Origin of the sequence: Herbiconiux sp. VKM Ac-2851 (assembly GCF_013205105.1) — a bacterium.
GTDB lineage: Bacteria > Actinomycetota > Actinomycetes > Actinomycetales > Microbacteriaceae > Herbiconiux > Herbiconiux flava.
In genome coordinates this window covers 506,058-617,838 of the sequence record NZ_JABMLJ010000001.1, presented here as the reverse complement: position 1 = coordinate 617,838, position 111,781 = coordinate 506,058, and the positions used below count along the sequence as shown (strand labels likewise).

Genomic DNA, 111,781 nt, shown 5'->3' with positions numbered 1-111,781 from the left:
GGGTCATCACCGACGACGGCCGCGTGCGCGCGAGCCTCCCCACCCTGAACGCGCTGCTCGAGCAGGGCGCCCGCGTCGTGGTCGTCAGCCACCTCGGCCGCCCCGACGGCGCCCCCGAGGCCAAGTACTCCCTCGAGCCCGTGGCCCAGCGCCTGAGCGAGCTGCTCGGCGCCCCGGTCGCGTTCGCCCACGACACGGTCGGCGACGAGGCGACGGATGCGGTGGCCGCCCTCGAAGACGGCCAGATCGCCGTGCTCGAGAACCTCCGCTTCAACCCCGGCGAGACCAGCAAAGACGCCGGAGAGCGCCGCGCGTTCGCCGAGAAGCTCGCCGCCTACGGCGACGCCTTCGTCTCCGACGGCTTCGGCGTCGTGCACCGCAAGCAGGCGAGCGTCTACGACCTCGCAGAGCTGCTGCCGAGCGCCGCAGGCCTCCTCATCCAGACCGAGCTCGAGGTGCTCGACCGCCTCACCGCGAACCCCGAGCGCCCCTACACCGTCGTGCTCGGCGGCTCGAAGGTCTCCGACAAGCTCGGGGTCATCGGCCACCTGCTGCCCAAGGTCAACACGCTGCTCATCGGTGGCGGGATGCTGTTCACGTTCCTGAAGGCCCAGGGGCACGCCGTGGGCTCCAGCCTCCTGGAGGAGGACCAGCTCGACACCGTGCGCGGCTACCTCACCAAGGCCGACGAGCTCGGCGTGCGCATCGTGCTGCCGACCGACATCGTCGTGGCGTCGAAGTTCGGCGCCGACGCCGACACGGCGGTCACCTCGGCCGACTCGATCGAGGAGACGCCGTTCGGAGCATCCGGACTCGGCCTCGACATCGGGCCCGACACCGCCGCGGCCTTCGCGGAGATCATCGCCGACTCGAAGACCGTGTTCTGGAACGGCCCCATGGGCGTGTTCGAGCTCGAGCCCTTCGCGGCCGGCACCAAAGCCGTGGCGCAGGCCCTCACCGAGGTCGACGGCCTCGGTGTGGTCGGAGGCGGTGACTCGGCTGCGGCCGTGCGCGCCCTCGGCTTCACTGACGACCAGTTCGGTCACATTTCAACCGGAGGCGGTGCCAGTCTCGAGTTCCTCGAGGGCAAGCGTCTCCCCGGCCTGGAGGTCCTCGGATGGTCCTGAAGCGCACGCCCCTGATCGCGGGCAACTGGAAGATGAACCTCGACCACCTGCAGGCGATCGCCTTCGTGCAGAAGCTCGCCTGGTCGCTGGAGGACGCGAAGCACAGCTTCGACGACGTCGAGGTCGCGGTGTTCCCCCCGTTCACCGACCTGCGCTCGGTGCAGACCCTGGTGGCGGCCGACAAGCTCGGGCTCGCCTACGGCGGGCAGGACATCTCCGAGCACGAGTCCGGTGCCTACACCGGTGAGATCTCGGGTCAGTTCCTGGCCCAGCTCGACACGAAGTTCGTGATCATCGGCCACTCCGAGCGGCGCACGCTGCACGGCGAGACCGACGAGATCGTCGCCGCCAAGACCGAGGCGGCCGTGAAGCACGGCATCGTGCCGATCATCTGCGTCGGCGAGACCGCCGACGACCTCGAGAAGCACGGCCAGAGCGCTGTTCCGGTGGCGCAGCTCACCGCGGCGATCGAGGGCCTGAAGGCGGGCGTCGACATCGTCGTCGCCTACGAGCCGGTCTGGGCCATCGGCTCGGGTCAGGCCGCCACGCCCGAGCAGGCCGAGACCGTCGGTGCGGCGCTCCGCGCCGTGCTCGCCGAGAAGCTCGGAGCCGACACGGCTGCGGCGACCCGCATCCTCTACGGCGGCTCGGTGAAGTCGGGCAACATCGCCGGCTTCATGCGCGAGCCGAACGTCGACGGCGCCCTTGTCGGCGGTGCGAGCCTCGACGTGACGGAGTTCGCCGCCATCGTCCGCTACCAGAAGCACGTTGGAGTGTAGACTGACCTCTGGTCTTCGGGGGAAGCGACCCCGCTACCGACGTATGTGAAAGGCAAGCAGTGCAAATCCTTCAGGTCATCCTCCAGGTGGTTCTCGCCATCACGAGCCTGCTTCTGACCCTTCTGATCCTGCTCCACAAGGGGCGCGGCGGCGGTCTGTCCGACATGTTCGGCGGCGGCGTCACGTCCAACCTGGGAGCGTCCGGCGTCGCCGAGCGCAACCTCAACCGCATCACCGTCATCCTGGGGCTCGTCTGGGTCGCCAGCATCATCGTGCTCGGGCTGATCACCAAGTTCGACACGGGACTCTAGGGGGAAATCGAATGGCATCAGGAGGAAGTGCGATCCGCGGATCGCGCGTCGGCGCCGGTCCGATGGGGGAGCAGGACCGCGGTTTCCACGCGGAGCGCATCCAGGTCTCGTACTGGGATGCACTCGGCAACGAGACCGTCCGGTACTTCGCGGCGAACCTGCCCGACGAGGAGATCCCCGAGGTCATCGACTGCCCGACCTCGGGCCTGCCCGCCGGTCGCGACAAGGCCAACCCCCCGTCGGTCGCCAAGCTCGAGCCCTACAAGACGCACCTCGCCTACGTGAAGGAGCGCCGCACCGAGCAGGAGGCGGAGCAGCTGCTCGAAGACGCCCTGACTCAGCTGCGCGAGCGACGCGGCACGGTCGCCAAGTAGCGCAGCGCAACGACGCAGAAAGGGAGGCTCTCGATCGAGAGCCTCCCTTTTTCGTACCGTTAGGCAAAGCGGATGCGCGGCGAACCGCGCCCGCGTCAGTACGACGGGGCGATCAGCGCCGCGGGCACCTCGGCCGCAGCCTCCTGGTCGACGAAGAACACGGTGCGCTTGCGCCCCTGGGCCCCGGCGACCGGAACCTCGTCGACGCTGGCGCCGGCGAGGGCCAGGCCGATGGCCGACGCCTTGTCAGCACCGGCCAGCACCATCCAGATGCGGTCGGCCGACTGGATGACCGGGAGGGTCAGGCTGAGCCGCTCGGGCGGCGGCTTCGGCGAGTTGCGCACCGGCACCACGGAGGTGTCGGTGACGCGGATCTCGTCGTGCCCGGGGAACAGCGAGGCGATGTGCCCGTCGGGCCCGACACCGAGGAACATGATGTCGAAGCGCGGGTACTCCTTGCCCTCGGGCGCGGCCTCCGCGAGCTCGCGGGCGTAGACACGCGCGGCCTCGTCGAGGTCGACGCCCTCGCCGGCGGCCGGGTAGGCGTGCACCTTCGACTCGTCGACAGGCACGTGATCGAGCAGCGCGCGCCGCGCCTGCAGCTCGTTGCGGTCGGCGTCGTCACGGGCCACGAAGCGCTCGTCGCCCCACCAGAAGGTGATGCGCGACCAGTCGATCGTGTGCGAGGCAGGGGAGGTGCGGATGGCCTCCAGCACCTTCTCGCCCATCGTGCCGCCCGTGAGCACGACGTTCGCCTCCTCGAACTCGTCGAGGATGTCGATCATCTTGGTGATGAACCGTGCCGCGACCGAGCCCGCGAGGGACTCCTTGTCGGGATGCACGAGGACTCGGCGGTCAGTGGTCATCGAATATCGTCCCTACCTGTCAGACCGCGTCGCGTACGCCGGCGTCTTTTGACTCCAGCAGCTCGGAGAGCCCCTGGGAGATGACTTCACCATACAGGTCGTCCGGATCGAGCCGCCGCAGCTCCTCGGCCAGGCAGTCGCGCAGGTTGCGGCGCGGCAGCGAGAGGTCGTGGGTGGGCTGGTTCGGCTGGCTCAGACGGGCCACGTTGGGAACGTCGCGCACCAGCTCGATGTCGCCGCTCTCCCGGGTGAGGATCACGCCGTGGATGCCGCTCGAACCGTTCGAGCGCGAGAGCAGTCCGTACTTCACCGGCACCTGCAGCTGGTGCCGCAGCCAGGAGGCGAGCAGCAGCGTCGAGGGGGAGTCGGATGCGCCGGAGACCTCGATGGCCGTGACCGGCTCGTAGGGCGGCTGATCGAGCACCGCGGCCAGCTGGGCGCGCCACAACGTGAGCCGCGTCCAGGCGAAGTCGGTATCGCCCGGGGCGTAGCTCTCCGCCCGGCGCAGCAGCGCCTCGTAGGGGTTCGGCTGGTTCGACGAGTCGGTGATACGCCGGGTCGCGATGCGGCCGAGGTCGCTCTTCGACACGTCGTCGGGGGCCGCTCCCGGCCACCAGACGACGACCGGGGCGTCGGACAGCAGCAGCCCGGTGACGAGCCCCTCCTGGTCGCTCGCCGCGGCGCCGTAGGCACGGAGCACGACGACCTCGCTCGCTCCGGCATCGCCGCCGACGCGGATCTGCGCGTCGAGACGCGCTCCGCGGCCGGTGTTCATGCCGTCGTTGGCGGTGTCGGTCGAGACCACGATGACGCGCATCGGGTGCTCGCGGGAGGCGTCGTTGGCCGCCTCGATAGCGTCCTCCTCCTCGCCGAGCGAGGTCACGATGACGAGGGTGAGCACACGGCCCAGGGCGACGGCGCCGCCCTCCTCGCGGATCTTGACCAGCGACTTCGAGATCTTGCTGGTGGTGGTGTCGGGCAGGTCGACGATCACGGGCGTCTCCAGGTTCTTCCGTCGCGGGCCAGCAGTTCATCGGCAGAGCTCGGACCCCAGGTACCGGGGCGGTACTGCTCGGGCTGGCCCTGGGTGCTCCAGTACTCCTCGATCGGGTCGAGGATCATCCACGACAGCTCCACCTCCCGCTGACGCGGGAAGAGGGGCGGGTCGCCGAGCAGCACGTCGAGGATGAGCCGCTCGTAGGCCTCGGGGCTCGCCTCGGTGAAGGCGTGGCCGTAGCCGAAGTCCATGGTGACGTCGCGCACCTGCACGCCGGCACCCGGCACCTTCGAGCCGAAGCGGATGGTCACGCCCTCGTCGGGCTGCACCCGGATGACCAGGGCGTTCTGCCCGAGCTCCGAGGTCTGGCTCTCGGCGAAGAGGTACTGCGGGGCACGCTTGAACACCACCGCGATCTCGGTGACGCGGCGGCCGAGGCGCTTGCCCGCGCGGAGGTAGAACGGCACGCCGGCCCACCGGCGGGTGCCGATGTCGAGCTTCACCGCGGCGTAGGTCTCGGTGGTGGACTCGGGGTTCATCCCGTCCTCCTCGAGGAAGCCGGGCACCTTCTCCCCGCCCTGCCAGCCGCCCGCGTACTGACCGCGCGCGCTGACCGTGCTGAGGTCGTCGGGGAGCTTGACGGCGGCGAGCACCTTCTCCTTCTCGGCGCGCAGGTCGGCGGCGTCGAACGAGATGGGCTCCTCCATGGCCGTGAGGGCCAGGAGCTGCAGCAGGTGGTTCTGGATGACGTCGCGCGCCGCCCCGATGCCGTCGTAGTAGCCGGCGCGGCCGCCCACCCCGATGTCTTCGGCCATGGTGATCTGCACGTGATCGACGTAGTTCGCGTTCCAGATGGGCTCGTAGAGCTGGTTCGCGAAGCGGAGCGCCAGGATGTTCTGGACGGTCTCCTTGCCGAGGTAGTGGTCGATGCGGAACACCGAGTCGGGTGGGAAGACCGACTCGACGACGTCGTTCAGCTCCCGGGCCGTCTTCAGGTCGCTGCCGAAGGGCTTCTCGATGACGACGCGGCGCCACTGACCCTCCTGCTGGTCGGCCAGGCCGGAGCGGCGCAGCTGCTCGGTGACGAGCGGGAACGCCTTCGGCGGGATCGACAGGTAGAAGGCGTAGTTGCCCATGGTGCCGCGGTCGCGATCGAGCTCGTCGATCGTCTCCTTCAGCTGCTCGAACGCCGTGTCGTCGTCGAACTCGCCCGAGACGAAGCGGATGCCCTCGGAGAGCTGGCGCCACACGTCCTCGTCGAACGGGGTGCGGGAGTGCTCCTTCACGGCGTCGTGCACGACGCGCTCGAAGTCCTGGTCCTCCCAGTCGCGCCGGGCGAAGCCGACGAGCGAGAAGCCGGGCGGCAGGAGGCCGCGGCTGGCGAGGTCGTAGACCGCCGGCATCAGCTTCTTGCGCGAGAGATCGCCGGTGACACCGAAGATGACGAGGCCGGAGGGCCCCGCGATCCGGTTCAGGCGGCGATCGGTGGGAAGCCGGAGCGGGTTGTACTCCGGGGTGATCTCAACGGGAGGCATTGAACTCCTAGGTTCGGGCCGGACCTCGTCAGCGCAGGGCGCTGAGCAGGGTCTCGGCGTCGAGGGACGCGTTCGTGAGGTTGAGGCGCAGCACGGGCCGGCCGTGCTGCTCGAGGACGGCGGCATCGCCCGCGGCCTGGGCCTGGATGAGCTGGCCGAAGCTGAACGGGCGGTCGGGGATGGCGAGGTCGGCACCCGGGTCGGCCGTGATCTGCAGGAACACGCCGGTGGCGGGGCCGCCCTTGTGGTACTGACCGGTCGAGTGCAGGAACCGTGGGCCCCAGCCGAAGGTGACGGGGCGACCCGAGCGGGCGGCGAGCAGGTCGCGCAGCCCGGCGAGCTGCGGCAGTGCCGTGCGATCGACGTAGGCCATCACCGCGAGGTAGCCGTTCGCGGGCAGAGCCGCGATCAGGGCGTCGACGGATGCGCGCACCGACGCCTCTGCCGACACGACGCCGGCGGTGCCGCGCACCTCGACGCCGCTCTCGACGAACGAGGGCGCCTCGGGCTCGGGCCGGGCGTCGAGCAGGCCGCGGGCGGCCTCTTTCGCCGACTCCACGTCGGGCTGGTCGAACGGGTCGATGCCGAGCAGGCGCCCGGCGACCGCGACCGCGTACTCCCAGGTGAGCAGCATGGCCCCGAGGGAGCCGCTGATCAGCACCTCTCCCGGATGACGCTCGCGCAGGTGGAACTCGTGGGCGTCGGCGACCAGGCGCACGATCTGCACGTCGGGCAGGCGCTCGGCGAGCTCGGGGGAGTCGACGTCGAGCACGACGGGGAGCAGGCCCTTGCCGTCCTTGCCCGTCGACTCCGCGATCAGCTGCTCGGCCCAGTCGGCGAAGCCCACGATGTGGGTTCCGTCGGCCACGATGCCGGTCTTGTCGCGCAGCGGGCTCGTGCCCGCGATCGCGGCCCCGAGGATGAGACCGAAGTTCTCGTCGCCGTCCTCCGCGAGGTTCAGCGAGATCGCCTCGGCCTCGTCGAGCAGCTCGTCGATCGCGGCACCCGCGAGGCCCGAGGGCACGAGCCCGAAGGCGGTGAGCGCCGAGTAGCGCCCTCCGACGTCGGGGTCGGCCAGGAACACGCGGTAGCCGGCCTCACGGGCCTCGGTCTCCAGCGGCGATCCGGGATCGGTGACGATCACGATGCGCGTGGCCGGGTCGATGCCCGCCGCGCGGAACGCGGCCTCGCAGGCCCGGCGCTGGCTGTCGGTCTCGAGCGTTCCACCCGACTTCGACGAGGCGATGAGCACCGTCGAGGACAGGCGGTCGTCGAGAGCCGCACGGATCTGCTCCGGGGCCGTCGAGTCGAGGATTGTCAGCTCGACGCCCAGGGTCTTCGTGATGACCTCGGGGGCGAGCGAGGACCCGCCCATGCCCGCGAGCACGAAGTGGTCGATCCCGGCGGAGAGGAACTCGGCGCGCAGCGCCTCGATCTCGGCGACCAGCGGGCGCGAGACGGAGACCGCCTCGACCCAGCCCAGCCGCTTGGAGGCCTCCGCCTCCGCGGCTGAACCCCACAGCGTGGGGTTCAGCGCGGTGATGCCGGAGGCGACCAGGTCGCCCACCAGCACCGGGACCTGTGCCTGGACGGCCGCCTTGGCGTCGCCCGACACATGGATGGCGATCGTCATTCAGCAGCCTTCAGGGCAGCCGTGACGGTGTCGAGCAGCTCGTTCCAGGACACGATGAACTTCTCGACGCCCTCCTTCTCGAGCAGCTCGGTGACCTCGGCGTACGAGATGCCCAGTGCGCCGATGGCGTCGAGCACCTTGTTGGCGCCCTCGTAGGAGTGCGCGATGGTGTCGCCGCGCACCTCGCCGTGGTCGGAGAGGGCCTCGAGGGTCTTCTCGGGCATGGTGTTGACCACCGAGGGGGCGGCCAGCTCGACGACGTAGGCGGTGTCGGGGACGCTCGGGTCCTTCACACCGGTCGACGCCCAGAGCGGACGCTGGGTGTTGGCGCCGCCCTCGAGCAGCAGCAGAGCGCGCTCGGTGGCGAACGCCTGGGTCCAGACCTCGTAGGCGAGCTGCGCGTTGGCGATGCCGGCCTTGCTCTTCAGCGCGAGGGCCTCGTCGGTGCCGATCGCGGTGAGGCGCTTGTCGATCTCGGTGTCGACACGCGACACGAAGAAGGAGGCGACGGAGTGGATCTTCGACAGGTCGTGGCCCGCCTCCTTGGCCTTCTCGAGGCCGGTGAGGTAGGCGTTGATGACGTCGCGGTAGCGCTCGAGCGAGAAGATCAGCGTGACGTTCACCGAGATGCCGGCGGCGATGGTCTCGGTGATCGCCTCGAGGCCCTCGACGGTCGCGGGGATCTTGATCAGCACGTTCTCGCGGTCGACCTTGGCCGACAGCGCCTTCGCCTGGGCGATGGTGCCCTGGGCGTCGTGCGCGAGACCCGGCTCGACCTCGATCGAGACGCGGCCGTCGAAGCCCTTGGAGGCGTCGTAGATCGGCTTGAAGATGTCGCTCGCGGCGGCGACGTCGTCGGTGGTGATCTCGAACACGGCGTCGGTGACGTCGGTGTTCTTCGCGGCCAGCGCGGCGACCTGCTCGCTGTAGCTCTCACCGTTGGCGAGGGCGGCGGCGAAGATGGTCGGGTTGGTGGTGACGCCCACGACGTTCTTCTCGTCGATGAGCTTCTGCAGCCCACCGGAGGAGATGCGCTCGCGCGACAGGTCGTCGAGCCAGATCGACACGCCGACGTCGGACAGCTTCTGAGTGTTCTCAGTCATTCTCTTCTTCTCTCTTAGATTCTCGACAAGCGGTCTCTGAGGCGACTCAGAGCGCGGCGAGCGACGTCTTCGCGGCCTCGACGGCCGCCTCGGTGGTGATGCCGAACTCGCGGAACAGCGTCTTGTAGTCGGCCGAGGCACCGAAGTGCTCGATCGAGACGCTGCGGCCGGCGTCGCCGATGTACTTGCGCCAGCCCATGTCGATGCCGGCCTCGATCGAGACGCGGGCCTTGACGGCGGCGGGGAGCACGGACTCCTTGTAGTCGGCGCTCTGCTCCTCGAACCACTCCAGCGACGGGGCCGAGACGACGCGGGCGTTGATGCCCTCGCCGGCCAGGATCTCGCGGGCGTTCACGGCCAGCTGCACCTCGGAGCCGGTGGCGATGAAGATCACGTCAGGGGTTCCGTTGGGAGCCTCGGCGAGCACGTAGGCGCCCTTCGAGACGTTCTTGGCCGAGGCGAAGACCTCGCCGGAGGCGTCGCCGTCGCCGCGCTCGAACACCGGGATGTTCTGGCGGGTCAGCGCGATGCCGGCCGGGTTGTGCTTGCGGCCGAGGATGGTCAGCCAGGCGTGGCCGACCTCGTTGGCGTCGGCGGGACGCACGACGTCGAGCCCGGGGATGGCGCGCAGCACGGTGAGCTGCTCGACCGGCTGGTGGGTCGGGCCGTCTTCACCCAGGGCCACGGAGTCGTGGGTCCAGACGAAGATCGACGGGACCTTCATCAGGGCGGCCAGACGCACCGCGGGGCGCATGTAGTCGCTGAAGATGAGGAAGGTGCCGCCGAACGGGCGGGTCTTGCCGTGCAGCACGATGCCGTTCAGGATCGAGCCCATGGCGTGCTCGCGGATGCCGAAGTGCAGCACGCGGCCGTACTTGTTGCCCGTCCACTCGTGGGTGGAGTGCTCGGAGGGCACGAAGGACGCGCCCGACTCGATGGTCGTGTTGTTCGACTCGGCGAGGTCGGCCGAACCGCCCCAGAACTCCGGCAGCACCGGAGCGAGGGCGTTGATGACCTTGCCGGAGGCGGCGCGGGTCGAGACCTCTTTGCCGGCCTCGAACACGGGCAGGGCGTCCTCGAGTCCTTCGGGCAGCTCGCCCGCCTCGAGGCGGTCGAGCAGCTGCTTCTTCTCGGGGTTGGCGGCGGCCCAGGCGTCGAAGCCCTTCTGCCACTCGGCGCGCTCCTCGGAGCCGCGCTGGAGGGCCTTGCGGGTGTGCTCGATGACGTCGTCGTCGACCTGGAAGTGCTGCTCCGGGTCGAAACCGACGACCTCCTTGAGGCCCTTCAGCTCGTCGGCGCCGAGCGCCGAGCCGTGGATCTTGCCGGTGTTCTGCTTCTTCGGCGACGGCCAGCCGATGATCGTCTTGAGGATGATCAGCGAGGGCTTCGAGGTCTCGGCCTTGGCCTCCTCGATGGCGTCGAAGAGGGCCTGCACGTCTTCGACGTACTCGCCCGTCTTCTTCCAGTCGACGACCTGCACGTGCCAGTGATAGGCCTCGTAGCGGGCCTTGACGTCTTCGGTGAAGGCGATGTTCGTGTCGTCCTCGATCGAGATCTGGTTCGAGTCGTAGATCGCGATCAGGTTGCCGAGCTGCTGGTGGCCGGCGAGCGAGGAGGCCTCGCTGGTGACGCCCTCCTCCATGTCGCCGTCGCCGGCGATCACGTAGGTGAAGTGGTCGAACGGGCTGGTGCCGGGCTGCGCATCCGGATCGAACAGACCGCGCTCGAAGCGCTGGGCGTAGGCGAAGCCGACCGAGGAGGCGAGGCCCTGGCCGAGGGGGCCGGTGGTGATCTCGACGCCCTTGGTGTGCCCGTACTCGGGGTGACCGGGGGTGAGCGAGCCCCAGGTGCGGAGCGCCTTGAGGTCGTCGAGCTCGAGACCGTAGCCACCCAGGTAGAGCTGGATGTACTGGGTCAGCGACGAGTGGCCCACGGAGAGGATGAAGCGGTCGCGACCGAGCCAGTCCTGATCGGCGGGGTCTTTGCGCATGACCTTCTGGAACAGGAGGTACGCGGCCGGGGCGAGGCTGATCGCCGTGCCGGGGTGCCCGTTGCCGACCTTCTCCACGGCGTCGGCCGCGAGGATCTTGGCGGTGGTAACTGCTTTGTCGTCAATGGGTTCCCATTGGAGTGTAGCCACGAGGAAAATCGACCCCTTCTCGAGTGTGCGAGCCAGTTCCCGGCCCGGGTTCTCCAATCATATCGAGGCGGACGGGCGCAGCCGTTCGATCCAATAGACTTGGACCCGGGGATAGCGACGGTCACGTAACGAGGAGTAATGGACGTAGCGGTAGACGGCCGGGTGGCCGAGCGGCAGATCAGCCCGATGGACAAGGTGCGGGGCTACATCTCCCTCACCAAGCCGCGGGTGATGGAGCTGCTCCTCGTCACCACCTTCCCCGTGATGATCCTGGCGCAGGGGGGCATCCCGAACCTCTGGCTGGTGCTCGCCACGCTCGTCGGCGGCGCGCTCTCGGCAGGCAGCGCCTCGGCGTTCAACTGCTACATCGACCGCGACATCGACCGGCTGATGGATCGCACCTCGCAGCGGCCGCTGGTCACCGGCGTGCTCTCCGACCGCGAGGCGCTCGTGTTCGCGTGGGCGACCGGCGTCGTGTCGATCGTCTGGCTCGCGTTCACCACCAACTACCTGGCAGCCGCACTGGCGCTGGTCGCGATCCTCATCTACGTGCTGCTCTACACGCTCGTGCTGAAGCGCCGCACCCCCCAGAACATCGTCTGGGGCGGCACCGCCGGCTGCATGCCCGTGCTCATCGGCTGGGCGGCCGTGACGAACTCCCTGTCCTGGGAGGCGCTCATCCTCTTCGGCATCATCTTCCTCTGGACGCCGCCGCACTACTGGCCGCTGTCGATGAAGTACCGCGCCGACTACAAGACGGCCGGCGTGCCCATGCTCGCGGTCGTCCGCGGCCGCGTGGTCGTGGGCCTGCAGATCGTGCTCTACGCCTGGGCGATGGTGGCGTGCTCGCTGCTGCTCATCCCGGTCGGCCACATGGGCCTCGTCTACACCGCCACCGCGATCATCGCCGGGGCCTGGTTCCTCTACGAGTCGCACCGTCTGTACAGCCGCTCGATCCGCGACCTCAGCATCAAGCCGATGCGCGTGTTCCACGGCTCGATCACCTACCTCACGCTGGTCTTCCTCGCCGTCGCGATCGACCCGCTGCTGCCGTTCTGATGCCCACGCCGTTCAGCTGGCTCGCCGCCCGCGTGACGCTCACCCCGCGCGCCCTGCGCTGGGGCACGACCGCGGCGCTGGTCGTGAGCATCCTCATCATCGTCACCGGCGGCGTCGTGCGCGTCACGGGTTCGGGGCTCGGATGCCCGACCTGGCCCACCTGCGACGGCTCCTCCATCGCCACCACTCCCGAGCTGGGCATCCACGGCTTCATCGAGTTCGCCAACCGCGCCCTGACCGGCGTGCTGATCGTGGCCGTCGGCTGGGCGATCGTGGCGGCCCGGCTGCAGAAGCCGCGCGTGCGGAGCATGACCCGCCTGGCCTGGTCGCAGTTCTGGCTCGTCGTCGCCAACGCGATCGCCGGGGGAGTGACGGTGCGCACCGACCTGAACCCCTGGGTGGTCGCCATGCACTTCGTGATGGCGATGGCGCTGCTCACCACCACGACGCTCACCTGGCACCGTGCGCATCGCGGCCAGTCCGCGGCGGTGCACATCCCGCGCGGCGTCGGCCTGCTGGCCTGGGTGCTCGTGGCCGTCACGGCCGTGCTGATCATCGTCGGCACCCTGGTCACCGGCACCGGCCCGCACGCCGGCGACTCGGCCGACGTGCCCCGTATGCCCTTCGTCTGGGAGCACGTCACGGTGGCCCACGGCATCCTGGGCACGCTCTCCCTGGTGCTGGGCGTCGCCGTGCTGGTGCTCGTCTCGCGGGTCCCGGGGGCCACGCTGGCCCGCCGCCGCGCCGCCACCTTCGTCGCCGTCGTGCTGCTGCAGGCGGTGCTCGGCGTCGCCCAGGCACTGCTCGGCCTGCCCGAATGGATGGTCGTGCTGCACCTGCTCGGCTCGGCCCTGGTCTGGGTCGGTGCCCTGCGCGTGCTGCTGGACGTGCATCCGCAGCTCTGGGCCCCGCCCGCGCCCAGCACGTATACAATGAAAGATCAGGAAGCGGCCCTCAAGGCCTGAGTTCCGATCCCGACACACAATCTGCTCCGAGTCCGCGAATCGACGGGCATTTCGGTGTGACGATGGAATGTCGAAGACCTCTGCCCGGTTGAACTCTGGGCAGGAGCAGGTCGCCAGCTGCAAGGAATGGAGTCAGCCATGTCAGACGTATTGATCGACCGGCCAGAACTCGAGAACCTCGGCGTGTACGAATTCGGCTGGTCGGACTCCGACACGGCGGGTGCGAGCGCGAAGCGCGGCATCAACGAGGCCGTCGTCGAGAACATCTCGGCGCTGAAGAACGAACCCGAATGGATGCTCAAGACGCGCCTGAAGGCGCTCCAGATCTTCGGGCGCAAGCCGATGCCCACCTGGGGAGCCGACCTCTCCGGCATCGACTTCGACAACATCAAGTACTTCGTGCGCTCCACGGAGAAGCAGGCCACCACGTGGGACGACCTGCCCGACGACATCAAGAGCACCTACGAGCGCCTCGGCATCCCCGAGGCGGAGCGTCAGCGCCTCGTCTCCGGCGTGGCCGCGCAGTACGAGTCCGAGGTGGTCTACCACCAGATCCGCGAAGACCTCGAGGCCCAGGGCGTCATCTTCATGGACACGGACACCGCGCTCCGCGAGCACCCCGAGTTCTTCGACGAGTACTTCGGCTCGGTCATCCCCTCGGGCGACAACAAGTTCGCCGCGCTGAACACGGCCGTCTGGTCGGGCGGCTCGTTCGTCTACGTTCCCAAGGGCGTGCACGTCGAGATCCCGCTGCAGGCCTACTTCCGCATCAACACCGAGAACATGGGCCAGTTCGAGCGCACGCTGATCATCGCCGACGAGGGCTCGTACGTGCACTACATCGAGGGCTGCACGGCGCCGATCTACAAGAGCGACTCGCTGCACTCCGCGGTCGTCGAGATCATCGTGAAGAAGAACGCCCGCGTGCGCTACACGACCATCCAGAACTGGTCGAACAACGTCTACAACCTCGTCACCAAGCGGGCCATCGCCCACGAGGGCGCGACGATGGAGTGGATCGACGGCAACATCGGATCCAAGGTGACGATGAAGTACCCGTCGATCTACCTCGCGGGCGAGCGCGCCAAGGGCGAGACGCTCTCGGTGGCCTTCGCGGGCCCCGGCCAGCACCAGGACGCCGGCGCGAAGATGATCCACATGGCGCCGTACACCCAGTCGTCGATCGTCTCGAAGTCGATCGCGCGAGGCGGCGGACGTGCGGGCTACCGCGGTGAGGTGCGGGTCGACGCGAACGCGCACCACTCGGCCAACACCGTGCGCTGTGACGCGCTGCTCGTCGACACGATCTCGCGCTCGGACACCTACCCCGCCATCGACATCCGCGTCGACGACGTGCAGCTCGGGCACGAGGCCACTGTCTCGAAGGTCTCCGAGGAGCAGCTGTTCTACCTCATGTCCCGCGGTCTCCCCGAAGACGAGGCCATGGCCATGATCGTGCGCGGCTTCATCGAGCCGATCGCCCGCGAGCTGCCCATGGAGTACGCCCTCGAGCTCAACAAGCTGATCGAGATGGGCATGGAAGGCTCCGTCGGATGACCGTCCCGCCCCTCGTGCACCCGGGCACCCTCGCCCAGCCGACCACCCGGTCGACCCCGCCGAAAGGAAACGCAGGCTAGATGGCCCTCGCTTCACCGTCCGTCGTTCCCGTCCAGACGCGATCGGAGCGGCCTTCGTCGACCGACGTGACCGACTTCCCCGCCGTCACCGGCCGGGAGTTCGAGTGGAAGTTCGCACCCCTCGACCGCCTCCGCCCCCTCATCGAGGGCGTGCTCGACGGCAGCCCCGTCGCGTTCCAGTACTCCGAGTCGGCGGGCACCACCGTCGAGTGGGTCGACCGGGCGACGGCGGTGGTCGGCGTGGCCGGCACCCCCGAAGACCGCGCATCCGCCAACGCGTGGGGCGCTGTCGAGAAGGTCCTGCAGATCCGGGTGACCTCCGAGGAGGCCGAGGAGCTGCTGGTGCGCCGGGAGCACTTCGACCAGAACCCGCGCGCGGCGCACGTCGTGATCGAGGCGCTGCCGAACAGCAGCGGAACGGTCATCCTGGAGCATCGCGGCGACGCCGACCTCAGCGAGAACGTCGAGATCGTCGTGGGGGAGGGCGCCCAGCTCACCGTCGTGACGGTGCAGGAGTGGAACGACTCGGCCGTGCACGTGTCGAGCCACTTCGCCACGGTCGGGCGCGACGCGAACCTGCGGCACGTGATCGTGTCGCTCGGCGGCGGTGTCGTGCGGGTGAACCCGTCGATCCACCTCGCGGGTCAGGGCTCGTCGACCGACGCCTTCGGCCTCTACTTCGCCGACGCCGGTCAGTACCTCGAGCAGCGCCCGTACATCGACCACCAGGCCGCCAACACGCGCAGCCGGGTCAACTACAAGGGTGCACTGCAGGGCGCCAAGGCGCACACGGTCTGGGTCGGCGACGTGCTGATCGGCCCGCACGCCGACGGCACCGACAGCTACGAGCAGAACCGCAACCTGGTGCTCAGCGACGGCACCCGTGCCGACAGCATCCCGAACCTCGAGATCGAGACGGGCAATATCGTCGGGGCCGGGCACGCCTCGTCGACCGGGCGCTTCGACGACGAGCAGCTGTTCTACCTGCAGTCGCGCGGCATCTCGGAGGAGGAGGCGCGGCGCCTCGTCGTGCGCGGGTTCCTCGCCGAGATCATCACGCAGATCGGCTCGCCGGCGCTCGAGGAGCGGCTGACCGCCGCCGTCGAGGCCGAGCTGGTCGAGGCCGAGGTCGTGCGGGCTGCGGCCGGTGCCGCCTCCGATGGTGCTGCGGCCGCTGCCGCCGGCGCCGGTGCCGCTGGTGCCGCCGCTGCTTCCGCTCCGTCGGGCGGCGACTCGTGAGCGCCGAGAAGGTCTGCGCGATCGACGAGGTTCCCGTGAACCAGGCGCTGCGCGTGGTCGTCGGCGGCGTCGCGATCGCCCTGGTGAAGGACTCGGCGGGGGAGTGCCACGCCATCGGCGACACCTGCACCCACGGCGACATCTCGCTGGCCGAGGGCTTCGTCGAGGACGACACCCTCGAGTGCTGGGCCCACGGCTCCAAGTTCTCGCTCGAGACGGGCAAGCCGCTGACGCTGCCCGCCTACGAGCCCGTTCCCGTCTTCTCGATCGAGGTGGTCGACGGGGACATCTACATCGACCCAACCGTGACGAAAGTGATTGATTAGCATGTCGGTTCTGAAGATCGAAGACCTCCACGTGAGCGTCGAGACCGAGCAGGGGACCAAGCAGATCCTCCGCGGCGTCGACCTCGCGGTCGGCGAGGGCGAGACCCACGCCATCATGGGCCCGAACGGCTCGGGCAAGTCGACGCTCGCCTATGCGATCGCCGGCCACCCGAAGTACCACGTCGAGGGTGGCTCGGTCACGCTCGACGGCGTCGAGATGCTCGACAAGTCGGTCGACGAGCGCGCCCGCGCGGGCCTCTTCCTGGCGATGCAGTACCCGGTCGAGATCCCGGGCGTGTCGGTGTCGAACTTCCTGCGCACCGCGAAGACCGCGATCGACGGCCAGGCGCCGGCGATCCGCGGCTGGATCAAGGACCTCGACTCCTCGATGACCGCCCTGCGGATGGACAAGTCGTTCCGCGAGCGCAACGTCAACGAGGGCTTCTCGGGCGGCGAGAAGAAGCGCAACGAGATCCTCCAGCTCGAGCTGCTGAAGCCCAAGTTCGCCGTGCTCGACGAGACCGACTCCGGTCTCGACGTCGATGCGCTGAAGATCGTGTCGGAGGGCGTGAACCGGGCCAAGGAGAACACCGGCCTGGGCATCCTGCTGATCACGCACTACAACCGCATCCTGCGCTACGTGAAGCCCGACTTCGTGCACGTGTTCGTCGCGGGCAAGGTCGCCGAGCAGGGCGGCCCCGAGCTCGCCGTGCGCCTCGAGAACGAGGGCTACGATCGCTTTCTCCAGGGCGCGAACGTAGGATAACGGTATGGTCACGACACTCGAACCGAAGCTCTTCGACCAGGTCGAAGAGGCTCTCAAAGACGTGATGGACCCTGAGCTCGGCGTCAACATCGTCGACCTCGGCCTCATCTACGACCTCAACTGGGACGACGAGCAGAACGCGCTCGTCATCTCCATGACGCTCACGAGCGCCGGCTGCCCGCTCACCGACGTGCTCGAGGAGCAGACCGCTGAGGCGCTCGACGGCGTGGTGGAGCAGTTCCGCATCAACTGGGTGTGGATGCCGCCGTGGGGCCCCGACAAGATCACCGACGACGGGCGCGACATGATGCGCGCCCTCGGCTTCTCGATCTAGCCCCGCGCTTCACGCACGTCTCGCGGCCCCCGACCTCCTCACGGAGTCGGGGGCCGCGTCGCGTGCGCGAACCGCTCCTCCACGACCAGCCTTCGCGGCTCGTCCGCTCACAGCTCGGCCTGACGGCCTCCGGCCCGCAGGGTGGCGTGGAACTCTGGCCCGATGCAGAGCACCATCGTCGAAACGCTGTCCCGGTGCCGCGGCGTCGCGCGCGTGTCCGAGCTCGCTGCGGACGGGCACCCCTCGGCGGCGATCGACCGCCTCGTCGCCCGGGGCGGGCTCGTCCGGCTGCGGCGAGGATGGGTGGCGCTGCCCGACGCCCACGGCGACGTCGTGCGAGCCGCCCGACTCGGGGGAGTGCTGAGCTGCGTCTCGGTGCTGCGACCGCTCGGCGTGTGGACGGGCGAGGATGCTCGGCTGCACCTCCAGGTGCGCCGCCACTCCCACGTGCCCGATCACGGCGCCGATGTCGTGACGCACCGGCACCACGGACTGGGCGTGCGGCCGCCGCGCGGTGCCGTCGACTAGGTCGAGTCGGCACTCGTGCACGCGACGCGGTGCCTTGCGCGCCTGGATGCGATCGGCGCCCTCGACTCGGCCCTCAACCGACGGCTCGTCACTGAGTCCCGCCTCGCCGTGCTTTTGGCCCCGCTGCCCCTCTGCTACCGCTCCCACCTCGACTTCGTCGACGGGGCGGCCGAGTCGGGGTTGGAGTCGCGGGTGCGGGTCGGTGTGCGCGCCGTGGGAATCGGCCACCGCGTGCAGGTCGAGATCGACGGCGTCGGGCGGGTGGACATCCTGATCGGAGAGCGGCTGGTCGTCGAGGTCGACGGAAGCGCCTGGCACTCGGGGCACGAGGCCTTCGTGGCCGATAGGCGCCGCGATCTGGCGCTCGCCCGCCGGGGCTATCTCGTGGTGCGGCTGAGTTACGCGCAGTTGATGCACGGGTGGCGCGCGACGCTCGAGGTGCTGCGGGGGATCGTGGCTCGGGGCGAGCACCGGTGGGCGGCTCGACACGGTCGGGGCCTCGCGCACGCAGAGCGGCCGCCGACCCCGTGAGGAGGTCGGCGGCCGCTGTGGGTGCGTCTGCGCGGGGCTACTTGCGGCGGGAGGTGAGCTTCCAGGCCAGGGGGATGATGCCCGCGGCGAGGAGCGTCTTGACGATGCCGCCGACGATGAAGGGGTAGAGGCCCGCCTCGAGGGTCTGCGAGAGCGTGAGGCCGAGCGAGGCGGCGAGCCAGGGCAGGCCGATCGCGAAGGTGACGAGCGTGCCCGCGGCGAACGAGGCGACAGCTCCGAGCACCTTGCGGTCGAAGCTGCGCTGCGCCAGCCAGCCGGTGAGGCCGGCGGCGATGATGAAGCCGATGATGTAGCCGCCCGTGGGGCCGGCGACGACGTGCCAGCCGGCGGCCGCGTCGCTGAACCACGGCACGCCCGCGATGCCGAGCACGGCGTAGACGGCGAGCGAGACCATGCCGCGGAGGGCACCGAGCGTCGAGCCGACGAGCAGCACCGCGAGGGTCTGGCCCGTGATGGGGACGGGCCAGAGCGGCACGGCGATCTGGGCGAGCAGACCGGTGAAGGCCGCGCCGCCCGCGACGAGCATGACGTCGGTCAGGATGCTGCGGCTGACGAGGCGGTCGGCGAGCGTGGGGCGGCCGAGAGCAGAACGGCCGAGGGCCGCAGTGAGGGAGGACATGGAAATATACTAGAGAGATTCCCCCTCCCCCCGCGTTGTGGCGACGCAACGAAAGAATTGGATATCTCTGTGCTCAGCGTTACTGACCTCGCGATCCGGGTCGGCGCACGAACCCTCATGGAGGACGTGTCGTTCCGAGTCGGTTCCGGCGACAAGGTCGGGCTGGTGGGCCGCAACGGAGCGGGCAAGACCACTCTGACCAAAGTCCTCGCCGGCGACCTCCAGCCCGCCGACGGGGCCGTGCAGCGCTCCGGCGAGCTCGGCTACCTGCCTCAGGACCCGCGCTCGGGCGACCCCGAGGAACTGGCGCGCACGCGCATCCTGAACGCTCGCGGTCTTGGCTCGCTGCTCGAGGGCATGCAGGAGTCCTCCATCGCCATGGCGAGCGACGACCCGAAGGTCAGCGCCGCCGCGATGAAGAAGTACGGCAACCTCACCGAGCGCTTCGACGCGCTCGGCGGGTACGCGGCCGAGGCCGAGGCGGCGTCGATCGCGAGCAACCTGAGCCTGCCCGACCGCATCCTCGACCAGCAGCTGAAGACGCTCTCGGGCGGTCAGCGGCGCCGCATCGAGCTCGCGCGCATCCTGTTCTCCGATGCGGAGACGCTCATCCTCGACGAGCCGACGAACCACCTCGACGCCGACAGCGTCGTCTGGCTGCGCGAGTTCCTGAAGAGCTACAACGGCGGCTTCATCGTGATCAGCCACGACATCGAGCTGGTCGGCGAGACGGTGAACCGCGTCTTCTACCTCGACGCCAACCGCCAGGTCATCGACATCTACAACATGAACTGGCGCAACTACCTGCGTCAGCGCGCCGCCGACGAGGAGCGCCGCAAGAAGGAGCGCGTCAACGTCGAGAAGAAGGCCGGTCAGCTGCAGATGCAGGCCGCCCGCTTCGGTGCGAAGGCGTCGAAGGCGGCCGCCGCGCACCAGATGGTGGCGCGCGCCGAGAAGATGCTCTCCGGGCTCGAGGAGGTGCGCGAGGTCGACCGCGTGGCGAAACTGCGCTTCCCGACCCCGGCGGCCTGCGGTCGCACCCCGCTGATGGCGTCGAACCTCTCCAAGAGCTACGGCTCGCTCGAGATCTTCACCGCCGTCGACCTCGCCATCGACCGCGGCTCGAAGGTCGTCATCCTGGGGCTGAACGGTGCGGGCAAGACGACGCTGCTGCGCATCCTCGGCGGGGTCGACAAGCCCGACACGGGGCAGCTCGAGCCCGGCCACGGCCTGCGCATCGGGTACTACGCCCAGGAGCACGAGACCATCGACGTGAAGCGCTCGGTGCTGGAGAACATGGTCTCCGCCTCACCGAACCTCACCGAGACCGAGGCGCGGCGCGTGCTCGGCTCGTTCCTGTTCACCGGTGACGACGGCCACAAGCCGGCGGGTGTGCTCTCGGGCGGCGAGAAGACCCGGCTCGCGCTGGCGATGATCGTGGTCAGCGGGGCCAATGTGCTGCTGCTCGACGAGCCCACGAACAACCTCGACCCGGCGAGCCGCGAAGAGATCCTGGATGCTCTCGCGCACTACGAGGGAGCGGTCGTGCTGGTCAGCCACGACGAGGGTGCCGTCGAGGCGCTGAACCCCGAGCGCGTGCTCATCCTGCCCGACGGCGTGGAAGATCACTGGAACAAGGACTACGCCGACCTGATCAGCCTGGCATAGCCCAGGAGGGCTAGCGGGGCTGGGTCTCCGAATCGAGGATCTCGTCCTCGATATCGGAGTCCGAACGCTTCGCGGCCCGCCGGCGCTCGCGCTCGGCCGCGCGCTCCTGCTCCTCGGGGTCGTCCTCGTTCAGCCGCCGGAACTCCTGCCGCACGATGTAGCCGAGCCCCACGAAGCCGAGCAGCCCGAAGCAGAACCACTGGAACGTGTACGACAGGTGCGCGCCCTCGTCGGGTGTCGGCTTCGGCATGGCCATCGGGCGCGTGGCGGGCGCCGGGTCCTCCGACGCCATCAGGCCGTACGCCCCCGTGTAGGTCGGCAGACCGACCTCGTCGGCGATGCGCGGCAGCTCGATGGTCGCGATCTGCCCGGGCACGGCCCCCCGACCCGCGAGCTCGGGTTCCCCGGCCTTGAGCCGCGCGACGACCGTCACGGTGCCCGTGGGGGCCGCGGGCACCACATCCGGCACGTCCTGCGTCTGCCCCGTCGGCACCCACCCGCGGTCGACGACGAACACGTCGCCGTTCGCGAGCCGCAGCGGCACCAGCACGTCGAAGCCGACGTCGCCTCCGAGCGGCCGGTTGCGCACCAGCAGCTGGTCGTCGACGAGGTACTCGCCGGTCATCGACACGGTCAGCCACTCCTGCGACTCGTCGTAGGAGTCGAGCTCGGGCAGCACCGAGGTGAGCGGCGTGGGGGAGGCGTCGAAGTTCGTCTCGACCCGATTGATCTCGGCCACCGCCTCGTCGCGGCGGGCGAGCTGCCACATCGCCAGCAGCACGCAGACCAGCGCGAACACGACCGTGAGGGCGAGATAGCCGGCCCAGCGCCGCGAGAGCAGGAAGCGCCAGCCGGTCATACGGGCACCACCTCGAGCGGGAAGTCACGCGCCGCGAGGAACTCGCGCAGGAACTCCTCGTGCTCGTCGCAGGCGAGCCAGACCTTGCGCCGGTCTTCAGAATGGATGCGCGGGTTGCGCCATTCGATCCGGTGCGAGGCGCGAGCACGGCAGCCCGCCCGCGAGCACTCCTCGGGGGAGGGCTCGAGGCCGAGCGAGATCACGACCGGGGCCCGTCTCCGGGAACCGGGCGGTACACCTCGATCGCCGTCGGCTGCTCGTGGCGCTGGATGTTGGAGGTGCCGACGTTGCCGAGCACGACGGCGAAGTAGGGCAGCAGGATGGCCCCGGCGGCGCAGACGGCCAGCCACCAGCCGTGCACGAACAGCATCAGCACGAGGCAGAGCACGCGGATCGACATGGTGATCAGGTATTTGACCATGCGGGCGTGCCGCTCGGCATCGGGTGACGGCGGCAGGCTCGTGAGGGACTGCTGGCTGCTCTTCATGGTCACCTCAGCCTACGCTTCCCCAACTGCTTCTAAGCTGGTATCCGGCCGATTGCCCCGTCGGGTTCGCCGGCCGTCTCCTGCCCCGCCCCATCCCGTGAGGACCAGCTCTCCGTGACTTCTGCCATCACCCCCCGAACCGTGCTCATCACCGGCGGAAACCGCGGTATCGGCTATGCCATCGCCGAGGAGTTCGTGGCCCAGGGCCACCGCGTCGCCGTGACCTCGCGCACCGGGGAAGGCGGCCCCGCCGGAGCGCTCACGGTCAAGGGCGACGTCACCGACACCGCCTCCATCGACGCCGCCTTCAGCGAGGTCGAGAGCGAGTTCGGCCCGGTCGAGGTCGTCGTGGCGAACGCCGGCATCACCCGGGACATGCTGCTCATGCGGATGGGCGAGGACGACTTCACCAGCGTCGTCGACACGAACCTCACCGGCGCCTTCCGTGTCGTCAAGCGCGCGTCGAAGGGCATGCTGAAGGCCCGCTTCGGCCGCATCGTGCTGATCTCGAGCGTCGTCGGCCTCTACGGCGGCCCGGGCCAGGCGAACTACAGCGCCTCCAAGGCCGCGCTCGTGGGCTTCGCCCGCTCGATCTCGCGCGAGCTCGGGGCCCGCGGCATCACCGCCAACGTCGTCGCCCCCGGCTTCATCGAGACCGACATGACCGCCGAGCTGCCCGAGGCCCAGCAGGCCGAGTACAAGAAGTCGATCCCCGCCGGCCGCTACGGCTCCGCGGCCGAGGTCGCGAAGGTCGTGGCCTGGATCTCCTCCGACGACGCCGCCTACATCACCGGCGCCGTCGTGCCGGTCGATGGCGGTCTCGGCATGGGGCACTGAGCGTGACACCGCACCTCGTGGTGCTCGACGTCGACTCGACCCTGATCGAGAACGAGGTCATCGAGATGCTCGCCGACTGCGCGGGCCGGCACACCGAGGTGGCCGCGATCACCGAGCGGGCCATGCACGGCGAGCTCGACTTCGCCGAGAGCCTGCGCGCCCGGGTGGCGCTGCTCGAGGGCCTCAGCACCGACTGCTACCGCGAGATCGGCGAGCAGATCGTCGTGACCGAGGGCGTGCCGGCGATGATCGCCGGCCTGCACGCCCACGGCAGCCTGGTCGGCGTGGTCTCGGGCGGCTTCCACGAGCTGCTCGACCCGCTGGCCGAACGCCTCGGCCTCGACCACTGGCGAGCCAACCGCCTGCACTCGGCCGACGGCCGGCTGACCGGTGCGGTGAGCGGTCCGATCGTCGACCCGCAGAGCAAGGCGGATGCGCTGATCGAGTGGGCCGGGGCCCGCGCGATTCCGCTCGCCCGCACGGTCGCCGTCGGTGACGGCGCGAACGACCTCCGCATGATGGAGATCGCCGGCCTGTCGGTGGCGTTCGACGCGAAACCCGTCGTGCGGGCGCAGGCCGACCTCGTCATGGACCTCCGCGATCTCTCGCAGCTCCTGCCGCTGGTCGGCCTGAGAGGCTAAGGCAGGACCCGCTCGCCCTTGCCCACCACGGTGATGCCCGAGTCGGTGACCGTGAACCCCCGCTCGCGGTCGCGCTCGGGGTCGACACCGATCTGGGCCCCGGCCGTGACGACGACGTTCTTGTCGAGGATCGCCCGCCGCACCACCGCATCCGGCTCGACGTGCACGCGGTCGAAGAGCACGGACTGCTGCACGAGGGCGCCGGAGTCGACGGTGGTCCACGGCCCGACGACGCTGCCCTCGACGCGGGCGCCCGAGATGAGGCAGCCGAGCGAGACGATCGACTCGACGGTGACGCCCGGGTTGCCCTTGGAGTCGCGCACGAACTTCGCCGGCGGGGAGTTGAGCTGCTGGGTGAAGATCGGCCAGCGCTCGTTGTAGAGGTTGAACACCGGCAGGGCCGAGATGAGGTCCTGGTGGGCGTCGTAGAACGACTCGATCGTTCCCACGTCGCGCCAGTAGTAGCGGTCGCGGTCGGTGGAGCCGGGCACCTCGTTGCGGTTGAGATCGTAGACCGCCGCGTTGCCGCGCGCCACGAAGTCGGGGATGATGTCGCCGCCCATGTCGTGGCTCGACTCGGGCCGCTCGCCGTCGCGGATGACGGCGTCGATCAGCTGGTCGGCGTCGAAGACGTAGTTGCCCATCGAGGCGAGCACCTCGTGCGGAGCGTCGTCGAGCCCGACCGGGTTCTTCGGCTTCTCGAGGAACTCGCCGATGCGCATGGGGTTCGCGGGGTCGGTCTGGATGACGCCGAACTGGTCGGCCAGCTCGATCGGCTGGCGGATGGCGGCCACCGTGGCGCCCGCGCCGGAGTCGATGTGCGCCTGGATCATCTGCCCGAAGTCCATGCGGTAGACGTGGTCGGCGCCGACCACGACGACGATGTCGGGGTTCTCGTCGCGGATCAGGTTGAGCGACTGCAGGATGGCGTCGGCCGAGCCGCTGAACCAGCGCTTGCCGAGGCGCTGCTGTGCGGGCACCGAGGCGATGTAGGAGTTCAGCAGGCCGTCGAGGTGCCAGGTCTGGGAGACGTGGCGGTCGAGCGAGTGCGACTTGTACTGGGTCAGCACGACGATCTGACGGAGGCCGGAGTTCACGAGGTTCGACAGGGCGAAGTCGATCAGCCGGTAGCCGCCGCCGAAGGGCACGCCGGGCTTGGCTCGGTCGGCGGTGAGGGGCATGAGACGCTTGCCCTCGCCACCGGCGAGGACGATGCCGAAGATCTTCTTTGATGGTGCCATGGGACAAACCCTACTGAGGTTTCGTCGCAGGCGTACTACGGTTCGACTATGCGAGTCGATGTGATCACCAAGGAGTATCCGCCCGAGATCTACGGAGGGGCCGGCGTCCATGTCGCCGAGCTCGTCAAGGGTCTGCGCGCCCATCTCGACGTGGCCGTGCGCTGCTTCGGCGCCCCGCGCGACGAGCCCGAGGTCTACGCCTACCGGGTTCCCGCCGAGCTCGCGAACGCCAACGGATCGCTCTCGACCCTCGGCGTCGACCTGCAGATCGCCGACGCGGTCGCGGGCACCAGCCTCGTGCACTCGCACACCTGGTACGCCAACGCGGCCGGTCGGCTCGCCGCCCTGCTGCACGACGTGCCGCACGTCGTCACCGCGCACTCGCTCGAGCCGCTGCGCCCCTGGAAGGCCGAGCAGCTCGGTGGCGGCTACCGCATCTCGTCACTGATCGAGAAGACGGCCTTCGAGTCGGCGGATGCGGTGATCGCCGTCTCGAACGGCATGCGTCGCGACATCCTGCGCTCGTACCCCGCGATCGACGAGTCCCGCGTCGTGACGGTCTACAACGGCATCGACCTGGAGCGCTGGAAGCCGAACCACGACACCGCGGTGCTCGCGGAGCACGGCATCGACCCCGACCGCCCCACCGTCGTCTTCGTCGGCCGGATCACGCGGCAGAAGGGCCTGCCGTACCTGCTGCGGGCGCTCGCTCAGCTGCCCCCCGAGGTGCAGGTGGTGCTGTGCGCCGGCGCACCCGACACGCCGGCCATCCTCGAGGAGGTCTCGAGCGCCGTGCGCACGCTGCAGGAGACGCGCTCGGGCATCGTCTGGATCGACGAGATCCTGCCTCAGCCCGCGCTGACCGCGATCCTCACCGCCGCGACCGTGTTCGTCTGCCCGAGCGTCTACGAGCCGCTCGGCATCGTGAACCTCGAGGCGATGGCCTGCGGCCTGCCCGTGGTGGGCACGGCCACCGGCGGCATCCCCGAGGTCGTCGACGACGGCGTCACCGGGCTGCTGGTGCCGATCGACCAGCTGCAGGACGGCACGGGCACGCCGACCGACCCCGACCGCTTCGTCGCCGACCTGGCGCGCGCGCTCACCGAGGTCGTCTCCGACCCGGTGCGCGCGAAGGCGATGGGGGAGGCCGGCCGGGCTCGCGCCGAGGCCGAGTTCAGCTGGGGCGCGATCGCCTCCCAGACCGCTGACATCTATCGCTCATTGGTCAATTAGACGGCTGTCGCTGGGTAGGCTTGGAGCATGCCCACAGTGCTCGATTTCGAAGACGTTTCGGTTGTCCGCGATGGGAATCAGATCCTCAGCGGCGTGAACTGGAAAGTCGACGGCGATCAGCGCTGGGTGGTGCTCGGGCCGAACGGCGCGGGCAAGACCACGCTGCTGCAGATCGCCGCGGCGATGAACCACCCCTCCGAGGGCACCGTGCAGGTGCTCGAGGGCACGCTCGGCGAGGTCGACCTGTTCGAGCTTCGTCCTCGGGTGGGTTTCGCCTCGAGCGCGATGGCGCGTCGTTTCCCGGCCAACGAGACCGTACTGAACGTCGTGCTGACGGCGGCCTACTCGGTCACCGGGCGCTGGAACGAGTCGTACGAAGACATCGACCTCCGCCGCGCCCAGCGCGTGCTGAACGAGTGGAAGCTCGACCACCTCGCCGAGCGCCTGTTCGGCTCGCTCAGCGACGGCGAGCAGAAGCGCGTGCAGATCGCCCGCTCGGTGATGACCGACCCCGAGCTGCTGCTGCTCGACGAGCCGGCCGCGAGCCTCGACCTCGGCGCCCGCGAGGAGCTGCTGCAGCTGCTCGGCGGCTACGCCTCGGCCCCCGAGGCGCCCGCGATCGTGATGGTCACCCACCACGTCGAGGAGATCCCGCGCGGCTTCACCCACGCCCTGCTGCTCGGCCGCGACGGCATCGTCGCGACGGGGCCGCTCGGCGAGGTGCTGAACGCCGAGAACCTCGAGGCCGCCTTCGGCCTGCCGATCGAGCTCACCGAGGCCGACGGGCGCTACAGCGCTCGCGCGGCCTGATCGATCCCGACCGCGCAGTCTGCTAAACTGTCTAGCTGGCCCTGGTGCTGTCTGCAATCTCGGGCCTCTGACTTCACTCTCAACCACCGCCGTGAACCAAGGACACAACAATGAAGACTGACACCCACCCCACGTACGAAGCAGTGGTCTTCCGCGACCTCGCCTCCGGTGCGACCTTCCTGACCCGCTCGACCGTGTCGTCGTCGAAGACGATCGAGTGGGAGGACGGCAACACCTACCCCGTCATCGACGTCGAGATCTCGTCGGAGTCGCACCCGTTCTACACGGGCAAGCAGCGCATCATGGACTCGGCCGGCCGCGTCGAGAAGTTCAACAACCGCTACAAGGGCTTCGGCGGCGGCAGCAAGTAGGCTGCAGCCCCCAGAACGTCAGAACCCCCGTCGACTCCGGTCGGCGGGGGTTCTTCGTGTCGGCGTCACACCGGCGACGGGCAGCGATAGGGCAGCGAGGTGGCGACGGATGCCCGGCGGCGGCCTCAGGCTCGGAACGGCACCTCGGGCCACCCGCGGCGCGCGGTGAAGGAGGGGTCGCGGCTGCGGCGCATGTAGTCCTCGAAGGAGTCGCACTGGGCGTCGTGCCAGGCGATCTGCTGCTCGTGCAGCTCGCTGGGGGAGAGGTCGAGCTCGGCGGCGTACTGCACCGCGATCGCACGGGCGACGAGACCGGCCGCGATGGCGTCGGCCCCCGCGTCGTGCGCGTCGGTGAGCGAGACCCCGTAGTGCTCGGCCGAGGCCGTGAGCGTGCGCTTGCCCTTGCGGTAGCGGTCGATCTGCTTGTCGATGACCAGCGGGTCGACCACGGGCAGCGGGCCCTCGAGCGGCGCGACACCGTGGCGGAGCGCCTCGCGGTGCAGCAGGGTCAGGTCGTAGGGGGCGTTGTAGACCACGAGCGAGTAGCCGTCGTCGAAGGCGGCGCGGAGGGCGGCGACGATCTCGCCGACGACCTCGGCAGCGGGGCGGCCCTCGGCGCGGGCGCGTTCCGTGGTGACGCCGTGCACGGCCGTGGCCTGCTCGGGGATCTCGACTCCGGGGTCGGCCAGCCAGTCGTGGCGGCGGGCGGGCGCTCCGGCGTCGTCGAGGAGGGTGACGTTCGCGGTGACCACGCGACTCGTGTCGACGTCGATGCCGGTGGTCTCGAGGTCGAAGACGGCCAGCCGCGCGGCCCAGGCGGGAAGGGGAGCGGTGAGCCGTGCATCCTGAACCTCGTCGACGGCGGGATCGACCAGGGTGTCGAACTCGAACAGGGGCACCTCGACGATCGTCATGCCCTCAGTCTGCCCGCCACCACCGACACCGCCCGTGACCGACACCCCGGGCCGCGCCCTGCACGGCGCGACCCGCAGGAGCCGAACCGCTAGCGGAGCTCCTGCTGCTCCGGCGTCTGGCGCACGTGCAGCCAGTAGAACGCCTGGGTGCCGAACGTCAGCGTGACCGTGCCGTTCTCGTCGAAGGCCGGGAACTCGGCGCGCCCGAACAGGTCGAACAGCCGCCGCCCGGCGAACTGCGGCGCCGTGATCGTCGCCGAGACCGGGTTGTGCGAGAAGCTGAAGACGCAGAGCACGTCCTCCGGGCCGTCGCCGAAGTAGTCGTTCGTGCCCGAGTAGGAGCGCACGAAGGCGAGCACCGACTCGTGGTCGCTCTCGAGCACCTCCATCGTGCCGAGGCCGAAGGTCGGATGCGCCTTCCGAACGTGGATGACGTTGCGAACCCAGTGCACGAGCGAGCGCGACTGCGCGAGCTGCGACTCCACGTTCACCAGCGTGTAGTTGTACACCAGCGACTGCACGACCGGCAGGAACAGCTTGCCAGGGTCGGCGGTGGAGAAGCCCGCGTTGCGGTCGGGCGTCCACTGCATCGGCGTGCGGGAGGAGTCGCGGTCGGGCAGCCAGATGTTGTCGCCCATGCCGATCTCGTCGCCGTAGTAGAGGAACGGCGATCCCGGCAGCGCGAACAGCAGTGCGTGAGCCAGCTCGAGCTCGGCGCGCGAGTTGTCGAGCAGGGGCGCGAGCCGGCGCCGGATGCCGATGTTCGAGCGCATGCGCGGGTCGTAGGCGTACCAGCCGTACATGGCCTGCCGGTACTCCTCGGACACCATCTCGAGCGTCAGCTCGTCGTGGTTGCGGAGGAACACGCCCCACGCCGCCGACTTCGGGATGTCGGTCGTCTCGCTGAGCACGCGGATCAGCTCGTCGGCCTTCTGCGACCGCAGCGAGTAGTAGATGCGGGGCATCACGGGGAAGTCGAAGGCCATGTGGCACTCGGGCTCCTCGTCGCTGCCGAAGAACGCGGCGACCTCGCGCGGCCACTGGTTCGCCTCGGCGACGAGCAGGCGGCCGGGGTACTCCTGGTCGATCATCTCGCGCAGCTTGACGATGAACTCGTGGGTCTTCGGCTCGCCCTCGCCGTTGCCCTCGTCGCTCTCGTAGAGGTAGGGGATGGCGTCGAGACGGATGCCGTCGACCCCCATGTCGAACCAGAACCGCACGGTGTCGAAGATGGCCTCGTGCACGGCCGGGTTCTCGAAGTTGAGGTCGGGCTGGTGCGAGAAGAAGCGGTGCCAGAAGAACTGCCGGCGCACCGGGTCGAAGGTCCAGTTGGACTCCTCGGTGTCGACGAAGATGATGCGGATGTTCTCGTACTTCTCGTCGGTGTCGCTCCAGACGTAGAAGTCGCCGAAGGGGCCGTCGGGGTCTTCGCGCGACTGCTGGAACCAGTCGTGCTGGTCGCTGGTGTGGTTCAGCGGGAAGTCGATCACGATGCGCATGTTGCGCTCGTGCGCCTTCGTCACGAGGTCGCGGAACTCCTCGACCGTGCCGTAGTCGGGCAGCACCGCCTTGAAGTCGGAGACGTCGTAGCCGCCGTCGCGCATCGGCGACTGGTAGAACGGCGGCAGCCAGAGCGCGTCGATGCCGAGCCACTGCAGGTAGTCGAGCTTGGAGATCAGCCCGGCGATGTCGCCGAAGCCGTCGCCGTTGGAGTCGACGAACGAGCGGATCATCACCTCGTAGAAGACCGAGCGCTTGTACCACTCGGGGTCGAGGGCGAGGCCGGGCATCTGGATCGGTGCGGTGAAGCTCACGGGCGTCCTTTCGGAGGGGGTGGCCGGCGCTGCCGGGAGTGCTCCGTACCGACGTTAGTCCAAAGCTCCGGGTGCGAAAGGGCGAGGGCCGGGGCGAGGTGCCAGGGTCGTGCCGGTGGCCGCGTCTATGCTGGTCCGGATGACCGTCGCCTCGCCCTTCGCCGAACAGCTCGCCCGCCTCCCGACGATCGAGCGCAGCCTCCCGCTGGCGGGCGGCGAGACCCGGTTCTGGGAGTACGGCGTGGGGGCCGACGGCCCCGGAGAGCGGCACGACGCCCCGACGCTCGTCATCGTGGTGCACGGCTACCGGGGCGACCACCACGGCCTCGAGCCCGTGATCGCCCAGCTCGACCGTCCCGGCTACCGCATCGTCGCACCCGACCTGCCCGGCTTCGGCGTCTCGACCCCGATGGCGGCGACGCACGACCTCGCGGGCTACGAGGGGTGGCTGCAGGAGTTCGCCGCCGCCGTGCGCGCCGAGTCGCCCGCGGCGCGCGTCGTGATCATCGGGCACTCCTTCGGCTCGATCCTGGTCTCCGCGGCGCTGGCCGGCGGCCTCGAGGTCGACGACGCGATCCTCATCAACCCGATCGCCGCTCCGGCCCTGAAGGGCCCCCGCGGCGTGATGACGCGGGTGGCCATCGGCTACTACCGGCTCGGCGCCGCGGTTCCCGAGCGGCTCGGCCACGTCATCCTGTCGAGCCCCGTGATGGTGCGCGTGATCAGCATCACCATGGCCAAGACGAAGGACCGGGCGCGCCGGCGCTGGATCCACGACCAGCACGACCGCTACTTCAGCGCCTTCGCGAACCGCACGGTGGTGCTCGACGCCTTCCGCGCCTCGGTCGGCCACGACATCAGCGAGTTCGCCGCCCGCATCCCGGCGCCGACCCTGCTGATCGCCGCCGACCAGGACGACATCACCCCGCTCGCCGCTCAGCACCGCCTGGCTGAGCTGCTGCCGGATGCGCGGCTGGTCGTGCTCGAGGGGGTGGGCCATCTCATCCACTACGAGCGCCCGGTCGAGGCCGGCGAGGCCATCACGGCGTTCCTGGACCGCCCCGACGGCGGACGCCGCCCGCAGGCCGGGAGCACCGCATGAGACTCGCGATCGACTGCCGCTACACCCGCATCGGCCGGCACGACGGCATCAGCCGCTACACCGCCGGCGTCGTCACCGCGCTGAAGGCCATGAGCGACGCCGGCGACCCCGCCCTCGACGGCGTGCAGCTCGCGATGATCATCAGCGACGAGCGCCAGCTCGAGCTGCTCCCCGAGCTGCCCTGGGCGAAGGTCTCCGGCCCGACCAGCGTGCTCGAGCCGCTCGTCGCCCTTCAGGTGAACCGGCTGCGCCCCGACGCCGTGATCAGCCCCATGCAGACCATGGGCACGCTCGGCCGCCGCTACCGCCTGGCGCTCACCGTGCACGACCTCATCTACTACTCCAACCCCGAGCCGCCGCACGACCTGCCCGGCTTCGTGCGGGTGCTCTGGCGGCTCTACCACAAGGCCTGGTGGCCGCAGCGGGTGCTGCTCAACCGGGCGGATGCGGTGGTCACCGTGAGCGAGACCACCCGCGGCCTGATCGCCCGGCACGCGCTCACGACCAAGCCCGTCGTCGTGGCGAGGAACGCGGCCGAGCTGCCCACCGCATCCGTCGCCGCCCTGGCCGCCGACCAGGCCGAGTCGCGCGCCGCCGCGAAGACGCTCGTCTACATGGGCTCGTTCATGCCCTACAAGAACGTCGAGACGCTCGTGCGGGCGGTCGCGCTGCTGCCCGAGTACACGCTGCACCTGCTCAGTCGCTCGACGCCCGCCGACGAGGAGCGACTGCGGGCGATCGCCCCCGCGGCCCGGCTCGAGTTCCACGGCGGCGTGACCGACGGGGAGTACCACGCGCTGCTCGAGCGCTCGACCGCGCTGGTCACCGCCTCGCTCGACGAGGGCTTCGGCATCCCGCTGGTCGAGTCGATGGGCCACGGCACACCGGTCGTCGTCAGCGACATCCCGGTCTTCCGCGAGATCGGGGGAGAGGCGGCGCTGTTCGCCCCTGCTCAGGATGCGCAGGCCTTCGCCGACGCGGTCACCGCCCTCGAAGACGCCGAGCTCTGGCGCGAACGCTCGATCGCGTCGCGCGCCCAGGCCGAGACGTTCAGCTGGGAAGCGTCAGCTCGAGCGCTAGCGGAGCTCGCGACCGGATGGAGCGGTCGAGCTCGACGCCGTTGAAGCTCGCCATCGACACCTCGCCGTTCTCGATGAGGAAGTCGTGCGCCGAGCCGTTCGCGATCAGCTCGCCCTTGCCGGGCAGCTGCTTCTCGGTGATGTAGCGCACCAGCGAGCCGATCACGCCGCCGTGGGAGACCACGATCAGGGCGGCGTCCGGATGCTCGTCGGCCAGCGCCTGGAGCGCCGGCAGCACGCGGGCGACGACGGCCGAGCGCTTCTCCCGCCCGGGCACCGGCGCGGTGGGGTCGGGGAAGCGGGCGGCGATCTCCTCGCCGTTCAGCCCCTCGACCTCGCCGTAGCGGCGCTCGACCAGGGCGTCGACGAGCTCGACCTCGGGAATGCCGACGAACGAGCCGATGATCTCGGCGGTCTCACGGGCCCGGCTGAGCGGGCTCGCGACGATGCCGTCCCACTGCCGCTCGGCGAGCACGCGACCGGTGTCCCGCGCCTGCTCCCGCCCGGTCTCGTTGAGGGGGACGTCGGTGGCGCCCTGGATGCGGCGCTCCAGGTTCCAGTCGGTCTGGCCGTGGCGCACGAAGGTGAAGGTAGTCATCGCATCCAGTCTGTCATCTCTGCACCGCGCCCTCCGGCGCAGCCGCGACAGCACTGGACGCCGCGACAGCTCAGGCCAGCAGGCCCTCGAGCGCGACCAGGGTCTCGGAGGCGCCCGCGTCGACCTTGACGGTCGCGCGGTTGTCGCCCTTGGTCACGCCGCGGTTGACGATCACGATCGGCAGCCGGCGCCGGCGGGCCTGCTCGAGCAGCCGGATGCCCGAGTTCACCACGAGCGAGGAGCCCGCGATCACGAGGGCGTCGGAGGCGGCGACGATCGCGCTCGCCTCGGCGAACTTCTCGGTCGGCACGAACTCGCCGAAGAACACCACGTCGGGCTTCAGCACGCCGCCGCAGACGGTGCAGGAGGGCACCACGAAGGCCTCGTACTCGGCCACGTCGGCGTCGCCGTCGGGAGCGATGCGGATGAGCTCGGGCTCGGACAGCTGCGGGTTGGCCGCCGTGATGCGCTCGGAGACGCTCGCCCGGGCGAAGGTCTGGCCGCAGCGCAGGCAGTTCACCCGGTCCATCGAGCCGTGCAGGTCGACCAGCCGCTGGGTGCCGGCGCGGGCGTGCAGACCGTCGACGTTCTGGGTGACGACACCGGTGGCGAAGCCCGCCTCCTCGAGCCGGGCGAGCGCGCGGTGGCCCTCGTTGGGGCGCGCGGCGTCGAACATGCGCCAGCCCAGGTGGCTGCCCGCCCAGTACCGCTTTCGGAACGAGGGACTGCCGAGGAACTGGTCGAAGGTCATCGGGTTCCGCTGCGGTGCACCCTCGCCCCGGTAGTCGGGGATGCCCGAGTCGGTGCTCACTCCGGCACCGGTGAGCACGGCGAATCGCCGACCGCGCAGCACCTCGGCGGCCTCGGTGACGGCAGCCTCGACGGCCTCCGGGGTCGGACGACCCGGCAGCGACGACACCAGCGGAACCATGGAACCTCCACGCCGGCGACGGACACCGGCCTCTGCAGTCTAAACAGTGGAGTTTTCGAGAATGTTTCCGCGACTGGCAGAGTGGGTGGGAATCCGTTCCGCCGACCGATCTTTCCCGACAGATCCGTTCCCGACAGAGAAGGCTCCCGTGCCCGTCATCCCGATCGACTCGCTCGACCGCCCCGAGCTCGCCGACTACCGCGGGCTGACCGACGTCGCGATGCGGCGTCTCCTCGAACCGGCCGGCGGCCTGTACCTGGCCGAGTCGAGCAAGGTGATCGAGCGGGCCGTCGCGGCCGGGCACCGGCCCCGCTCGGTGCTGCTGCAGCAGAAGTGGCTGGCCGACCTCGAGTGGCTCGTCGAGCGCTTCCCCGAGGTGCCCGTGTTCGTGGCCGACGACGCGCTGCTCGAGCAGCTGACCGGTTTCGCGATGCACCGCGGCGCCCTCGCGGCCATGCACCGCCCGGTGCTGCCCGACCCGCGCACCCTGCTGCAGGATGCCCGCACCGTCGTCGTGCTCGAGGACATCGTCGACCACACCAACGTCGGCGCCGCCTTCCGCTCGGCCGCCGGGTTAGGTGCCGACGCCGTGCTGATCACCCCGCGCTGCGCCGATCCGCTCTACCGCCGGAGCGTGCGCGTCAGCATGGGCACCGTGCTGCAGGTGCCGTGGACGCGGATCGGGGAGTGGAGCGAGGCCGCCCCGCTGCTGCACGACGCCGGCTTCACGATCGCCGCCCTGGCGCTCGGCGACGACTCGATCCCGCTGCCGGAGTTCACCCGCGCCCTGCCCGAGCGGGTCGCGATCGTGCTCGGCACGGAGGGTGATGGTCTCAGCCGGCGGGCCCTCGCCGCCGCTGACGTGCGCGTCGAGATCCCGATGCTGCACGGCGTCGACTCGCTGAACGTCGCCGCCGCGAGCGCGGTGGCCCTGTACGCGGTGGCCGCCGCGAAGCACTAGTCTTTCGGCACACCGTTCCGAAGGAGGCCCGACGTGGCAGACAGCAGCGCCGTTTCGACCGAGGCTCCGCGGCCTCCCGCCGGCAAGGGCCTCGCCGCCGGCAAGCTCGGTCTCGTCGGCTCCACGGTCATCGGCCTCGCCTCGACGGCGCCGGTCTACTCGCTCGCCGCCACCGTCGGCTTCGTCGTGCTCGCCGTCGGCGCCCAGGCGCCGATCGCGATGATCCTCGCGTTCATCCCGATGTTCCTCACCGCCTACGCCTACCGCGAGCTCAACCGGGCCGTGCCCGACTGCGGCACCGCGTTCACCTGGGTGACGAAGGCCTTCGGGCCGTGGACGGGCTGGCTCGCCGGCTGGGGCGTGGCGGTCGCCGGCATCATCGTGCTCGCGAACCTCGCCCAGATCGGCAGCAAGTACCTCTGGCTGCTCACGAACAACCCCGATCTGTACGAGAACGTTCCGCTCGTCACCGCCACCGGCGTCGTGTTCATCGGCCTGATGACCTTCGTCAGCGTGCGCGGGCTCGAGATCGGGGAGCGGCTGCAGAACATCCTGCTCGCCGTGCAGTACGTCGCCCTCGCGCTGTTCGTCGTGCTCGCGCTCTGGGCCGTGTTCACCGGCACCGCCCCGGAGGGATCGACGACGCCGCAGCTCGACTGGTTCAACCCGTTCGCCTTCACCTCGCTCTCGGGCTTCACCGAGGCGATCCTGCTCTGCCTCTTCATCTACTGGGGCTGGGACACCTGCCTCGCCCTGAACGAGGAGACGAAGGACCCGGAGCGCATCCCGGGCCGGGCCGCCGTGCTCTCGACGGTCATCCTGCTCGTCACCTACGTCTCGGTCACCGTCGCCGCCATGGCCTTCGCCGGCCTCGGCACCTCGGGCATCGGCCTCGGCAACGAGGGCAACTCCGAGGACGTCTTCCTCGCGTTGAAAGACGCGATCTTCGGCCCGTGGGCCTGGCTGCTCGTGATCGCGGTCTGCGTCTCGGCGATCTCGTCCACCCAGACCACCATCCTGCCGACCGCCCGCGGCACCCTCGCGATGGCCACCTACAAGGCGCTGCCGGCCGCCTTCGGCCGCATCTCGCCGAAGTTCCAGACCCCGCGCTTCGCCACGATCTTCATGAGCATCGTCGCCGTCACGTTCTACGTGGGCATGACGCTCGTGAGCGAGAACATCCTCGCCGACACGATCCTCTCGATCGGGCTCGCGATCGCCTTCTACTACGCGCTGACGAGCTACGCGTGCATCTGGTTCTTCCGCAAGGAGATCTTCACCACGGTGCGCAACTTCTTGTTCAAGGGCCTGTTCCCCCTCCTCGGCGGGCTGATGCTGACGGCCGCGTTCATCCAGTCGGCCATCGACATGTACGACCCCGAGTACGGCTACACCGTGATCTTCGGCATCGGCGGGGTGTTCGTGGTGGGCGTCGGCTCGCTCGCACTCGGCGTGGTGCTGATGGTCGTCTGGGCCTTCTTCCCCCGCTCGAAGGACTTCTTCCGCGGCCGGAGCCTCAACCGCGAGACCGAGGTGCTCGTGCCCGACACCGACCAGCTCGTGCCCCGCTCGGTCGACGGCGGGCTGATGTAGCGAGGCACTCGTCCGAGCGGTGCAGCTGCCAGGCGGCCGAGCGGCGCACTCGGCCGCCTGGCTGAGCGGCCCGCATCGGCCGCCTGGCTAGGATGACCGGGTGAGTCCCGCCAGCCCCGCCGTCTACCGGCGCCGACGCATCGTGGTGGGCGCGGCGCTCGTGCTGATCGCCCTCGTCGCCACCTACTTCCCGGTCGCGCTGCTCGGCCCCGTGCCGCGGGCCTCGGCCTCGGTGACGGATGCTCCGCCCACCGTGACCCCGGCCACCGCCCTCACGACGCCCGGTGCGGGCACCAGCGCCATCGGGCTCGTCACCGACGGCTCGGCGCAGACGCTCGGCGGCAGCGGATCCACCGACCCCCTCCCCATCGCCAGCATCACCAAGACGATCACGGCCCTGGTCGTACTCGACGCGAAGCCGATCGACGAGGGGAGCGACGGCCCGTCGATCACGATGACCGACGCCGACCTGGCCATCCTGCAGGCCACCCAGGCCGAGAACGGCTCGTGGGCCTCGGTGTTCCCGGGCCAGGTGCTGAGCGAGCGCGAGGTGATCGAGATCATGCTGCTCGAGTCGGCCAACAACTACAGCGTGACGCTCACGAACTGGGCCTTCGGCGACACGGCCTCCTACCTCGCCGCCGCCACCGCGTGGCTCGCGGAGCAGGGGCTCGGCGGCACGTCCGTCGTCGACACCTCGGGGCTGAACCCGGGGTCCCGCAGCACCACGGCCGATCTGCTGAGCCTCGCCCGGCTGGTGCTGGCCGACCCGGTGCTCTCGGGCATCGTCGGCACCGCCTCGCTCGAGCTGCCTCAGCTCGGCACGGTCGAGAACACCAACGACCTGCTGGGCATGAACGGCATCGACGGCGTGAAGACCGGCACCACCGACGAGGCCGGGTTCTGCCTGCTCTTCTCGGCCGACTACACCGTCGCGAGCGAGACCCTGCAGCTCGTCGGCGTCGTGCTGGGCGCCCCCGAGGAGGACACGCTGCACGCCTCGGTGCTGGCGCTGCTGCAGAGCGCCGAGGCCGGCTTCCAGACGGTGCCGCTCGTCACCGCGGGCGACGTGATCGGCTCGTACACGACGCCGTGGGGCGCGAGCGCCGACATCGTGGCGGAGGAGTCGGTGGAGGCGACCGTGTGGTCGTCGGCGACCGTGACCCGCAGCGCCCAGGCGGGGGAGATCGGCTCCGGCGCATCCGGAACCGAGGTGGGCACGGCGCGCTACACCGTCGACGGGATCACGCTCGGCAGCGGGGAGTACACCGTGCCGCTCGAGCTCGCGAGCGATCTCGACGGGCCCGACGCGGGCTGGAAGCTCGCCAACCCGTTCCGCTAGCGGCGAGCGGTCACGCCTCGGGCCCGGCCTCGGACGGCTCCGCGTAGACCGGCGAGGGGATCGGCCGCTTCGCCGTGACGTTGTCGCCGCTCGAGCGGTGCGTGATGCGGCGGATGACCCAGGGCACGAAGTGCACGCGCGCCCAGACCAGGTCTTCGCTGCGGGCCGCCCGCCAGGTGCGGCCGGGCAGCGGCTCGGGGTTGCCGGCCTGCAGGCCGTTCTCGACGTTGAGGGTGCGGAGCACCATCCGGGCCACCTCGTGGTGCCCGAGGGCGTTCAGGTGCAGGCGGTCGGTCGACCAGAGCCGGGTGTCCTGGATCTCCTTCAGGCCCCACTGGTCGGCGACGAGGCAGTCGTAGCGCTCGGCGATCACCCGGAGGTTCTCGTTGTAGATCGCCACCTTGCCGCGGATGCCGCGGAGCACGGGGGAGAAGCGCGTGTCGACGCCGGTGACGATGACCACGGTGGCGTCGCTCTCGCGGAGGCGCCGGATGCCCGCCTCGAAGCGCGCGGCGATGTCGTCGGGGTCGGTGCGCGGGCGCAGGATGTCGTTGCCGCCCGCCGAGATGGTGATGAGGTCGGGCTTCAGCTCGAGCGCCGGCTCGACCTGCTCGGCGAGGATCCTGTCCAGCAGGCGGCCGCGGATGGCGAGATTGGCGTAGGAGAAGTCCTCGTCCGTCGTCTCGGCCAGGTTCTCGGCCACGCGGTCGGCCCAGCCGCGGAAGCCGCCGGGACTGTTCGGCTCGGGATCGCCGATGCCCTCCGTGAAGGAGTCGCCGAGGGCGACGTAGCGCCGCCAGGGGTGCGTCTCAGGCATCGGATGGACCTCCTCACAACAGGTGTCGCCGTGGCGACTTGAACACTCTAGACCTGTCGCCGCGCCGACGCGCCCGGGCGACCTCGACGGCGGCTCGGCTGTCGGATGCGCAGAGTATCCTCGAACATCGTGACCAACCTGCCCCTCTTCGAACCCGCCCCCGGGACGAGCGCAGCCGGTCACCTCTCACCGTCGTTCCCGGCCCGCGCACCGTGGGGCACCGCCGGCCGCCTGCGTGCCTGGCAGGAGGAGGCGCTGACCCTCTACTTCGAGAAGGAGCCGCGCGACTTCCTCGCCGCCGCGACCCCCGGCGCCGGCAAGACGACCTTCGCGCTCCGCCTCGCCTCCGAGCTGCTGCACCGGCGCACCGTCGACCGCGTGATCGTCGTCGCGCCCACGGAGCACCTCAAGCGCCAGTGGGCCGATGCCGCCGACCGGGCAGGCGTGCGCCTGAATCCCAGCTTCCGCAACAGCGAGTCGCGCTTCGGCCGGCACTTCCACGGCGTCGCCCTCACCTACGCCCAGGTCGCAGCCCGCCCGTCGCTGCACCGCGAGCTCACCGAGGGTGCGAACACCCTCGTCATCCTCGACGAGGTGCACCACGGCGGCGACGCCCTGAGCTGGGGCGACGCGGTGCGCGAGGCGTTCGCACCGGCCACCCGCCGGCTCGCCCTCACGGGAACACCCTTCCGCTCCGACACCGCCCCCATCCCGTTCGTGGAGTACCTGCCCGACGAGCACGGCATCCGCATCTCCCGCAGCGACTACAACTACGGCTACGGCCGCGCCCTGAAAGACGGGGTCGTGCGCCCCGTGCTCTTCATGGTCTACGCGGGCCACATGCGCTGGCGCACCAAGGCCGGCGACGAGATGGAGGCCCGGCTCGGCGAGGGCAACACCAAGGACATCACCTCGCAGGCCTGGCGCACGGCGCTCGACCCGAACGGAGAGTGGATCCCGCAGGTGCTCGGCGCCGCCGACAAGCGTCTCACCGAGGTGCGTCAGGCGATCCCGGATGCGGGCGGCCTCGTGATCGCGACCGACCAGACCGTGGCGCGCGCCTACGCCGCGATCCTCGAGCAGATCTCCGGGCAGCCGGTCACCGTGGTGCTCTCGGACGAGAAGGAGGCCTCCGACCGCATCGAGCAGTTCTCGAAGAGCGACCGGCGGTGGATGGTGGCCGTGCGCATGGTGTCGGAGGGCGTCGACGTGCCGCGGCTCGCGGTGGGTGTCTACGCCACCAGCGCCTCGACCCCGCTGTTCTTCGCCCAGGCCGTCGGCCGCTTCGTGCGCGCCCGCCGGCGCGGCGAGACGGCGTCGATCTTCCTGCCGAACGTGCCGTCGCTGATGGCACTGGCCGAGAAGCTCGAGCTCGAGCGCGACCACGCGCTCGACAAGCGCGACGACGGCGAGAACCCCGAGGGCGACTTCTACAACCCCGAAGACGCGATGGTGGCCGAGGCCAACCGCAGTGAGCAGGCGTCGGAGGGACTGCTCGAGGAGTACAGCTTCCAGGCCATCAGCTCGGGCGCCACCTTCGACCGGGTGGTGTACGACGGAGGCGAGTTCGGCTTCGAGGCCGTCGTCGGCAGCGAGGAGGAGCTCGACTTCCTCGGCCTCCCGGGCCTCCTCGAGCCCGACCAGGTGCGCGATCTGCTGCAGCACCGGCAGGCGCGTCAGCAGAAGCACGCGAAGACGGGGATGCCGAAGACCGACACGCCCGACCAGGGGGGAGTGCCGGCACCGCTCTACCGCACGCTCAAGGAGCAGCGGAGCCTGTTGAACTCCCTCGTCGGCATCTGGGCGAAGCAGTCGAACGAGCCGCACGGCATGATCCATGCCGAGCTCCGCCGGATCTGCGGGGGCCCGGCCGTGGCTCAGGCCAGCGTGACGCAGCTGCAGGCCCGCATCGTCACCGTGCGCAAATGGATGGGCGCCTCCAACCACTGACCGCGCCCGAACGTGGGGTAGGCAAGCCGTCGCCCCGGGCCGATCACCGTGCCACTATGGCGGGATGACAGAGACCGTCGCCACGAAGGAACGAACCTTCTTCGGCCAGCCCTTCTCGCTCGTGCACGTCTTCGGCGTGGAGATGTGGGAGCGGTTCTCGTTCTACGGCATGCAGGGCATCCTGCTGCTGTACATGTTCTACTCGGTCGCCGAGGGCGGCCTCGACATCCCCAAGCCCGTCGCCGTCGGCATCATCGGCGCCTACGGCGGGTCGGTGTACCTCGCCACGATCCTCGGTGCCTGGGTGGCCGACCGGCTGCTCGGCTCGGAGCGCACGCTGTTCTTCAGCGCCATCGTCGTGATGGCCGGGCACATCGCCCTGTCGCTGCTGCCGGGACTCGTGGGGCTCGGCGCCGGGCTCATCCTGATCGCCCTCGGCTCCGGCGGCGTGAAGGCGAACGCCACCTCGGTGGTCGGCACGCTGTACACGGAAAAGGATCCGCGGCGCGACGCCGGCTTCTCGATCTTCTACCTCGGTATCAACCTCGGCGCGTTCTTCGGACCGCTGCTGACCGGCCTGCTGCAGACCACCGCCGGCTTCCACTGGGGCTTCGGGCTCGCCGCCGTGGGCATGGCGATCGGGCTCACGCAGTACGCCTTCGGGCGGCGATCGCTGCCCGCCGAGTCCAAGGAGGTGCCGAACCCCCTGCCCACCTCGCACCGGGTGCGGATGGGGCTGATCGCCGCCGCCGCGATCGTGCTGATCGTCGTGCTCGTGGTCGTCGGGGTGCTCACCGCCGACAACCTCGCCGACGCCGTGGCGCTCGTCACCCTGGCCGCCTCGATCGCCTACTTCGTCGTCATCCTGTCGAGCTCGCGCATCACCGCCACGGAGCGCAAGCGGGTGTTCTCGTTCATCCCGATGTTCATCACTAGCGTGGCGTTCTGGGCGCTCTACCAGCAGCAGTTCACCGTCGTCACGATCTACGCGAACGACCGCCTCGACCTGAACCTGTTCGGCTGGTCGATGCCCGTGGCCTGGGTGCAGTCGATCAACCCGATCTTCATCATCATCCTGTCGGGCGTGTTCGCCGCGATCTGGTCGAAGCTCGGCTCGCGGCAGCCTCCGACGCCGTTCAAGTTCGCTGCGGCGGCGATCGTGATGGGCATCGCGTTCCTGCTGTTCATCCCGTTCTCGGGCACCGGAGCGCACGGCACGCCGCTGATCGCCCTCGTCGGCATCCTGTTCGTCTTCACGATCGCCGAGCTGCTGCTGTCGCCGGTGGGGCTCGCCCTGTCGACGCGCCTCGCGCCGAAGGTCTTCCGCACCCAGATGGTCGCGCTGTTCTTCCTGTCGATCGCGCTCGGCACGGCACTGTCGGGCATCCTCGCGAAGCTGTACGACGAGAACGACGAGGTGCCCTACTTCGGCATCTCGGGCCTCGTCGCGATCGTCGTCGGTGTGCTGCTCGTCGTCGCGACGCCCTGGGTGCGCAAGCTCATGGTCGGCGTGCGCTGAGGGGTCAGGCGCCGCCGAAGCGCTCGGTGCGGATCGTCATGGGGTCGACGCCGGCGGCCACGAGGGCGTCGGAGGCGAGCTCCACGAAGCGGGTGGGGCCGCAGATGTACGTGGAGGCGTCGGGGGCATCGCCGGCCGCCCAGGCGGTGATCCGGGCGGCGTCGATGCGGCCGAGGGTGCCCGTCCAGCCCGGGGGTGCGTGCCGGGTGTACTGCAGGGTGACCTCGGCCTTCGCCGCATCCGTCAGCTCGGCGAGCTCGTCGCGGAAATAGACGAACTCGGGGGAGCGCACGGAGTAGAGCAGCTTCACGGGCGCCGTGTTGCCCGAGGCGATGTGGGTGCGCAGGATCGAGACGAGGGGGGCGACGCCCGAGCCGCCGCCGATCATCCGGATCGGCTCGGTCTGCTCGGGGCGCCAGACGAACCAGCCGCCGAGCGGGCCGATGACCTCGAGCTGGTCGCCGACGGACACCCCGCGCACGAGGTAGGGGGAGACCTCGCCGTCGGGCATCAGCTCGACGCTGACCGCCACGACCGGGTCGCCCGCCGCCGAGGACAGCGAGTAGGAGCGCGCCGCCTGGTAGCCGTCGGGGGCGGTGAGGCGGATATCGATGTGCTGACCCGCCAGGGCGCCCTTCCAGTCGGGCACGCGCAGCATCAGCGTGCGCGCGGTGGGAGTCTCTTCACGGATTCCGACGACGTCGGCTACGGCCCAGTTCACGCTAGGAATCGTAGTAGTAGCGCTCTTCCTTCCAGGGGTCGCCGTAGGCGTGGTAGCCGTTGACCTCCCAGAAGCCGAGCTCTTCGGTGTCGTGCAGGGTGATGCCGTTGACCCACTTCGCGCTCTTCCAGAAGTAGAGGTGCGGCACCAGCAGGCGGGCGGGCCCACCGTGCTCGGGGTCGAGCGGCTCGCCGCCGAACTCGAACGCGACCCAGGCCTTGCCGCCCAGCAGGTCCTCGAGCGGCACGTTGGTGGTGTAGCCGCCGAAGGAATGCGCCATCGTGTAGCCGGCGCTCGTCTCGACGTTCTCGAACAGCGTGTCGAGCGAGACGCCGCGCCAGGTGGTGTCGAACTTCGACCAGCGGGTGACGCAGTGGATGTCGGTGTCGACCGTCTCGATCGGGAGCTTCATGAACTCGTCCCAGGTCCAGCTGGTCTTCTCACCCGACTCGTTCGTGATCGTGAACGACCACTCGCCCTGGTGGATGTTCGGCGTGGGCCCGGCCGAGAGCACGGGGAAGTCCTTCGTCTCGTACTGCCCGGGAGGCAGCTTGGGGTCTTCCTCCCGCTTCTTGCCGAAGAACCCCGGCGTGATGATCCCCATGATCGCTCCTCTCGTCTCTCCCTGAAAGCCTAGGGCGCTCAGGACTCGCGCGACTCCGACATATCGTGAATGAGCTCGCGCTCGTCCTCCGCGCTCAGCGAGGTCTTGATGACCGTGCCGTTGTACGGCGCGAGGGCGGCCGCGAACTTGTCCTCGGTGATCTTGGTGGCGTAGAGCACGACGGCCGACTTGCCCTGGCTCACCGCATCCTTCACCTGGCCGCGGAACTCGGCGTTCAGGCCCGTGCGGTCGATGCCGGCGAACAGCGCGCCCATCAGGCCGCCGAAGACGAGGCCGACGAAGGGCACGAAGAAGAGGATGCCGATCAGCGTGCCGAAGAGGGCTCCGCCGGCGGCCCCGACCCCGATGTTGCCGACTCCGCCGGGGTAGTCGACGTGGCTCTTGCCGTCCTCGTCGACCTTCACGACGGCGAGGCCCGCGAGCTGGACGATCAGGTCGCCCTGCAGCTCCTGGATCTTCTCGTAGGCGCCCTCGGCGTCGGTCTCGGTGTCGAATGCGATCACGATCAGATCGGCCATGGGGCTCGTCCTTCGGTCGGTGGGCGGAGCGGAATCAGCTCTCGGCACCGAGCGTAGCGCGCGAGACCGCCTCGACGGCAGTGTCGATGTCGCGAGCATCCGTCGACCAGTTGCTGACGGAGAGGCGCAGCACGTCGCGGCCGGCCCAGCGGGAGCCCGACATCCACACGGCGCCGTCGGCGATCACCCGGCGGGTCACCTCCCGGGTGCGCTCGTCGCTGCCGAACGAGAGGCAGACCTGGGTGAAGGCGACCTCGTTCAGCACCTCGACGCCGCGCAGCCGGCCGAGGCGGTCGGCGAGCTCGGTCGCGGTCGCGGCGAGCCGGTCGACGAGCTCGACGACGCCCGAGCGGCCGAGCGACCTCAGGGCCGCCCAGACCGGCACTCCGCGGGCCCGGCGGGACATCTCGGGCACGCGCTCGAAGGGGTCGGTCGCGGTGCCGTCGCGCAGCAGATAGGCGGTGTGGGCCGAGAACGCGGCGAGCATCGGCTCGGGCCGGCGCACGACCACGACGCCGCAGTCGTAGGGCACGTTGAGGGTCTTGTGCGCATCCGTCGCCCAGCTGTCGGCGAGCTCGACCCCGTCGAGCCGGGGCCGGAGCGTCGGGCTGGCCGCCGCCCAGAGCCCGAAGGCGCCGTCGACGTGCACCCAGGCGCCGCGGTCGTGGGCGAGGCCGATCGCCTCGCGCATCGGGTCGAAGTCGCCGGAGTGCAGGTCGCCGGCCTGCAGCACGACGATGCACGGGCCGTCGACGTCGTCGAGGGCCTGGCTCAGCGCATCGAGACGGATGCGCCCCTGATCGTCGGCGTCGACCGCGCGCGGCGTGCCGAGCCCGAGGCAGCGCAGCGCCAGATCGACGGAGGCGTGGTGCGACGCGCCCGCGAGCACCGTGACCCGGGGCCCGCCGGTCAGGCCGTCGGCGTCGACGTCCCAGCCGGCCGCCCGCAGCACCGCGCTCCGGGCGGCGGCGAGACCGACGAGGTTGCCCGTCGTGGCGCCGGTGGGGAAGCCGACGGCGGAGTCACGGGGGAGCCCGAGCAGCTCGAGCAGCCAGGCGCCGGCCTGCTCCTCGAGGGCGGCGGTCGCCGGGGTGGCGACGCGCATCGCGGCGTTCTGGTCCCAGGCCGAGACGAGCCAGTCGGCGGCCAGGGCGGCGGGCAGCGTGCCGCCCATCACCCAGCCGAAGAACCGGCCCGAGGGGATCGCCATGAGGCCCGGCTCGGCGATCCGGGCGAGCTCGTCGACGACCTCGGCGGGGTCGAGCGGATGCTCGGGCAGCGCCATCGCGATCGAGGCCTGCAGCGCGTCGGCGGTGACCCGGGGGCCGACCGGCCGCGTCGGCATCGACGCGAGCCACGCTTCCGCGTGCTCCCGCGCCCTCTGCAGCGCCTCGCTGTAGTCGTCACCGTCGGCCGACATGGGGACAGGGTACGCCCGCGCGGGCCGCATGTTAACAGAAAGAAGGCCCGGTCTCTCGACCGGGCCTTCGTCACTGTCTCAACCAGTGTGTCCGAGGGGGGACTTGAACCCCCACGCCCTATACGGGCACTAGCACCTCAAGCTAGCGCGTCTGCCATTTCCGCCACCCGGACTGGATGTCGACCGGAGCTCTGCGCTACCGGCCAAGAGAAGACATTAGCACGGATGCGGAGCGCGCAAATCCACTCGCTGTCGTGGGCGCCCGGTAGCGTGTTCGCATGACGTCAACGCCTGGGAACGACCCGCTCGACCTCACCACGACCATCGCCCGCGACCTGATCCGGTTCGACACCTCGAACTACGGCGAAGGCCGGTCGAACGGCGAGACGGAGGCCGCGGAGTACCTCGCGGCCCACCTCGAGCGGCTCGGTCTCACGGTGCAGTCCTTCGACGCCGCGCCCCTGCGCACCAGCATCGTCACCCGGGTCGAGGGCCGCGACCGCTCGAAGCCCGCGCTCGTGGTGCACGGCCACACCGACGTCGTGCCGGCCATCGCCGCCGACTGGTCGGTCGACCCCTTCGGCGGGGTCGTGAAAGACGGCATGCTCTGGGGCCGCGGCGCCGTCGACATGAAGAACATGGACGCCATGATCGTGACGGCGCTCGACCGCATCCTGGGTTCGGGGCGCCAGCCGGAGCGCGACCTCGTGGTGGCGTTCTTCGCCGACGAGGAGGCCGGGGGAGTGCTCGGCTCGGGGTACCTGGTGCGCGAGCATCCGGAGCTCTTCGCCGGCGCGAGCGAAGCGATCAGCGAGGTCGGCGGCTATTCGATCGACCTCGACGGCAAGCGCGCCTACCTCGTGCAGACGGGCGAGAAGGCGCTGATCTGGATGACGCTCGTCGCGCGCGGCACCGCCGGCCACGGCTCGCAGGTCAACGCCGAGAACGCGGTCACCCGGCTGGCCCGCGCCGTCGCCGCGATCGGCGGCCGGGAGTGGCCGCTGCACCTCACCGCGACCACCCGGCAGCTGCTCGACCGCGTCGCCGAGCTGCTCGGCAGCCGGGCGCAGAACCTCAGCCCCGACGAGATCGCCATCGCCACCGGCACCGCCTCGCGCTTCATCTCGGCGACCCTGCGCACCACCGCCAACCCGACCGGGCTGACCGCGGGGTACAAGCACAACGTCATCCCCGACCGGGCCGAGGCGATGATCGACGTGCGCGTGCTGCCGGGCGAAGAAGACGCGGTGCTCGCCGAGATCCAGGAGCTCGTCGGCGACGACATCGAGATCCTCATCGCACACCGCGACATCGGGCTCGAGACGAGCTTCGACGGCGAGCTCGTCGACGCCATGATCGGCTCGCTGCAGCGCCACGACCCGGGTGCCGAGGTGCTGCCGTACCTGCTCTCGGGAGGCACCGACAACAAGGCGCTGAGCCTGCTCGGCATCCGCGGATTCGGGTTCGCGCCGCTTCAGCTGCCGCCCACGCTCGACTTCCCGGCCATGTTCCACGGGGTGGACGAGCGGGTGCCGCTCGACGCGCTAGGGTTTGGCGCAGACGTTCTGACCGATCTCTTGCTGCGGTACTGATCCGCGAGACCACACCACCTCAACGACCACACCATCCCAAAGGGAGACATGGACTTTCTCAACGCCGTCATCCTCGGCTTCGTGCAGGGCCTGACCGAATTCCTCCCCATCTCCTCGAGCGCCCACCTGCGCATCCTGGGGGAGTTCCTGCCGGGGGCGAAAGACCCGGGGGCGGCGTTCACCGCCATCACGCAGCTCGGCACCGAGACCGCGGTGCTGGTGTTCTTCTGGCGCGACATCACGCGCATCGTCTCGCGCTGGGCCAAGTCGCTCGCGGGCCGCGTGCCCCGCAACGACCCCGACGCGCGGATGGGCTGGCTGATCATCATCGGCTCGCTGCCGATCATCGTGCTCGGCCTGCTCTTCCAGGACGCGATCGAGACGACGCTCCGCTCGCTCTGGATCGTCGCCGTGATGCTGATCGTCTTCGGCGTGCTGCTCGGCATCGCCGACTACGTGGGTGCCAAGCGCCGCCGCCTGAAAGACCTCACGGTGCCGCACGGCGTGATCTTCGGCTTCGCGCAGGCACTGGCGCTGATCCCGGGCGTCTCGCGCTCGGGCGGCACCATCACCGCCGGGCTCTTCATGGGCTACGAGCGCCGGGCGGCCGCGCGCTACTCGTTCCTGCTCGCCATCCCGGCCGTGTTCGGCAGCGGGCTGTACCAGGTCTACAAGTCGATCGGCGAGCCGAGCGTCTACGGCCCGGTCGAGACGCTGGTGGCGACAGTGATCGCGTTCGTCGTCGGCCTCGTGGTGATCGCGTTCTTCATGAGCTACATCTCCAGGCGCAGCTTCCTGCCGTTCGTGATCTACCGCATCGTGCTCGGCGTGGTGCTGATCGTGCTGCTGTCGGCGGGGCTCATCGCGGCTTGACGCCTGCCGGAGCGCCTAGGCTTGTGCGGTGCGTTCCTGGACCCGACCCGTCATCCCCTCCCTCCCCGGCCGCGGCACGCCGCCCCGGCTGCACGATGACGCGAGCGGACGGTTCCTCGACAGCGCCGACCCCGCCGCCCGCGCGACGCTGTACGTCTGCGGCATCACGCCCTACGACGCCACGCACATCGGCCATGCCGCCACCTACCTCGCCTTCGACACCCTGCTCCGCAGCTGGCTCGACGCGGGGCTCGAGGTCTCCTACACGCAGAACATCACCGACGTCGACGACCCGCTGCTCGAGCGCGCGGCCGCGACAGGCGTCGACTGGCGGGAACTCGCCTCGAGCCAGGTCGAGCTCTTCCGCACCGACATGGTGGCGCTCGGCGTGGTGCCGCCCGACGCCTACGTCGGCGTCACCGAGACCATCGGCAGCATCGCGCAGGCCGTCGACGAGCTTCGGGCCCGCGGCATCGCCTACGAGGTGCCCACTCCTGACGCGCTGACCCCGGATGCGACGGACTGGTACTTCGACATCGCCGCGGCCGAGCGGGCCACACCCTGGGTGCTCGGCTCCGAGAGCGGGCTCGACCGGGAGACCATGAGCCGGCTGTTCGCCGAACGCGGGGGAGACCCCGCCCGTGCCGGCAAGCGCGACCCGCTCGATCCGCTGCTCTGGCGCGTCGAGCGCGCCGGCGAGCCCGCCTGGGACACCTCGTTCGAGCAGATCGGCCGTGGACGCCCCGGCTGGCACATCGAGTGCTCGGTGATCGCCCGGGAGACCCTCGGCGACACCATCTGCGTGCAGGGCGGCGGCGGCGACCTCGTCTTCCCGCACCACGAGTTCAGCGCCGCGCACGCCACGGCGCTCACCGACGAGCGGTTCGCGCGGGTGAACGCGCACGGCGGACTGGTGGCGTTCGACGGCGAGAAGATGTCGAAGTCGCTCGGCAACCTCGTGCTGGTGTCGCAGCTGCGGGCGGCGGGCGTGGAGCCGGCCGCGGTGCGGCTGGCAATTCTCGCGCATCCGTACCGCGACGACTGGGAGTGGCACCGCGGCGACGAGCTGCTCGCCGCCGAGCGCCTGGCGGGCTGGCGCGCGGCCGCCGCCCGCGACTCAGAAGAGGCACCGGGCGGCGACGCCGACGAGGCGCTGCCGCTGCTCGAGCGCGTGCGGTCACGGCTGCACGACGACCTCGACACCCCGGGCGCGCTCGAGGCGTTCGACGCCTGGTTCGACGAGCCGCACCCGGAGGCCGCCACCGCCCTCGCGGCCGACGCCCTCGACGCCCTCCTCGGCATCCGCCTCTAGCAGGCAGGGCAGGGCGCTAGTCGCGGCGCCAGGGCTCGTCGGGGCGCGAGTCGCCGCCGGCGCGGCCGTCGCCGCGCTTGCGGAGGTAGCGCTCGAACTCCTGGGCGATGGCCTCGCCGCTCGCCTCAGGCGAGTCGACCGTGTCGCGCGCCTGTTCGAGCTGCTGGATGTAGGCCGCCATGTCCTCGTCCTCGCCGGCGAGGGCGTCGATGCCCGTCTCCCAGGCGGTCGACTCGTCGGCGAGGTCGCCGCGCTCGACCGAGACGCCGATCAGCTCCTCGATCTTGTCGATCAGCGCGAGCGTCGCCTTGGGGGAGGGCGCGTTGTGCACGTAGTGCGGCACCGACGCCCAGACCGAGACGGTGGGGATGCCCGCGTTCTCGGTGGCCTCGGCGATCGCGCTGAGGATGCCGACCGGCCCTTCGTAGCTCGAGCGCTCGATGTCGAGCTCGCTGCGCACGACCGGGTTCTCGCTGGTCGAGAAGACCGAGATCGGCCGGGTGTGCGGCACGTCGGCGAGCATCGCGCCGAGCAGGATGACGCCCGTGACGTCTTCCGCGATCGCCGTCGACATCACCTCCGCGACGAAGCGCCGCCAGTTGCGGGAGGGTTCGGTGCCGAGCAGCAGGTAGAGCTGCGGGCCCTCGGCCGGCGCGGTCGCGTCGCCGGGGCCGAAGATCTCGGCGCCGGGCCAGACGAGCACGCGCTTGCCGTCGTCGTCGACCGTGACGTTCGGCCGGTTGAACTGGTAGTCGAAGTACTCCTCGGCGTCGACCTCGGCGATCTGCACGACGTCGAGCTGGTCTTTCAGCACCTTCAGGGCTCCGGTAGCGGCCTCGCCGGCGTCGTTCCATCCTTCGAACGCGACCAGGAGAAGTCGTCCACGCTGGAATCCGTTGTCTGTCACCGTGATGGGTTACCTCACTGCCTTCCGGACCTCCGCACGGTGCGGGTGCCGTGCAACAAGGATAGGCGTTCGCCGGGATTCCCGAGGCGGGGCCCGTAGACTGTTCGCCCGTGACTGAATCCTCCTCCGCCGCACGGCCGGTTCCCACGGCCCTCCTCTGGGACATGGACGGCACGATCGTCGACACCGAGCCGTACTGGATGCGCGCCCAGGAGGAGCTCGTCTCCTCGTTCGGCGGCACCTGGAGCCACGAGGCCGCGATGACCCTCGTGGGCTCGGGCCTCGACCGCACCGCCCGCATCCTGCAGGAGCACGGCGTCGAGATGGAGTCGCAGCCGATCATCGAGCTGCTCTCCACCCGCGTGATGGAGCAGATCAGCGAGCGGATGCCCTGGCGACCCGGTGCCCTGGAGCTCCTCACCGAGGCGCACGACGCCGGCATCCCGATGGCCCTCGTCACCATGTCGATCGGGCGGATGGCGCAGCACGTCGCCGACCACATCCCGTTCCCGGCCTTCTCCACGGTCGTCTCGGCCGACGTCGTCACGATGTCGAAGCCCCACCCCGAGGCCTACCTCACCGCCGCCGAGCGCCTCGGCATCGACATCGCCGGCGCGGTCGCGATCGAGGACTCGCCCACCGGCGTGGCCTCTGCCGTCGCCTCGGGCGCCACCGTCATCGGGGTCGAGCACCTGCTCACGCTCGCCGGCACCGACGCCCACGTCGTCTGGCCGACGCTCGCCGGCCGGGGCCTCGCCGAGGTCTCCGCCGTGCTCGAGGGCGTGCACGCGTGAGCGCCCAGTACAGCGGGCCGTTCCGCGAGGGCGACCGCGTGCAGCTGACCGGCCCGAAGAACAAGCTGAACTCGATCACGCTCGAGTCGGGCAAGGTCTTCCACTCGCACCGGGGGTACATCGACCACGACGCCCTGATCGGCCTGCCCGACGGCTCGGTCGTCGAGAACTCCGTCGGCGTCGAGCACCTCGCGCTCCGCCCGCTGCTGACCGACTTCGTGATGTCGATGCCCCGCGGCGCCGCCATCATCTACCCGAAGGACGCGGCGCAGATCCTCGGCCAGGCCGACGTCTTCCCCGGCGCGACCGTCGTCGAGGCGGGCGTCGGATCCGGCGCGCTGTCGCTCTGGCTGCTGCGCGCCATCGGGCCCGGCGGCCAGCTGTCGAGCTTCGAGCGGCGCGAGGAGTTCGCCGACGTCGCGCGGGGAAACGTCGCGGCGTACTTCGGCCGCGAGCCCGAGGAGTGGACGGTGACGGTCGGCGATCTCGTCGAGGCGCTGCCGGCCGCGCATCCGGAGCACACCGTCGACCGCGTCGTGCTCGACATGCTCGCCCCCTGGGAGTGCGTCGACGTCGTCGCCGACGCGCTGAAGCCCGGTGGGGTCGTGCTCTGCTACGTCGCCACCGTCACGCAGCTCTCGCGCACGGTCGAGGCCCTCCGCGACACCGGCCTCTTCACGAACCCGGTGCCGAACGAGACGATGATCCGCGGCTGGCACGTCGAGGGCCTGGCCGTTCGCCCCGACCACCGGATGATCGGCCACACCGGCTTCCTGGTCAGCGCTCGACGGCTCGCCCCGGGCGCGGTGCTGCCCGAGCTGAAGCGCCGTGCCTCCAAGAGCGACTTCTCCGACGAGGACATGGAGGCCTGGACCCCGGGCGCCCTCGGCGAGCGGGGCATCAGCCCGAAGAGCCTGCGGAAGCGCGTGCGCGCGGCCACCGCGACGGCGAACGCGGCCCTGGCCCGCGAGGCCCGAGAGGGCGGCGACGCCGGCGACGCCCCGGAGGCGACCGGGGCATCCGAGGCGTCCGAGAGCGCTCCGCGGGATGAAATAGGATGATCTCGCTCACCGGGCCGTCGGCTCGTCGAACGCAGGAAAGAGGATCCGTGCGCAAGTTCCCCGCGCTCATTCTGTCGGCAGGTCTGCTGCTCTCGCTCGCGGCGTGCTCGACCGGCGCGAACGCCGCCGACGGCTGCTCCGACATCACCGCGCCCGGCAAGGCCAGCGAGTCCGTCGAGGTGACCGGCGACGTCGGCGGCGCCCAGACCGTCACCTTCCCCTCGCCCCTCGTCGCGGACTCGGCCGAACTGTCGACCGTCGTGGCGAACGACGACGACGAGGCGCCCGTCGCCGGCTTCGGCGGCATCGTCAACGTGAGCTACTCCGTCTACGACGGACAGACCGGCGCCGCCGTCGGCTCGCCCTCCACCGGCCTGATCGCCGTCTCCGACACCCTGCCCCAGGGCCTGCAGGACGCCCTCGCCTGCTCCGCGGCGGGCGAGCGCGTCGCGCTCGTGCTGCCGAACGAGGACGCCGCGAAGATCGTCAGCGGAGCACCCGGCTCGATCGTCATGGTCTTCGACGTCGACCGCACCTACCCGAACCACGCGAGCGGCACCCCGCAGCCCGCCCAGTCCGGCTTCCCCTCGGTCGTGCGCGACGAGACGGGCCGCCCGGGCATCACGGTCACCTCGACCGAGGCTCCGGATGCCGCCGAGTCGGCGCTCCTGATCAAGGGCGACGGCGACACCGTGGCCGACGGAGACGCGCTGCTGGTGCAGGCGACCTCGGTCAGCTACGCCGAGCCGCGCAGCACCTCGGTGAACACCTGGGAGGACGGCTCGCCCCAGCTGTGGCTCGCCTCCGACGACACCGCCCAGACGAGCGGCTCGGCCCAGCCGGCCGGCATCGCCCAGTTCCTGATCGGCCAGCCGATCGGCTCGCAGGTGCTCGTCGTGCTGCCGACCGACGACGGCGCCTCGGCCACGGCCTGGGTCGTCGACATCCTCGGCGTCGTCCCGCCCGCCGCGGGCTGATCGCGCCCGGCCGTCCGGCCCGCACCGGCCGCCCCCGGCGGGCGGCGGGCCGCGGCCGGCTCGCGCGCACGGCCTAGAATGGACGGGTGCCCTCGCGTAGCAAGACCTCGCCTCCGGTGCCGGTCGAGGAGCGTCTGTTCAGCCTCGTGCTCGCGCTGCTCGCGACCGAGTCCGGGCTGACCAAGAGCGAGATCCTCTCCACGGTGCAGGGCTACCGCCAGCGGTACTCGGCCAACGGCGACAACGCGAGCCTCGAGCGCCAGTTCGAGCGCGACAAGGACGACATCCGCGAGCTGGGCGTGCCGCTCGAGGCCATCGACACCCCGGGAGAGCCGGGCAACAACCAGTCGCAGCGCTACCGCATCCCGCGCACCGCCTACGAGCTGCCCGCCGACATCAGCTTCTCCGACGCCGAGACCACGCTGCTGAACCTCGCGGCCATGGCCTGGCGCGAGGGCTCGCTCTCGCGGGAGTCCCGCCGGGCGCTCCTCAAGCTGCGCTCGATCGGCGTCGAGACGAGCGATCCCGTGCTCGGCTACGCCCCGCGCATCCGCACCCGCGACGCCGCGTTCGACCCGCTGAACGACGCCCTGTCGCGCGGGGTCGGTGCGTCGTTCGCCTATCTCAAGCCCGGTGACGCTGCCGCGCGCCTGCGCACCGTGACCCCGCTGGCGCTCGTTCAGCACCAGGGGCGCTGGCACCTCAAGGCGATCGACCAGGGCGTCGGCGAGTCGCGCACCTTCCTGCTCTCGCGCATCACCGGCCCCGTGAAGCTCGGCCGCGCATCCGTCGATGTGCCACCCGGCGACTACGCCGCGATCGCCCTCGCCGAGCTCGACGCCATCTGGGAGGCCAACGTCGCCGAGCTCGAGGTCGCCGCCGGTAGCGACGCCGAGGTGCGGCTCGGCCGCCGCCGCGGCGCGACGAGCCCGGGGGAGGGCCGCCTGCTGCTGCACTTCACCGATCTCAACCTGCTCGCCGACGAGCTCGCGGGCTTCGGCCCCGAGGTGCTGGTGATCGGCCCCGGGCACCTGCGCGACGCCGTGATCGAGCGTCTCGAGACCGCGGTGCGCGCCCACACCGCCGAGGCCGCCGCCGGCCCGGCCGCGGCACCCGCCGTCGACACCACCGCCGAGGAGACCCGCTGATGGCCCGCGACGCCCAGCCCTTCGCCTTCGCGCAGGACAAGCTGACCTTCCTGCTCGCCCTGGTGCCCTACCTGATCGACCTCGGCCGGGTCTCCGTCGCCGAGGCGGCCGCCCACTTCCAGGTCACCGAGAAGCAGATCCGCGACGCCGTCAAGCTGATCGCGGTCTCGGGAGTGCCCGGCGAGACCACGCAGTACCAGCACGGCGACCTCTTCGACATCTCCTGGGACGACTTCGACGAGCGCGACGAGATCGTGATCACCCACATGGTCGCGCTCGACGACTCGCCCCGCTTCTCGTCCCGCGAGGCCGCCGCGCTGATCGCCGGGCTGCAGTACCTCCAGTCGCTTCCCGAGAACGTCGACAGCGGCGTCTACTCCTCCCTGATGGACAAGCTGGCCCGCGGTGCCTCCGAGCGGCCGAGCCAGGTGGCGATCGCGGGCTCCGACACCACCGCCTCCCTGGCCGAGGTGCGCGACGCGGTCGGCCGCGGGGTGCAGATCGAGTTCGACTACCTCTCGGCCCGCGGCTCGCGCGAACGGCGCACGGTCGATCCGCTGCGCATCGACTCCGACGACGAGAACTGGTACCTGCGCGCCTGGGACCACGCGCGCAGCGCCGTCCGCACCTTCCGCCTCGACCGGATGACCGGCATCACGGTCACGAGCACCCCCGTCACGGGCAGCCACGACGACGTCCCCCTCGGCGACCGCCTGTTCGTCGGCGGCGACGACGACCTGACGGTGACGATCGAGCTCGACCCCTCCGCGATGGCTCTGCTCGGTGAGTTCGTCTCGAGCGTCGACGAGACGGCGCCGGCGGGTGGCGAGGGGGCGGATGCGCAGCAGACCGCGTCGGGACGGGTGCGCACGCGCATCCGCGTCGCCCACATGCACAGCCTGAAGCGTCTCGTCACCGCGATGCCCTCGGCCGTCACGATCGTCGACCCCCCGGAGGCCGCGGCCGCCGTCGTCGACTGGGCGCGCGCCGCCCTCGACCGCTACCGGACGGCCTAGGCTTACGGCATGGCGTGGTGGGCGTGGCTGATCATCTGGACCGTGCTCGTGCTCGGGCTGCTCGGCATGCTCGCGCTCGTGGGGCTGCGGCTCTGGCGCAAGTTCCGCGGGGCGCTGGCGGCTCTCGAGGAGCTGACCGAGAAGGTCGCCCGGCTCGCCGAGAACGTCGAGCAGCTCCAGCCCGAGGAGCCCACCGAGCGCGCCATCCTGACCGGCTACTCCGAGATCGCGACGCGCCACGACATCCGACGGGACCGCCGCTCCGAATACCGTGAGGACCGCAGAGCGGCCCGACTGGCCCGAGGTAAACTCCTCATCAGGCCCGACACAGTACCGACCCTAAGGAAGTAAGACCGATGCTCGGAAACGCATTCACCGGATGGCACCTGATCGCCATCCTGGTCGTCATCCTGCTGCTGTTCGGTGCGACCCGCCTCCCGGCCCTCTCGAAGAGCCTCGGTCAGTCGATGCGCATCTTCAAGAACGAGACCCGGGCCATGAAAGAGGAGAGCGCGGCCGACAAGGCCGACGCGACCGGAGCGGCCGAGGCCGGCCGCAGCACCGGAACGGGCACCACCGAGCCTCCGAAGCCGTAAGGGCCGTGGCCGCAGCATCCACGCGGCCGAAGCGCTCCCGTGACGGGCGGATGTCTCTCGGCGCCCACCTGATCGAGCTGCGCAAGCGGCTGTTCCTCGCCGCCCTCGGGCTCGTCGTCGGCATGGTCGTCGGCTGGATCGTGTCCGACTTCGTGCTGAACGCGCTGATCCAGCCGATCACCGAGATCTCCGCCGAGCAGGGGCGCGCCGCCTCGCTGAACTTCACGGACATCTCCTCGGCGTTCGACCTGCGCATCCAGATCGCCTTCACCGTCGGCGTCGTGCTCTCCTCCCCGGTCTGGCTGTACCAGATCTGGGCGTTCGTCATGCCCGGGCTGAAGAAGAGCGAGAAGCGCTACGCCGTCGGCTTCCTCGCCTCGGCCGTGCCGCTCTTCCTCGGCGGCTGCGCGGCCGGCTGGTACGTGCTGCCGCACATGGTGGTGCTGCTCACCGGCTTCGCGCCCGAGGGCACCACCGCCCTGCTCACCGCGCGGTCGTACTTCGACTTCGTGCTGAAGCTGGTGCTCGTGATCGGCGTGGCCTTCGTGCTGCCCGTGTTCCTCGTGCTGCTGAACTTCGCCGGGGTGCTCTCGGCGGTGGCCATCCTGAAATCGTGGCGCATCGCGATCCTCGCCATCACGGTGTTCACCGCCATCGCGACGCCGGCGGCCGACGTGATGTCGATGTTCCTGCTCGCGGTTCCCATGGTGCTGCTCTACTTCGCCGCGGCGGGCATAGCCTGGTTGCACGACCGGCGCGTGCGCCGGACGCAGCAGAGCTACGACGTGGAATTGGCGGTCTGATGGCAGGCAAGCAGAACACCCGGGTCACGGCGACGGCCGACGACGAGGGCCTGAGCCCGGCTGAGCGCTTCGCCGCGAGCCGCAAGCGGGCCGGGCATCCGCTCGTCGACCAGTTCCGGGCAGGGCTCGGCTTTGACCTCGACCCGTTCCAGATCGAGGCGGCCGGGGCGCTCGAAGACGGGCGGAGCGTGCTCGTCGCGGCCCCCACGGGAGCCGGCAAGACCGTCGTCGCCGAGTTCGCCGCCTATGTCGCGATGCAGTCGGTGCGCGACAAGATCTTCTACACGGCGCCGATGAAGGCGCTCTCGAACCAGAAGTTCAACGAGTTCGTCACCGAGTACGGCCCCGACGAGGTGGGCCTGCTCACCGGCGACACCAACATCAACGCGGATGCCCGGATCGTCGTCATGACGACCGAGGTGCTGCGCAACATGCTCTACGCCGACTCGGCGCTGCTGACGAACCTGCGCTTCGTCGTGATGGACGAGGTGCACTACCTGGCCGACCGGTTCCGCGGGGCGGTGTGGGAGGAGGTCATCATCCACCTGCCGCAGAGCGTCAAGCTCGTCTCGCTCTCGGCGACCGTGTCGAACGCCGAGGAGTTCGGCGACTGGCTGCAGGCCGTGCGGGGCGACACCGAGGTGATCGTCTCGGAGGAGCGGCCCGTGCCGCTTGACCAGCACGCGCTGGTGAAGACCAAGCTGATCGACCTGTTCGACTCGAGCGGGCGGGCCGCGACCAACCGGGTGAACCCGGAGCTGGCGCAGCTCGTGCGGGGCGGGGCCTCGTACGGCAACGATCGGCGGAGCGGCCCCGGCGCCTACCGTGGCGGCGGGGGCGGCGGAGGAGGAGGCCGCGGTCGCGGCGGTCGCGGCGGACGGTTCAACGGCCCGTCGCACGGCCTCGAGCGCATGGACCGGCCCGAGGTGATCGCCCTGCTCGAGGAGCACCGGCTGCTCCCCGCCATCTTCTTCGTGTTCAGCCGGCTCGGCTGCGATCAGGCCGTGAAGCAGGTGCTCCGCGCCGGCGTGCGGTTGACGACCTCCGACGAGCGCGAGGAGATCCGCCAGATCGTCGACGAGCGCTGCCGCACCCTGCTCGACGAGGACCTCGCCGTGCTCGGCTACTGGGAGTGGACCGAGGGCCTGCAGCGCGGGGTCGCCGCCCACCACGCCGGCATGCTGCCCGCCTTCAAGGAGGTCGTCGAGGAGCTCTACCAGCGCAAGCTGGTCAAGGTCGTCTTCGCGACCGAGACGCTCGCGCTCGGCATCAACATGCCCGCCCGAACCGTCGTGCTCGAGAAGCTCGAGAAGTTCAACGGCGAGGCGCGCGTGCCGATCACCGCGGGGGAGTACACCCAGCTCACCGGGCGTGCCGGCCGTCGCGGCATCGACGTCGAGGGCCACTCGGTGATCCAGTGGCGCGACGGGCTCGACCCGCAGGAGGTCGCCTCGCTCGCGTCGCGGCGCACCTACCCGCTGAACTCCAGCTTCCGGCCCACCTACAACATGGCCGTGAACCTGATCGACCAGTTCGGCCGGCCGCGCACCCGCGAGATCCTCGAGTCGTCGTTCGCCCAGTTCCAGGCCGATCGCGCCGTGGTCGACCTCGCCCGCAAGGTGCGCCAGCAGGAGGAGTCGCTGAAGGGCTACGAGGAAGCCATGACGTGTCACCTCGGCGACTTCCGCGAGTACGCGAAGATCCGCCGCGAGCTGACCGACCTCGAGCGATCCGGGGCAGGGAAGGCCGACACGCTCTCCCGCGGCGACCGGGAGAAGCGGCAGCGCCACATCGCCTCGCTGCGGCGGCAGCTGCGCGCGCATCCGGTGCACGGCTGCAAAGACCGGGAGTCGCACGCCCGCTGGGCCGAGCGCTGGTTCACGCTGAAGCGCGACACCGACAAGCTGACGCAGCAGATCCAGACCCGCACCAACGTGATCGCGAAGGTCTTCGACCGCGTCACCGACGTGCTGCTCGGCATGGGCTACCTGCGCCGCGACGAGCACGGCGCGACCGAGCTGACCGAGCACGGCAAGACGCTGAAGCGCATCTACGGGGAGCGCGACCTGCTGGTGGCGGAGTGCATCCGGCAGAAGGTCTGGCACGATCTCGACCCCGCGTCGCTCGCCGCGATGGCCTGCGCGCTCGTGTTCGAGCCTCGCCGGGAGGAGGCCGAGGGCAACGACCGCAACCTGCCGCGCAGTGCGTTCCGCGAGGCGCTCGACCGCACCCAGACCCTGTGGGCCGAGATCGACGACGTCGAGCGCGAGCACCGCCTGCCGGGCAGCAAGCCGGTCTCGACGGGGCTGGCGGCACCCATGCATCGCTGGGCCCGCGGCGGCTCCCTCGACGACGTGCTGTTCGAGGCCGACCTGGCCGCCGGTGACTTCGTGCGCTGGTCGAAGCAGACGATCGATCTGCTCGACCAGCTGCAGGGCACGGCGGATGCGCGGCTCGCCACCCTCGCCCGCTCGGCCATCGACGCGGTGCGCCGCGGCATCGTCGCGTACTCCTCGGTGGCGTGAGGCCGTCGTGACCCGTCTCCTCGACCCCGCTGCGCCCATCGGCACCCCCGGTGGATCGTCGTCGGCCGACCGATCCGGCGCCGCTCGCGCTGGTTCCGGGCGGTTCCGCCGCGCCCGCCGCACGGCCGGCCTCGGCGCCGTGCCCGTCCCGCCCGCGGCGCCCATCCTGCCGCTCTGGCTCGCCGTGCTCGCGGCCGTCGGCGCCGGCATCACCCTCGACGCCGGGTTCCCCGACAAGAACCTCTGGCCGCTGACGCTCCTCGGCGTCGGCATCGTGCTCGTCGCGCTCGTCGGCCGCAGCTGGGGCGGCGCGCTGCTCGTCGGCCTCGTGGGCGGCGCCACCTTCTGGGGCGTGCACATCATCTGGCTGACGCTCTACCTCGGCTTGGTGCCGTGGCTCGGTCTGACGCTGTTCGAGGCGGTCTACTTCGCGCTCGGCGCCATCCTGATCGCCCTGGTCTACCGTCGGGCCGACCGGGTCTGGCCGGGCCGCTGGGGCCGCCTCGGGCTCGTGCCGATCGTCATCGCCGGGCTGTGGACGCTCCGCGAGGGCATCAACGCGATCTTCCCCTACGGCGGCTTCTCCTGGGCGCGGGTGGCGATGTCGCAGTCCGACAGCCCGTTCACCTCGCTGATCGCCTGGGTCGGCATGGCCGGCCTGAGCTTCCTGCTGGTCTGGCTGGTCGCCTTCACCGTGCAGCTCTGCCGCGAGGGGCGCTGGGCGACGGATGCCCTGAGCCGCCCCGCGCGCGTGCTCGCCGCCGTGACGGCCGCGGTCGCCCTCCTCGCGGTGCCGGCCTGGTCGGCGCCCACCTCGGGCACCTCGCGCATCGGGGGAGTGCAGGGCGACTCCGACGCCGGACTGTTCGCCGTGCACGAGCGCGGCGACATCCTGAACGACCACGTCTCGGCGTCCCGCTTCCTCGAGGGGCAGAACCCCGACATCGTGGTCTGGCCCGAGAACGGCTCCGACATCGACCCGACGACGAACTCCCTCGCCGCCGGAACACTCGACGCGGTGAGCCGCGAGCTCGGCGACGTGCCGCTCGTGGTGGGAACCATCCAGGTGCGCGGCGACAAGGTCTACAACACCTCGCTGCTCTGGCAGGACGGGCAGGCCACCGACCACTACGACAAGCGGCACCCGGTGCCGTTCGCCGAATGGATGCCCAACCGTGCCTTCTTCCGCAGCCTCGCCCCCGAGCTCGTCGACCTGGTCACCCGCGACTACGAGTTCGGCACCACCGACCTCACCTTCGACATCGACGGACTGCGTGCGGGCATCTCGATCTGCTTCGACATCACCGACGACGCCGTGATGCGCGCCATGTCGGCCGAGGGCTCCCAGGTCGTGCTGGCACAGACGAACAACGCCGACTTCGGGCAGACCGACGAGAACCTGCAGCAGCTCGCCATCGCGCGGCTGCGGGCGGTGGAGTTCGGGCGGAGCGTCGTGAACATCTCGACCGTCGGCACCTCGGCGATCATCGGTCCCGACGGGCAGAACATCACCACGATCCCGGCCTACGAGGCGGGGGCGATGATCGCGGACGTGCCGCTCGCGACCGTGCCGACGCCGGCCGCGCTGCTCGGCTTCCAGCTCGAGTGGCTCGTGGGTGGCCTCGGCCTGGCCGGCCTGGTAGTGGCGCTGTGGGCGGGCCGCCGCCGCCGAGCCTGACCCGCCCGCGGGCACAGAAACGCCGCCCGGGCTTCTGCCGAGCGGCGTTCGTGCGTGCGGGCGATCTGCCCGCGGGGTGGCGGGGCTAGGCGCCGATCTTCTGCGTGCCGCGGCGGGCGCGCAGGTACTGCAGGCGCTCCTCGAGCAGCTCCTCGAGCTCGGCGCGCGTGCGCCGTTCGAGCAGCATGTCCCAGTGGGAGCGCGGGATCTTCGCGTCGCTGTGGTCGATGACGACGGGCTCCGAACCCACCATCAGCGTGGCCTCGTGGCTGCAGAACTTGCATTCCCAGCTCTCAGGGGCCTCCGCCTCGGCCGAGAACACCATGTCGGTGTCACGGCCACATGTCGCGCAGCGGTACGTGTACGTCGATCGGGGCGAGAATACGACGCCCTCTTCGCTCTGCAGGCTTTGTGCGCCCAAACGCATTCCGCGCAAACTGCGATCTGCCATTGTGTGGTCTCCTCTCGCGTTGCTTATTCGTTATAACGGCGTGCAGGGCGGAATCCTTTCCGAAGCCGGGTATTGCCAGACGTCTCCCAGTCAACAGCGCCATTCCCCTTTCGGGGGCCAGTGCAGCTCGGGCGTGTCGGGTGAGCGGATGCTCCGCCGCCCTCGCTCTCAGCCTTTCGCCCGACGGCGGAACTCGGCCACCAGCGGCAGCAGCAGGTCGACGCGGTCGGTGACGAGGCCGTCGACGCCGCGCTCGAGCAGCAGCCGGGCCTCGTCGACGTCGTTGATCGTCCAGACGTGCACCTCGACGCCCGCGGCCTGCAGTCGCCGCACCGTGCGCGCGGTGACCGTCTCGATCCTCCCGATGCGGCGGGGGATCTGCACCGCGTCGACCCGCCGCAGGAACAGCCGCGCCAGGGGAGTGAGGCCGAGCTTGGCGGCCACCAGGGCCGGGACGAACTCCTGCGCCGACGCCGAGGTCGCGACCCCCGGCAGCAGCACGCTCGCCGAGCGCCGCCGCTTCGCCGAGAACGACGTCAGCAGCACGCGGTCCCGGGCGCCCGCAGCCTCGATCGCGGCGGCGGCCGGTGCCGCCGCCGCCTCGGCCTTGATGTCGACGTTGAAACGGCTCGCCGGCAGCGCCACCAGCAGCTCGGCGAGGCTCGAGAAGCGCTGGTCGCCCCCGAGCTCGACGGCGCCGAGCTGCTCGAGGGTCAGGGCGGCGATGTCCTCGTCGCGCCCCGCGATGCGGTCGAGGGTGGGATCGTGCGCGGCCACCGCGATGCCGTCGGCGGTGGCGTGCACGTCGGTCTCGAGGTACTCGGCCCCGGCGGCGACGGCCGCCTCGAAGGCGGCCAGCGTGTTCTCGGGCGCATCCACGGCGAGCCCGCGATGTGCGAGCACCCGGGGGAGCGGCCCGGCGAAGTACCCGCTCCGGGCCGCCGCGCGCCGCTCCGCCCGGCTAGCGCCCGGCCGTGCCGGCATCCCCGGCTTCGCCGCCCGTGCCGGTACCGGCGTCGTCCGACTCCCCGGCGGCGTGCGCGCCTGCGCTGCTGCTGTCGCCCGCGCCGATTCCGCCCGCGCCGATTCCGCCCGTGCCTATGCCGCCCGAGTCGGCACCGCCGAGGGTGCCGCCGCTCAGTGCGCCGCCATCCGGAGTGCCACCACCCGGGGCGCTGTCGCCCGCGCCGCTGCCGTCACCGATGCCCGCACCGGCCGGGCGGCCGGCGGCGGTCGCGTCGGCGGCGCTCCGCGCGGCCGCGGTGGCGTCGCGCACGGCGGCCTGGGCATCCAGCAGCGCCGAGGACACGGAGCCGCCATCCGTCAGCCCGCCGTTCCTCGCCGCCTCGCTCGGGCCGGAGCGCTGACCGCCGCCGAGCCCGGACGCGACCGCCCCGCCCTTCTCGCCGAACGCCTGACCGATGCCCTTCAGCGCCTCGGTCAGCTCGCTCGGGATGACCCAGAGCTTGTTTGCACTGCCTTCGGCGAGCTTGGGCAGCGTCTGCAGGTACTGGTAGGCGAGCAGCATGTTGTCGGGCTCCCCGCGGTGGATGGCGCCGAACACCGTGGTGATCGCCTCGGCCTCACCCTGCGCCCGCAGCACCTGCGCCTTGGCGTCACCCTCGGCCCGGAGGATCTGCGACTGCCGCGAACCCTCCGCCTCGAGGATGGCGGACTGCTTCGTTCCCTCGGCGGTGAGGATGACGGCGCGGCGCTCCCGCTCCGCGCGCATCTGCTTCTCCATCGAGTCCTGGATCGACGCCGGCGGGTCGATCGCCTTCAGCTCCACGCGCGATACCCGGATGCCCCACTTGCCGGTCGCCTCGTCGAGCACGATGCGCAGCTGGCCGTTGATCTCGTCGCGGCTGGTGAGCGCCTCCTCGAGGTTCAGCCCACCCACGACGTTACGGAGGGTGGTGGTGGCGAGCTGCTCGACCGCGCCGAGGTAGTTCGCGATCTCATAGGTCGCCGCCCGCGCATCCGTCACCTGGAAGAACACGACCGTGTCGATCGAGACCACGAGGTTGTCCTCGGTGATCACCGGCTGGGGCGGGAAGGAGACGACCTGCTCGCGCAGGTCGATGAGCGGCCGCAGCCGGTCGATGAAGGGCACCAGGATGTTCAGGCCCGGCAGGAGGGTCTTGTGGTAGCGGCCCAGCCGCTCCACGACGCCGGCCCGCGCCTGGGGGATGATGCGCACGGAGCGCGCCAGCACCACCAGGGCGAAGACGACGACGATCGCGATGACGACGAACAGCACGATCTGACCCACGGAGTCGTTCACGATGTCGGTTCCTTCCGGTTGCCGGGCGCCAGCCCGTCGGGGGGAGTAAGGGGAGCGGCGGCCGAGGCCGGCACCACGATGGCGGTCGCCCCGTCGATGGCGGTGACGAGCACGCGCTCGCCCCGCTCGAGCTCGCGCTGCTCGACGAGGGGGGAGACCCTCGCCGTCCAGGTGTCGCCGTTGGAGAGCTTGACGTGGCCGGCGGTCGGCGTGAGGCGGTCTAGCACGTGGCCCTCGAGACCGAGCAGGGCCTCGACGTTGCTCTTCGCCGGGTCGCCGCCGCGCTTCAGGCGCTTCAGCAGCGGGGGACGAAGCGTCAGCAGGAGCAGCAGCGAGACCGCTGCCGCGACCACGATCTGCGCCCACCACGGGGCACCGAGCACGCCCGCGATCAGGCCGCCCAGGCTGCCGATTGCGATCATCAGGAAGGTGAACTCGAGCGTGAACATCTCGATCACGATGAACAGCAGGATGAGGCCCAGCCAGACGATCCAGGCATAGCTGTCGAGGAATTCGAGCATCTGCGGTCTCCTCCCGTGTGCGACCTGTGCGGTCTCGATCGGTAGCTCCGACGCTATCAGGCGGCGCCGACATCGGGTCGGGTGCACGCCGAGTTGGTAGTCTCGACGGGTTCGCCACCCCGAGTTCCAAGGAGTCCCCGTGTCCAACCCCCTCGCCCCCGGATCGCTCGACGGCAAGCGCGTTCTCGTCACCGGATCGTCCCGCGGCATCGGCGCCGACACCCTCGGCTACTTCGCCGAGGCGGGCGCCTCCGTCGTCATCAACTACCGCAACAAGGAGGCGCGCGCGGTGAAGCTCGCGAACTCCATCCGCGAGAGCGGCGGCACCGCGATCGTCGCCGGGGCCGACCTCACCGACCCCGAGTCGGTCGCCGGCCTGTTCGAGCAGGTGCAGGCCGAGCTCGGCGGCCTCGACATCCTCGTGCTGAACGCCTCGGGCGGCATGGAGAGCGGCATGGCCGAGGACTACGCGATGAGCCTGAACCGCGACGCCCAGGTGAGCGTGCTGACCTCGGCACTGCCCCTGCTCGCCCCCGGCTCGCGCGTCGTCTTCGTCACGAGCCACCAGGCGCACTTCATCCGCACCACGCCCACCATGCCCGAGTACGAGCAGGTCGCCCTCTCCAAGCGCGCCGGCGAGGACGCCCTGCGCGACCTCATCCCGCGCCTGGACGAAGCGGGCGTCGAGTTCGTCGTCGTCTCGGGCGACATGATCGAGGGCACCATCACGGCCACCCTGCTCGAGCGCATGAACCCCGGAGCGATCGGCGCCCGCAAGGAGGCCGCGGGCCGCCTCTACAACGTCAGCGAGTTCGCCGCCGAGGTGGCCGCGGCCGCCGTCGAGCCGATCCCGGCCGACCACACCCGCCTCGTCGGCGACGTGAGCGACTTCGAGCAGAACGGGGTCTGAGCGTGGGTGGGGCAGCCGATGCGGCCGTGCCGGAGGGCACGATCATCCTGAAGTCGCGGGTGCTCGTGACCGACGCCGAGGGTGCGGCCCTGCTGTTCTACACGAGGGCGGATGCTCCCGCGAACCCCACCCGCTGGCTGACCCCGGGCGGCCATCTCGACCCGGGGGAGACCCACGCCGAGGCGGCCGTGCGCGAGCTGTTCGAGGAGACCGGACTGGTGCTCACCGAGGCGGAGCTCGGCGACCCCGTGTGGGCGCACGACTTCGTGGGGGAGCCGGCCGAGGGCACCCGCCGCTCGTATCACGAGGAGTGGTACCGGCTGCGCACCGAGCGGTTCGAGCCGGTCGACACGAACTGGACGGACGACGAGCGCGTCGACGTCGAGGAGTGGCGGTGGTTCGCGCCGTCGGAGCTGGCGGCGACGACGGACGCGGTGGAGCCCGCCGGGCTCGCGGCGCTGGTGGCGCGACTGGCGTAGCCCGGCGGGACGCGCTTCTGCTCGGCACCTTCGGCGCTTTGCGAACAGTCTTCGGTGCGGCTAACGGACGGTCTTCGGCGCCTTGCCGAGCGTGATCGCCGTGATGGCGGCGAAGACGCCCGTGATGATCAGGCTGATGCCGGTGAACAGCACCAGGATGCCGATCGACTCCAGCGGCAGGAAAATCACGATGATGCCGGCGACGACCGAGATCACGCCGAGGATCGTGCCGAACCACTGCGAGGAGTCCTTCGCGGTCTCCATCACGGCGAGCGTGCCCTCGATGATCCAGGAGAAGCCGATCACGAAGGCGAGCGCGACCAGCGAGACGACCGGGTTGCGGATGGCGACGACACCCGCGACGATCAGCAGCACGCCGAGGATGATCCCGAGTGCGCGGATGCCCCCCGTCATGCCCGTGCTGACGATGCCCTGCACGATGCGCATGAGGCCGATGATCCAGAAGTAGATCGCGAACAGCAGGGCGATCGTGTAGACGATGGCGTCGGGGTTGTTGAAGGCCAGCACCAGCACGACGATGCCGAGCACGACCGAGAGCACGGCGCGCACCCACAGACCGATCTTCAGCCACTTCGCGACGCCGCCGCTGATGTCGCCCGGGAAGAGCAGGAAGCCGGTGGGCCCGGCGGTGGTCGGTGCGGTCATGATGATCCCCCTCGTCGATGCGCGCACTCCCGTCGCGCCTGCGGCAAATCTAGCGGACCCTTGGCGTGCGATGGGAGTCCCCCGAGAGCCGTATCTCAGGGCTCACCGCTCCTCTATCGTCGACCTGAGCATTAATCAGCTTAGGAGGAACCATGGACATCGGCTCGACTCGGACTCGCACTCTCGGCGCGGCTTCGGCGCTGGCATTCGTCGTGCTGACACTCGCAGGCTGCAGCGGGGGAGCCCCCGAGGCAGCCCCGGCCGCCGACTCGCCGCTTGCCCCGTACACCGACGCGCTGTACGGAGGAACATCGGATGAGGAGCTGGCGTCGCGGAACGCCACGATGCAGAACGCAGCAGCGGCGTGCATGAAGGAGCAGGGCTTCCCCTACGAGCCCGACACGAGCTCCGGCATCAGCGTGCAGGCCGACGGGGAGGGAGGGGTCGAGTGGGGGAGCCGGGCCTTCGCGGAGCAGTACGGCTACGGCGTCGTCAGCAGCCCGTTCGCCTCGGCGGCTGGAGACGAGGGCACGGAGGTCGTCGACCCCAACGCCGGCTACCTGGCCACGTTGAGCGAAGGCGAGCGCGCAGCCTGGGAGGCTGCGCTCTACGGCGCACCGGTGGATGAGTCGACGGCACTGACTGAGTGGGACTGGACGAAGGCCGGCTGCCTGGGCGCGGCCGCCCACGAGGCCGATCTCGCCGCCGGGGCCGCCTCGGCCGACCCCGAGGCCCAGGGCCTGATCGACGAACTCAACGAGCTCCCCGAGAGGGCGGCGTCGGCGGATGCGGTGGTCACCGCCGAGAGGCGGTGGAGCGACTGCCTCGCCACGGCCGGGCACCCGGGCTACGCGCACAGGGCCGACCCCATGACCGACTTCTCCGATCGCTACAGCGCCCTCGCCCGGCCGGGGGAGCCGCCCGTCGACGGCGCCGCCCCGGGCAGCGTCGACCAGGCGGCACTGGACGCCCTGCAGGAGGAGGAGATCGCCGTCGCGGTCGCCGACCTCGACTGCGCGGCGTCGACCCACTACGACGACCTGCTCGCCGCGGAGCAGCAGCGCCTCGACCAGGAGTTCGTCGACCGGAACCGCGCGGCGCTCGATTCCCTGGTGGCGGCACATGACCAGCGCTGAGGCGGCTCCTCCGCGCCCCAGGCGAGCCCGCCGGGACCTGCGCGGGCCGAGACTGGTGCTCGTGCTGGCGGCCGTGGCCCTGCTCTCCCTCGTCGCCGGGGTGGCCGTGGCGCGGCTGGTCGTGTCACCGGCCGAGCTCGCCGCCCGTGCGGTCGCGCCCGAGGCCGGACCGATCCTCGCCCCGGTCGAGGAACGCGTCATCGAGAACCGGGTCACGGCCCGGGCCGACGTGGGCTTCGCCGACGCCGTCGACGTGACCATCGACACCTCGGGCCTCAGCGGTCCGGCGGTCGTGACGGGCCACGTCCCCGAGGCGGGTGCCGAGATCGCCGCCGGGGGAGTCGCCCTCGAGGTCGCCGGACGGCCGGTGCTCGCACTCCCCGGGGGTCTGCCGGCGTATCGCACCCTGCGAGCGGACCTGTCCGGTCCCGACGTGCTGCAGCTGAAGGCCGCGCTGGCCGGGCTCGGGATCGACGCGGGAGACACGACGTCGCCGGGTTACGACGCGTCGACGGCAGCGGCGGTCGACGAGCTGTATCGCCGGGCGGGGTACGCCCCGCCACCGCCGTCACCCGAGGTCGAGGCGACGCTCCGCGCGGCCCGCGCCGCCGAGCGCGCCACCGAGTCGGCCCTGGGCCAGGCGCGCGCCGCAGTGGCCCGCGCCGCGTCCCCGGCACCGGCCGCCCAACAGCTCGAGGCCGAGAACGCCGTGCGGGAGGCGCAGCGCTCGCTCGACACGGCAGTGGCCTCCGGTGAGGCCCCGACCGCCGTCGACCGGCTGCGCGACGAGCTCGCGCTGGCGGTGGCCCGGCGCGACGCCGCGGTCGCTCCCGGAGACACGGGGGCCGAGAGCTCCGCGGTCGACTCCGCCCTCGAGCAGCTCGCCGACGCCCAGCGGGATCGCTCCGAGGCCGAGACGGATGCCCTGACGGCACTCCCGGCCGCCGAGATCGTCTACCTGCCCACTCTTCCGCGCCGCGTGGACAGCGTGCAGGCCGTCCGCGGCGAGATCGCCAAGGGCTCGACGATGAGCGTCTCCGGAGCGGCCCTCGACCTCGTCGGCACGCTGACCGAGCAGGACGCCGCGCTCGTGAAGCCGGGGATGGCGGCCTCCTACACCGCGGCCGACGGCACCGAGCGCCCGGCCACGGTGACCTCGGTCACGCCGAAGAAGCCGGCCGAGGGGTCGAAGACCGCGAAGTCGTACGAGCTGCGGCTCGATCCGGGCACGCCGGATCCCGACGTCGCGGAGCGGCTGCGGGGGAGCAACGTGCGCGTGGACGTCCCCGTCGAGGCCACCTCCGGCGCCGTGCTCGCGGTACCGGTGGCCGCGCTGAGTGCCGGGCCGGGCGGGGAGAGCCGGGTCGAGCTGGCGGTCGAGCATCCGGATGCCCCGCCCACGACCGAGCTCGTGACCGTCACCACCGGGCTCGCCGCCGGCGGCTACGCCGAGGTTCGCAGCGACGACGCCCGGCTGACGGTCGGCGCGAAGGTCGTGGTGGGGCGATGAGCGGGCCGGGGAGCCTGATCGAACTGCGCGGAGTGACGCGCAGCTTCGACGCCGGCGCACGGTCGCTGGAGGTGCTGCGCGGGGTCGACCTGCGGGTGGAGCACGGCGACTTCGTCGCCATCACCGGATCGTCGGGGGCGGGGAAGTCGACGATGCTGAACATCCTCGGGCTGCTCGACCGGCCGACGTCCGGGGAGTACCTCTTCGACGGACGGGCGACGGCCGGGCTCGGCGATCGGGAGCGGTCGCAGGTGCGCGGGGCGGGCGTGGGGTTCGTCTTCCAGTCGTTCCATCTGCTGTCGGCACGGACCGTGCGGGAGAACGTGCTGCTCGCATTCGTCTACGGCGAGACGGGGGAGCGGTCTTCATCGACGGGGGAGCGGCGGGCATCGGCTGAGGAGGCGCTTCACCGGGTGGGTCTCGGGTCACGGCTGGACGCGCATCCGGGAACCCTGTCGGGAGGCGAGCGGCAGCGCGTCGCCATCGCGCGGGCCATCTGCACCCGGCCGCGGCTGCTGCTCGCCGACGAGCCGACGGGCAACCTCGACCGGCGCAACTCGGATGCGGTGCTCGACCTGATCGAGGAGCTGAACGCGGGCGGGCTGACCGTCGTGGTGATCACGCACGACGAGGCGGTGGCGCGGCGGGCTCGGCGGCACCGGGTGCTTGAGGGCGGGCGGCTGTCGTGAGGCTGCGGTGGGTGCGGCGGCCGGGGGTGCATCCACGGGAGCGGGTGCGGGTGAAGGTGCGGCTACGGGAGCGGCAGAGGGTGCGGCTGCGGTTGTTCGGTGACATCGGGGGAGAGGCGCTCGCGAGCGTCGGCGCCCGCCCCGGCCGGCTGATGCTCGGCGTACTCGGCACGGTCGTCGGCATCGCCGCGCTGGTCACGACGATGGGTCTCGGGCAGACCGCGTCGGGACAGCTGGCCGCCCGCTTCGACGCCGTCGCCGCCACCCACGCCGAGGTCGAACCCGCCACCGCGCCCGGCAGTGACGGCACCGAGCGCCCGGTCGCCACCCTGCCCTCCGACGCTCTGTCGCGCATCCGGGATCTGGCGGGCGTCACCGCCGGGGCCCTGCTCGCGCCGGTCGACATCGGTGACCCCGAGATCACGACCGTGCCGGTCACCGACCCGGCCCGCGCACCCACGGCGCCGCCCGCGGTGGTGGCGGCATCCGGTGACCTGCTCGAGGCGGTGGGCGGCCGGCTGCAGCGGGGACGGATGTTCGACAGCGGCCACGACGAGCGCCACGACCGCGTCGCGGTGCTCGGCGCGTCGGCGGCCGAACTGCTGGGCGTGACCTCCATCGACGCCCGGCCGACCGTGTTCATCGGCGGGCACGCGTACGCGGTGATCGGCGTCCTGGCGTCGAGCGAGACCCGTCGGTCGCTGGAATCGGCGGTGATCCTGCCGCTCGGCACCGCACAGGCGGAGTTCCCGGGAGTCGTGCCGTCGACGCTGGCCCTGCGCGTCGAGCTGGGCGCCGGGTCGCTGGTCGCGCATCAGGTGCCGATCGCGCTGGCGCCGTCGTCGCCCGAGCAATTCTCGGTTTCGGCGCCGGGGGAGCCGACGACCTTCCAGACCGGGCTCCAGGGGGACCTCGACCTGATCTTTTTGGCCATCGGGCTCATCACGCTGCTCGCCGGCGCCCTGGGGATCGCCGGCACGACCCTCAGCGGCGTGGCCGAACGCATCGGCGAGATCGGCCTCCGGCGGGCCCTCGGAGCGACCCGGGGGCAGATCGCGGCGCAGTTCGTCGCCGAGTCGGCGACCGTCGGGCTGCTGGGCGGACTGATGGGATCGGCGGCCGGCGTCTTCGTGGTCGTCGGCGTCTCGCTGGCGCAGGGCTGGACGCCGGTGCTCGACCTCGGCCTGACCTTCGGCGCCGTCGCGGCCGGTGGGCTCGTCGGACTGCTGGCGGGCCTCGTGCCGTCGCACCGTGCGGCGCGAACCGAGCCGGCGGACGCCCTCAGATCGACCCCGACCTGACCTCTTCCCGTTGCACTGATAATGCACATTATGTCAATACCGTCACCCGGGGGTACGAATTCGCCGCCCACGCCGACGACGCCACGAGCAACGTGAACGCTCCTGTTCGAGCGACGGGCGAGCGCCTTCAGGCCGCGACGTGGAACGTCGCTGCGAATCGAGCGAGCAGCACGCTGCGACCGTGGAGCACCTGTATCGCTCCGGTTTCGATAGCACGGTCCGGCGAGAGCTCACCCGAGATGAGGCGGTGGAGGCCCGCACCGGCGGTGAACGCGAGATCGACGGGCCCGTCGGCGCGCTCGACATCGAGCGTGGAACCAGCCACGCTCACCAAAAGCTCGGTCTGGTCCAGCCGTGCAGAGTAGATGGTCGGCGGCAGGGTGGCCGCGACGCTCGAACGGAACGCGGCACGAAGATCCATCGTCATCGAGTCCGCCGTGATGACCTGCTCGCCGCGGATGTCGTCGAGCGCTTTCAATCCCCAGGCTCCGAGGGCGAGCACGACGGGCTCGAGCTCGCGACCGTAGGGCGTCAGCTCGTAGACGATGATGCGCGAATGCGGGGCACGGCGGATGATGCCCGCCGCCTGCAGTTCTTTCAGGCGTGTTGCCAAGATGTTGCTCGGGATCCGGTGCAGGCCACCGGCTAGCTCACCGTAGCGACGAGGCCCGACGAGCAGGTCACGGATGATGAGCAGCGCCCACCGCTCCCCCACGAGTTCGACGGCGCGGGAGACGCCGCCGTACTGCCCGTAGTCGCGGGCGGCCAAGGCTAGACCTCAGGTGTGGAGGCTGCGTCCGGGCCACCTGCTGCGGCTGCAGGATCCATCCACCCGAAGTCGAGGATGTTGCCGCTCGGGTCCGCTAGCCCGCGCTGGTACATGAAGCCGTGGTCGGTGGCCTCCTGGGGCTGGGTTCCACCGGCGGCGATACCGGCCTCCACCGTCTTGTCGACGGCCTCACGGCTGTCGACGAAGATCGCGATCGAGGACGTGGGGCTGACCTTCGGGTCGCCGATCGGCAGCTCTGTGAACGTCTGGAAGTACTCCCGGGTGTGGATCATGAAGTAGCTGTGGCCGTCCTCCACCACCACACAGGCGGCGTTGTGATCGGTGAACATCGGGTTGATGCTGAAACCGAGGGCTTCATAGAACGCCTTCGAGGCGTCGAGGTCGGTGACGGCGAAATTGACGAACATCTGGGGCATGGCAGGACTCCTTCGCGGGCTGGTACGAAGACACTTTCAATAAACAAGTGAATTGTCAACCATTCCGAAGGAGGGCCGCGATCGACGTGCGGGGTCTGGGCGGTGCGGATCGAGTGTCCCACCGGCACGATGACGGGCGCGAGCCCCCGTGCGGGTGTCCGCCGGAGCTCGCTCCTTGACCGCTAGAAGGATGCGGGCGCTCGACCGATCGGGATGAGCTGCTGCTCGGGCAGGGCGCAGCAGCTGCCGCCGATCGCGGTGCCGGTCGAGTCGAACAGGCCCGCTCCGCCGCAGACGCCGGTGTCGGGCAGCACCAGCTCCACGCGTGCGGCGGCCTCGTGGTCGCCGGCGAGCTCGGCGACGACCGAGCGGACCTGCTCGTACCCGGTCATCGCCAGGAACGTCGGGGCGCGCCCGTATGACTTCGCGCCGACGAGGTAGAAGTTCGGCTCCGGCTGCGCAAGGTCAGCGGCTCCGGTCGCGGCGACCGACCCGCAGGAGTGCAGGTTGGGGTCGACCTCGGCCGCGATGAGCACCGGCGCCTGCAGCGTCGCGTCCAACTCCAGTCGCAGCTCCGACAGCAACGACAGGTCGGGCCGGAACCCGGTGAGCACCGCCACGTGATCGGCGGGTGCGAGGGTGCGACCGTCTTCGCTGGTCAGAAGCACCTGATCGCCGAGACGGTCGATCTTCTCGACCCGGAACCCGGTCACCAGGTCGATCACGCCGGCGTCCACGAACTCCTTCGCGGTGATGCCGAGCTGGCCGCGGGCGGGCAGCTCATCAGCCACTCCCCCGCCGAAGGTGTTGCCGACGGTGCCGCGGCGCAGCACCCAGGTGACCTTCGTCGACGGGTCACGGCGCGCGATCCGGCCGAGTGCGATCACGGCCGTCACGGCCGAGTGCCCGGAACCGACGACGACGCTGTGCTTGCCCTCGTACTTCGTTCGGGCACGGTAATCCGGGATGCGGTAGTCCAGCAGCTCCGCAGCAGCACGCTCCCCGATCGCGGGCAGGCCGTCGGCGCCGGCCGGGTTCGGCACTGACCAGGTTCCGGATGCGTCGATCACCGCGCGCGCAACCACCCGGTACTCGGTGCCATCGGCAGCCTCGATGTGGACGGTGAAGGGCTGCTCTGCCCGGCCCGCGTCGACCAGGCGGTCGCGGCCACGGCGAGAGACACCGACGACGCGCGAACCATGGCGGATGCGGTCGCCCAGCTCGGCGGCGAGCGGGGCGAGGTAGCCACTGATCCACTGCGTCCCCGTCGGGTAGCCGGTCGTGGGCCGTTCCCAGCCGGTGGGCTCGAGCATCCGGGCGGCGGCCTCGTCGACCAGCTCGCCCCATTCGGAGAACAGTCGCACGTGGCCCCACTGGGACACCGCGGCCGCAGCGCTCCCGCCGGCCTCGAGCACCAGCACCGACTGCTTTCGCTCGACCAGGTGAGCGGCTGCAGCCAGCCCCTGGGGGCCGGCACCGATCACGACGACGGGTAGCTCGTTCTGCACCGTTCCACTCCTCACACATCGACACATCTCAATGCATCGAGAGTGGTCGATACATCGACAGAAGTCAATACGTCATGAGAGGATCGGACCATGACGATCCCACTCCCCCTGCTGACCTCGGATGCTGGCGCCTGCTGCACCCCCGTCACCGGCGGAGTACTCACGGCCGAGGACGCCGAGCGCATCGCTCACACCTTCAAAGCGCTCGGCGATCCCACCCGGGTGCGCCTGCTGTCGCTGATCGCCGCGAGCGAGGGCGGAGAAGCGTGCATCTGCGACCTCACCGAACCCGTCGGACTGTCGCAGCCGACCGTGTCGCACCACATGAAGCAGCTCGTGGAGGCCGGCCTCGCCGTGCGCGAGCAGCGCGGCCGCTGGGCCTACTACCGCGTCGTCGGCGACGCCCTCGACCGGGCGGCCCAAGCCCTCCGATCCTGACCGGCACCGTACCGGATGAGCTACGGCCCGTGGGCTGGCCAGGGGCTGGCCTGTCGCGAGACACCGTCCTCATCGAACGGGCGACACCTCACCCGTTCTTGGTGAGATCGCGATCTGCTCCTTACGCCGACGCCAGGTCCGTGGTTACCGTCGAGGAGCGTCGCGACGCCGCGCGGCTCGAACGGGAGGATCGAGATGTCGAAGGAATTCACGGGCACGATCAAGCTCGACGTGCGGGACTCGGTGCCCGACTGGGCCCCCTACGAACTCACGAAACCGCCGGCGGGATCACCGAACGTGCTCGTCGTGCTCTACGACGACACCGGACTCGCCTCCTGGTCGCCCTACGGCGGCCGCATCTCGATGCCGACCCTCGACCGGTTGGCCGAGAACGGCCTCACCTACACGCAGTGGCACACCACGGCCCTCTGCTCCCCCACCCGCTCGGTGTTCCTCACGGGCCGGAACCACCACCTCAACGGCTGCGGGGTGATCATGGAGGGCACGAACGGTTTCCCGGGCCTCTCGGGCCGCTTCCCCGAGGAGTGCGCCACGATCGGTCACGTCCTGCAGGACAACGGCTACAGCACCTTCTGGATCGGCAAGGACCACAACGTCCCCGAGGAGGATGTCGCACCCGGCGGCAGCCGGTCGCAGTGGCCGCTGCAGCAGGGCTTCGACCGCTTCTACGGCTTCCTCGGCGGCGAGACCAACAACTGGTATCCCGACCTGGTCGAGGACAACCACTTCATCGAGCCCCCGGCCACCCCGGAGGAGGGGTACCACCTCTCGAAGGACCTCGCCGACCAGGCGCTCCGCATGCTGCGCAACCAGAAGGCGTCGAACCCGTCCAAGCCCTGGTACATGTGGTTCTGCCCCGGCGCCAACCACGCCCCGCACCACGCCCCCGAGGAGTACATCGCCAAGTACGAGGGGGCCTTCGACGACGGCTACGAGGCGTACCGCGAATGGGTCCTCGAGCGGATGATCGAGAAGGGCATCATGCCCGCGGGCACCGAGCTCACCCCGCTCAACCCCCTCCCCGAGGACGACGCGAACGCCGCCGACCACGTGCGCCCGTGGGACGAGCTGAACGACGACGAGAAGAAGCTCTTCGCCCGCTTCGCCGAGGTGTTCGCCGGCTTCTCCGAATACACGGATGCTCAGGTCGGACGCGTCATCGACTATCTCGAGGAGACCGGTCAGCTCGAGAACACCATCGTGTTCTACTGCGCCGACAACGGTGCCTCCGGAGAGGGCAGCCCCGACGGCTCGGTGAACGAGAACAAGTTCTTCAACGGGTACCCGGACGACCTGAAGGAGAACCTGGCGATGATGGACAAGCTGGGCTCCCCCGACACCTACAACCACTACCCCACCGGATGGGCCGCCGCGTTCTCCACCCCCTTCCAGATGTTCAAGCGCTACTCCCAGTTCGCGGGCGGGACGTGCGACCCCATGGTCATCCACTGGCCGAAGGGCATCGCCGCGAAGGGCGAGATCCGGCACCAGTACCACCACGTGACGGACGTCGTCGCCACGATCCTCGACGTGGTCGGCGTCGGGATGCCCGAGGTCTACCGCGGCGTGAAGCAGCATCCGCTGAACGGCGTCTCGATGGCCTACAGCTTCGACTCCGAGCACGCCCCCACCGAGAAGAAGGTGCAGTACTACACGATGCTCGGCACCCGCGGCCTCTGGAAGGACGGCTGGAAGGCGGCCGCCATCCACGCCCCCCTCACCGGAAAGGGTCACTTCGACGAGGATCGGTGGGAGCTCTACAACGTGGAGGAGGACCGGTCGGAGTCGCGCGACCTCTCCGCCGAGCATCCGGAGAAGCTGAAGGAGCTGATCGCCGCCTGGTTCGCCGAGGCCGACGCGAACAACGTGCTGCCGCTCGACGACCGCTCGGCCCGCGACCAGCTCACCATCGAGCGCCCGCAGGCCGAACCCCCGCGCACCCGGTACACCTACTATCCGGATGCCGTGGCCGTTCCCGAGAGCGTCGCCGTGAACGTCCGCGGGCGCTCGTTCACGATCGTGGCCGAGGTCGACCTCGGGGCGGATGCCCAGGGGGTGCTCTTCGCCCACGGCTCACGGTTCGGCGGCCACTCCCTGTTCATCACGGAGAACCGTCTGCACTACGTCTACAACTTCCTGGGCATCCCGCCCGAGCAGGAGTTCGTGTCGGAGGCGCTCACCCCCGGGCCGCACGCGCTCGGCATGGAGTTCGTGCGCGAGAGCGCCGGTGAGCACGGCGAGTCGGTGGGCACCTGCCGGCTGTACGTCGACCAGACCGTCGTGGCCGAGGGGCCGATGCGGGCGCAGATCGGCAAGTTCACGCTCTGCGGCGACGGCCTCTGCATCGGCTACGACAGCGCCGACGCCGTGAGTCGCAGCTACACGAATCCGTTCCCGTTCACCGGCGGCAAGCTGCTCGGGGTCACGATCGACGTCGGTGAGGAGTCGTTCATCGACCTCGAACTCGAAGCGGTCGCCATGCTCTCACGCGAGTGAGCGGATGCCCGGCATGACGAACGAGGCAGTCGGGGCCGGGAAGCGGGCGCGCGAGGTGCGGGACATCGTCGCGGTGTTCGTGCTCTCCGTCACGGCGGTACTGACGGCGTGGTGCGGCTTCGAGGCGTCCAAATGGGGCGGCGAGATGTCGATCGCGTTCTCCGAGGCGAGCAGTTCGCGCATCCAGGCGGGGAACTACGAGGGCGAGTCCCGGGATGCGCGGCAGTTCGACCTGACCATCTATTCCGAGTGGATCAAGGCCGACCTCTCCGGGGACACGCAGCTCGCGGACTACATCCAGACCCGCTTCCTGCCCGACTTCGCCGTCGCGTTCGACGCCTGGGACGCGGACGGCCGACAGGAGAACTCGCCGCTGGCCCGCCCGGAGTACGTGCCCGACGGCACCGTCGAAGCCGACGAGTGGAACACCCGCGCCGACGCGAAGTTCGCCGAAGCCCTCGTGAACAATCAGCGGGGCGACGACTACTCCCTGCTGACGGTGCTGTTCGCGCTCGTGCTCTTCCTCACGGCCATGTCGCAGCGAGCGACCGCCTCCTGGGCGAACTGGACGCTGCTCGGGCTCGCCCTGGCCGCGGCTCTGGTCGGGATCGGAGTCGGGATCACCTTCCCGATCAAGATCTGAGCGGGTCCTCGGGCGGTGGGTCGCCGGTGAGCCAGCGTCCGAGGGGATGGGCCCCGAGGGAACTGCGCAGCAGGACGGTGCGGACGAGCAGCGTCATGGGAATCGCGAGGACCGCTCCGATCGGGCCGAGCACCGCCGTCCAGAAGACGACCGAGAAGAAGGTGAGGGTGAGGTTCAGCCGCACCGCCTGGCTCACGAAGCGGGGCTGCACGAACACCTGCAGGCCCACGTTGATGGCGCAGTAGCCGATCAGCACGACGAGGCCCGACTGCCAGCCGCCGACGGCGAAGGCCAGCACCGTGGGTGGGACGAGGCCGATGATGAATCCGACGCTCGGGATGTAGTTCGTGATGAAGGCCAGCACCGCCCAGGCGAACACCCCCGGCACACCGGCGGCCCACAGCAGTACCCCGTCGAGGAGGGCGACGACCGCCCCGAAGACCGTGTTGATGACGTAGTACCGGCGAACCGATCCGGCATAGCTCGTGAAGGCGTCGACGAGCGCGGCCCGCGTCGAGCGGAACCGCTCGACCGCACCGTCGATGATCGGGGCGTCGACGGCCAGGTAGAGCACGTAGACGAGCACGAAGGCGAACGCGAGCACGACGGTCGCGAGTTCACCGGCGATCCCCGCGGTCACCTCGACGATGGCGCGGGGATCCAGCCACTCCGACACCGCGTCCCCCGTCACACGGGGGTAGCCGAGCGCGTCCGTCACAGAGCGGATGGCGTCCCGGCCCGCGCCGAGTTCCGGCGCGTGATCCTCGACGACCCGCACGAACAGTCCCCCGGCCGCGACGGTCAGCACGACGATCGCCAGGAGCACCGCCCAGGCGATCGCGATCACCGCGGCGGTGGCCAGCCACGGCGGCATTCTCCGCGCCTCGAGTGCGTGGCGCACCGGATGCACCGTGATGACGAGCACGAGGGCGAGCAGCAGCGGGGAGATCAGGCCGGCACCGAGGTGCACGCCGATGATCGTGATCACCGACGCGGCGGTGAAGACGACGATGCGCGTCGCGCCGGCATCACCGCGGTCGCTCACGTGCTGCCCCCCGCTCCGATGGATCGTGTGGCCCGATCCTAGGCAGGGTCGTGGCGCCGGCACCAGGGGTCGTCCCCCGGCACGGTGCCGGGCGGGCGGAAACGCCGCTGGCCAAGCGGGTGGGTGCACCTGGGCGCTGGGAAGCGGTCTGTCCGCGATAGCGCCCCGACCCGTCTTCGGCCACCGCACGGTCGTCGGGGCCGCCGAGCTGGTCGTCGGGTTGGCCCTGATCGTCTACGGCATCCTCGCCCTTCGGCGCACGGGACGTGCATCCGAGGCTCCCCGCCGGGGCTGGCTCGATCGACTCGCCTCGGTGCATCTCTGGACCGCGATCGGCGTCGGGGTGGTGCTGAACCTGCGGCCCAAGGCCCTTCTGCTCGCGGTGGCCGGCGGCTTGGCGATCGGCAGCAGCCGGCTCACCACCGCCGAGACCATCGCCGCGGCGGCGATCTACGCCGCGCTCAGCGCATCCGTGATCGGCGGCATCGTCGTCGCGCACCTCGTCCGGACCCGCCCGGGCGAAATCGACGGTATCGCCGGCGAGGGGATGTGATTACTGTGGTCGCAAGCGCGATGGGTGGCGCTGTTTCGCGAACTGGGGAGTGCGCGTATGAACGATCACAGCACGGACGAGAACAGCACGGACGAGAACCGGACGAGCGTTTCGCGACGCGCCGTTCTCACGGCGGCGGCCTGGTCGATGCCGGTCGTGGCGGTCGCCGTCGCCACTCCCGCACGAGCCGCCTCCGGCGACGCCACCGGGCAGGTCTGGGTCGAGACGGTGCAGGGCGGCACCTGGGTGAACCCGGAGTACTACGGGCTCTGGGTCCAGATCCGCAACAACGACACCCAGTCGCCGTCATTGCCCGTCGAAGCCATCACCTCGGCGACCATCACCGTGTCGCTGCCGCTGAGCGCGGTAGGCGAGCTGCAGCCCGTCGTGATCGCGAACGCCGGGGGTTCGAGCCCGGTCGTTCCCGCCCTGCCCACGACCGACCCCACCTGGGTGGCGGCCGGCGCGAGCGACGACGGCGCGGGGAACGCCGTCTACACGCTCGTGTACTCGGGCAGCATCGAGGGGCAGGGGCTGAGCGGGGTGACGTTCGGCATCCTCGGCCCGGCCGGAGGACTCGTCTCCCCCGTCGACTACGTGATCACCGCGACCGGCGAACCGACGGACGGCTATGTCGACGTCTTCACCGGAACGCTGTTCTGAGCATCCGTCCAGAAGACACCGTCGGGGGGACGACATGGCACGCATCACGAACGCCGAACTGCTTCGCCGCATCGGCGAACTGGAACGGGAGAACGCCGAGCTGAGGGGGCAGCCGGCGAGCGATTCCGAGCACGATGGCATCGACGCCCGCCGCGAACCGTTCCGCTCGCGCAGCCGGGCCTGGACGGTGCTCGCGACGGTGCTGATCGTGGTCGGTGCGATCCTCGCTCCGGTCGCGGTGGCCGCGTCGTGGGCCAGAGCGACCCTGACGGACACCGACCTCTTCGTCGCCACCTACGCACCCCTCGTGCGCGACGCCGACGTGCGGGAGTTCGTGACCGCCCAGACGCATCCAGCTCGGCTACGGTCTCGCCGTCGGTGCCGGCTCCTGGCTCCCCTGGGTCGCGCTGCTGCTCGTGGCCGCCGGGGTCGTCGTCGCACGCCGGCGCTCGGTCGCGCTGATCTGGGCGGCTCTCGCTCTCGCGCTGACGATGGCCGTGCTGCTGACCGCGTTCGCGATCGCGCGCGTGATCGCGGTCACGGCGATCAGTCCGTCGGTGCTGCCGTCGACGGTCACCGGCACCCTGCTCGACGCAGTGATCGGGGCGATGCGGGACACCGCGGTCGCCGTGCTCGTGCTCGCCCTGGTCGTCGCCCTGGTCGGCTGGCTCGCGGGCCCCTTCCGCACGCCACGGGCGCTGCGCGGCCTCGCCGCCACCGGTGCTCGCCGCCTGCGCGAGGCCGCCGAGTCGCGGGGTGTCAGCACCGGGCGGGTGGGTGAACGCCTGTACGCGCAGCGCGTGCTCCTGCGGGTGGTCGTGGCGGCCGTCGCCGCGGCGGTCGTGGTCTTCGCGCGGCCCCTCAGCCCGGGACTGATCGTCGGGACTCTGGTGCTGGCCGCTCTCGCGCTCGCGGTGCTCGAGATCCTGCAGCGGCCCGCGATCACCGTGCCGGCCGACGCCGACGACGACACCCCGGTGCTCGTCCGCTGAGACCCACTCTGACGGAATTCGAGACAGCCGACAGTGTCTTGCCTCGGTCATGCCCACCCTCGAGCACCCCTACAGTGAGGCCATGGACCAGACCGCGATGTTCGAGGGCGAGCGGCCCCGGCTCGTCGGTGTCGCCGCGCGCGTGCTCGGCGACCACCACGAGGCCGAGGACATCGTGCAGCGTGCCTGGCTCCGACTCCGCGCGAACACCACCGAGCTCGACAACCCGCCCGCCTGGCTGACGACGGTGACCGTGCGGCTCTGCATCGACCGCCTGCGCGAGCGCACGCCCGTCCCCCGCGAAGCAGACGAGAGTGCCGCCGAAGACGCCGCGAACGGCACACGCCGAGCCTCCGACCCGCTCGAGTCCGTCGAGACCACCGAGGCCGTCGGTCAAGCGCTGCACGTCGTCGTCGAGCGCCTGAGCCCGAACGAGCGGGTCGCACTCGTGCTGCACGAGTCGTTCGGCTACGACTTCGACACGATCGGCGACATCCTCGACCGCTCCCCCGCCGCCGCACGCAAGCTGGCGTCGCGCGCTCGGGGCAAGGTGGCCACGGCCGAGCAGGGCGGTCCCGTGTCCGACCGGCACATCGTCGACGCGTTCATGACCGCGGCGCGCGGCGGCGACCTCGGCCGCCTGCTGGCGCTGCTCGCCCCCGATGCGATCGTCAGCGCCGATGCCGCCGCGATCGCCATGGGCACCCCCCGCCTGATCGAGGGCCGGGAGGCGGTCGCCGGGTTCTTCGACGGCAGCGCGAAGGCGACGCTCCCGACGCAGATCGACGGCCGCCCCGGGGCCGCGTGGTTCCACCGCGGGCAGGTCATGGTCGCGTTCGACTTCACGATCGTCGACGGCGCCGTGCAGTCCGTCGTGTTCCGCGCCGAGCCCGACGTGCTGGCGCGGGTGCACCGCCGCTCGGCGTCGGTCACATAACCGTCCCGCCGCTCGTCATGGGGGTAGAGGCCGACGCACCGGGCGACGGCGAGACTAGGAAGAGAAAGCCATGAAGACGATGACCTGCCGCGACCTCGGAGGCCCCTGCACCCTCGAGCACCGCGCCGACAGCGCCGACGCGATCATCCAGGCGCAGGACCGCCACCTGCGCGACGCGGTCAAGAGCGGCGACACGACGCACCAGGAGGCCCGCGACGCGATGAAGGGCCGCTGGCTGCACCCCAAGAAGTCCCTGGACTGGTACAACGGCGTCAAGAACGCCTTCGCGGCCCTCCCGGCGGCCTGACGGGTCAGCGCGCCGGCGCCGTGCCAACCGCCCGGCGCCGGCGGCGCTCGCTGACGAGGAAGACGACGAGCAGCACGGCCCCCGTCACGATCACGAGGTAGGTGCTGAGCGACGCGACGATGCTGAGCGGATCACCGGTCGCGGGATGCGCGGCGAACAGGGACACGGTCGGGTCGGTCGAGGCGTGCAGCAGGATCGGCCAGATCAACCGGCCGGTCAGCCGCAGCGCGAGGTACATGATGATGCCGAAGAAGAAGGTGTAGACGACCTGGGTCGCGGTGGTCGCGAGCCCCTGATCGGTGGTGAAGAAGTTCCCCGCGTGCAGCGCGGCGAACACCGTGGCCGAGACCAGCGCCACCGCGACCTCCCCGCGGCCCGCCTTGCGCATCAGGTTCACGACGAACCCCCGGGTGAGCAGCTCCTCGGCGAGCCCGACGAACAACCCGGTCAGCAGCCACGAGGCGATGAGGGCGGCACCCGCCGACGCGAAGTCGACCGAGCCCAGCGCTGACACGTTGATCACGAGCACGACCGCGATGCCGACCCACATCCACCGGCGGCCGCGCACGGGCTGCGGCCCGAACAGCTCGCCGAGCCAACCGAGCGACGCCGCGAACGCCAGCAAGACGACGGCTCCGAGGATGATCGGCAGCCCGGTGCCGATGAACACGTCCATCGCACTACCCGCCTCACCGCGGATGCCGCCCTCGACTCCGAAGACGGCCCCCACCAGCAGCGACAGCAGCTGGTAGACCCCGTAGTAGACCGCCGCGAGCAGCACGGCCCGCCACCAGTCGCCGCGCTCCCAGAACCGCCGCCACCGGGTGCCCGGAGCATCCGCCGCCTCATGCCGTACCTCTGTCACGCAACCCCCGTCGATCGACCCGTGTCGCTCATACGCTATCGGCAGGGACCTGGAAGGGACGCGCCTACTGGCGGGCCATCGCGACGCGGAAGCGCTCCTCGGGCGAGATGAGGTGGTCATGGTTCTCCGCAGCCTCGTCGATGTCGAGCTGCACCCAGTTCACGGCGCCAGAGAACTCATTCCGCGATTCCCCGTACTCCTCGGTGACGGCAGCACCGGCGTCGCTGCCCACCTCCGTGGTCTCGTCCATCGAGAAGATGCCCCAGTGAGTCCGCTCGACCCGGCCGGTGCCCACCTGCGCCCCGTCGACGAACAGCGACGCCGTGCCGCCCTTGCCGATCCCGCCACCGTCGTACGCGAACTCCATCCGCACCTGGTGGGTGCCCGCGGTGAGTGGGGAATCGCTGCCGACGTAGTACAGGCGTGCGCCGGTGAAGTTGTAGGCATAGCGCAACGCGCCGTCGAGGGCGTAGAGCGACCAGCCGCCCGTGTGCCCGCCCTGTGCGACGATGACACCGGATGCTCCGGCCTCCGGCACGACGACCTCTGCGGTCACAGAGTGCGACTTGTTCTTGAGGTTCATCACCACGTTCTCCTGCAGCCGGCGCATGCCGCCGTACAGGAGCTGTGACGACCCGACCACCGGGTTCGGCCGGCCGGCGAGCTCGGGATTGAAGCGCTCGGCGAACCGGGGCTCGAGGGGCAACACGTTGTACTTCACGGCCTCGATGTCGAACAGCCGCTTGAGCGCGGCCAGGCGTTCCGGTTGCTCGGAGGCCAGGTCGCGGGACTGCGTCCAGTCGGTGTTGGTGTCGTAGAGCTCCCAGACGTCGGCCTCGATGTCCTCGCTGCGGCCTGAGAACTGCCACGGCGTGGCGTGCTTCGTCACCGCCGTCCAGCCCTGGTGGTAGATGCCGCGGTTGCACATCATCTCGAAGTACTGGGTGACGTGTCGTTCGGGCGCCTTCGGCTCGTCGAAGCTGTAGGCCATGCTGACCCCGTGCAGCGGCTCCTGCTGCACGCCGTTCACCGATGTCGGGAACGGGATGCCAGCTGCCTCCAGCACGGTCGGCGTCAGGTCGATGACGTGGTGGAACTGATCGCGGGTCTCCCCCGCCGACCGGATGCGCGAGGGCCAGTGCACGATGGTTCCATTGCGGGTGCCCCCGAAGTGCGAGGCGATCTGCTTCGTCCACTGGTAGGGCGTGTCCATGGCGTGCGCCCATCCCACCGCGTAGTGGTTGTAGGCCTTCGGGGTGCCGAGCTCGTCGATCCGCTCGATGAGCCACTCCGGCGTCGAGAGATCGGGAGCTTCGGACACCATGATCTCGTTCGTCGTGCCGATCAGCGTGCCCTCCCCCGACGCGCCGTTGTCGCCGATGATGTAGTAGATCAGGGTGTCGTCGAGGATGCCGAGCTCGTCGAGGGAGTCGATCACGCGCCCGACGTGGTGGTCGGCGTACTCGAGGAAGGCGGCGTAGACCTCCATCTCGCGCGCCAGAACCGGCTTCAGCTCCTCCGGCTGGTCGTGCCAGGCAGGGATCTCGGCGGGGCGGGCGGTGAGCACCGCGTCCTGTGGCACGACGCCGAGCTCCTTCTGCCGGGCGAACGACTCCTCCCGGAGCGCGTCCCAGCCCCCGTCGAAGCGGCCCTCGTACTTCGCGATCCACTCCTGGGGCACGTGGTGCGGAGCGTGGGTCGCACCCGGTGCGAGGTAGGTGAAGAAGGGCTTGTCGGGGGCCATCGACTTCTGCTGCTTGATCCACAGGATCGTCTTGTCGGCGAGGTCGCCCATCAGGTGGTATCCCTCCTCCGGGGTCCCCCACGGTTCTACCGGGGTGGTCTGTTCGTACAGCGCCGGGTACCACTGGTTGTTCTCCCCGCCGATGAAGCCGTAGAAGTACTCGAAGCCGCCGCCCGGGTGCGGCCAGTGATCGAAGGGGCCGATCGGGCTGGACTCGAACACCGGCACCTCGTGGCACTTGCCGATCTGGGCCGTCGAGTACCCGTTCAGCCGGAGGATCTCGGCCAAGGGGGCGCAGGTGTTCGGCCTCAGGGAGTTGTAGCCCGGAGCCGAGGTCGCCATCTCGGTGATCGCGCCCATCCCGACCGAGTGGTGGTTGCGGCCCGAGAGCAGCGCGGCCCGGGTCGGTGAGCAGAGGGCCGTGGTGTGGAAGCGGTTGTACTTCAGCCCGGCACCCGCCAGCCGCTCCGCCGTCGGCGTGGCACACGGCCCGCCGAACGCGCTGGAGGCCCCGAAGCCCACGTCGTCGAGCAGGATCACGAGCACGTTCGGCGCCCCGGCCGGCGGCCGCAGCGGAGTGATCGGCGGGAACGACGTGTCGGGGTCGGTCGTGACGTACGTCGTCAGCCCGACCTGCTTCGCATCCGCTATGGGCAGCACCTGCCGCTGTACCTCTGACATGATCGATCTCCCTCTCGCTCCGCCCGCACGCCGGCCGTCGCCGACGGCCGCTGCTCCCCCATTGAAGGGCCGGGCCGCCCACCGGCTCACCACCCGAAGCGGGTGAGATCGGGGTTGCCGCTCAGGCCCGCTACCAAGCGCAGCAAGCTCACCCGAAGTGGGCGAGGGTGTCGCCGAACGTGCCGCCCTACAGTCGAGGACAGGTGGCAGGCGAGTCGTTGCGCAACTACGGGGTGGGGAATCATGGCGAGGATCGCGTGACTGAATGAGCGAATCCGTCAGCACCGGGCCGGCCCCTCGCGGGCCGGCCTGGTTCGCGCCGACGCTCCGCGGCTACCGGCGCGCCTGGCTCGGTCGCGACCTGCTCGCGGGGCTGACGGCCGGCGCGGTGATCATCCCCCAGGCGATGGCCTACGCGACCATCGCGAACCTGCCCGTTCAGACCGGCCTGTACACCTGCATCGTACCGATGCTCGTCTACGCGCTGCTGGGCGGATCGCGCGCGATGAGCGTCTCGACGACGTCGACCATCGCCACGCTCACCGCCACCACGCTGATCGCCGCCGGTGTCGCCGCCGACTCCGACTCCGACTCCGCCGACATCCCCGCCGACCTGATCACGCTCACCCTGCTCGTCGGGGTAATCCTCCTCGTCGCGCGGCTGCTGAAGCTCGGCTCGGTCGTCGAGGTGATCAACCGGCCGACCCTGATCGGCATCCAGATCGGCGTCGGGGCGACCGTCGCCGTCGGTCAGCTGCCGAAGCTGCTCGGCGAGCAGGGCGAGCCGACCGGGCAGGGCTTCATCCGCTCCCTGGTCGCCGTCGCCGAGGCCATCCCGCTCGCGAACCCCTCGACCATCGTGCTCGGGGTCGCCTCCATCGCCGTGCTGCTCGTGCTGAAACGGGTGGCGCCCCGCGTGCCGGGGCCGCTGATCGTGGTCGCCGGGGGCATCCTGGTCTCCGCCTTCGGCATCTCGGGCGCGACCGGGATCGACCTCATCCCCGCGGTGGCGCAGGGCCTCCCCCTTCCGGCGCCGCCCTCGTTCGAGAACGTCCCCGCGCTGCTGCCTGGCGCCTTCGCGATCGCCGTCATGGCGTTCCTCGAGTCCACGGCGGTGGCCCGGGGCATCCGCGAGCCCGGAGAGCCGGCGATCGACAGCAACCGGGAGCTGCTGGCCACCTCGGCGGCCAACCTCGTCGGCTCGTTCTTCCAGACGCTGCCGGCGGCCGGCGGCTTCTCGCAGAGCGCGGTCAACAAGAACGCCGGAGCCCGCTCGCAGCTCGCCACCCTCACCACGGTGGCCCTGGCCGTGCTGGTCGGGTTGTTCCTCGGCCCCGTGCTCTCGCTGCTCCCCCAGGCGACTCTCGCGGCGCTGGTCTTCGTGGCGGTGCTCGGGCTGATCGACGTGCGGGCGCTCGCACGGCTGCGCCGGGTGCGGGCCGCCGACTTCTGGATCGCGATCGTCGTCATGGTCGTCGGACTGACCGCCGGGCTGCTCACGGCCGTCGCGGCGGGTGTCGTCATCACGCTGCTGATGGTGCTGCGGGCGCTCAACCAGCCGCGCATCCGCGTGGAGGCGCTGGACGGCGACCTCGTCGTCACTCTCCTCGCTCCTCTCTATACGGCGAACGTGGTCGGCACCGAGCAGGCGATCCTCGCGGCCGTCGCCGAGCACCCGGGCGAGCAGCGGGTGATCGTGGACATGACCCGGATCGAGGAGACGTCGGTGACGGTGCTCGACGCGTTCACCGACCTCGACCGCGAGCTCGCCGGCACCGGGCACACCCTGCACCTCGCCGGGCTCCCCGACGCGGCCGCGCGCACGGCCGAGGGCACCGGGTGGTACCGAGCACTCCGCGACGCGGGTCGCGTGCATCCGGATGCCGTGACGGCACGGGGCGGTCGACGATGACGATGGTCGCGCTGCCCGGTGGACCGTTCCAGATGGGGTCGGCCGCCTTCTACCCGGACGAGACGCCGGTGCACGAGAGGGTGGTGGCGCCGTTCGAGATCGACGAGCATCCGGTCACCAATCGGCGCTTCGCAGAGTTCGTCGAGGCCACCGGGTACGTGACGGTGGCCGAGGAGCCCCTGGATGCCGCTGAGTTCCCCCACCTCGACGAGGACGAGCGGGCACCGGGCGCGATGGTCTTCACCCCGACGCGTGGGCCCGTCGATCTGCGCGACTTCCGGCAGTGGTGGCGCTGGATGCCGGGGGCACGCTGGTCGGAGCCGTTCGGGCCGGGCAGCACCGTCGACGACCGGCTCGACCACCCCGTGGTGCAGGTCGCGTTCCGTGATGCCTCGGCGTTTGCCGCGTGGTCGGATGCGCGGCTGCCCACCGAGGCGGAGTGGGAGTACGCAGCGCGGGGCGGCCTCGACGGAGCGCTGTTCGCCTGGGGTGACGAACCGCGACCGGACGGCCGGCTGATGGTGAACCAGTGGCAGGGCCGTTTCCCGTACCGGAACGACGGGGCGGAGGGCTGGGTCGGCACCAGCCCGGTCGGCAGCTTCCCGCCGAACGGCTACGGCCTGTTCGATATGACGGGCAACACCTGGGAGTGGACGACGAGCCCGTACACGCCGAGGCACCTGCGCCCGGGCGAGGCGCCGCCCTCCCCGGGCGGCCGCCCGAACCTCTTCGGGCCTGCCGACGAGACACCTGCGCCACGGGTACTCAAGGGCGGCTCGCACCTGTGCTCGCCCGAGTACTGCCTGCGGTATCGCCCGGCGGCGCGCTCGCCGCAGTCGGACGACACCGCGATGACGCACATCGGGTTCCGGATCGCCCGCTGACGGCTCGCTGACTGCTCGCGCAGCCCTTCGCCCTGAGTGGATGTCCCGGGGGACGCCTCAGTAGACGAAGAGCTGCGCGAGGACGACGACCGCGATCACCAGCAGCGCCACGACGGCCGCCGCGATCTGCAACCCCCGCCGGTCGAGCCGAGCGATCGCGAACCCGGCCGCGACGGGCAGCGCTGCCAGGAGGATCGCGACGATCCACCAGAACGTCTGGAACCCGGCACGGCTGGCGTCGTCCAGTGCGTCGCCGAACAGGCGCTGCGTGCGCGGATGGGTGGCGAAGGCGACCGCCGCCGAGAGCGGATAGGCGATGAGGGCCGCCAGGATGATCCCGGCGAACAGCCCCCACCAGCCGCGCTCCCGCACGCCGGCCTCGTGCTTCGTGGTCACTTGTCGAGGTCGTGGATCAGCGCCTTCTCGTCCTCGGCCGAGAGGGAGGTCTGCACGACGGTCCCCTTGTAGGGCGCGAGGGCGGCGGCGAACTTGTCCTCCGTGATCTTAATGGCGTACAGCACGACGGCCGACTTGCCCGCGGTCACGGTGCTCTTCACGCGGTCGCGGAACTCGGCGTTGAGGCCCGTCTTGTCGATGCCGGCGAAGAGCGCGCCGAACAGCCCGCCGAAGACGAGACCGACGAAGGGGATGAAGAACAGGATGCCGATCAGCATTCCGAAGAGGGCTCCCCCGGCGGCGCCGAGACCGACGTTGCCGACGGCTCCCGGATGCTCGACGTGCGTCTTGCCCTCACCGTCGACCTTCACCAGAGCGAGGCCCGCGAGCTCGACGACGAGGTCGTTCTGCAGCACCTGGATCTCGTTGTAGGCGGCTTCGGCATCCGTCTCGGAGTCGAAGGAGATGACGATCAGATCAGCCATGGGACTGGTTCCTTTCACTGGTCGGCGAGGCTCTCGCCGAGTGGGGCCGCACCCGCCGGCCGGCGGGTGCGGACGTCGTGTCACCGGGGATGCCGGTGATCGTGCCGGATCCGGCGTGCCGTCTCCGTCTCGGTCTTCATCAGCACCTTCGTCTCGCTGAAGTCGCCGATGACCGGACGCCACCACTGCGCGGCCGGGTCGGAGTCGATCAGGAGCGTGCGGACGAGCAGGGTCAGCGGGATGGCCAGGATCGCGCCGATCGGGCCGATGACGACGGCCCAGAACAGCACCGACGCGAAGGTGATCGTCTGACTCAGGGCGACCGCGTTGCCGACGACCCGGGGCTGGATGATCGACTGCACGACCGCGTTGATCACGCCGTAGACCACGACGACCGCGATCACGGTCGGCCACCCTCCCGTGAAGTACCCGAAGATCAGGGGCGGGATGATGGCGATGAAGTAGCCGATGTTCGGGATGAAGCTGCAGAGGAAGGCGAGGAGCCCCCAGAGCAGAGCACCCGGCACCTGCAGGATCAGCAGCGCGACCCAGTTGAGCAGCCCCTGGGCGACGCCGAGACCGGTGGTGGCGATCATGTACCGGCGCACCCCGACGGCGAACGACCGGAGCGCCGTGATCATGGCCGGCCGTTCGGCGTCGACCTGCCGGAACAGGGTGGGGACGAAGGTGGCATCCATGGCCATCAGGATCAGGGTGGTGAGGATGATGACGAGCCCGAAGGTGATGTTCGTCACCGATCCGAGGATGCCGCCCGCGAATGCGATCAGCCGACCGGGATCGAAGTCGGCGACGACGCTCTGCACCTGCTGCGGGTCCAGCCCCGCAGAGGACAGCGCCTCCGCCACCCCCTGACCGACGGCCTCGATCTGCGGGGCGTACTGCGGCAGCAGCGCGGCGAACTGGGCGAACGCCACCACGAGGGCCGTGACGAAGCCGGCCAGCAGCAGGAACACCGCGGCTATCACCGTCCCGGTGGCGATGCCCGACGGCGTGCCCCGCCGCTCCAGTGCGCGCCGAAGCGGGTGCACGCAGATCGTCAGGATCAGAGCGAGGAACACGGGGGCGAAGAAGCTCTGGATGGCGAAAAGGCCGAACGCCGTGACCGTCGCCCCGCCGAGCCCGGCGAGCATCATCGCCGCCCGATGGGGATCGCGCCCGGCCGCGACGGCCGGCTCGGGCGGCGCGGCCGGGACCGGCGCAGCGGCGGTCGTCCTGCGCCACCAGGTCATGGCACCCTCCTCCCGCTCTCCGCCCAGTATCGGCAGGGGGCCGGCCGGCCGGGATCACCTCATGCGGGCGATGTTCCGCACTGTTCACTGGTGCTGGAGGTGATCGCGGGGTTAGCCTTGCCGGGCGTACCCGAACGCACAGGATCCTGTGGCGATGAGGGGGTACGTGTGTCTGTTCGGGAACCGCGTTCGACGGGGACCGGGTCGCAGACGGCCGCGCCGGCCGCTCACGGGGTGGAACGCCCGCGGCTCGATGTCACCGACCGGCTGCTCGCCGGCGGGGTGCGCTGCGCGACCGTCTGGAGCGGTGCCGGAACCGGCAAGTCGGTTCTCGTCGCCTCCTGGGAGCGCTCTCTGGTGGAGCGCGGACGACGGGTGGTGCGGCTGACCGGTGACGCCCTCGCCGCGGCCCTTCCTGCCGACGGCGCGGAGGTTCTCGTGATCGACGACTTCCATCTCGCCTCGGCGGCGCACTGCGCATCCGTCTTCGCCTGGCTGGAGGCCGAGCCGGAGGCCGCGCTCATCGTCGCGGGCCGGTTCCAGCCGTGCCCGAGTCTGATCGACCTCGCCGCTCGCGGGCAGCTCGTCGAGCTGCGCACGGACGATCTGGCGTTCACCGCCGCGGAATGCGTCGAGCTGGCGGCCTCGCACGGGATCCCGCTCACGCCGTCGATGGCCGCCTCGCTGGTGGCGACGACCGGCGGCTGGGCGACCGCGCTCGCCCTGGCGATGCCGGTGCTCGAGCGATCGCGTGACCGCGAAGACACCATCGCGCGGTTCGTGGCGGACAACCGGGCCATGAGCGACTACCTCACGGCCGAGGTGCTCGACGCCTGCAGCGACCACGAACGCGATCTGCTGCTCACCGCGGCGCTCGGCGACGAGGTCGCGGAGGACCTCGTGATCGAACTGACGGGAGACACCGGCGCGGCCGCCGTGCTCGAGGGTCTCGCCGCGAGGAACACGCTGGTCAGTGTCGGCGCGGGGCGGATCCGGCTCCATCCGGTGCTGACCGCGGTGCTGCAGGCCGAGGCTCGGCGACGCGACCCCGAGAGGGTGAGCCACCACCACCGAGCGGCCGCCCGGTGGTTCGACCGGCTCGGAGACGGCCAGGCTGCACTCACCCATGCGGTGGCCTCGGGAGACACGGGGCTCGTGCAACGGCTCGTGGCCGATCACGCCGTCGATCTCATCCTCGCCGGGCACTGGGACCCCGTGCTCTCGGCCATCCACGCGGTCCCGGCGCCGGTGGGCGGTCTCGCCGAGATCACGGCGAGGCTCCTCATGAGCGTGCCGTTCCCCGACCGCTTCGCCACCGAACGCCTCTTCCGCCGCGCCGATGCCTGCAGGGCGGCCCGGCCCGATGCGTACTGGGGCACGCTCCTCGCCGCGCTGCACGTGCTCGCCGCGCGCACCGCCCGCGAGGCCGACGGCCACCTCGCCGAGCTCACCGGCGCAGCGGGTTCGGCCGGCCGCGGGCTCTGCTTCGGACTCGACCTGATGTGTGCGGCCGCCGAGGGCTGGGCCGGTCTGCTCGACGGGAACACCCGCTGGGCGATCGACCGCTTCCGCGAGGTGGCCGACTCGGCGCACCACGCGGGCTACACCTGGCTGATGCTGCTCGTCTCGGTCTTCGCGACCGAGGCGGCGACCGTCGAGAACAACTGGGAGGAGGCCGTCGACATCGACGACCTGCTGCTGGAGCGGGCCCTGCAGCACATCCCGGCGCTCGCCGACGGAGCGAGGACGGCGGCCACGGTCATCACGGCCGGGCGCCTCTATCAGGTGTGCCTCCCACTCCCCCACGACGAGCTCACGGCGATCGTGACCGCCGATGCCGCGCGCGGCTCGCTCGGTCTCAGCGTTCCGGCCAGGGGCCTCCAGCTGCTCGACGAACTGGACGACAGCCCATCCCGGGACGTGGTGGACCAGCTCGAAGACCTGCTGCGGTCCTCCGGGCGCGCCTACCCCCGGCTGCTGGCCGCCGCGGTCCTTCGTCTGACCGCCGCCCGCCTGGCGCTGGACGGTCGGCAGGCCGCGCGCGATTTCGCCTCCTTCGCCGAGACGGTGCTCGGAGCCGCGAGCCTCGAGCTGCAGATGGCCCACTATCTTCTCGAGCCGGTCTCGTCGGCCGGAGACGCCGGGGAGAGCCGGCTTCTCGCCGGAGCGAACGCGCATCCGAGATCCTGGCACAGCGAGGCCTCCGTCGCCGTCTGGCTGCTCCTCGCCGCCCACGCGGAGGCGGCGGGGCGGCACGTCGAGGCGGACCATCGGGTGCTGTCCGCCGTGGCGCAGGCGAAACGGCTGCGGACGGTCCGGCCGTTCCGCGCGAGGAACAACGAGGGCGTGCTGCTCGTGCAGTCCCGGGTGGGTCATCTGGCCCACCTCGACGAGTACGGGCGGTTCATCGTCGAACGGGTTCGCAGCAGCTCGAAGTCCCCGATCGGGCCGCTGACCTCGGTGCATCTCACCGACCGGGAGCGCGACATCCTCGGGGAGCTGCCCCAGCATCAGTCGCTCGGCGACATCGCGCGGCGGCAGCACCTCAGCACCAACACGGTGAAGACCCACGTGCGGTCGATCTACCAGAAGCTGGGGGTGTCGGAACGAGTGGCCGCCGTGGCGGTCGCCCGTGATCTCGGGCTGCTCTGAAGCCTGCTGCTTCGATGAGGAGTCACCCGCTGTAGGTGAGGCGCCACGACCGCGCAGTCCGCACACTGGCCTCACGACACGTGAGGGGGCCGCACCGTGAAACGCTATGAGATCCGGCTCCCCTACGCCCGGTCCGAACTGCTCGCCGCCGCCTTCCCGGAGATGACCGCGGTCGAGATCGGTCCCACGACCACCCTCCTGACCGGTGTGCTGCACGACCAGGCCGAACTGCACGGACTGCTGCACCGCATCGCCGACCTGGGCCTCGAGATCATCGAGGTCCGCCAGGATGCGTGAACCCGACCCGGCTCTGACGTGCGCACGATGCTGTGTGGAGGACGGAAACCATGGCCGATCTGATCGCCTCGCTGATCCCGCTCGCCCTCGGGATCGTGATGAGTCCCCTGGCGATCATGGCGCTCGTCGCCGTGCTCCTGTCCCGGGCGGCCCGGGTGAACGGGGTCGCCTTCCTGGCCGGCTGGACCCTGGCGGTGGCGATCGGGCTCGGGGTGTCGTTCTGGCTGCTCGGCCTCCTCGAGGTGCACGAGCGGAACGCCCCGCCCGTGTGGGTGCCGGTCGTGCGGCTCGTCCTGGGCCTCCTGCTCGTCGGCGCCGCCTGGTGGATCTACCGCAAGGGACGGGCGCGCACCGTCGCGATGGCGCAGGCGGACAGCCCTGGCCAGGTCACCGCTGCCGCTCCGCAGCTCCCGGGGTGGCTGCGGAGCGTCGAGACGTTCACACCGCCGAGATCGTTCGCGCTGGGGCTCGGGATCTTCATCCTCAACCCGGTCGATCTGTCGTGCGCCGTGCTCGCGTCGCTCGACCTGCGGCAGGCCGCCCTGAGCACGGCGCAGAACGTCTGGGTGCTGATCGTGTTCGGGCTCGTCGGGGTGCTCGTGATCGCGGTGCTGCAGCTGCAGAAGGCGGTCTCGGCACTGCTGTCGTACTGAGGAGCCGTGAGGCGGGAGCGACACCGTGACCGTGCCACCCGAGCTCGACGGGCTGCTTGCCGCCTCGACCGTCAGCGGCTGGGACATCGCCCTGGCCGCGGCGTCGATCCTGATCGCCTGGATCCTCTCGGTGTTCGCCAGGAAGGGCGTGCTCGCCGTGCTGCGGACGATGCAGGGCATCGGCGAAGGCGTGTCGATCCTGATCGCCCGGATCGTCCGCTACGCCATCCTCCTGGTGGGGATCGGCGTCGGCTCCGCTTTCCTCGGAGCCTCGATCCAGCCCCTGATCGCCATCGCGATCATCGTCGGGGCCGTCGTGGTCCTGGCCCTCCGGGGGATCTCGAACAACTTCGCCGCCGGGATCGTGCTGCAGACCCGGCACCCGATCAAGGTCGGCGACGAGATCGACGTCGACGGAGCGATCGGCACGGTCAAGGAGCTGAACGGCCGGAGCGTCGTCATCGTCACGCGCGACGGCCGCACGATCCATGTGCCGAACGCCCAGCTGCTCGAGACGCTACTCGTCAACCACTCCGAGCTCGGCCATCGGCGCTCGGACGTGCAGCTCAGGGTCGCGGCACCCGTGACGAGGCTCGACGACCTCACCGAGCTCATCACCGCGGCCGTGCAGTCGATCGACGGGGTCCACCGACGCGAACCCGTGACCGTGCTGCTGCAGACGGTCGAACCCGAACGCCTCACGCTGCTGGTGCGGTTCTGGCACCACCCGCACACCCGCGCCGCCATCCTCTCGCCCGTTGTCCGAGCGCTCGCCGAGGCTCTCACCGGGGCGGGGACGACGGCGACCGTCACCTCGGACATCCCGGAACCACCCCTCATCCGACCGGCGGAGGTCTGACCCGTGACCCGAGACGCGACCCGTCAGCGCCCCCTCGCCGGCCTCACCTGGCGCACCGCCGTCACCGAGGTGGTGGCCGGTGTGACCCTGCTCGCCATCGCTGTGCCCCTCAACATCGGCTACGCCCAGATCGCCGGCCTGCCGCCGACAGCCGGGCTGTACGCGCTGGTCGTGCCCGCGATCATCTACGCGCTGGTGGTCTCGTCGAGGCAGCTCGTCGCCTCGCCGGATGCCGCCGCGGCCGCGCTCGTCGCCTCGTCGATCGGCGGGCTGGCCGTCGCGGGCAGCGCCGACTACGCCACGATGGCCCTCGCCCAGGCCGTCATCTCGGGCGTGCTGTTCGTGCTGGCCGCGGTGTTCAAGCTCGGGTTCCTCGCGAACTTCCTGTCCAAGCCGATCCTGGTGGGCTTCGTCGGCGGCCTCGCCCTCGACATCCTCGTCAGCCAGCTCGCGAAGATGCTCGGCGTGAAGATCGACTCCGGCGGCGAGTTCGTCGACAAGGTCGCCGGCCTCGTGACCGGCCTCCCGAGCCTGAACGGCTTGTCGGTTCTCATCGCCGCCGCCTCCGTCGTCGTGCTGCTCGCCGGCCGGCGCCTCGCGCGGGTGGTGCCGTGGGCCCTCGTCGTGCTGATCGTCGCGACGGTCGTCGTCGTGGCCGCCGGTCTGGAGCGATCCGGCGTCGCGGTGCTCGGCCCGGTCGAGGCCGGTCCGCCCACGCTCACCTGGCCGGTGCTCGACTGGAGCGTCTGGCTCGCCCTGATCCCGTCGGGCATCGCCCTGACCATGGTCACGATGGCCGAAGGGCTCCTCGTCGCCCGTAGCTACGGCGAGAAGCACGGGTACGACACCAGCCCGAACCGCGACCTGCTCGCCTTCGGCGCCGCCAACATCGCCTCGGGCGCCTCGGGCGGCTTCGCCGTCGGCTCCTCCACGTCCCGCACCGCCGCGATGGACCAGGCGGGCTCCCGCACCCAGCTCCCGACCCTCGTCGCCGCGGTCGGCACGCTGCTCCTGCTCGTCTTCGGCACCGGACTCCTCGAGCACATCCCGTCGCCGGCCATCGGCGCGATCGTCGGGGTCGCCATCCTCCCCCTGCTCGGCATCGCCGACTTCCGGCGGCTCTGGCGGCAGGACCGCTTCGAGTTCGTCGTGGGCGCCGTCTGCTTCCTCGTCACCCTGTTCGTCGGGGCCATCCCCGGCATCGTCGTCGCGTTCGTGCTCGCTCTGATCAACCTCGCCAGGCGGGCCTCCTCCCCCGCCATCGACGTGCTCGAGGCCGACGGCGAACCGGGTTCCTCGCTCCTCGACTCCGCGCCGCAGGGCTCCCCGACGGCACCGGGGGTGCTGGTCATCCGGATGGCCGCCCCGCTCTTCTTCGCCAACGGCACCGTCTTCACCGACGCCGTCACGACCGCTCTCGGCGCCACGCCGGGCATCGAGCACGTGGTCATCGACCTCGAGGCCGTCACCGACATCGACGTCACCGCCGCCGAGGCGTTCGAGGCGCTGAAGGGCACCCTGGCCGAGCGATCCGTCACCCTCGCCTTCAGCCGTCCCCGGCGTCAGATCGTCGACCGGATGCGCGTGCTCGGGCTGCTCGGGAACGAGACCGTCTACCCCACCAACCGCGCCGCGATCGCGGCCCTCACCCCCACCGGCAAGGAGTAGTCATGGTGCCCGTCATCGGAGAGATCCTCCCGCTCGCCCTCGGCATCGCGATCAGCCCGATCCCGATCATCGCCGCCATCCTGATGCTGCTCTCACCGAAGGCCCGGACGACGGGCCTCGGCTTCCTCGCCGGCTGGCTGCTCGGCATCGTCGTGGCCGTCGTCGTCTTCACGCTGCTCTCCTCGGCCCTCCCGGACGAGGGCGAGGACGGGTCCAAGCCGGTGGCCGGCGTCATCAAGACCGTGCTCGGCGTCCTCCTCCTGCTCCTGGCCGTCAAGCAGTTCCGCTCGCGGCCGCACGGCGACACCGAGCCGGCGATGCCGAAGTGGATGTCGGCGATCGACTCCATGACGCCCGTGCGGGCGCTGGCGCTCGGCTTCGTGCTGTCGGCGCTGAACCCGAAGAACCTGCTCATGGGGATCGGGGCCGGCGTCGCGATCGGGTCGGCCGGTCTCACGGCGGGAGAGGTCACCGGCGCGGTCGCGGTCTTCACCGTCATCGCCGCATCGACCGTCGCGGTGCCCGTGATCGGCTACCTGGCGGCATCCGCCCGTCTGGCCGGCCCGCTCGAGGCGCTGCGCACCTGGCTGCTGCACAACAACGCGACCGTCATGGCGATCCTGCTCCTCGTGATCGGGGTGGTCATGATCGGCAAGGGCATCGGCAGCTTCTGATGGCCGCCGCACGCACCGGCCGTCCGCTGCCCCGGCGCCCGGCATCGGCACTGGCCGAACGCTGGACGCGCATCGACGGCCTCGACGTCTTCTACCGCGAGTCCCCCGACCCGCCGGACTCCTCCGTCATGCTCCACCTGCACGGGTTCGGGCTCTCGGGACGGTACCTGCTGCCGACCGCCGAGCGACTCCGCGACGACTTCCACACCCTCGTGCCCGATCTCCCCGGCTTCGGCCGGAGCGACCGGCCCGCCGCCCCGCTCGAGGTGCCGGGACTGGCCGACGTGGCCGTGCGGTTCCTCGACGACCGGGGCGTCGAGCGGGCCACCCTGGTCGGCAACTCCATGGGCTGCCCGGTCATCTGGTCAGCGGCGTACCGACACCCCGATCGGGTGGAGCGGGCCGTGCTCGTCTCGCCGGCCGGCGGAGTGCACAACCAGCCGCTGCGCCGGGCCATCCGTCAGCTCGCGCAGGACGGGGTGCGCGAGCCGCCGACGATGGTGCGGGTGGCCGCGCCGGACTACCTCCGCTTCGGCGTCCCGAGCACCGTGCGGCTCTTCCGCGCCCTGACCGGCTTCCCGATGGTCGAGCGGATGACCGCACTGCACATCCCCACGCTCGTCGTCATCGGAGACCGCGATCCCCTGATGCCCGGGCCCGCGCGGGTGCGTGAGCTCTCACGCCGCACCGACAACCACATCCTGCTCGTCGTCATCGAGGGCGCCGCCCACGCGATCAACTTCAGCCACCCGGATGAGCTCGCCCACGTGATCCGCCTGTTCATGGCCGACCGCCCCATCGTCGACGACCCGGCGTCCCCGGGCATCGCGCGCGCCTACGAGCTCTACCGCGGCACCCTGCACCCGCCGCGACGATGAGACCAGCCGCGGGTGCACGCTGAACTACTCGAGGCGCTCGGGTGCACCCGGCGTCGGCGCGTAATCGGCTCGGGGCCGGCGCGTGAAGACGTAGTGCACGACGCCGCTCGGCGACGGCGTGACCTCCACCGAGAACCGCTCCTCGAGCCCCTCCAGCCTGTCCCAGAGCCGCACCCCACGGCCGAGCACGATCGGCACGACCACGATGTGCAGATGGTCGACGAGGTCGGCCGCGAGGAAGTCGCGCACGACGGTGGGCCCGCCGCCGAGGCGCACGTCGAGACCGCCGGCGAGTGACGCCGCGAACGACAGCGCCTCGGCCGGCGGCAGCTCACGGAAGTGGAAGGTCGTCTCCCCCACGGCGAGATCGGGCCGCTCGTGGTGCGTCAGCACGACGACCGGCGAGTGGAACGGCGGCTCCTCGCCCCACCAGCCGCGCCACGACTCGTCCTCCCACGGGCCCTGCTGCGGGCCGAACTTGCGCCGCCCCATGATCTCGGCGCCGATGCCCTCGTTCGTGGCAGCCGCGAAAGCGTCGTCGACGCCCCGGGTTCCCGCTCCCACCGCCTCCGACTCGTGCCCCGACATCGCGACGAACGCGCGGGTCGGGAAGAACCACTGCATCAACCGGTGCCCGGCGTGCCCGAACGGCGTCTCGAGCGACTGCCCCTCCCCGGTCGCGAAACCATCGATCGACACCGCGAGATTGTGCACCCTGAGCCTGGCCATACCGTCACGGTAGCAGCATGTGGACGCCGTTCACATCACCTCGCCGCCCGCTCCTGCCGCCGAGCGGGCAGGTACAGCAGGGCCCCGACGACGCTGAACGATCCGGCGACCACGAAGGCGATCCCGGTGCCGAACGCCTCGGCGAGCGGGGTGAGCAGCAGCAGCCCGAGGCTGTAGCTGCCACCCGCGACCATCGAGTTCATCGACAGCACGACCGCACGGTTCGCCCCCGTCGCCTGGCGGTGCAGCAGTGCCGCGTGCATCGGCCCGGCGGCGCCGTGCGTCAGGTAGGCGAGCCAGAACGCGGCGATCAGCCCGACGGGCCCGGCCACCAGCCCCATCGCCACCACCATCAGGCCGTTCAGGATGCGCGCCCCGATCGCCGTGGCCGACACCCCAGCTCCCCGGCTCACCAGACCGGCCACCGCCGACCCCGCAGCGAACAGCGCCCAGGCGGCCGCGGCCGACGGGCCGTACAGCGCGCCGGCCTCGTCCTCGCCTCCGACGAGCACGGCGAGCCGCACCGGCGTCAGCGTCTCGAAGGCGATCATCGCGATGCTCCAGAACACTTCGACGAGCACCAGCGACCGGAGCACGGGTGCCGTGCGGAGCATCCGGAGACCGTCGAGGACCACCCGGTGTGCACCGGCGGACCGGCGACCGCCGGCGGGCACGTCGCGCGCACGCGGCGGCTCGCGCACGAGGAGCGCCACCAGCACGGTGTGCCCGGCGGTCAGCGCGGTGGCCACCACGAACGGCAGCACCAGCGCCGACCAGCCGGCCACGGGATGCCAGGCGATCAACCCGCCGCCGGCCAGCGCTCCCCCGGCGATGGCGACGCCGAGAGCGGTGGCGGCCCGGCTGAGGCCGCGCTCGATCGGCGCCGCCGGGTCGGTCGCGTGGGCGGCGTCGACGAACCAGGCCTCGAGCGGGCCGGAGTCGAGGGCCCGGAAGACGCCCTGCAGCACGAGGGCGGCGGCGAACATCCAGAACCCCGACGCGGTGACGAACAGCAGCGACGACAGCACCGCGAGCACGCCGGCGGCGATGAGCAGGGGGCGGCGGCCGAGCGAGTCGGCGAGCCCGCCGGTCGGGAGTTCGAGCGCGAGCACGACGAAGCCCTGCACGGCCAGCAGGGTGCCGACCTCGGTCAGACCGAGACCGCGCTCGAGGGGCAGCAGCACGGTGAGGCCGAAGACGAGGCCGACGGGCAGCCAGCGCGTGACGGTGAGCAGCACGAGCCGGCGTTCGGCGGCGGCGAGCGTGAGCGGCGCGCGTGCCTCGGTCACGGGCGGCTCATCGGTCGTCGTCGGCCGAGGGCGCGGCGGCACCTCCGGTGTGCTCGTCGGCGTCCTGCGGCGGGCGCGGGTCGAGGGGGCTGGCGTGCAGGTACAGATGGATGCGGCGGCTCCGCGGGTCATCCGCGCCGAGCGCCCGGTACCGGTCGAACAGAGCCGCGAGCTCGTCCCGCAGCCCCGCCGCCTGCTCGGGCGTGACGGTCACGACGGTGTCGCTCTGGCCGAGCACGTCGACCCATTCCGCCGGCCACGCCGACGCCGAGTCGTGCCACTGCTCGGCGCGCGCGGCGAACTGCCGCACGTAGTCGCGCTGCAGCCAGTCGAGCGCGGTGCGCGCGTCGGGATCGCCGGTGAAGTCGGAGTCGGTCCAGGAGTGGAAATCAGTGGCGGCCCGCCAGAGCCGCCGCTTGCCGGCTCCCTCCCCCGTGTCGGCGACGAGGCCGACCGACTCGAGCGCGCGGAGGTGATAGCTCGTGGCGCCCGTGTTGGTCTGCAGCTGCGCCGCCAGCTCGGTCGCCGTGGCGGGCCCGTCGGTGCGCAGTCGGCTGAGCAGGCGGGAGCGCAGCGGATGGGCGAGCACCCGGACGGCGCGCTCGTCCAGTCGTATCCCGACGTACTCCTCGGACGCTTCGCTCATGCACTCACTCTGCCATGCAGAGAATCTGTGCACAACTCTTGTGCACAACACGGCGGGCCAAGCGCCGCCGGTCTAGGGTGCGGTCGCCGGCTCCTCGTCGAGGATGTACAGGGTCACGTCGTCCAGCACGAGCTCCTCGGCCAGGTCGTCGTCGACGACGGCCTCGACCGCGGGATCGACAGGGAACCGCAGCGACTCCTTGGTCGCGACCGCCACGATGTCGGGGTCGGCCGGGTCGGTCGTCCAGTGCCCCTCGAGGTAGGTGCTGTACTCCCACGGCGCCATGCCGCCCACCAGGACGTCTCCCTCGGGAACGCCCTCGGCCTCGAGCGACGGCAGCACGAGCGCCATGCCCACCGCCCGTTCGTTCGCGATCACGACCGAGACCCAGAGCGACGACCCGACCGCGACCACGACGAGCAGCGCCGCGAGCAGCCGGAGCAGCCGCACCCGCGATGCGAGCAGCACCGCCACCCCGATCCCGGCGAGCACGCACGCCGGCCACACCCAGACGTAGTAATAGTGCGAGAGCATCACCCGCGACACGAAGAGGTGGAACACCAGCAGCAGCGCCATCCCGCCGGACACGTACAGGGTCAGCGCGGGCGGGCGCAGCCAGAACGCCGCGATCAACCCGACGACGAGCACCGCGCTGGCGGCGATGCCCATGCCCTCGACGGAATACAGCAGGTTCGTCCACCAGGGCGGGTCGGTCGTCGCCACCCCCGCGACCACCACGAGATGACCGGCGGCGTTGTGCTCGGACTGCATCTGCAGCATGTACGTCACGGCCGAGCGGATGCCCATCGGCAGGTAGAGCAGCACGGCGACCACCCCGAACACCGCGACGAACACGATCGCGCCGACCACCGCATCCCTCACCCGTCGCGCGAGGAGCGGCAGCAGCAGGATCGCGGGGATCATCACCGCGGTCGACACCTTCGACGTCACCGAGAACGCCATCGCGACCGCCGAGACGACGAGCCAGAGCCAGGGTAGCCAGGGGCGGCTCCCGGATGCCCGCTCCGCCCTCGACCGCAGCCGGAACCACTGCCAGGCCGCTGCGAAGGCGCAAAGGGCGAAGAAGACCATGAACGGCTCGAGCACCGCGAAGCGGTCGAGCCTCGGACCGCTGGTGACCCCGTGCGGCATCAGCATCCAGGCGCCGGACGCGAACAGCGCACCGGCCCAGCCGATCTCCCGTCTCAGCCACAGGTACAGCACCAGCCCGCCGAGGAGCACGGTGACCGCGACCAGGATGCGCCCGGCCAGTGCCCCCTCCCCCAGCACGAGCTGGGCCAGCCCGATCAGGAGCTTCGCAGTCGGCGGATGCTCGCGGTTCGCCGAGAAGTCGCCGTGCACGTAGGCCCAGCCGGCCTCGACGTAGATCGGCTCGTCGGAGTTGAAGTTCGCGGCCCCCAGGTTCCAGAAGGCCTGGTACACCGCCCATCCGAACACGACGCCCACGGCAACCACCTGCGCCCCGCGAGGCGCCCGAACGCGGCCTTCGATCACTGCGGCACGACTCACCCGGCAATCCTAACGGACCGATGCGCGAAGTCGACACAACCTCATTAACTCCGCTAGATTGCCAAAGTGACCGACGAACAGGCGCTGAGTGCGCGAGATCTCCAGGATGCGCGGGAGGCACCGGGCGGGTCATCCACGACCTCCGGTGGCGACCGCCGCGCTCGCCGCCCGCGGATCGCCAGCCTCGACCTCGTGCGCGGCCTCATGCTCGTCGCCACGGTGGTGCTCGGCAGCCTGCTCGCCACTCCGGAGTGGATCGACCACGCCACCTGGGCGTCCGTGCACCCGGCTGACACGCTGTTTCCGGTCTTCGTGACCCTGAGCGGGTGCGGGCTGGCCTTCGCCCTCCGGCGCGGGGTCAGGTTCGGGGTGCTGATCCGTCGGACGCTGGTGCTGCTGGCGGCGGGGCTGCTCTACAGCGCGATCCTGTCGGGCTCGTGGGCGCTCGACACCTGGCGGGTGACCGGTGTGCTGCAGATCTACGCCGTCGTCGTGGCGGTACTCGGGCTGCTCCACCTCGTCACCCGGAGCTGGCGGGGCTGGGCCGTCGTCACGGCGCTGTTCGCCGTCGCCCACACCGTGCTGCTCTCCGGCTGGGCGGAGCGCTGCGTCGGCGGAGTGCTCACCCGCGAATGCAACCCCTCGGGCGCGATCGACGTTCTCGTCTTCTCGGCCGCCCACATCTACCAGCACGGTGGAGCCGGCCACGACCCCGAGGGACTCGTCGCATCGCTCGGCGCGCTCGTGAGCGCGTCGGCCGGGATGACGGTCGGCCATCTGCTGCTCTCGGTGCGCCGACGGTCGCTCGACCGATCGGCCGGGGTCGGCACCGCGGTGCTCCCCCTCATCGCACTGGCCGCGGCCTTCCTCGCCGCGGCGTTCGTGCTGACCTGGGCGCCCACCCTGCTCGGCGCGCAGCCGGTGCCGATGATGAAGCGCCTCTGGTCGCCGCCGTTCGCCCTGGCGCTGGCCTCGGCCACGACGATCGCCCTGCTGCTCGGGCACCTGCTCGTCGACCGCGCCGGCACCGGGCGCGTCATCCGCGGCCTCAGCTACCCGATCCTGGCGCTCGGCCGCAACAGCCTCCTGGTCTACTTCGGTTCGCACGTGCTGATGGGCCTGCTCACCCGCCCGCTGCCCGACGGCAGCATCCCTGCCGAGACCATCGCGACGACGGTGGCGGTGGCGGGGCACGTCCAGGCCACCTGGACCGGTCTCCTCCTGCTGTTCTGGATCCTGCTGACCAGCCTCCTGCACCGTCACCGGCTCTACCTGCGGCCGTGACCCGATCGATCTCCCCACCGGCCCGTCCCCGCCTCGGCCGGGTGCTGGGCTGGCTGGGCGCGGGCGCCGCGATGGTCGCCGCCGTCGTGAGCGGACTCGCGCTGGCGCCCAGCCCGACCGGCCCCGCGAGCGGGGCGGTCTTCATCGTCGTGCCGCATCCTGATGACGAGTTCCAGGTGTGGTCGCTGATCGAGCAGTACACCGTGTTCGTGGTGCTCACGCACGGCGAGCAGACCGAGTACTGCGAGCCGTCCGAGTACGAGACGTCGGCGCAGCCCGACCTCGAACGCCCCGCCGAGCCGCTCCCGGCGGGCCGGTGGTCACCCGAGTGCAGCGAGGCGCGGCAGAACTCGCTCCTGCGCTACCTCGGCGACATGTCGGCGAGCGATGCGCGCATCCCGGGCGACTTCGGCCCGCCGGTGCGCACCGCGCCGCTCCCGCTCACCGCTGGGGCCGTCTGCCGCGCTGACCGGGCGGACGACTGCACCTCGGCGGACTCGACGGCGGAGGTCTGGATCGACCGCCGGGATCGCGGTGCGGTCGTCTTCTTCGACCTGGGCGACGGGGACCTCACCGAGGACGAGGCAGTCTGGGGCATCCGCACCGCCCTCGACCAGCGGGCCGTACTCGGCCTGGACACGACTCTGCCCGTCACCGCGGTGCTCGGTGCCTATGCCGAGGACGGGGGCGGAGGGCCGGACACCAGGTGCTTCCCGTACGACCATCCGGATCACCTCGCGCTGCACCGGGCACTGTGGGACGTCGACTTCCATGCCGGTTTGCAGGCGGCAGCCACCTGCGCTGACGACCCCCATCGCTCGATCACCGCCACGGTCAGCGACACCGCGGTCGACGCGGCCTTCCGTATCGGGGAACGGGGCGAGCGCCTCGGTGCGCACGTGAAGAACTACGGCTGGCTGTGGCCCGGCTACTATCCCGTCGCCCGCGACGGGGAGGCTGAGCTGTTCACCCAGCGCCAGTACTTCTGGGTGCGTTTCGACGAATGACGGTCCGCGTCGGTCAGCGGCGCGCCGACGTCCAGGCGCGGTCGGCGGCCGGGGAGCGGAGGTAGTCGAAGAACTCCGCCTTGGCGTCGGCCAGGGTGTGGTGCTGCCCGACCTCCTCCTCGACGAAGGAGTAGCCGGCGTCGACGTGCGCGAGGGTCCAGCCGAGGCGGCGGGCGACGGAGTTCATCCAGATGTCCTCGAGGTAGAGGTGGTTCAGGGGCAGTGCCGTGAAGAAGCGCCGGTCGTCGACGATCGAGGCGTCGAGCACGCAGCCGCCGGTGCCGACGTAGCCGGCCTCCTCGCCGGTGGCGGGAGTGCGGTCCCAGTAGCCGCCGCTGCCGATGGCCCAGGCCCAGACTCCGCGCACGCTGGCGGGCGTCGAGGCGGCGAGGAGCTCGCTGACGAAGGTGGGCGAGATCTCCTGGTCGTCGTCGAGCAGGATGACCGGGCCCGCGAATCCCGTGCGCCGCAGCCGCGCGAGCACGAAGAAGCGGGCGAGGCCGCCGATGTTCAGGGGGCTGTCGACGATCTCCACGCTCGCGAGCGCCCGGTCGGGACGGCGGTGGCGCAGCAGCTCGGCGTAGCGGGCGCGGTCGCGCCGCTGGTTGTTCCAGAGCATCAGCCGCACCGGCCGGTCGCCCTGCTGGGCGGCGATCCCGTCGAGCACCCGCTCGAGCCGGTCAGGGCGGTTCCACAGGCACATCACCACGGGCACCGCGCCGGCCACCGGCGATCCGACCGCCCGGCGCGCCGGCACGAGCCCTCGGGCACCGAGGCCGAGCAGCACGGAACGGGCGAGCAGCCCCAGTCGTCGACGGATCATCGGCCCCATTCTCGTGCACCCGCTCCCGGTGTGCGAATCGCCCTCATGAATCACACGGAAACCATGAATCACACGGGAACACCCGGATCCGCGATCGGAGGCCGGCTCGGCTCAGAGCTCCCGCTGCAGGAAGAAGCTGCGCTCGCCCGGCTCGAAGCCGCCGACGAAGCCGTGGCGGCGATAGAACCGGAGGGCGTCGACGTCGGGCTCGTCCGCGCCGAGCTCGATCGCCCCCGCGCCGACCCGCTCCGCCTCGTCGACGACGGCGGCCAGCAGCGCCCCACCCACACCCCCGCCTCGGCGGGCCGGCACCACGTAGAGCTCGTCGACGAGCGCCACCGGTCCGTCGTACCAGACGTTCGGGTGCCAGGTCACGAGCGCCAGCCCGAGCGGTGCCCCGCCCGTGTCCTCGGCGAGGTGCGCGGTCGTCCGTCCGCCCGGGTTCGCCGCCGCCGGATCGAGCAGCCGCCGGAGCCGCTCCGCGAGCACCGCCGGCCCGGGGCTCGGCGTGTCGAACTCGATGTTGAAGTCGTGCAGCAGCCCCGCCACGGCGGCCGCGTCCTCGGCACCCGCCCGTCTCACCGCACCCTCGAAGGCCATGCGCCCAGGGTAGGCGCCCAGGGTGGGCCCCCGCTCGCGCAGGCCGTAGCATCGTGTCGTGACCCGCCGCATCCGCTCGCTCGTGACCGCCCTCCGTGTGGCCTACGCGGCATGCCTCGGCTGCTTCGTGCTCGCGGTCGTCCTGGCGTTCGCCGCCGCCGTCACGACGGTGAGCGAGAACGCCGGCGCGGTGCAGATCGTGTTCGAGCTGGCCGACGACTCGCCCGCGATGCTCCCCATCGACTGGCTCACCCTGCTCGCCTTCGCCTTCGCCGCCCTCGGCGCCGTCCTCACGGTGCTGGCCAGGGTCTCGGCCCCCGCCGAGCTGCTCGACGAGCACTAGCTCCGGCCCGCCGGGGCCCACAGGTCACGACCGCCCCGCTCCTCAGGAGCGCAGGTCGAGCCGCATCAGCACCCGCGGGAAGCCGTTCAGCACCGACGTCGTGTCGGCCGCCTTCGTGAAGCCGGCCCGCTCGAACAGCGACCGGGTGCCCACGTATGCCATCGTCAGGTCGACCTTCGCACCCCGGTTGTCGACGGGGTAGGCCTCGACGGCGGGCGCACCGTGCTCCCGCGCGAGCTCGACGGCACCGGCCACGAGGTGGTGCGCGAGCCCCCGTCCTCGGTGGCCCGGCCGCACCCGCACGCACCAGAGCGACCACACCGGCAGCTCATCGAGCCGGGGGATGCGGCGGTTGCGCGCGAAGCCCGTGTCGGCACGCGGATGCACGGCCGCCCAGCCCACGGGCTCGCCGTCGTCGTAGGCGAGCACGCCGGGCGGCACGTCCTGCGCCACCAGCTCGCGCACGAGCTCACCCCGCGCCTCCCCGCGCAGCGCGGTGTTCCGCGCGGACGGGATGCGGTAGCTGAGGCACCAGCACACCGTCGCGTCGGGACGCTTCGGCCCCACCAGCGTCGCGACGTCCTCGAACACGGTGGCCGGGCGCACCTCGATCGTCATCCTCGGCTCCCTCAGCTCCGTCAGCTCCGTCGGCTCCGTCAGCTCCGGTAGAGCCCGTCGGCGTACGACGGCCCGTAGTACCGGGCGAGCTCCTCGATCGGCTCGTCGGGACGCTCCACCGCCTTCGCGATCTCGGGCCGCGAGGGCACCGCCGTCGGCTGCCAGGTCGACGGGTCCCAGAACTCAGAGCGCAGGAAGGCCTTCGCACAGTGGAAGTACACCTCCTCGATGTCGACCACGAGGGCGACGAGCGGCCGGTGGCCCTTGACGGCCATCTCGTCGAGCAGGGCCGCATCCGTCGACAGGCGCGCCCACCCGTTCACCCGAAGGGTGTCGCCGCGGCCGGGCACGAGGAACATCAGGCCGGCGTGCGGGTTGTCGAGCACGTTGTGCAGGCTGTCGGCGCGGCGGTTGCCGGGGCGCTCGGGCAGCGCGAGGGTGCGCTCGTCGAGCACGAGGGCGAAGCCGGGCGGGTCGCCCTTCGGCGACACGTCGCAGCGGCCCTCGGCGTCGGAGGTGGCGACGAGGCAGAACGGCGAGGCCGCGAGCCAGGCGCGGTCGACGTCGTGCAGCACCGGCCGCGCCTTGTCGCGGGTGCGGGGCAGCGGTGAGCCGAGCAGCGCCTCGAGCTCGTCGTGCGAGCCGGGGGCGGTGGACGTGCGAGCGGATGCGGTCACCCTCCGATCCTCCCGCACCGACCGCGGCCTGTCACGCGCTCGGCAGCGCCGCGGCCTTCCCGAGCAGCACCGCCCGCGCCCGCTCGTTGGCCACGAGCCCCGCCGCCGTCACGAGCTCCGACCGCGCCTCGTCCGCCCGGCCGAGCTGCGCGAGCAGCTCCCCGCGCACGCTCGGCACGAGGTACGAGCCGGCCAGCGCCCCCGTCGCGGCCAGCTCGTCGACGAGCCGCAGGGCCGAGGCCGGACCCACCGCCATCGATACGGCCACCGCCTTGTTCAGCTCGACGACGGGATTCGGCGCCACCGCGCCGAGCGCGTCGTAGAGCAGCACGATCCGCTCCCAGTCGGTGTCCGCCACGTCGGCCGCCACCGCGTGGCACTCCGCGATCGCCGCCTGAAGCGCGTACGGCCCCCGTCCCCGCCCCCGCCGCCGGGCGGTCTCGTCGGCACGGGCGAGCGACGCTCGGCCGCGGACGAGCTGCGCCCGGTCCCAGCGCCGCCGGTCCTGATCGGCGAGCAGCACCGGGCTCCCGTCGGCGGCCGTACGCGCCGGGAACCGCGCCGCCTGCAGCTCCATCAGCGCGACCAGCGCGTGCACCTCGGGCTCCCGCGGCACGAGACCGGCGAGCACCCGGCCGAGTCGCAGGGCCTCGTTCGCGAGCTCGGGCCGCATCCACCGCTCGCCCGAGGTCGCCGAGTACCCCTCGGTGAAGACGAGGTAGAGCACCGCGAGCACCGCTCCGAGCCGGGCGGGCCACTCGGCGGGCTCGGGGCTCTCGAACGGCACCCGCGCCGCGGCGAGGGTCTTCTTCGCCCGCACGATCCGCTGCTGCACGGTCGCGACCGGCAGGAGGAACAGCCGGGCGATCTCCTCGCTCGTCAGCCCGCCCACGACCCGCAGGGTGAGGGCCACCTGCGCCTCACGCCCGAGCACCGGGTGGCAGGCGATGAACACCAGCCGGAGCACCTCGTCGCGGACCAGGTCACCGGCATGAGCATCCGACCCCTCAGAAAGCTTGGGAGCATGACCGGCGGCCAGCTCGCCGGCCAGCGCCGCGTACCGCTCGTCCAGGCCGCTCCCCCGCCGCAGCGCGTCGACCGCCCGCCGCTTGGCGACAGCGGTCAGCCAGGCGGCGGGGTTCCGCGGCTCGCCGTCGACCGGCCACTGCACGAGCGCCTGGGCGAGGGCCTCCTGCGCGGCGTCCTCGGCCAGGCCGAAGTCGCCGAAGGCGCGGGCGAGCCCTGCGGTGATGCGCGCCCCCTCGATGCGCCACACGGCCTCGACCGCCCGGCGAGCCGCCGCCTCGGCCTCAGCGGCGCCGGCAGCGGCACCGGCACCGGCACCGGCAGCCAAAGCCGAAGCCGCCGCCGCCGGATCAGCCACGCCACTCCTTCTCCTTCTGAATGAACTCGTTGTCCGCGAAGTCGGCGAAGTCGCTCTCGTCGGTGATCCGCCGCACCTCGAGCTTCGACCCGGCCCCGAGCGGCGCCCGCTTGGCCCACTCCAGCGCCTCCTCCTTCGAGGCCACCTGCACGATCCAGAAGCCGTTGAACAGCTCGTGCACCTCGCCGTAGGGCCCGTCGGTCACGGTCGGCGTCTCGCCCGAGAAGTCGACGACGAAGCCCTCCTTCGCGTCCGACAGCCCGTCGCCGCCGATCAGCACGCCCGCGGCGACCATCGACTCGTTGTAGGCGCCCATCGCGTTGATGATCGCCTCGAAGTCGAGGTCCTTCGACGCCTCGAGGGCCTCGGCGGTGGTGCGCATGATGAGCATGTACTTCATGGTGTTCTCCTTCGTGGGTGTCGTCGAGAGGCGCGTCGGTGCACCTCCTACTATCGCGTCGAACGGCGCCGCGCGATATCGACATCGCCCCGAAAAAAGATCAGCGGATGCTCGCGCCGCTCACCTCCCGCCCCGCTTCCAGTACCCGCAGAACGTCACGGCCGCCTTGGGCAGCCCCCGCTCCGCGACCAGGTGCCGGCGCACCCCGGTCGCCACGGCGGACTCTCCGACGGCGAACGCCGCCACCCGCCCCTCGAGCGCCGGCAGCTCCCGCACGGCCGGCAGCGCCGCCGAACCCGGAGCGGCCTCGGCCGACCTCGTCACCCACTGCACCCGCACACCCTCCGGCGCCGACACCGGCTGCCGGTCACGCTCGTCGAACAGCTCGATCACGGCGTGCCCGGTCGCGTCCCGCGGCAGGTCGCGCAGGATGCCCGCCACCGCCGGCAGCCCGCTCTCGTCGCCGACGAGCAGCACGCTGTCGTGCGGCGCGGGCGACCAGCCGCAGCCCTGGTCGATGAAGGCGACCTCGGCCAGCGCAGACCCGGGCTCGACGGCACTCGCCCAGGGGCCCGCGACGCCGGCGTCGCCGTGCACCACGAAGTCGACGTCGAGCTCGGCCGGCTCGGCGCGGTACGCCCGCACCGTGTAGTTGCGGATGACGGGCCGCGTGCCCTTGGGCAGAGCGAGGTACTTCAGATAGCCGCCCATCCCGAAGGTGTCGGGCAGGCGCTCGAACCGCGTCCGGTCGTCGACCGGCACCGCCAGCCGGAACCACTGGTCGAAGCCGCGGAACCGGAACCGGTCGAGGTCTCCCCCGCCGAAAGTGACCCGCTGCATGTGCGGCGTCACCCGCTCCGACCGCACGACCGCGGTGCGGACGAGCCCCGACTCGGCGTGCGTGACGGCGATGTTGCTCATGATCCTCCCCCTTTACTTAGGTGACCCTAAGCTACCGCAGCCGGGTCAGGGGCGGAGGGCGCGGCGCAGGGCGGCACTGCCGAGCAGCGTCACGTCGTCGGCCGGCCGCGCGACGACGGCCAGCTCGCGCGCGCCGTCGAGCAGCGGATGCCCGGGTGCCAGCACCGCGGCCCCCCTGGCCACCGCCGAGCCCACGAGGCTCCGCAGCTCGCGGGGCGAGACGTCGCCCGCGGCGTCGGCGGGATCGAGCCAGAGCAGTTCGTCCTCGCGGAGCTCGCCGAGCAGCTCGAACGGGGGCCGCGCCGCCAGCGTGACGTCGCGGTCGCCGAGCAGGCGGGCGAGCATCCGGAGACCCGTCTCGTCGATCGGGACGGCGTCACGGCCGTACTCGACGGGAACTGCGCCGGGATCGGCGGCGTCGCGCGTCACGACACGGGGCTGGTCGCCCCGGGCATCCGGTCTCGCTGTGCCCCGCAGGTAGACGTAGCGGGCCGCGCGCTCGGCGGGAGACAGCGAGGAGACCGAGGCGGGGTCGAGATCGCGATCGCGCACGCCCGCGAAGAAGGCGGGCGAGTGCCGTTCCTCCAGCCACCGCAGTGTGCGGATGAGTGCGTCGACGTCGTCGCGCACCACCTGCCAGACCTCGACCACGGCCGGGTTCTGGCCGAAGAGCGTGGCCGCGGCCTCGGGACGCGCGGTCAGCACCGCGATCGCGGTCGCCCCGCCGTCGAGGAAGGGCTCGGCGTAGCCGTCGAGCATCTCGGGCACGGGCTCCAGCGCGAAGCCGGCCAGGCGGCGTGCCGAGGCGCTCTCGAGGAACGGCGCCGGTGGCCGACGACTCAGCGGCGCGGCTCGTCGAAGTAGGAGAAGCCGATGGCGTTGCGCTCGCGCGCCGCCTCGGCCCGCTCCTCACGCAGACGCTCGGAGCGCTCGCGACGCTCCTTCAGCACCTCGGGGTCGACGTCGAGCTTGCGCACGGTGACGCCGCCCTTGGACGCCGGGCTGGTCTTCGCCGTCTTGGACGCCGGCCGGGTGCTCGATCCGGCGGACGAGCCGCCACGCACCGGAGTGGTCGGGGTGACGCCCGTGCCACGGCACCGCTCGTTCAGCTTGTTCTCGTGCTGGATGAGGGTCTGCGACACGAAGCCCACCGCCACAGACTTACCGCAGACCGGGCATTTCGCTGTCGCACCGCTTGCCATCAGTTGATCAGATCCTCTCGAACGTTCATCGTTCCCCCGTTGTCCCCGTCCTCTATGGTCGCACGGAACGCGCCCATCCTCACCCCCGAGGCCCTCGACGGGGTCGACCGACGTACGATCGTGACATGCCTCTTATCGGAGAATACGAACCGGGAACCAGCGACTGGGCGCGTCAGCAGCTCGAGACCTACGAGGGCTCGGGCGGCACGAAGGGCACGACCCTCCGCGGCATGCCCGTCATCATCCTCACCACCGTCGGTGCGAAGTCGGGGAAGCTCCGCAAGACGCCGCTGATGCGGGTCGAGCACGACGGGGAGTACGCCGTGGTCGCCTCCCTCGGCGGGGCACCGAAGCATCCGGTCTGGTACTTCAACATCGTCAAGGAGCCCCATGTCGAGCTCCAGGACCGCACCGAGAAGCACGACTACCTCGCCCGCGAGGTCACGGGCGAGGAGAAGGCGGTGTGGTGGCAGCGCGCGGTCGAGGCGTACCCCGACTACGCCGACTACCAGACGAAGACCGACCGCGAGATCCCGCTGTTCGTGCTCAGCCGGATGGACGAGGACTAGCGGCTACTCCTCGCCGAACCCCGACTCGACCAGGTCGGCCAGGGCGTTCACGGCCTCGGCCCCCTCGGGGTCGGCGCTCGCGATCTCGACGCTGGCGCCCTTCACGAGGCCCATCGACATGATGCCGAGCAGGCTCTTGGCGTCCTTGCCGTTCACCGTCACCTTCTGCCCGAAGGTGCTGGCGAGCTTCACGAACTCCGCGGCCGGCCGCGCGTGCAGCCCGTCGCGGTTGACGATGGTCACCGTGCGCGACGGGGTTCCGGATGCGGTGGCCGGCTCCTCGAAGACCGGCACCGCCGCGTTCGCCCCGGCCCCCGCATCGCTCTCGCGCCCGGCTTCGCCGATAGGCCCGGCCGCCGACCGCGCGGCCGCTTCGACCTCGTCGAGCGTCGCCCCCGATTCGGCGGCGACCGCCGCGGCGACTCCGCCCTCCACGAGCGGGGCGTCGACGATTCGCACGCGCGCCTGCACGTCCTCGTCGAGGAAGTCGAGCGCGGTCTCGGCGGTGAGGATCGCGGAGCCGAGGTCGCAGAGCACCGCGACCCCGTGACCGGAGTCAGCCTCGGTGACGGCGGCGCTGACCTTGTCGAAACTGGTGCCGATTCCGCCGTCGTCGGTGCCGCCCGCGGCGACCAGGCTGGTCGAGCCGGCCATCTGGGCCGCCAGCTCGACGAGCCCCTCGGCGATCTTCGCGCTGTGCGAGACGAAGACGACGCCGACCTTGCCGGGAGTGCCCGCCATCAGGCGGCTCCCCCGGTGCTGCCGGCAGCCGCGTCGGCCGCGGCGCGGAGGATCAGCGACGACGACTGCGCGCCCGGGTCGCGGTGCCCGATCGCCCGCTCGCCGAGGTAGCTCGCGCGGCCCTTCCGGGCCACCAGCGGC

General features: G+C 70.9%; 116 protein-coding genes and 1 tRNA gene (2 of these 117 only partly in view). 66 read left to right on the top strand and 51 right to left on the bottom strand.

Annotated features, from left to right (window positions below):
- The 4 genes in view from pgk to HQQ85_RS02880 are tightly spaced (at most 59 nt apart) and all read left to right on the top strand, a layout consistent with a single transcriptional unit that may run on beyond the window.
- On the top strand, positions 1–1,127 hold the 3' portion of the coding sequence (gene pgk / locus HQQ85_RS02895; RefSeq protein ID WP_173180994.1) for a phosphoglycerate kinase. Its footprint begins 88 nt before the window's first position; the window shows 1,127 of its 1,215 coding nt (coding positions 89–1,215); the start codon falls outside the window, past its left edge; the stop codon is at positions 1,125–1,127.
- Positions 1,118–1,906: a triose-phosphate isomerase gene (tpiA, locus tag HQQ85_RS02890; RefSeq protein ID WP_173180993.1), complete on the top strand. Its 789-nt coding sequence runs from the start codon at positions 1,118–1,120 to the stop codon at positions 1,904–1,906. Before pgk ends, tpiA begins: the two co-directional genes overlap by 10 nt.
- 59 nt (positions 1,907–1,965) lie before the next feature.
- Positions 1,966–2,217 carry a preprotein translocase subunit SecG gene (gene secG, locus HQQ85_RS02885; protein ID WP_173180992.1) on the top strand — a complete coding sequence of 84 codons (252 nt, stop codon included), beginning with the start codon at positions 1,966–1,968 and terminating at the stop codon, positions 2,215–2,217.
- An 11-nt stretch (positions 2,218–2,228) separates the two neighbouring features.
- Positions 2,229–2,591 carry an RNA polymerase-binding protein RbpA gene (locus HQQ85_RS02880; protein WP_173180991.1) on the top strand — a complete coding sequence of 121 codons (363 nt, stop codon included), beginning with the start codon at positions 2,229–2,231 and terminating at the stop codon, positions 2,589–2,591.
- A 95-nt stretch (positions 2,592–2,686) separates the two neighbouring features.
- Here HQQ85_RS02880 and pgl read toward each other — a convergent pair whose 3' ends face one another.
- From pgl to tkt, 6 genes are read right to left on the bottom strand one after another with little or no spacing between them, the layout of a single operon-like run.
- Positions 2,687–3,457 (bottom strand): 6-phosphogluconolactonase, encoded by a 771-nt coding sequence (pgl, locus tag HQQ85_RS02875; RefSeq protein WP_173180990.1) that lies wholly within the window; start codon positions 3,455–3,457, stop codon positions 2,687–2,689.
- Between the two features lie 19 nt (positions 3,458–3,476).
- On the bottom strand, positions 3,477–4,451 hold the full coding sequence (locus HQQ85_RS02870) for a glucose-6-phosphate dehydrogenase assembly protein OpcA (RefSeq protein WP_173180989.1): 975 nt from the start codon (positions 4,449–4,451) through the stop codon (positions 3,477–3,479).
- Positions 4,448–5,989 (bottom strand): glucose-6-phosphate dehydrogenase, encoded by a 1,542-nt coding sequence (gene zwf / locus HQQ85_RS02865; protein WP_173180988.1) that lies wholly within the window; start codon positions 5,987–5,989, stop codon positions 4,448–4,450. The genes HQQ85_RS02870 and zwf overlap by 4 nt, the downstream gene beginning before the upstream one ends.
- A 28-nt stretch (positions 5,990–6,017) precedes the next feature.
- Positions 6,018–7,622: a glucose-6-phosphate isomerase gene (locus HQQ85_RS02860; protein ID WP_173180987.1), complete on the bottom strand. Its 1,605-nt coding sequence runs from the start codon at positions 7,620–7,622 to the stop codon at positions 6,018–6,020.
- The gene (gene tal / locus HQQ85_RS02855) at positions 7,619–8,725 is read right to left on the bottom strand and encodes a transaldolase (RefSeq protein ID WP_173180986.1); all 1,107 of its coding nucleotides are present in this window, start codon (positions 8,723–8,725) and stop codon (positions 7,619–7,621) included. The genes HQQ85_RS02860 and tal overlap by 4 nt, the downstream gene beginning before the upstream one ends.
- A 46-nt stretch (positions 8,726–8,771) precedes the next feature.
- Positions 8,772–10,865: a transketolase gene (gene tkt / locus HQQ85_RS02850; RefSeq protein WP_173180985.1), complete on the bottom strand. Its 2,094-nt coding sequence runs from the start codon at positions 10,863–10,865 to the stop codon at positions 8,772–8,774.
- A gap of 138 nt (positions 10,866–11,003) precedes the next feature.
- Here tkt and HQQ85_RS02845 point away from each other — a divergent pair, with 138 nt between their 5' ends.
- The 9 genes from HQQ85_RS02845 to HQQ85_RS02805 all read left to right on the top strand — a co-directional run bounded on the left by HQQ85_RS02845 (position 11,004) and on the right by HQQ85_RS02805 (position 18,250).
- Entirely contained in the window at positions 11,004–11,924 is a 921-nt protein-coding gene (locus HQQ85_RS02845; protein ID WP_173180984.1) for a heme o synthase, read from the top strand.
- A complete protein-coding gene (locus HQQ85_RS02840) occupies positions 11,924–12,889 on the top strand; it encodes a heme A synthase (RefSeq protein WP_173180983.1) in 966 nt (321 codons plus the stop codon). The genes HQQ85_RS02845 and HQQ85_RS02840 overlap by 1 nt, the downstream gene beginning before the upstream one ends.
- Before the next feature lie 138 nt (positions 12,890–13,027).
- Positions 13,028–14,446 (top strand): Fe-S cluster assembly protein SufB, encoded by a 1,419-nt coding sequence (gene sufB / locus HQQ85_RS02835; RefSeq protein WP_173180982.1) that lies wholly within the window; start codon positions 13,028–13,030, stop codon positions 14,444–14,446.
- A gap of 80 nt (positions 14,447–14,526) precedes the next feature.
- Complete coding sequence (gene sufD, locus HQQ85_RS02830) at positions 14,527–15,765, top strand: Fe-S cluster assembly protein SufD (protein ID WP_173180981.1); 1,239 nt, start codon at positions 14,527–14,529, stop codon at positions 15,763–15,765.
- Positions 15,762–16,091, top strand: a complete 330-nt coding sequence (locus HQQ85_RS02825) for a non-heme iron oxygenase ferredoxin subunit (RefSeq protein WP_173180980.1) — start codon at positions 15,762–15,764, stop codon at positions 16,089–16,091. The genes sufD and HQQ85_RS02825 overlap by 4 nt, the downstream gene beginning before the upstream one ends.
- A gap of 1 nt (position 16,092) precedes the next feature.
- Positions 16,093–16,857: a Fe-S cluster assembly ATPase SufC gene (sufC, locus tag HQQ85_RS02820; protein WP_173180979.1), complete on the top strand. Its 765-nt coding sequence runs from the start codon at positions 16,093–16,095 to the stop codon at positions 16,855–16,857.
- Between the two features lie 4 nt (positions 16,858–16,861).
- Entirely contained in the window at positions 16,862–17,191 is a 330-nt protein-coding gene (locus HQQ85_RS02815; RefSeq protein ID WP_173180978.1) for a metal-sulfur cluster assembly factor, read from the top strand.
- A 162-nt stretch (positions 17,192–17,353) separates the two neighbouring features.
- Positions 17,354–17,719 carry a type IV toxin-antitoxin system AbiEi family antitoxin domain-containing protein gene (locus HQQ85_RS02810; RefSeq protein ID WP_173180977.1) on the top strand — a complete coding sequence of 122 codons (366 nt, stop codon included), beginning with the start codon at positions 17,354–17,356 and terminating at the stop codon, positions 17,717–17,719.
- 15 nt (positions 17,720–17,734) lie between these two features.
- On the top strand, positions 17,735–18,250 hold the full coding sequence (locus HQQ85_RS02805; RefSeq protein WP_173180976.1) for a DUF559 domain-containing protein: 516 nt from the start codon (positions 17,735–17,737) through the stop codon (positions 18,248–18,250).
- Positions 18,251–18,287: 37 nt separating this feature from the next.
- On the opposite strand, the gene HQQ85_RS02800 is transcribed toward HQQ85_RS02805, so the two are convergent.
- Positions 18,288–18,890: a biotin transporter BioY gene (locus HQQ85_RS02800; protein WP_173180975.1), complete on the bottom strand. Its 603-nt coding sequence runs from the start codon at positions 18,888–18,890 to the stop codon at positions 18,288–18,290.
- A gap of 69 nt (positions 18,891–18,959) precedes the next feature.
- Here HQQ85_RS02800 and abc-f point away from each other — a divergent pair, with 69 nt between their 5' ends.
- Positions 18,960–20,558: a ribosomal protection-like ABC-F family protein gene (abc-f, locus tag HQQ85_RS02795; protein WP_173180974.1), complete on the top strand. Its 1,599-nt coding sequence runs from the start codon at positions 18,960–18,962 to the stop codon at positions 20,556–20,558.
- A gap of 10 nt (positions 20,559–20,568) precedes the next feature.
- Here the strand turns inward: abc-f and HQQ85_RS02790 are convergent, their stop codons facing one another.
- From HQQ85_RS02790 to HQQ85_RS02780, 3 genes are read right to left on the bottom strand one after another with little or no spacing between them, the layout of a single operon-like run.
- Positions 20,569–21,417, bottom strand: a complete 849-nt coding sequence (locus HQQ85_RS02790; protein ID WP_173180973.1) for an SURF1 family protein — start codon at positions 21,415–21,417, stop codon at positions 20,569–20,571.
- Positions 21,414–21,620, bottom strand: coding sequence for a hypothetical protein (locus HQQ85_RS02785; RefSeq protein ID WP_173180972.1), 207 nt, complete (start codon positions 21,618–21,620; stop codon positions 21,414–21,416). Before HQQ85_RS02785 ends, HQQ85_RS02790 begins: the two co-directional genes overlap by 4 nt.
- Complete coding sequence (locus HQQ85_RS02780) at positions 21,617–21,904, bottom strand: DUF3099 domain-containing protein (RefSeq protein ID WP_173180971.1); 288 nt, start codon at positions 21,902–21,904, stop codon at positions 21,617–21,619. Before HQQ85_RS02780 ends, HQQ85_RS02785 begins: the two co-directional genes overlap by 4 nt.
- A 114-nt stretch (positions 21,905–22,018) precedes the next feature.
- Between HQQ85_RS02780 and fabG the strand changes: the two genes are divergently transcribed.
- Complete coding sequence (gene fabG, locus HQQ85_RS02775; RefSeq protein WP_173180970.1) at positions 22,019–22,741, top strand: 3-oxoacyl-ACP reductase FabG; 723 nt, start codon at positions 22,019–22,021, stop codon at positions 22,739–22,741.
- Between the two features lie 2 nt (positions 22,742–22,743).
- Positions 22,744–23,382 (top strand): phosphoserine phosphatase SerB, encoded by a 639-nt coding sequence (serB, locus tag HQQ85_RS02770; RefSeq protein WP_173180969.1) that lies wholly within the window; start codon positions 22,744–22,746, stop codon positions 23,380–23,382.
- Here serB and glgC read toward each other — a convergent pair.
- Complete coding sequence (gene glgC / locus HQQ85_RS02765; protein ID WP_173180968.1) at positions 23,379–24,623, bottom strand: glucose-1-phosphate adenylyltransferase; 1,245 nt, start codon at positions 24,621–24,623, stop codon at positions 23,379–23,381. The genes serB and glgC overlap by 4 nt on opposite strands.
- 48 nt (positions 24,624–24,671) lie before the next feature.
- On the opposite strand from glgC, the gene glgA reads away from it, so the two are divergent.
- The 3 genes from glgA to HQQ85_RS02750 all read left to right on the top strand — a co-directional run bounded on the left by glgA (position 24,672) and on the right by HQQ85_RS02750 (position 27,037).
- Positions 24,672–25,856: a glycogen synthase gene (gene glgA / locus HQQ85_RS02760; RefSeq protein WP_173180967.1), complete on the top strand. Its 1,185-nt coding sequence runs from the start codon at positions 24,672–24,674 to the stop codon at positions 25,854–25,856.
- A 27-nt stretch (positions 25,857–25,883) separates the two neighbouring features.
- Positions 25,884–26,666: an ABC transporter ATP-binding protein gene (locus HQQ85_RS02755; RefSeq protein WP_173180966.1), complete on the top strand. Its 783-nt coding sequence runs from the start codon at positions 25,884–25,886 to the stop codon at positions 26,664–26,666.
- Positions 26,667–26,776: 110 nt separating this feature from the next.
- Positions 26,777–27,037, top strand: a complete 261-nt coding sequence (locus HQQ85_RS02750; RefSeq protein WP_173180965.1) for a type B 50S ribosomal protein L31 — start codon at positions 26,777–26,779, stop codon at positions 27,035–27,037.
- A gap of 125 nt (positions 27,038–27,162) precedes the next feature.
- Here the strand turns inward: HQQ85_RS02750 and HQQ85_RS02745 are convergent, their stop codons facing one another.
- The gene (locus HQQ85_RS02745) at positions 27,163–27,951 is read right to left on the bottom strand and encodes an exonuclease domain-containing protein (RefSeq protein ID WP_173180964.1); all 789 of its coding nucleotides are present in this window, start codon (positions 27,949–27,951) and stop codon (positions 27,163–27,165) included.
- Between the two features lie 89 nt (positions 27,952–28,040).
- Positions 28,041–29,765 carry a maltose alpha-D-glucosyltransferase gene (treS, locus tag HQQ85_RS02740; RefSeq protein WP_271206562.1) on the bottom strand — a complete coding sequence of 575 codons (1,725 nt, stop codon included), beginning with the start codon at positions 29,763–29,765 and terminating at the stop codon, positions 28,041–28,043.
- 139 nt (positions 29,766–29,904) lie between these two features.
- On the opposite strand from treS, the gene HQQ85_RS02735 reads away from it, so the two are divergent.
- A complete protein-coding gene (locus tag HQQ85_RS02735) occupies positions 29,905–30,867 on the top strand; it encodes an alpha/beta fold hydrolase (RefSeq protein WP_173180963.1) in 963 nt (320 codons plus the stop codon).
- Positions 30,864–31,991, top strand: coding sequence for a glycosyltransferase family 1 protein (locus HQQ85_RS02730; protein WP_173180962.1), 1,128 nt, complete (start codon positions 30,864–30,866; stop codon positions 31,989–31,991). The genes HQQ85_RS02735 and HQQ85_RS02730 overlap by 4 nt, the downstream gene beginning before the upstream one ends.
- Here HQQ85_RS02730 and HQQ85_RS02725 read toward each other — a convergent pair.
- Positions 31,918–32,544, bottom strand: a complete 627-nt coding sequence (locus HQQ85_RS02725; RefSeq protein WP_173180961.1) for a histidine phosphatase family protein — start codon at positions 32,542–32,544, stop codon at positions 31,918–31,920. The genes HQQ85_RS02730 and HQQ85_RS02725 overlap by 74 nt on opposite strands.
- A gap of 70 nt (positions 32,545–32,614) precedes the next feature.
- Positions 32,615–33,475, bottom strand: coding sequence for an NAD-dependent protein deacetylase (locus HQQ85_RS02720; protein WP_173180960.1), 861 nt, complete (start codon positions 33,473–33,475; stop codon positions 32,615–32,617).
- A gap of 148 nt (positions 33,476–33,623) precedes the next feature.
- On the opposite strand from HQQ85_RS02720, the gene HQQ85_RS02715 reads away from it, so the two are divergent.
- The 3 genes from HQQ85_RS02715 (at position 33,624) to HQQ85_RS02705 (ending at position 37,371) form a co-directional block, all read left to right on the top strand.
- Entirely contained in the window at positions 33,624–34,436 is an 813-nt protein-coding gene (locus HQQ85_RS02715; protein ID WP_371741739.1) for a TrmH family RNA methyltransferase, read from the top strand.
- A 33-nt stretch (positions 34,437–34,469) separates the two neighbouring features.
- Entirely contained in the window at positions 34,470–36,029 is a 1,560-nt protein-coding gene (locus tag HQQ85_RS02710) for an APC family permease (protein WP_173180958.1), read from the top strand.
- A 100-nt stretch (positions 36,030–36,129) separates the two neighbouring features.
- The gene (locus HQQ85_RS02705; protein WP_173180957.1) at positions 36,130–37,371 is read left to right on the top strand and encodes a D-alanyl-D-alanine carboxypeptidase; all 1,242 of its coding nucleotides are present in this window, start codon (positions 36,130–36,132) and stop codon (positions 37,369–37,371) included.
- A gap of 10 nt (positions 37,372–37,381) precedes the next feature.
- On the opposite strand, the gene HQQ85_RS02700 is transcribed toward HQQ85_RS02705, so the two are convergent.
- Positions 37,382–38,188 carry an SGNH/GDSL hydrolase family protein gene (locus HQQ85_RS02700; protein ID WP_173180956.1) on the bottom strand — a complete coding sequence of 269 codons (807 nt, stop codon included), beginning with the start codon at positions 38,186–38,188 and terminating at the stop codon, positions 37,382–37,384.
- Positions 38,189–38,317: 129 nt separating this feature from the next.
- Between HQQ85_RS02700 and HQQ85_RS02695 the strand changes: the two genes are divergently transcribed.
- Both HQQ85_RS02695 and HQQ85_RS02690 read left to right on the top strand, forming a co-directional pair.
- Complete coding sequence (locus HQQ85_RS02695) at positions 38,318–40,138, top strand: DEAD/DEAH box helicase (RefSeq protein WP_371741738.1); 1,821 nt, start codon at positions 38,318–38,320, stop codon at positions 40,136–40,138.
- Between the two features lie 64 nt (positions 40,139–40,202).
- A complete protein-coding gene (locus HQQ85_RS02690) occupies positions 40,203–41,657 on the top strand; it encodes a peptide MFS transporter (protein WP_173180954.1) in 1,455 nt (484 codons plus the stop codon).
- A gap of 4 nt (positions 41,658–41,661) precedes the next feature.
- Here the strand turns inward: HQQ85_RS02690 and HQQ85_RS02685 are convergent, their stop codons facing one another.
- The 5 genes from HQQ85_RS02685 to HQQ85_RS02665 all read right to left on the bottom strand — a co-directional run bounded on the left by HQQ85_RS02685 (position 41,662) and on the right by HQQ85_RS02665 (position 45,114).
- Complete coding sequence (locus HQQ85_RS02685) at positions 41,662–42,378, bottom strand: ferredoxin reductase (protein WP_173180953.1); 717 nt, start codon at positions 42,376–42,378, stop codon at positions 41,662–41,664.
- Position 42,379: 1 nt separating this feature from the next.
- On the bottom strand, positions 42,380–42,982 hold the full coding sequence (locus tag HQQ85_RS02680; RefSeq protein ID WP_173180952.1) for a sulfite oxidase-like oxidoreductase: 603 nt from the start codon (positions 42,980–42,982) through the stop codon (positions 42,380–42,382).
- A 38-nt stretch (positions 42,983–43,020) separates the two neighbouring features.
- Entirely contained in the window at positions 43,021–43,521 is a 501-nt protein-coding gene (locus HQQ85_RS02675) for a DUF1269 domain-containing protein (RefSeq protein WP_173180951.1), read from the bottom strand.
- A gap of 34 nt (positions 43,522–43,555) precedes the next feature.
- Positions 43,556–44,941 carry an aminotransferase class V-fold PLP-dependent enzyme gene (locus tag HQQ85_RS02670; RefSeq protein WP_173180950.1) on the bottom strand — a complete coding sequence of 462 codons (1,386 nt, stop codon included), beginning with the start codon at positions 44,939–44,941 and terminating at the stop codon, positions 43,556–43,558.
- 88 nt (positions 44,942–45,029) lie between these two features.
- Positions 45,030–45,114: transfer RNA gene (locus tag HQQ85_RS02665), tRNA-Leu, on the bottom strand.
- A gap of 105 nt (positions 45,115–45,219) precedes the next feature.
- Between HQQ85_RS02665 and HQQ85_RS02660 the strand changes: the two genes are divergently transcribed.
- The 3 genes from HQQ85_RS02660 to mshC are packed head-to-tail and all read left to right on the top strand — an operon-like array spanning position 45,220 to position 48,718.
- The gene (locus HQQ85_RS02660; RefSeq protein WP_173180949.1) at positions 45,220–46,533 is read left to right on the top strand and encodes a M20/M25/M40 family metallo-hydrolase; all 1,314 of its coding nucleotides are present in this window, start codon (positions 45,220–45,222) and stop codon (positions 46,531–46,533) included.
- 48 nt (positions 46,534–46,581) lie between these two features.
- The gene (locus tag HQQ85_RS02655) at positions 46,582–47,406 is read left to right on the top strand and encodes an undecaprenyl-diphosphate phosphatase (RefSeq protein WP_173180948.1); all 825 of its coding nucleotides are present in this window, start codon (positions 46,582–46,584) and stop codon (positions 47,404–47,406) included.
- Between the two features lie 28 nt (positions 47,407–47,434).
- Positions 47,435–48,718, top strand: coding sequence for a cysteine--1-D-myo-inosityl 2-amino-2-deoxy-alpha-D-glucopyranoside ligase (gene mshC / locus HQQ85_RS02650; protein WP_173180947.1), 1,284 nt, complete (start codon positions 47,435–47,437; stop codon positions 48,716–48,718).
- A 16-nt stretch (positions 48,719–48,734) separates the two neighbouring features.
- Here mshC and HQQ85_RS02645 read toward each other — a convergent pair whose 3' ends face one another.
- Positions 48,735–49,625, bottom strand: coding sequence for a PAC2 family protein (locus HQQ85_RS02645; protein WP_173180946.1), 891 nt, complete (start codon positions 49,623–49,625; stop codon positions 48,735–48,737).
- A 110-nt stretch (positions 49,626–49,735) separates the two neighbouring features.
- Between HQQ85_RS02645 and HQQ85_RS02640 the strand changes: the two genes are divergently transcribed.
- From HQQ85_RS02640 to lnt, 10 genes are all read left to right on the top strand, one after another.
- The gene (locus HQQ85_RS02640; RefSeq protein ID WP_173180945.1) at positions 49,736–50,419 is read left to right on the top strand and encodes an HAD family phosphatase; all 684 of its coding nucleotides are present in this window, start codon (positions 49,736–49,738) and stop codon (positions 50,417–50,419) included.
- Positions 50,416–51,480, top strand: a complete 1,065-nt coding sequence (locus HQQ85_RS02635; protein ID WP_173180944.1) for a tRNA (adenine-N1)-methyltransferase — start codon at positions 50,416–50,418, stop codon at positions 51,478–51,480. The genes HQQ85_RS02640 and HQQ85_RS02635 overlap by 4 nt, the downstream gene beginning before the upstream one ends.
- A 47-nt stretch (positions 51,481–51,527) precedes the next feature.
- Positions 51,528–52,457, top strand: a complete 930-nt coding sequence (locus tag HQQ85_RS02630) for a hypothetical protein (protein WP_173180943.1) — start codon at positions 51,528–51,530, stop codon at positions 52,455–52,457.
- A gap of 86 nt (positions 52,458–52,543) precedes the next feature.
- Positions 52,544–53,605: a WYL domain-containing protein gene (locus HQQ85_RS02625; protein WP_173180942.1), complete on the top strand. Its 1,062-nt coding sequence runs from the start codon at positions 52,544–52,546 to the stop codon at positions 53,603–53,605.
- Entirely contained in the window at positions 53,605–54,621 is a 1,017-nt protein-coding gene (locus tag HQQ85_RS02620; protein ID WP_173180941.1) for a YafY family protein, read from the top strand. The genes HQQ85_RS02625 and HQQ85_RS02620 overlap by 1 nt, the downstream gene beginning before the upstream one ends.
- Positions 54,622–54,630: 9 nt before the next feature.
- Positions 54,631–54,972 (top strand): hypothetical protein, encoded by a 342-nt coding sequence (locus HQQ85_RS02615; RefSeq protein ID WP_173180940.1) that lies wholly within the window; start codon positions 54,631–54,633, stop codon positions 54,970–54,972.
- A 5-nt stretch (positions 54,973–54,977) separates the two neighbouring features.
- The gene (locus HQQ85_RS02610) at positions 54,978–55,217 is read left to right on the top strand and encodes a Sec-independent protein translocase subunit TatA (RefSeq protein ID WP_173180939.1); all 240 of its coding nucleotides are present in this window, start codon (positions 54,978–54,980) and stop codon (positions 55,215–55,217) included.
- Positions 55,218–55,267: 50 nt separating this feature from the next.
- Entirely contained in the window at positions 55,268–56,020 is a 753-nt protein-coding gene (gene tatC, locus HQQ85_RS02605) for a twin-arginine translocase subunit TatC (RefSeq protein WP_173181691.1), read from the top strand.
- Positions 56,020–58,545 (top strand): RNA helicase, encoded by a 2,526-nt coding sequence (locus HQQ85_RS02600; protein ID WP_173180938.1) that lies wholly within the window; start codon positions 56,020–56,022, stop codon positions 58,543–58,545. The genes tatC and HQQ85_RS02600 overlap by 1 nt, the downstream gene beginning before the upstream one ends.
- 7 nt (positions 58,546–58,552) lie before the next feature.
- Positions 58,553–60,223 carry an apolipoprotein N-acyltransferase gene (lnt, locus tag HQQ85_RS02595; RefSeq protein WP_371741736.1) on the top strand — a complete coding sequence of 557 codons (1,671 nt, stop codon included), beginning with the start codon at positions 58,553–58,555 and terminating at the stop codon, positions 60,221–60,223.
- An 85-nt stretch (positions 60,224–60,308) separates the two neighbouring features.
- Here lnt and HQQ85_RS02590 read toward each other — a convergent pair whose 3' ends face one another.
- The 4 genes from HQQ85_RS02590 to HQQ85_RS02575 form a co-directional block, all read right to left on the bottom strand.
- Entirely contained in the window at positions 60,309–60,674 is a 366-nt protein-coding gene (locus HQQ85_RS02590; protein WP_173180937.1) for an RNA polymerase-binding protein RbpA, read from the bottom strand.
- Positions 60,675–60,842: 168 nt separating this feature from the next.
- Complete coding sequence (locus tag HQQ85_RS02585) at positions 60,843–61,577, bottom strand: glycerophosphodiester phosphodiesterase family protein (RefSeq protein WP_371741735.1); 735 nt, start codon at positions 61,575–61,577, stop codon at positions 60,843–60,845.
- 58 nt (positions 61,578–61,635) lie between these two features.
- The gene (locus tag HQQ85_RS02580; RefSeq protein ID WP_371741734.1) at positions 61,636–62,958 is read right to left on the bottom strand and encodes an SPFH domain-containing protein; all 1,323 of its coding nucleotides are present in this window, start codon (positions 62,956–62,958) and stop codon (positions 61,636–61,638) included.
- Positions 62,955–63,479: an NfeD family protein gene (locus HQQ85_RS02575; protein ID WP_173180935.1), complete on the bottom strand. Its 525-nt coding sequence runs from the start codon at positions 63,477–63,479 to the stop codon at positions 62,955–62,957. The genes HQQ85_RS02580 and HQQ85_RS02575 overlap by 4 nt, the downstream gene beginning before the upstream one ends.
- A gap of 139 nt (positions 63,480–63,618) precedes the next feature.
- Here HQQ85_RS02575 and HQQ85_RS02570 point away from each other — a divergent pair, with 139 nt between their 5' ends.
- Both HQQ85_RS02570 and HQQ85_RS02565 read left to right on the top strand, forming a co-directional pair.
- Complete coding sequence (locus HQQ85_RS02570) at positions 63,619–64,389, top strand: SDR family oxidoreductase (protein WP_173180934.1); 771 nt, start codon at positions 63,619–63,621, stop codon at positions 64,387–64,389.
- Between the two features lie 2 nt (positions 64,390–64,391).
- The gene (locus tag HQQ85_RS02565) at positions 64,392–64,868 is read left to right on the top strand and encodes an NUDIX hydrolase (protein WP_371741733.1); all 477 of its coding nucleotides are present in this window, start codon (positions 64,392–64,394) and stop codon (positions 64,866–64,868) included.
- A 60-nt stretch (positions 64,869–64,928) separates the two neighbouring features.
- Here the strand turns inward: HQQ85_RS02565 and HQQ85_RS02560 are convergent, their stop codons facing one another.
- Positions 64,929–65,534: an HdeD family acid-resistance protein gene (locus tag HQQ85_RS02560; RefSeq protein ID WP_173180933.1), complete on the bottom strand. Its 606-nt coding sequence runs from the start codon at positions 65,532–65,534 to the stop codon at positions 64,929–64,931.
- Between the two features lie 212 nt (positions 65,535–65,746).
- Here HQQ85_RS02560 and HQQ85_RS02555 point away from each other — a divergent pair, with 212 nt between their 5' ends.
- The 4 genes from HQQ85_RS02555 to HQQ85_RS02540 all read left to right on the top strand — a co-directional run bounded on the left by HQQ85_RS02555 (position 65,747) and on the right by HQQ85_RS02540 (position 70,170).
- Positions 65,747–66,670, top strand: a complete 924-nt coding sequence (locus tag HQQ85_RS02555; RefSeq protein WP_173180932.1) for a hypothetical protein — start codon at positions 65,747–65,749, stop codon at positions 66,668–66,670.
- Positions 66,657–68,180, top strand: a complete 1,524-nt coding sequence (locus HQQ85_RS02550; RefSeq protein ID WP_173180931.1) for a hypothetical protein — start codon at positions 66,657–66,659, stop codon at positions 68,178–68,180. Before HQQ85_RS02555 ends, HQQ85_RS02550 begins: the two co-directional genes overlap by 14 nt.
- 119 nt (positions 68,181–68,299) lie before the next feature.
- Positions 68,300–68,869, top strand: coding sequence for an ABC transporter ATP-binding protein (locus tag HQQ85_RS02545; protein WP_371741794.1), 570 nt, complete (start codon positions 68,300–68,302; stop codon positions 68,867–68,869).
- 11 nt (positions 68,870–68,880) lie between these two features.
- Positions 68,881–70,170 carry an ABC transporter permease gene (locus HQQ85_RS02540; RefSeq protein ID WP_371741732.1) on the top strand — a complete coding sequence of 430 codons (1,290 nt, stop codon included), beginning with the start codon at positions 68,881–68,883 and terminating at the stop codon, positions 70,168–70,170.
- A 127-nt stretch (positions 70,171–70,297) separates the two neighbouring features.
- On the opposite strand, the gene HQQ85_RS02535 is transcribed toward HQQ85_RS02540, so the two are convergent.
- The 3 genes from HQQ85_RS02535 to HQQ85_RS02525 form a co-directional block, all read right to left on the bottom strand.
- Positions 70,298–70,939, bottom strand: coding sequence for a helix-turn-helix domain-containing protein (locus HQQ85_RS02535; protein WP_173180929.1), 642 nt, complete (start codon positions 70,937–70,939; stop codon positions 70,298–70,300).
- Positions 70,940–70,941: 2 nt separating this feature from the next.
- Positions 70,942–71,376 (bottom strand): VOC family protein, encoded by a 435-nt coding sequence (locus tag HQQ85_RS02530; protein WP_173180928.1) that lies wholly within the window; start codon positions 71,374–71,376, stop codon positions 70,942–70,944.
- Positions 71,377–71,558: 182 nt separating this feature from the next.
- Positions 71,559–72,884, bottom strand: coding sequence for an NAD(P)-binding domain-containing protein (locus HQQ85_RS02525; RefSeq protein ID WP_173180927.1), 1,326 nt, complete (start codon positions 72,882–72,884; stop codon positions 71,559–71,561).
- 90 nt (positions 72,885–72,974) lie between these two features.
- On the opposite strand from HQQ85_RS02525, the gene HQQ85_RS02520 reads away from it, so the two are divergent.
- From HQQ85_RS02520 to HQQ85_RS02510, 3 genes are all read left to right on the top strand, one after another.
- On the top strand, positions 72,975–73,322 hold the full coding sequence (locus tag HQQ85_RS02520) for a helix-turn-helix transcriptional regulator (RefSeq protein WP_173180926.1): 348 nt from the start codon (positions 72,975–72,977) through the stop codon (positions 73,320–73,322).
- Between the two features lie 195 nt (positions 73,323–73,517).
- Positions 73,518–75,839 (top strand): arylsulfatase, encoded by a 2,322-nt coding sequence (locus HQQ85_RS02515; protein ID WP_173180925.1) that lies wholly within the window; start codon positions 73,518–73,520, stop codon positions 75,837–75,839.
- Positions 75,840–75,852: 13 nt separating this feature from the next.
- Entirely contained in the window at positions 75,853–76,482 is a 630-nt protein-coding gene (locus HQQ85_RS02510) for a hypothetical protein (protein WP_173180924.1), read from the top strand.
- Here the strand turns inward: HQQ85_RS02510 and HQQ85_RS02505 are convergent.
- Positions 76,472–77,527 (bottom strand): AI-2E family transporter, encoded by a 1,056-nt coding sequence (locus HQQ85_RS02505; protein ID WP_173180923.1) that lies wholly within the window; start codon positions 77,525–77,527, stop codon positions 76,472–76,474. The genes HQQ85_RS02510 and HQQ85_RS02505 overlap by 11 nt on opposite strands.
- Here HQQ85_RS02505 and HQQ85_RS21280 point away from each other — a divergent pair.
- From HQQ85_RS21280 to HQQ85_RS02480, 5 genes are all read left to right on the top strand, one after another.
- Positions 77,457–78,080, top strand: coding sequence for a GAP family protein (locus HQQ85_RS21280; protein WP_371741731.1), 624 nt, complete (start codon positions 77,457–77,459; stop codon positions 78,078–78,080). The two genes, HQQ85_RS02505 and HQQ85_RS21280, sit on opposite strands and share 71 nt — an antisense overlap.
- Before the next feature lie 57 nt (positions 78,081–78,137).
- The gene (locus tag HQQ85_RS02495) at positions 78,138–78,743 is read left to right on the top strand and encodes a hypothetical protein (protein WP_173180921.1); all 606 of its coding nucleotides are present in this window, start codon (positions 78,138–78,140) and stop codon (positions 78,741–78,743) included.
- A 416-nt stretch (positions 78,744–79,159) separates the two neighbouring features.
- Positions 79,160–79,735, top strand: coding sequence for a hypothetical protein (locus HQQ85_RS20890; RefSeq protein WP_254069086.1), 576 nt, complete (start codon positions 79,160–79,162; stop codon positions 79,733–79,735).
- An 82-nt stretch (positions 79,736–79,817) separates the two neighbouring features.
- Positions 79,818–80,672 (top strand): sigma-70 family RNA polymerase sigma factor, encoded by an 855-nt coding sequence (locus HQQ85_RS02485; RefSeq protein WP_173180920.1) that lies wholly within the window; start codon positions 79,818–79,820, stop codon positions 80,670–80,672.
- A gap of 70 nt (positions 80,673–80,742) precedes the next feature.
- Positions 80,743–80,979, top strand: a complete 237-nt coding sequence (locus tag HQQ85_RS02480; protein WP_173180919.1) for a DUF1059 domain-containing protein — start codon at positions 80,743–80,745, stop codon at positions 80,977–80,979.
- A gap of 4 nt (positions 80,980–80,983) precedes the next feature.
- Here the strand turns inward: HQQ85_RS02480 and HQQ85_RS21560 are convergent, their stop codons facing one another.
- Together HQQ85_RS21560 and HQQ85_RS02470 are read right to left on the bottom strand one after the other, a co-directional pair.
- Entirely contained in the window at positions 80,984–81,844 is an 861-nt protein-coding gene (locus tag HQQ85_RS21560; protein WP_371741730.1) for a CPBP family intramembrane glutamic endopeptidase, read from the bottom strand.
- A gap of 64 nt (positions 81,845–81,908) precedes the next feature.
- A complete protein-coding gene (locus tag HQQ85_RS02470; protein WP_173180917.1) occupies positions 81,909–84,269 on the bottom strand; it encodes an arylsulfatase in 2,361 nt (786 codons plus the stop codon).
- A 265-nt stretch (positions 84,270–84,534) separates the two neighbouring features.
- Between HQQ85_RS02470 and HQQ85_RS02465 the strand changes: the two genes are divergently transcribed.
- Entirely contained in the window at positions 84,535–86,181 is a 1,647-nt protein-coding gene (locus HQQ85_RS02465; RefSeq protein ID WP_173180916.1) for a SulP family inorganic anion transporter, read from the top strand.
- A gap of 2 nt (positions 86,182–86,183) precedes the next feature.
- Positions 86,184–87,065 carry a formylglycine-generating enzyme family protein gene (locus HQQ85_RS02460; RefSeq protein WP_173181687.1) on the top strand — a complete coding sequence of 294 codons (882 nt, stop codon included), beginning with the start codon at positions 86,184–86,186 and terminating at the stop codon, positions 87,063–87,065.
- A gap of 57 nt (positions 87,066–87,122) precedes the next feature.
- Here HQQ85_RS02460 and HQQ85_RS02455 read toward each other — a convergent pair whose 3' ends face one another.
- From HQQ85_RS02455 to HQQ85_RS02445, 3 genes are all read right to left on the bottom strand, one after another.
- Positions 87,123–87,461, bottom strand: a complete 339-nt coding sequence (locus HQQ85_RS02455) for a hypothetical protein (RefSeq protein ID WP_173180915.1) — start codon at positions 87,459–87,461, stop codon at positions 87,123–87,125.
- Entirely contained in the window at positions 87,458–87,946 is a 489-nt protein-coding gene (locus HQQ85_RS02450; RefSeq protein ID WP_173180914.1) for a DUF1269 domain-containing protein, read from the bottom strand. The genes HQQ85_RS02455 and HQQ85_RS02450 overlap by 4 nt, the downstream gene beginning before the upstream one ends.
- A gap of 80 nt (positions 87,947–88,026) precedes the next feature.
- Positions 88,027–89,196 (bottom strand): AI-2E family transporter, encoded by a 1,170-nt coding sequence (locus tag HQQ85_RS02445; protein WP_173180913.1) that lies wholly within the window; start codon positions 89,194–89,196, stop codon positions 88,027–88,029.
- Positions 89,197–89,430: 234 nt separating this feature from the next.
- Here HQQ85_RS02445 and HQQ85_RS21555 point away from each other — a divergent pair, with 234 nt between their 5' ends.
- From HQQ85_RS21555 to HQQ85_RS02410, 7 genes are all read left to right on the top strand, one after another.
- Positions 89,431–91,848 carry a LuxR C-terminal-related transcriptional regulator gene (locus tag HQQ85_RS21555; protein WP_173180912.1) on the top strand — a complete coding sequence of 806 codons (2,418 nt, stop codon included), beginning with the start codon at positions 89,431–89,433 and terminating at the stop codon, positions 91,846–91,848.
- A gap of 96 nt (positions 91,849–91,944) precedes the next feature.
- Positions 91,945–92,145, top strand: coding sequence for a hypothetical protein (locus HQQ85_RS02435; protein ID WP_173180911.1), 201 nt, complete (start codon positions 91,945–91,947; stop codon positions 92,143–92,145).
- A gap of 50 nt (positions 92,146–92,195) precedes the next feature.
- Positions 92,196–92,798 (top strand): GAP family protein, encoded by a 603-nt coding sequence (locus HQQ85_RS02430; RefSeq protein WP_173180910.1) that lies wholly within the window; start codon positions 92,196–92,198, stop codon positions 92,796–92,798.
- A gap of 25 nt (positions 92,799–92,823) precedes the next feature.
- Positions 92,824–93,657: a mechanosensitive ion channel domain-containing protein gene (locus tag HQQ85_RS02425; RefSeq protein ID WP_173180909.1), complete on the top strand. Its 834-nt coding sequence runs from the start codon at positions 92,824–92,826 to the stop codon at positions 93,655–93,657.
- Positions 93,658–93,660: 3 nt separating this feature from the next.
- Positions 93,661–95,325: a SulP family inorganic anion transporter gene (locus HQQ85_RS21550; protein ID WP_173180908.1), complete on the top strand. Its 1,665-nt coding sequence runs from the start codon at positions 93,661–93,663 to the stop codon at positions 95,323–95,325.
- 2 nt (positions 95,326–95,327) lie between these two features.
- A complete protein-coding gene (locus tag HQQ85_RS02415; RefSeq protein WP_173180907.1) occupies positions 95,328–95,999 on the top strand; it encodes a GAP family protein in 672 nt (223 codons plus the stop codon).
- The gene (locus tag HQQ85_RS02410; RefSeq protein WP_173180906.1) at positions 95,999–96,877 is read left to right on the top strand and encodes an alpha/beta fold hydrolase; all 879 of its coding nucleotides are present in this window, start codon (positions 95,999–96,001) and stop codon (positions 96,875–96,877) included. The genes HQQ85_RS02415 and HQQ85_RS02410 overlap by 1 nt, the downstream gene beginning before the upstream one ends.
- A gap of 24 nt (positions 96,878–96,901) precedes the next feature.
- Here HQQ85_RS02410 and HQQ85_RS02405 read toward each other — a convergent pair whose 3' ends face one another.
- The 4 genes from HQQ85_RS02405 to HQQ85_RS02390 form a co-directional block, all read right to left on the bottom strand.
- Complete coding sequence (locus HQQ85_RS02405) at positions 96,902–97,606, bottom strand: dihydrofolate reductase family protein (protein WP_173180905.1); 705 nt, start codon at positions 97,604–97,606, stop codon at positions 96,902–96,904.
- 35 nt (positions 97,607–97,641) lie between these two features.
- A complete protein-coding gene (locus HQQ85_RS02400; RefSeq protein ID WP_173180470.1) occupies positions 97,642–98,895 on the bottom strand; it encodes an MFS transporter in 1,254 nt (417 codons plus the stop codon).
- Positions 98,896–98,902: 7 nt separating this feature from the next.
- Positions 98,903–99,541 carry a winged helix-turn-helix domain-containing protein gene (locus tag HQQ85_RS02395; RefSeq protein ID WP_173180904.1) on the bottom strand — a complete coding sequence of 213 codons (639 nt, stop codon included), beginning with the start codon at positions 99,539–99,541 and terminating at the stop codon, positions 98,903–98,905.
- A 72-nt stretch (positions 99,542–99,613) separates the two neighbouring features.
- Positions 99,614–101,071 carry a glycosyltransferase family 39 protein gene (locus HQQ85_RS02390; RefSeq protein ID WP_173180903.1) on the bottom strand — a complete coding sequence of 486 codons (1,458 nt, stop codon included), beginning with the start codon at positions 101,069–101,071 and terminating at the stop codon, positions 99,614–99,616.
- A 66-nt stretch (positions 101,072–101,137) separates the two neighbouring features.
- Between HQQ85_RS02390 and HQQ85_RS02385 the strand changes: the two genes are divergently transcribed.
- Complete coding sequence (locus tag HQQ85_RS02385) at positions 101,138–102,355, top strand: heparan-alpha-glucosaminide N-acetyltransferase domain-containing protein (RefSeq protein ID WP_173180902.1); 1,218 nt, start codon at positions 101,138–101,140, stop codon at positions 102,353–102,355.
- Positions 102,352–103,362, top strand: a complete 1,011-nt coding sequence (locus HQQ85_RS02380; RefSeq protein WP_173180901.1) for a hypothetical protein — start codon at positions 102,352–102,354, stop codon at positions 103,360–103,362. Before HQQ85_RS02385 ends, HQQ85_RS02380 begins: the two co-directional genes overlap by 4 nt.
- Positions 103,363–103,375: 13 nt before the next feature.
- Here the strand turns inward: HQQ85_RS02380 and HQQ85_RS02375 are convergent, their stop codons facing one another.
- Together HQQ85_RS02375 and HQQ85_RS02370 are read right to left on the bottom strand one after the other, a co-directional pair.
- On the bottom strand, positions 103,376–104,185 hold the full coding sequence (locus HQQ85_RS02375) for a hypothetical protein (protein ID WP_173180900.1): 810 nt from the start codon (positions 104,183–104,185) through the stop codon (positions 103,376–103,378).
- A gap of 111 nt (positions 104,186–104,296) precedes the next feature.
- The gene (locus HQQ85_RS02370) at positions 104,297–104,785 is read right to left on the bottom strand and encodes a GNAT family N-acetyltransferase (RefSeq protein ID WP_173180899.1); all 489 of its coding nucleotides are present in this window, start codon (positions 104,783–104,785) and stop codon (positions 104,297–104,299) included.
- A gap of 58 nt (positions 104,786–104,843) precedes the next feature.
- Between HQQ85_RS02370 and HQQ85_RS02365 the strand changes: the two genes are divergently transcribed.
- Positions 104,844–105,128, top strand: coding sequence for a hypothetical protein (locus HQQ85_RS02365; protein ID WP_173180898.1), 285 nt, complete (start codon positions 104,844–104,846; stop codon positions 105,126–105,128).
- A gap of 42 nt (positions 105,129–105,170) precedes the next feature.
- On the opposite strand, the gene HQQ85_RS02360 is transcribed toward HQQ85_RS02365, so the two are convergent.
- The 7 genes from HQQ85_RS02360 to HQQ85_RS02330 all read right to left on the bottom strand — a co-directional run bounded on the left by HQQ85_RS02360 (position 105,171) and on the right by HQQ85_RS02330 (position 110,270).
- Positions 105,171–105,746 (bottom strand): GNAT family N-acetyltransferase, encoded by a 576-nt coding sequence (locus HQQ85_RS02360; RefSeq protein WP_173180897.1) that lies wholly within the window; start codon positions 105,744–105,746, stop codon positions 105,171–105,173.
- Between the two features lie 38 nt (positions 105,747–105,784).
- Positions 105,785–106,423 (bottom strand): pyridoxamine 5'-phosphate oxidase family protein, encoded by a 639-nt coding sequence (locus HQQ85_RS02355; protein WP_173180896.1) that lies wholly within the window; start codon positions 106,421–106,423, stop codon positions 105,785–105,787.
- A 31-nt stretch (positions 106,424–106,454) separates the two neighbouring features.
- On the bottom strand, positions 106,455–107,699 hold the full coding sequence (locus HQQ85_RS02350) for an RNA polymerase sigma factor (RefSeq protein WP_371741793.1): 1,245 nt from the start codon (positions 107,697–107,699) through the stop codon (positions 106,455–106,457).
- 100 nt (positions 107,700–107,799) lie between these two features.
- Entirely contained in the window at positions 107,800–108,207 is a 408-nt protein-coding gene (locus HQQ85_RS02345; RefSeq protein WP_173180895.1) for a YciI family protein, read from the bottom strand.
- A gap of 120 nt (positions 108,208–108,327) precedes the next feature.
- Entirely contained in the window at positions 108,328–109,128 is an 801-nt protein-coding gene (locus HQQ85_RS02340; protein WP_173180894.1) for a siderophore-interacting protein, read from the bottom strand.
- Positions 109,129–109,173: 45 nt separating this feature from the next.
- A complete protein-coding gene (locus HQQ85_RS02335) occupies positions 109,174–109,896 on the bottom strand; it encodes a hypothetical protein (RefSeq protein WP_173180893.1) in 723 nt (240 codons plus the stop codon).
- 71 nt (positions 109,897–109,967) lie between these two features.
- Positions 109,968–110,270 (bottom strand): hypothetical protein, encoded by a 303-nt coding sequence (locus HQQ85_RS02330; RefSeq protein WP_173180892.1) that lies wholly within the window; start codon positions 110,268–110,270, stop codon positions 109,968–109,970.
- Between the two features lie 185 nt (positions 110,271–110,455).
- Here HQQ85_RS02330 and HQQ85_RS02325 point away from each other — a divergent pair, with 185 nt between their 5' ends.
- Complete coding sequence (locus HQQ85_RS02325) at positions 110,456–110,899, top strand: nitroreductase family deazaflavin-dependent oxidoreductase (protein WP_173180891.1); 444 nt, start codon at positions 110,456–110,458, stop codon at positions 110,897–110,899.
- A gap of 3 nt (positions 110,900–110,902) precedes the next feature.
- On the opposite strand, the gene dhaM is transcribed toward HQQ85_RS02325, so the two are convergent.
- Both dhaM and dhaL read right to left on the bottom strand, forming a co-directional pair.
- Positions 110,903–111,640, bottom strand: coding sequence for a dihydroxyacetone kinase phosphoryl donor subunit DhaM (dhaM, locus tag HQQ85_RS02320; RefSeq protein ID WP_173180890.1), 738 nt, complete (start codon positions 111,638–111,640; stop codon positions 110,903–110,905).
- Positions 111,640–111,781: the final stretch of a dihydroxyacetone kinase subunit DhaL gene (gene dhaL / locus HQQ85_RS02315; RefSeq protein ID WP_173180889.1), read on the bottom strand. Its footprint extends 518 nt past the window's final position; 142 of the gene's 660 nt are visible here — the last part of the coding sequence; its start codon lies off the right edge, out of view; the stop codon is at positions 111,640–111,642. The genes dhaM and dhaL overlap by 1 nt, the downstream gene beginning before the upstream one ends.

Coding starts and splice junctions, on each gene's coding strand:
- tpiA (WP_173180993.1), top strand. CDS start 1,118: ATGGTCCTGAAGCGCACGCCCCTGATCGCGGGCAACTGGAAGATGAAC.
- HQQ85_RS02880 (WP_173180991.1), top strand. CDS start 2,229: ATGGCATCAGGAGGAAGTGCGATCCGCGGATCGCGCGTCGGCGCCGGT.
- pgl (WP_173180990.1), bottom strand. CDS start 3,457: ATGACCACTGACCGCCGAGTCCTCGTGCATCCCGACAAGGAGTCCCTC.
- zwf (WP_173180988.1), bottom strand. CDS start 5,989: ATGCCTCCCGTTGAGATCACCCCGGAGTACAACCCGCTCCGGCTTCCC.
- HQQ85_RS02860 (WP_173180987.1), bottom strand. CDS start 7,622: ATGACGATCGCCATCCATGTGTCGGGCGACGCCAAGGCGGCCGTCCAG.
- tal (WP_173180986.1), bottom strand. CDS start 8,725: ATGACTGAGAACACTCAGAAGCTGTCCGACGTCGGCGTGTCGATCTGG.
- HQQ85_RS02845 (WP_173180984.1), top strand. CDS start 11,004: ATGGACGTAGCGGTAGACGGCCGGGTGGCCGAGCGGCAGATCAGCCCG.
- HQQ85_RS02840 (WP_173180983.1), top strand. CDS start 11,924: ATGCCCACGCCGTTCAGCTGGCTCGCCGCCCGCGTGACGCTCACCCCG.
- sufB (WP_173180982.1), top strand. CDS start 13,028: ATGTCAGACGTATTGATCGACCGGCCAGAACTCGAGAACCTCGGCGTG.
- sufD (WP_173180981.1), top strand. CDS start 14,527: ATGGCCCTCGCTTCACCGTCCGTCGTTCCCGTCCAGACGCGATCGGAG.
- sufC (WP_173180979.1), top strand. CDS start 16,093: ATGTCGGTTCTGAAGATCGAAGACCTCCACGTGAGCGTCGAGACCGAG.
- HQQ85_RS02815 (WP_173180978.1), top strand. CDS start 16,862: ATGGTCACGACACTCGAACCGAAGCTCTTCGACCAGGTCGAAGAGGCT.
- HQQ85_RS02810 (WP_173180977.1), top strand. CDS start 17,354: ATGCAGAGCACCATCGTCGAAACGCTGTCCCGGTGCCGCGGCGTCGCG.
- HQQ85_RS02800 (WP_173180975.1), bottom strand. CDS start 18,890: ATGTCCTCCCTCACTGCGGCCCTCGGCCGTTCTGCTCTCGGCCGCCCC.
- HQQ85_RS02790 (WP_173180973.1), bottom strand. CDS start 21,417: ATGACCGGCTGGCGCTTCCTGCTCTCGCGGCGCTGGGCCGGCTATCTC.
- HQQ85_RS02780 (WP_173180971.1), bottom strand. CDS start 21,904: ATGAAGAGCAGCCAGCAGTCCCTCACGAGCCTGCCGCCGTCACCCGAT.
- glgC (WP_173180968.1), bottom strand. CDS start 24,623: ATGGCACCATCAAAGAAGATCTTCGGCATCGTCCTCGCCGGTGGCGAG.
- glgA (WP_173180967.1), top strand. CDS start 24,672: ATGCGAGTCGATGTGATCACCAAGGAGTATCCGCCCGAGATCTACGGA.
- HQQ85_RS02755 (WP_173180966.1), top strand. CDS start 25,884: ATGCCCACAGTGCTCGATTTCGAAGACGTTTCGGTTGTCCGCGATGGG.
- HQQ85_RS02750 (WP_173180965.1), top strand. CDS start 26,777: ATGAAGACTGACACCCACCCCACGTACGAAGCAGTGGTCTTCCGCGAC.
- HQQ85_RS02745 (WP_173180964.1), bottom strand. CDS start 27,951: ATGACGATCGTCGAGGTGCCCCTGTTCGAGTTCGACACCCTGGTCGAT.
- HQQ85_RS02735 (WP_173180963.1), top strand. CDS start 29,905: ATGACCGTCGCCTCGCCCTTCGCCGAACAGCTCGCCCGCCTCCCGACG.
- HQQ85_RS02730 (WP_173180962.1), top strand. CDS start 30,864: ATGAGACTCGCGATCGACTGCCGCTACACCCGCATCGGCCGGCACGAC.
- HQQ85_RS02725 (WP_173180961.1), bottom strand. CDS start 32,544: ATGACTACCTTCACCTTCGTGCGCCACGGCCAGACCGACTGGAACCTG.
- HQQ85_RS02720 (WP_173180960.1), bottom strand. CDS start 33,475: ATGGTTCCGCTGGTGTCGTCGCTGCCGGGTCGTCCGACCCCGGAGGCC.
- HQQ85_RS02700 (WP_173180956.1), bottom strand. CDS start 38,188: ATGCCTGAGACGCACCCCTGGCGGCGCTACGTCGCCCTCGGCGACTCC.
- HQQ85_RS02690 (WP_173180954.1), top strand. CDS start 40,203: ATGACAGAGACCGTCGCCACGAAGGAACGAACCTTCTTCGGCCAGCCC.
- HQQ85_RS02680 (WP_173180952.1), bottom strand. CDS start 42,982: ATGGGGATCATCACGCCGGGGTTCTTCGGCAAGAAGCGGGAGGAAGAC.
- HQQ85_RS02675 (WP_173180951.1), bottom strand. CDS start 43,521: ATGGCCGATCTGATCGTGATCGCATTCGACACCGAGACCGACGCCGAG.
- HQQ85_RS02670 (WP_173180950.1), bottom strand. CDS start 44,941: ATGTCGGCCGACGGTGACGACTACAGCGAGGCGCTGCAGAGGGCGCGG.
- HQQ85_RS02660 (WP_173180949.1), top strand. CDS start 45,220: ATGACGTCAACGCCTGGGAACGACCCGCTCGACCTCACCACGACCATC.
- HQQ85_RS02655 (WP_173180948.1), top strand. CDS start 46,582: ATGGACTTTCTCAACGCCGTCATCCTCGGCTTCGTGCAGGGCCTGACC.
- HQQ85_RS02620 (WP_173180941.1), top strand. CDS start 53,605: ATGGCCCGCGACGCCCAGCCCTTCGCCTTCGCGCAGGACAAGCTGACC.
- HQQ85_RS02615 (WP_173180940.1), top strand. CDS start 54,631: ATGGCGTGGTGGGCGTGGCTGATCATCTGGACCGTGCTCGTGCTCGGG.
- HQQ85_RS02610 (WP_173180939.1), top strand. CDS start 54,978: ATGCTCGGAAACGCATTCACCGGATGGCACCTGATCGCCATCCTGGTC.
- tatC (WP_173181691.1), top strand. CDS start 55,268: ATGTCTCTCGGCGCCCACCTGATCGAGCTGCGCAAGCGGCTGTTCCTC.
- HQQ85_RS02600 (WP_173180938.1), top strand. CDS start 56,020: ATGGCAGGCAAGCAGAACACCCGGGTCACGGCGACGGCCGACGACGAG.
- HQQ85_RS02590 (WP_173180937.1), bottom strand. CDS start 60,674: ATGGCAGATCGCAGTTTGCGCGGAATGCGTTTGGGCGCACAAAGCCTG.
- HQQ85_RS02575 (WP_173180935.1), bottom strand. CDS start 63,479: ATGCTCGAATTCCTCGACAGCTATGCCTGGATCGTCTGGCTGGGCCTC.
- HQQ85_RS02560 (WP_173180933.1), bottom strand. CDS start 65,534: ATGACCGCACCGACCACCGCCGGGCCCACCGGCTTCCTGCTCTTCCCG.
- HQQ85_RS02550 (WP_173180931.1), top strand. CDS start 66,657: ATGACCAGCGCTGAGGCGGCTCCTCCGCGCCCCAGGCGAGCCCGCCGG.
- HQQ85_RS02530 (WP_173180928.1), bottom strand. CDS start 71,376: ATGCCCCAGATGTTCGTCAATTTCGCCGTCACCGACCTCGACGCCTCG.
- HQQ85_RS02520 (WP_173180926.1), top strand. CDS start 72,975: ATGACGATCCCACTCCCCCTGCTGACCTCGGATGCTGGCGCCTGCTGC.
- HQQ85_RS02515 (WP_173180925.1), top strand. CDS start 73,518: ATGTCGAAGGAATTCACGGGCACGATCAAGCTCGACGTGCGGGACTCG.
- HQQ85_RS02510 (WP_173180924.1), top strand. CDS start 75,853: ATGACGAACGAGGCAGTCGGGGCCGGGAAGCGGGCGCGCGAGGTGCGG.
- HQQ85_RS21280 (WP_371741731.1), top strand. CDS start 77,457: ATGATCGTGATCACCGACGCGGCGGTGAAGACGACGATGCGCGTCGCG.
- HQQ85_RS02495 (WP_173180921.1), top strand. CDS start 78,138: ATGAACGATCACAGCACGGACGAGAACAGCACGGACGAGAACCGGACG.
- HQQ85_RS02485 (WP_173180920.1), top strand. CDS start 79,818: ATGGACCAGACCGCGATGTTCGAGGGCGAGCGGCCCCGGCTCGTCGGT.
- HQQ85_RS02480 (WP_173180919.1), top strand. CDS start 80,743: ATGAAGACGATGACCTGCCGCGACCTCGGAGGCCCCTGCACCCTCGAG.
- HQQ85_RS02470 (WP_173180917.1), bottom strand. CDS start 84,269: ATGTCAGAGGTACAGCGGCAGGTGCTGCCCATAGCGGATGCGAAGCAG.
- HQQ85_RS02465 (WP_173180916.1), top strand. CDS start 84,535: ATGAGCGAATCCGTCAGCACCGGGCCGGCCCCTCGCGGGCCGGCCTGG.
- HQQ85_RS02460 (WP_173181687.1), top strand. CDS start 86,184: ATGGTCGCGCTGCCCGGTGGACCGTTCCAGATGGGGTCGGCCGCCTTC.
- HQQ85_RS02450 (WP_173180914.1), bottom strand. CDS start 87,946: ATGGCTGATCTGATCGTCATCTCCTTCGACTCCGAGACGGATGCCGAA.
- HQQ85_RS02445 (WP_173180913.1), bottom strand. CDS start 89,196: ATGACCTGGTGGCGCAGGACGACCGCCGCTGCGCCGGTCCCGGCCGCG.
- HQQ85_RS02430 (WP_173180910.1), top strand. CDS start 92,196: ATGGCCGATCTGATCGCCTCGCTGATCCCGCTCGCCCTCGGGATCGTG.
- HQQ85_RS02415 (WP_173180907.1), top strand. CDS start 95,328: ATGGTGCCCGTCATCGGAGAGATCCTCCCGCTCGCCCTCGGCATCGCG.
- HQQ85_RS02410 (WP_173180906.1), top strand. CDS start 95,999: ATGGCCGCCGCACGCACCGGCCGTCCGCTGCCCCGGCGCCCGGCATCG.
- HQQ85_RS02405 (WP_173180905.1), bottom strand. CDS start 97,606: ATGGCCAGGCTCAGGGTGCACAATCTCGCGGTGTCGATCGATGGTTTC.
- HQQ85_RS02395 (WP_173180904.1), bottom strand. CDS start 99,541: ATGAGCGAAGCGTCCGAGGAGTACGTCGGGATACGACTGGACGAGCGC.
- HQQ85_RS02375 (WP_173180900.1), bottom strand. CDS start 104,185: ATGATCCGTCGACGACTGGGGCTGCTCGCCCGTTCCGTGCTGCTCGGC.
- HQQ85_RS02370 (WP_173180899.1), bottom strand. CDS start 104,785: ATGGCCTTCGAGGGTGCGGTGAGACGGGCGGGTGCCGAGGACGCGGCC.
- HQQ85_RS02360 (WP_173180897.1), bottom strand. CDS start 105,746: ATGACGATCGAGGTGCGCCCGGCCACCGTGTTCGAGGACGTCGCGACG.
- HQQ85_RS02345 (WP_173180895.1), bottom strand. CDS start 108,207: ATGAAGTACATGCTCATCATGCGCACCACCGCCGAGGCCCTCGAGGCG.
- HQQ85_RS02340 (WP_173180894.1), bottom strand. CDS start 109,128: ATGAGCAACATCGCCGTCACGCACGCCGAGTCGGGGCTCGTCCGCACC.
- HQQ85_RS02325 (WP_173180891.1), top strand. CDS start 110,456: ATGCCTCTTATCGGAGAATACGAACCGGGAACCAGCGACTGGGCGCGT.
- dhaM (WP_173180890.1), bottom strand. CDS start 111,640: ATGGCGGGCACTCCCGGCAAGGTCGGCGTCGTCTTCGTCTCGCACAGC.